Genomic DNA, 115343 nt, shown 5'->3' with positions numbered 1-115343 from the left:
CGAGTCGTTCGGATATTCGATTACCACAGTCGCAGATTGATTTTCTTAAAAAAATTCTTTTGGTAAATGAAAATGTAATTGTAACATTATTTAATGGGCGACCATTAGATTTACGAGAAATTGACGGTGCAAAGGCAATTTTAGAAGCTTGGTTTCCAGGAACGGAAAGTGGAAATGCCATAAGAAATATTTTAGAAGGACGCATTAATCCGTCAGGACGCTTATCAATGTCTTTTCCTGAGTCAGTTGGACAAGTACCGATTTATTATAACCAGGATAATACAGGTCGTCCTTATGAATCAGCGCCGAACGAAAAATATGTTTCTAAATATCTTGATGTTAGTAATTATCCAAAATATCCATTTGGATTTGGTTTAAGTTATAGTAAATTTACTTATAGTGGACTTTCAAGTGATAAAGAAAGTATGACTATTGATGAGTCACTTACTGTATCGATTACTGTAACAAATAACTCATTGATAGCGGGTACTGAGACAGTTCAGCTATATATCCGGGATCTCATAGGCGAAGTGGCTCGCCCCGTAAAGGAACTGAAAGGATTCAAGAAAGTTTTTCTTTCACCTGGAGAGAGTCAAAAAGTGGAATTCATTATCACAGAAGATTTATTACGATATACCCATAGTAATCAAAGTTTTACGAGTGACGCAGGACGATTCCAGTTAATGTTGGGAGCGAACAGCAGAGATTTATTAATTACTGAAATGATTTTGACTAAATAAGAAATGAGTGGTTTCAAGTATGAACACGGTGAATCTAACTCAGGGAGATTTAACAGCGACGTTTTTGCCTTCTGGTGATCTCTTTGAATTATCAATGAATGATATTATGTTGAATCAATTAAATGGCAATCAGCTAGATGGAAGTTTGAATCAAATATATTTGCGAATTCATACAACAGACGGCATCACAAGTACACCTTTGATTGGTACGAATAGCTCAAGTTACTTTCATAAATTAGAGAATTGTTTGGTGTGGTCGGGTCATTTTGAGGGGATCGTTTATCAAGTAAGTTTTAGTTTAGGGCACCAAGGCTCTTGGTTCTGGAAAGTTGATCTAGAAGGTGCTGGGGAGAATGTTGACTTAATCTATGGTCAAGATGTGGGAAATGCATCTAAGAATACGGTTCATGCTAATGAAGCCTATGTATCACAGTACAATAATCACTCAGTTTTTGAAGACGAACAGGGGTATAAGGTAGTTTCGCGCCAAAATCAACCACAAGATGGTTTATATCCAACGATTCAAATGGGTGGATTAGGAGAAATTGTTGCTTACTCTACAGACGGTTATCAATTTTTTACAAAAGATTATGTTCGCAGTGGAATACCAAAAGCACTATCAATGAAAAAATTACCTAATGAAGTATATCAGTATGAATTTGCTTATATTGCGTTACAGTCAAAAATGATTAACTTAACAGAAAGCCAACAATTTATCTTTTATGGTTATTTTGTAGAAAATCATACTGAAGCGGTTTTGTCTCCATTGATAGCTGCCTCAAAGATAAGTGAAACTTATTCCTCTACTCCATTATCACTGATGAAGGTAATAGTGAAAGATGAAGTGAATAAAAAGAGTAATGCATTAGGAGAAATACTGTCAGGAGAAACTTTAGATGAAACAGAGATCGATGCACTTTTTCCTAATCGTTTAATGGAAGAAGTTCAAAATAATCAGTTGCTTTCTTTCTACACAAAAAATGATCATCATGTCGTTCTCCAAGAAAAAGAACTGTTGATGGAACGATCTCATGGACATATTTTGCTTAGTGGAACAGATCTATCGGTGGACAACCCATTGATGAGTACGACCGTTTACATGCATGGTCTGTTTAATTCTCAAATTGTTTTAGGGAACACTTCAATGAATAAGTTAATGAGCAATAGTCGCAATGCGTTGAATGCAATGAAACGGTCTGGTCAACGTATATATTTGAAATTGGCAGACAAATGGCATTTGTTAGGATTACCTTCTATTTTTGAAATGGGGCTTAATTCAGCAACATGGTATTATAAATTACAAAATGACTTGATAATTATCGAAACGTATACTATTACTAATGGTAGAGAAATACGTACAAGTTTAAGAAGTCAGTCAGGACAAGTGTATGATGTGCTAGTAACAAATCATTTATTGATGAGTGGGGATGAAATTCCTAGCTATACGATTGATAATCAAGATGGAATTCTAAAAATAACGGCGACAGATAAATCTGCTATTCATCAAGAATATCCTGATTTGACTTACTACTTTAAAATGAATCAAGAATACACATTGACTGATGAGAGTATCTTAGGGATAGATACGGTGACGCCGGAGTTACTGGGAATTCTATTCAGATCAGTAAAAGAGATGGATATATTGATTCAAGGATCTTTGACGGGTATGGCTTTTGAAGAACATGTGACAAACAAGTTCGATGAGGATAGTTGTTACTATACATTCGTGAATGATTTATTGCGTAATTTTCATTTAAGTCATCCCAATCAAGAAGTAGATAGCATAAATATATTAGCTCGTTGGTATACTCATAATATGTTAGTTCATTATCTATCACCACATGGATTAGAACAATATGGCGGGGCTGCTTGGGGAACCCGTGATGTATCACAAGGTCCAACAGAATTTTTCTTAGCTCTCGATAGACCTGAAATTGTGGCAGATATTATCGAGAAAGTTTATGCAAACCAATTCTTGGACGATGGCAATTGGCCACAATGGTTTATGTTTGATCGATATGAACATCAAAAAGCGAATGAAAGTCATGGAGACGTAATCGTTTGGCCAATGAAAATTGTAGCAGATTATCTAGGGAAAACTGACGATTTGAGTATCTTGGATAAAAGAATTGCTTATACAGAACGAAAAAGCTATAAAAAAACGAAAGAAAAATATACTTTGTTTGAACATTTGAAAAAAGAAATAGACTATATCGAAAGTAATTTTCTGGAAGGAACTTATCTCTCCTGCTATGGGGATGGCGATTGGGATGATACACTTCAACCGAATGATCCATATTTGAAAAAACAAATGGCTAGTAGTTGGACAGTAGCGTTAACTTACCAAGTGATTGGAAAGTTAGCAGAGGTTTTAAAGACAACAGACCCTACTTATGCTGTGCACCTTTCAGCTTTGACTGCTTCAATAAAGAAAGATTATGAAACCTATATTCTTTCAGGGGAAGTATTGCCAGGATTTATCCTAAAAGAAGACGATCAGATAGAGTTTATCATTCATCCCACTGATAAAAAAACAGGAATCAGCTATCGTTTATTACCAATGACCCGTAGCATGATTGCGGAATTATTGACACCTGAACAAGCTGAAAGTCATTTGGCTGTTATTAAAGAAAATCTTCAATTTCCAGATGGCGTACGATTGATGAATCGACCTGCTAATTATCAAGGTGGGGTAAGTACGTATTTTAAGAGAGCTGAACAAGCGGCAAACTTTGGTCGAGAGATTGGATTGCAATATGTTCATGCCCATATACGATTTGCTGAAGCTATGGCAAAATTAGGCAAAAAAGATGAAGCATTGCGAGCTTTAGAGATTGTTAATCCAATTTTGATCCAAACTAGAGTTGCTAATGCAACGTTACGTCAGTCTAATGTCTATTTCTCAAGTTCAGATGGGGATTTCAAGACTCGCTATGAAGCACAAGAAAACTTTGATAGACTTAAAGAGGGTACTGTAGAGGTAAAAGGTGGTTGGCGAATCTATTCCAGTGGACCGGGAATTTATTTAAATCAATTGATTACAAATATTTTGGGTATTCGTTCGGATGCTGATCACTATCTTTTTGATCCTGTATTGCCAGTAAAATTGGATGGATTAAGGATGACCTATCAATTAGGAGATAAACCCGTTACAATACATTTCTACTTAGGGAGAAATGAACGAAAAGTGTTAGTAAACGGGGAAATATTATCTAGCCATTTGGGGGCTAATCCATATAGAGATGGTGCACTTGCAATTGATAAGTCTCTTTTAGAAAATAAATTAATGGATATGGATGAGAACAAAATAGAAATCTTCTGCTAGAAACATACTAAGGATAAGGGATGATTGGCATGGTGGGAATAAAGGAAATCGCGAAGGCTGCAGGTGTATCCATCTCAACAGTTTCGTATGCATTGAATGGAAGTCCTAAAGTAACTGAACAGACTCGTAAAAGAATTGAGAAAATTGCCCGCGAAATGAACTATGTTCCCAACATGGCAGCGAGGACGTTAAAAAAACAGCAAACAAATATCGTTGGCGTCTATTTAGCGGACTATGGTGGTAGTTTTTACGGTGAATTGTTAGATGGAATAAAAAAAGGACTAGCAAATTATGACTATGAAATGATTGTTTGTAGTGGTCAGAGATCTCATCTTTTCATACCGGAACGAATGATCGATGGTGCAATTGTCTTAGACTGGACTTTTAAGTCAAAAGAAATAGATAGATTGGCGGATCGTGGTCATCCGATAGTAGTGTTGGATCGTGAAATCAATCGAGAATCGATCTGCAAAGTGTTGTTGGACAATATTGGAGGAGCTACGCTAGCTATAAACAAAATTGTGGAATCGGGCAGTCGGAAAGTTTATTTAATAACTGGTCCGGAGGGTTATGACAGTACAGAACGTTATCAGGCTAGTGTTAAAGAGTTGCAGCGCTATGGTATTGAATATGAAGTAATCACAGGTGATTTTACAGAACCTTCAGGATATCAGGCTGCTGAACAAATTATGGCGACAAATCCGAATCTTCCTGTTGATATTTTTAGTTTTAATGATGAAATGGCGATTGGTGTGTATAAGTTCTTTTTTCAACGACCAGAAATAGTTGGTAAGGATGTTCGTTTGATTGGTTTTGATAATATTGAACTTGGCTCTTTTATACATCCTAGATTAGCAACTGTTTCTTATTCGAAACACCGCTGGGGGATGGTAGCCGCGGAAAAAATAATACAGTTAATAAAAGGTGAACAAACTGAGGATGAAATAATATATACATCTCTTATCGCTGGAGATTCCTTTCCTTAGGTTCTAAATACTAAGAAAAGGAATATTGATATATCATCTATTAGGTAGGTCGAATTTTTTCTTGTTAATAGAAATAGATTTAATGTTTAGATAAAAGCTGATTAAATAATTCGTTTAAGACTACGCGAATCATTTGGTCAGCTTTTATCATTGCATTAGTAGAAAAGTCACGTAGAATCAAAGTATGAAGAAAAAAGAAAACCAATTTCGGAGGTACACCATGTATCCAGCAACACAAAAAATCATCCAGAAAAAAATGCAACAAGGTGTTTATCCCGGGGTCATCTATGAATTGATTCATGGGAAAAATAAAGAGATGGGAATTTACGGCGCTGCCGCCATCCTTCCGGAGTTTCAGGGAATGGAAGAATCTCTGCTGTTTGATGTTGCCTCCTTGACTAAAGTTGTATGTACAACCACGGTGGTTCTCAAATTATGGGAACAAGGAAAACTCATGATTGATCAATCACTGCATACCTATTTGCCAGAATTTTTGAATCGGGAAATTACGTTGCGTCATTTATTGACCCATACGGCGGATATCCAGACCTGGATTCCAAATCGGGATCAGCTGAATAAAGAGGCGTTGCGACAAGCGTATCTAAAAATGGAAAATGGCGAAAATATTGGGAAAGTCGTTAATTATACGGATGCCGGTACGATTTTGCTAGGATTCATGTTGGAAAAATTGTTTCAAAAACCGGTGATAGAAATCTTTCAAGAAGAAGTTTTAACACCGCTTAAAATGACTGCAAGTTGCTTTTTGCCTTCAGATAAGAAAAAAATCGTTCCCACCCAGCAGCAAGCAGACGGCACTGTTTTGCGGGGAATCACCCATGATCCGAAAGCGCGAATATTAGCAGAACATGCCGGAAATGCCGGATTATTTACGAATTTGGCGGATTTGGAAAAATTTGTGCAGATGTATCTTGATTGGGGAATGATAGCGGGGCAGTCTTTTTTGCGAAAAAAAACAATTATTCAGCTGCTAAAAGATCAAACCCCTGATGGAAAAGGCGGACGCTCATTCGGTTGGGATCTAAAAATAGCATCCAAACAATCAGCTTTGTTTCATACCGGTTATACTGGCACTTTTTTGTTAATTGATCCTCAAAGGCAGGAGGCGTGTATCTTTTTGAGCAATCGCATTCACCCCAATGATGATCGGGCGGGCTATATCAAACACCGAGACGAAATTCTGGCGGTCTATCAAAAAGAACGTTTCCTTGAATGAAAAAATGATATAATGGCTAAGGAAAGTGCGGTCATTCTGTCTAATTTTGTAAATCAAAGCAAGAGAAAGATGACCGTAATGAAAAATCGTATGAAATCTAAAAATTTTATACCAAAAAAATGAATGAGGAGAGTTAAGATGGAACCACTATTTATGAAACCTGTCTTCCAAGAAAAAATTTGGGGCGGCAGCCGTCTGCGTTCTGTTTTCGGTTTTGACATTCCTAACGATAAAATTGGCGAAGATTGGGCAATCAGTGCCCATCCCCATGGAGTCAGCGTAATTGAAAACGGTAAATTTAAAGGAAAAAAATTGGATGAATTGTGGCAAACCAATAAAGAGTTATTTGGCAATCCTAGTGAACCAGTTTTCCCATTACTGATTAAAATTTTAGATGCAGAAGATGACTTATCAGTACAAGTCCATCCTGATGATGCCTACGGAAAAATCCACGAAGGCGAATTAGGAAAAACGGAATGCTGGTACATTATCGATGCGGAGCCCGGTGCAGAAATTGTGTATGGTCACCATGCCAAAACACGGGAAGAATTAGCAGAAATGATTCATGATGGACGTTGGGATGATTTATTAAAACGGGTCCCTGTGAAAAAAGGAGATTTCTATTATGTACCGAGTGGAACGATCCATGCAATTGGGAAAGGCATTATGATTTTAGAAACTCAACAAAGTTCAGATACGACTTATCGGGTATATGACTACGACCGCAAAGACGATCAGGGCAATACGCGGGAACTGCATATTCAACAATCTATTGATGTGACAACAGTTCCAGCACGCAAGCCTGAATTATCAATCACCGAAGTCAAACAAGGAAAATCGTCGGTAGTCACTTACCTGAAAACAGATTTCTTCAACGTATATGAATGGCAAGTGGTTGGTCAACTTAAATTAGAGGCACAAGCCCCTTATACGTTGATGACAGTTATTGACGGCTATGGACATTTGATTATTGATGGAAAATCGTATGAATTGAAAAAAGGCACTAGTTGTCTTTTACCAACAGGAATCGATCAATGGCAACTAGAGGGCGAACTAACGATTATCGCTTCTGAACCAGGGAAATAAACAAAATGCTCAGAGCCCGAAATGAACGAGCTCTGAGCATTTTTTAGATTTTTTTCAGGTTCAATACGGTTTCTCTACGGATCAATTTGTGGGGAACGATTACTCGGATACCGGAAGAAACTTGTTGATTGATTTGTTCCATCAGTTTTTGAGTCGCCATCTTTCCCAATTGCGTGACATCCACATCGATACTGGTGAGGTAAGGATGAGTCAATGTAGAAAAGATCGAGTTATTAAAGCTGACAAGAGAAAGATCGTCCGGAACGTGATACCCGAAAAGATTTGCCAGTTGCATGACCCGCACAGCAAACAAATCATCAATGACTACTAGTGCAGTTGCTTTGGTTTCCTTTAATACGGTTTCAAACGCTACATAATCTTCCGGTTCTTCAAAAGTGACTGCTGGAAAGGTTGGCAATTGTGCAATCATCAAGGCTTTTTGGTAACCAAAATAGCGTTCAAAATAAAGATTTTCCCGAACGGTATTGGTGATGAATAAAATACGTTCATGCCCGTTTTCAATCAAATGCTCGGTGGCTTGTTTTCCCAACAGTTGATTGTCGTTATCGACAAAAACGATTTTTTCCTCGTTTTTGTAGGCTTGTCCAATCAAGGTGAAGGGAATACTGTTTTTAAACAAATAATCAATCACCGGATCATGATTGTCTGAATAGGTAAGGATGAAGCCATCCACTTGTTTTTGTTGGTGCATCCGTTTAACGTTTTCTAAAAGGGTGTCAAAATCAGGTGCCGAAGCAACCGCCACCGACATTTGAAACCGGCTGGCTTCCTCGTTGACTGCTTCGATCGTTTCCAAATAAAAGGGATTACCTAAACGTTCTTTGGAATCCAACGGTGGCAAGATAACGCCAATCGCACTGGAAATTTGTTTCCCAAGATTGCGGGCAGTCATGTTTGGTACGTACCCCAGTTCTTTCATCACTTTGCGGACTTTTTTCTTAGTCTCCTCAGAAATGCTGGAATGGTCATTGATCACGCGGGAAACAGTCGAGGTAGCAACTCCCGCTTTTTTGGCTACGTCTTTAACCGTGATACTCATGGATCAACACTTCCTCATGCTAAAGATAAAATTTTCTTGTTCATCATATCAAAGTTCTGTTGAAGATTCTACGGACAAATGAAGAAAACGGAGGAAATCTCCGCTTTCTTTTTATTCAGGAATCGCTACAGTAAGTTCATCTGTTAAGGTAACTGGTTCATCGTAGAGAGATAAGGCGATCGGTTCGCCGGAAACCAGTGACAAGCGAACGGTCTCTTTGGTCACATTAATGGCGATCAGTCGTCCGCGATAGTTAATGTGAAAGGCATAGCTGTCCCAAGTCTTAGGCAAGAATGGTGCGAAACGCAAGGTTTCATGATCGGTTTTCATTTGTGCAAATCCTTGTACGATTGCTAACCAGCTGCCGGTCATTGAAGTAATATGCAGTCCATCCTCCGTATCGTTATTGTAATTGTCTAAATCTAAACGAGCTGTCCGTTCGTACATTTCCAACGCTTTTTCCTCCATTCCCAGCTCCGCCGCTAAAATGGCGTGAACGCTGGCAGAAAGGGAAGATTCATGAACAGTCATTGGTTCGTAGAAATTAAAGTTATTGCGCTTTTGTTCTTCTGTAAACTGATCTTGGAAGAAATAAATTCCTTGCAGTACATCTGCCTGTTTGATAAAACAAGAACGCAAGATGCGATCCCATGACCAGTTTTGATTCAATGGTAATTGAGCAGGGTCAAGATCAGAAACTGGCATTAGGTCTTTATCTAGGAAAGTATCATGTTGGACGAAGATTCCTAATTCCTTATTTTCTGGGAAGTACATGTTGTCGATAATATCTTGCCATTTTTCTTGTTCAGCTTCAGAAATCGACACCGTCGCACTTTCTTTGAAACGACGATAATTTTCTAAGGTATAGCTGAGAACCCACGTTGCAATCGTGTTGGTGTACCAGTTATTGTTGATGTTGTTTTCATATTCATTTGGTCCGGTCACACCATGAATCATATATTTTTTATTGCGTTTAGAGTAATGGACCCGATCTGCCCAGAAGCGGGCGATTTCTGTCAATACTTCTAAGCCTTCTGTTTTTAAATACGTTGTGTCACCTGTGTAGTTCGTGTAATTATAAATGGCATAAGCAATCGCACCGTTTCGATGAATTTCTTCAAAGGTGATTTCCCATTCGTTGTGGCACTCGACACCGGTAAAGGTGACCATGGGATAAAGCGCTCCTTTTAATCCCTGTTGTTGCGCATTGTGATGGGCTTCCGGTAATTGATTGTGACGGTATTTCAAAAGATTCAACGAAACTTCCGGTTTTGCCAAAGCTAAATACAAAGGAACAGCATAGGCTTCTGTGTCCCAATAGGTTGCACCGCCGTATTTTTCACCAGTAAATCCTTTTGGTCCAATGTTCAAACGTTCATCTTCGCCGTAATACGTGGAGAAGAGTTGGAATAAATTAAAACGGATGCCTTGTTGCGCTGCAGGATTGCCCTCGATTGTTACATCGGCCAATGCCCAACGTTTTTTCCACGCATCAATTTGTTCGGCTTTTAATTCTTCGTAGGATTCCGAATAGGTTGAAAATAACTCCGCAGCCATTGCTGTTTGTTGTTCTGGAACATCACGGCTGGTCAGTAAAATGACTTTTTTATCTAAAGTGATTGTTTCACCGGCAGCGGCGTGGAAATTAAAACGATCCGTGATGCCGAGAGTTTCCGTTGTTGTTTCTTCACTTAAAAGAGAATGTTTCATTGCAGCAGTCACAGTAAAGCGTTCAATACCAAAGTTATTTGGGATTGTTCGGACGGTCAAATGACTCATATCCTCCGTCGTTCCGCTATCAAGGGCTTCCCAAAACAGTTCGTCATAGTTGCTGTCTTCATTACGAACATTGCTGTCAAGCTGAGAAAGAACGGTGATGTCGGCTTCCCCGGCAAGCACTTCTGCTGTTAACCGTATCAAAGCCAATTCTTTTTTAACAATGCTTAAAAAGCGTTCAAAGCTGAATTTGATGGTTGCACCGTCAACATCTACGGTAAAGGATCGTGACAAAATACCTGTCTGCATGTCCAATTCCAAATAAAAATCACGATGGGGCAGTTGATTTAAGTCGATTTTTTGATCGTTGACGAAAAGATCCATCTTAATAAAATTAACTGCGTTGATGACTTTGCCGAAATATTCCGGATACCCGTTTTTCCACCAACCGACGCGGGTTTTATCAGGATACCAAACACCGGCAAGATAGGTGCCAAGGTGGTGGTCACCACTGTAGCTTTCTTCAAAATTTCCCCGCATGCCCATGTACCCATTACCGATACTGGTCAAAGATTCCTGCAAGCGGCGGTGGTCTTTACTTAAAGTTGTGGTTGCGATTTTCCAAGGATCAATAGCAAAAAGGCGTTGGATTTGTTTCATTTATTTTCCCTCCAATAGACTTCGTTCTTCCACCTAATAGTAAACGCAATCGATTGCATTAGTCAAGAAGAATCGTTGCAAAATAGAATTTTTTTTGGAAAAAGGAGAAATGTCACGAGTCTTTTGTTGATGGTAGACGAAACAAATGGAAAAAGAGTGAAAAGGAAAAACAATTTATTTGTGGTTTACAAACGCAACCTTTCTGGCTATAATGAAAAACATAACGAAACCGATTGCGTTGATAAAAGCCTTTTTGTTCTGCTTGTTGCTGAATAATGATGGTGCCGATGGCTGACGTGAAAACTTGCTACATAAAAAAGGAGATAGAAAGATGAAAAAATTATTGAGCTTTGAATTTTGGCAGAAATTTGGGAAAGCCCTGATGGTTGTAATTGCAGTAATGCCGGCTGCTGGATTAATGATCAGTATTGGAAAAACGATTCCGATGATCAATCCGGATCTGGGATTTTTGATTACAACAGGTGGCGTTATTGAAAATATCGGTTGGGCAGTTATTGGTAATTTGCATGTTCTGTTTGCACTGGCAATCGGTGGAAGCTGGGCGAAGGAACGGGCAGGCGGTGCGTTTGCTGCCGGGCTATCATTTATTTTGATTAACCGAATCACCGGTTCGATCTTTGGCGTAACCAGTGCAATGCTTGCCGATGAAAAAGCATTTACTCACACATTATTGGGAACAAAAATTATGGTAGACGGATTTTTCACCAGTGTTTTAGAAGCGCCAGCATTGAACATGGGCGTATTTGTTGGGATTATTGCGGGATTTGTTGGAGCCACTGCCTATAATAAATATTATAATTTCCGCAAATTACCGGAAGCATTGTCCTTTTTTAATGGCAAACGATTTGTTCCCTTTGTCGTTATTTTTCGTTCGGTGCTTGTTTCATTAGTTTTAGCACTTGTTTGGCCGGTCATTCAAGCCGGAATTAATAATTTTGGTTTGTGGATTGCGCAATCACAAGAATCTGCACCAGTTTTAGCACCGTTTTTATATGGTACATTGGAACGCTTGCTGTTGCCATTTGGTTTGCATCACATGTTAACAATTCCTATCAACTATACAGAATTGGGAGGCGCCTACACGATTCTTTCTGGTGCGCAAGCAGGAACGCAGGTTTTTGGACAAGATCCTCTTTGGCTAGCATGGGCAACGGATTTGGTGAATTTGAAAGATGCCGGTGACCTTAGTCAATACCAACACGTTTTAGGCAATTGGACACCTGCCCGGTTTAAAGTCGGACAAATGATTGGGGCATCTGGTATTTTGATGGGCTTGGCGGCAGCAATGTATCGCAATGTTGATCCTGATAAAAAAGATCGGTACAAATCAATGTATTTTTCAGCAGCACTGGCTGTCTTTTTAACTGGTGTGACAGAACCGTTGGAATTTATGTTTATGTTTGCAGCAGTACCACTTTATGCCGTGTACGCAGTCATTCAAGGTGCAGCCTTTGCGATGGCAGATATTGTTAATTTGCGGGTGCATTCTTTCGGGAATATTGAATTGTTGACACGAACCCCGATGGCACTTAAAGCGGGACTGGGAATGGATTTGGTGAACTTTGTCTGGGTTACTCTCGTATTTGGCGTGTTGATGTACTTTTTGGCTAATTTTTTGATTAAGAAATTTAATTTTGCTACACCGGGAAGAAACGGCAATTATGAAACAGATGCACCGGAAACAACTCCCACAACTGATAGAAAAACAGGAACTCTTGATCCCAACGATCAAATTGTAAAAATTATTAATTTGTTAGGCGGCCGGGAAAATATTACAGACGTTGATGCCTGCATGACGCGTTTACGGGTCAGTGTCAAGGATCGAGAAAAAGTTGGCGGCGAAGCAGAATGGAAAAACGCTGGAGCGATGGGCGTATTGGTAAAAGACAATGGGGTGCAAGCCGTTTATGGACCAAAAGCAGATATTTTAAAATCGGATATTCAAGACACTTTAGAATCCGGAGTTGAAATTCCAAAAGCTGTTTTTTCAGAGACAGGGGTAGAAACAGCAACGGATGACTACAAAGGAATCACAGAAACATTTGTGAGTGTTGCAACAGGAAATGTATTCCCAATCACGGCAGTTAATGACCCTGTTTTTTCACAAAAAATGATGGGAGACGGTTTTGGGGTGGAGCCTGAAAATGGCAAGATCGTTGCCCCCGTCAACGGCAGCATCACAAGTATTTTTCCAACAAAGCATGCATTGGGAATTTTGACAGAAAGTGGACTCGAAGTTTTAGTGCATATGGGGATCGACACGGTGGATTTAAAAGGAGCACCTTTTGAACTTAAAGTCAGTGAGGGCCAAACCGTTGCAGCAGGTGATTTACTGGCAGAGGTGGCTCTAGATAAAATCACCCAAGCCGGCAAACAAACGACTATGATTGTTGCTTTTACAAACAGTGCTGTGATTAAATCTCTTCAATTGACTGAACAGGGATCGCAAACAGCCGGCAAACAAATCGGTACCGTGGAACTCTAGCCAATAGCAGCGATCAATGCTAAGCTAAACAAAGAAGCAAGACAGAAAGGTTGTTTGGTGAAATGGCGAAATTTTTAACGTTAAATACCCATAGTTGGATGGAGGAAGATCCAGAAGAAAAATTGGAACAACTTGCAGAACAAATTCTTGCAGAACAGTATGATGGAATTTGTCTTCAGGAGGTCAATCAACGAATCGATGCAAAGGAAGCTGTTCTTGACGGGGCTTATTGCCCGACGAACAGTGAAGTGATGATTCGGGAGGATAATTTTGCCCTGCGTTTAGTGGAACTGTTACAGATTCAGGATCAAGAGTATTATTGGACTTGGGCTTATAGTCACATTGGCTATGATATTTACCAAGAAGGTTCTGCGATTTTGTCCAAAGAACCAATCATTGCCAACGATTTTTTCGTTTCTCAAAGTCGAGCAGAAACGGACTATCACACAAGAAAACTGGTGACGGGACTGACTGAAATCGAAGGGAAGATGGTGCGATTAGTCAGTTGTCATTATTCTTGGTGGCAAGAAGGCTTTGCCAAGGAATGGCGAGAGACAGAAAAGGCTCTGACAGGAAAAGAGTTGTTGGTTATTATGGGTGATTTCAATAATCCGGCAGACAGCGAAGGCTATCACTTGGTGACTGAAAGCACATTAGCCTTGCAAGACGCCTTCCAGACTGCGCAGCAACGAAAGGGAAACCACACGATCGAAAAAGAAATCGATGGATGGCAAAACAATACTGAAGCGTTGCGAATTGATTTTATTTTTCTTTCTGCTTCCTTTGAAGTTTTAACGTATCAAACCGTATTTGACGGCAAACAAACACCTGTTGTCAGTGACCATTATGGCGTAGCAGTAACAACCGCGTGAAAAAAGGTTCTTGCAAAATTTGCAAGAACCTTTTTTTAATACCATGCCGGTTTATCTCCGTCTGTATTGGGTTTATTGATTCCAAGAGATTCTCTTTGATGGGATTCAGGGTGCAAAATCAACTGACGAATGAAATCCGCCACGCTTTCACGAGATACTTCTGTTCCCTTGAAGGGGTCCCCTTTTTGAGTTAGTTCATAGGAAACCTCCGTCTTATTTGTTAACCATGCTGGACGAAGAATCGTGTAGTCCAACCCGGAGTTTTCAATTAGTTCGGCTGCTTTACTATAGGTTTCCAAATAGCCGCCATCCAGCATTTGATGATTCCAAATACCAAAATTTCCCGGTACTTCATCATAAATTCCTAAAGTTGAAACCCAAATCAATCGCTTTACACCGGTTTCTTTCATGGCTTCTACAATAGTTTTTGCTTGGTTTTCAATGGTTTTTCCGGCAAGATTTGCATACACGATCGTTGCACCGTCAATAGCTTCTTTTACTTGTTCTAAATTTTCAGCATCGCCTTCAATCAGCCGGCCATTTTGTGGGGCTGTAAGGCGTGCTGCGTTTCGTAAAAATAAGCGTTGAGTCACTGGATCCTTCACCAATTTTTTTGTGACTAGCTGTGCAATTTTTCCGTGGGCGCCTAAAATAGCTATCTCCATTATCTATCACTCCTTTTTTTCACTTACTTCTCTTTCGTTATAGAAGGAAGTGCAAGGAATTTCAAGAAAGGACACTTACAAAAAAGAACGTTTACGACAAACAGACTAATTTGTCGTAAACGTTCGCGATTAAGCAATTTCTGATAAAGTTGGTAATTTTACGTCTTTGCCGTATTTATTTTCTAAGGCTGTTTTAAGCAAGCGATAAGCCAATTGTTCATTACGGGCTAAAATTGGTCCATGAAAATAGGAGCCATAAACATTTTTGTAGATGACACCTTCGGATTGATCTTCGCCATTGTTGCCGTGACCTTCGACAACTTTTCCCAATGGGCGTTCCCCTTTTCCTAAAAAGGTACGACCGTTATGGTTTTCAAATCCATAATAGGTTTCATCGTATTCTTCATTATGAATCACGATATCACCGATATAGCGATTGTTGTCCTGGCTAAGGGTGTAATGGTCCAATGCTCCGATACCCTCGATTTTTTCTCCGTGGGCGCCCATGTAATAATGCCCCAGCAATTGATAGCCGCCGCAAATTGCTAACATCACTCGATTGTCTTCAATATATTTGGTTAAGTCAGCTTTTTTTTCTTGAATATCTTGAGAAACGATTAGCTGTTCAAAATCTTGACCACCGCCGAAAAACACCAAATCATATTTTTCCGGATCAAAGGGTTGATGAATGCTGACAACCTCAGTCGTCATGGTGATTCCTAATTTTTTTGCCAAATATTGCAGCATCAGCAGATTACCATTGTCGCCATAGGTATTTAACAAGTTGCCATAAAGATGCGCCAAGGTTAGTTCATATTTACCCACGATCCATGCCCCCTTTGATATAACCTTTTTCTGCTAATTTCTTTCGTAATTGCAGTACAGCCGTATATGTTGCCAAAATATAGACATGCTCTGTCGGCAAAGCTTTGATATCGGTGATTACTTCATCCAAGTCTTTTGTTTCCGTCAATTTTTCTTCTGGGATACCGGCAACTTTCAAACGCAGTGCCATATCTTTATGACGTTCGCCGCCAGCGATAACTTTTGGAATAGCCATCTCAGCAAAGGCTTCGTGATTGCCATCCCAAATCCAGCTGACATCAATTCCATCTGCATAGTTGGCATTTAAAAGACACACAAGAGAGAAAGGATAAGGGGATAATCCGATCATGTCGATGACTTGATTTAGACCCACGGGATTTTTTACCAAAACCAAAGTACATTGTTTTCCATCAATCTCAATGATTTCCTGTCTACCAAAAACTTTTTCATCATAACCTAGTCCGGCTTTGATTTTTTCCGGAGCAACGTGATAGTATTCTGCCACAGCGCTGGCTGCTAATGCATTGTAGACATTATACATGCCACCGACTTCAATCGTGTAGGGGTGGTCGTCAATGACAAAATTAGCAGAAGTATTGTTCATCGAGACCATCTTTGTCAATTTGTAATCAAGTTCTGGACGATGAAATCCGCAATTTGGACAGTAATATTTCCCAAGGTTGGCGTAGGTGATCATTTGATAGTGTAAAATATGATGGCACTTGGGACATAAAACGCCGTCGGTATTGTAGTGAGCCATTTGCTCTTCATCCGGCAGATGATCAAATCCGTAATACTTGCGCGGATTGACCGTTTCTAAGGAATTAAAAATCGGTGAATCGCCATTGCAAAGAATCGTTGCTTCCGGTGATTTTGCCGCACCTTCGACAATCAAACGGTAAGTGGTATAAATTTCACCATACCGATCCATTTGATCCCGAAAAATATTTGTAAAAACAAAAAGCTTGGGTTTGATATACTCTGTGACTTTGCTTAAACTAGCTTCATCAATCTCCAGCACCGCAAAGTTTTTTTGTCCTTTTTTTGGTTTTGCTGATAAAAAGGTGGACACGATTCCTTGTACCATATTGGCGCCAGTTGGATTTGTCAGTACTTCGTCAAATTCCTGACGAAGAATATTGACAGTTAAGGCTGTCGTTAAGGTTTTACCGTTTGTACCGGTAACCACGACCACTTCATAATCTTCAGAAAAATGGTGTAAAATATTTGGATCGATCTTTAGGGCAAGTTTGCCAGGATAACTGGACCCGCCTTTAAAAAAGGTTTTTAAAACCCATTGAGATGTCTTGCCGACGGTGACCGCCAGATGACTGCGTAAACTCATAGATGATTTGCCTCCAATTGAGTAAGTAACGTTGGATAATGAAAATAATCAACTTATCATACCATAGGATTGAAAAAATGTGGAAACAGCTTTTCAATTCCTTAAAAAAGTTTAGAGAAATTTTGCTGAAACCCATAAGTCAACCGATGATAATCTGTTCTGTAGGGTATTCGTAGCTCAAGTCCCGGGTTTCTTTTGGCACGAAAAGCAGGAGGGTGTAAAGCATACCGATTCGTCCAATAAACATTAAAATTGCGATAATGATTTTACCGGTGGCGGAAAGATCGGCAGTAATGCCCAAAGACAATCCGGTGGTTCCAAAAGCGGAGGTCACCTCGACGATGATCGCAATCAAGGGCTGATCTTCGATTGCAGAAAGAAAAAGCACGCTGAAAAAACACATCCCGAGAGAAAGCATAAAGACCACTACGGATTTTCGCACATCTGCCTCACTGATTCGTCGACCGAAAATGTTGATATGATCTTCACTTTTCAGAAAAGAATAAAGATATAAACCGATGATTGCAACCGTCGTCGTTCGAATTCCTCCTCCTACTGAACTGGGACTACAGCCAATAAACATCAAAAGAGAAAAAATAATCAAGGTGGTCACTTGAAATTGGTTCAGATCGTGAATCTGCAAGCCAGCATTACGGGTGGTCATGGAGTAGAAAAAACTGTTGATCCATTTGCCGCTAAGAGACATGTCCGCAAACAGATGATTGTTTTCCAAAAGATAGATCAACAGCGCTCCACCAAGAAATAAAATGACAAATGCCAGTACCGCGATTTTTGTAAACAAGGAGAAGCGAAAAGGCAGCATTCCTTTGCGTTTCTTTCTTCGATACTGCAACCATTCGCGAAAATCCATCAGGACAGGAAACCCGATTCCACCGAGGAAAATCAAAATCATAATCATCGTCAGAAAAAAATAATCTTTTGCGAAAGGGCGAATTGATTCACCGGTGACATCAAAGCCGGAGTTGGTCACTGCGGAAATCGCTTGATAAAAGCCGTAAAAAATCGCATCTCGCCAATGGGTATAATATCCCCTAACATAAAAGTAAATGGAAAATAATGTTCCAAAAATTCCTTGCGCTGCCAACAAAATAATAAAGGTGATACGAATCAAACGCACAATTCCGCTGAGTCGCGGCTGATTCATATCAGTCATGATCAACTGCCGCTGTTTCAAAGAAATCCTACGTTTGGATACAATGAAAAAGAAGGTGGAAATCATCATGATTCCTAAGCCACCTACTTGAAACAAAATTTCCAAAAGCAAGATGCCGCGATCGTTAAAGACGCTGTTGATATTAAATGTCGTTAACCCCGTCACACTGACAGTGCTGATCGCCATAAAGAGCATATCAATGAAGGAAGCTTCTGCTCCCGGTTGGCGAAAGACCGGCAAATAAAATAAAATCAAGGATAACACCGTCATAATCAAATAATACGAGACGATAATCTGGATGGAAGATACATTATTTGCAAGAAAAAAACGGCCCTTACGAAGAGAAAGCCGAAAAAAGCGTCGGATGTCCATGAAATTCTCCTAACTTAAAATTCGATACCTTCAGTATAGCAAATTTAATGAAAATACGGTATTTTTCCTTCGGTTAGCAAAAACCATACTTTTTTCAATAATTATCAATAATCTTAAAAAAAACCTTATCTTTTGAACACAATTTATTCATACTTTCCAGCTATTCTATAGACATACCAACAAACAACCCAAAACACTTTTCATTTTTAACTCCTTCCCCGTTCTTGAAAAAGGACGGGGCCCTTTTTTTCACGTCATATCTTTTGATAATGGCGTGTTTTTTTGTATCCTTTTTTTGGGAGACGACTATAATAGGAGGAAAAAGAAAAGAAAGAGGGAAACGATGGAGAGTGTCTTAGTAGTTTTAAGAGGGAATTCTGGTAGCGGAAAAACAACGATTGCTAAATCTCTTCAAGAAAAATTAGGAGCTAGAACCATGTTGATTTCGCAAGATGTTATACGCCGAGAAATTTTGAAAGTTCGCGACACAGAAAATAATCCATCTGTTGAATTGATCCGGCAAATGGCTGAATATGGAAAAACAGTTAGCCCAGTTGTCATTATTGAAGGGATTTTAGTCAATAGGCGTTACCAATCCATGCTGTTTTCCTTGATTGAATCTTTTCAAGGGAATGCATTGGTTTATTATTTTGATTTGAGTTTTTCTGAAACGGTAAAACGTCATAAAACAAAACCAAATAAAGAGGAATTTGGCGAGGAACAGCTACAAAAATGGTGGAATGAAAAAGATTTTCTAGGAGTGACTAATGAGGTTTTACTCACTGACCATCAAAAGAAAGAGAACATCATCAAACAGATTTTAGGTGATTTAGCTGTTTATACAAAAATAAATGATTGATCTTTAGTATAAAAAATTCCCTTTATTTACAACTAGTTAAGAATGGAGGATGTCTATGATTGAAATAAAAGTAAATGTGGTAATAACTCCTAAGCAAATTGCTGCCGTCTATCAAGAGGCTGAATTTGATAAATCGATTGAAAATGAAATGCGGCTTAAAAAAATGCTGACGGAGACACCGTTGACAATCAGTGCATGGGAAAAGGAACAGCCGATTGTTAGCGGAGGTACAGGAGTATTTGGGAAATCGAGTGTTGCTGACTTTGCGATCAGAAGAAACAGCACAAGGATTTTATCAAAAAATTGGGTATGAAAAAACGGATGCGATGTTTCGAATCCATCGGGAGAGATAACATGTTGATTATTGAGAAAAATAAAACCATTTCTATTGAAGAAATGAGTGCAGTTTTTAAAAATTCTGGTATCCGACGTCCGATTCACGACAAACAACGGTTGAAACGAATGCGAGATAATGCCACTATCTTGTATACAGCTTGGCAAGATGGACAAATTGTAGGACTTTTAAGAGGCGTCTCCGATGGTTCATATTGCTGCTTTATTTCTGATTTGGCCGTGGATAAAAGCTATCAGCGACAAGGTATCGGAAAAAAGTTAATGACAGCATTAAAGCAAGACTTGGGTCCAAAGATTTCTCTTGTTTTACTGGCGGCACCTGAGGCGATGGCGTATTATCCTAAACTCGGTTTTGAGCAGGTGACTGCTGCCTTCAAAGTACCGCGAAAGTATTAGAAAAAGCTAACTAAGAAAAAGAATGGAGGGAAAGTAATGGAGCTGGCAGCTTATGAAGCAACATTGCCGGAAAAATGGCGGGACAGTTATTTCAGCTTAAAGGAAAGCCTTCTCACCAATCTTCCAGAAGGTTTTGAATTGATAATGCAATACGGAATGCCAACGTTTGTCGTTCCCCTCAGTACATTTCCACAAGGGTATTTGGGACGTAAGAATGAGCCGTTGCCTTTTCTTTCGTTGGCGGCGCAAAAAAATCATTTGGCCCTTTATCACATGGGGTTGATGAGCAACAAAGAACTGCTGACCTGGTTTCAAACCAAGTATGCAGAAGCTGTACCAACAAAGCTAAACATGGGCAAAAGTTGTATTCGCTTTACAAATACGAAACATATTCCTTATAAGCTGATAGGAGAATTGGCGCAAAAAATAACCGTAACAGAGTGGATCGAAGCCTACATGAGGTATCAGAAAAAATAAAAAGAACGCTGACCTTGAGAGAATTTTAGGTCAGCCTTTTTCTAATCAAACAATTTATCCGATTCAAAGGTGTGGGTTAACTCATTCCAGAACATCTGATATTCAAAGCTTTTTCCCTCCAGAACCAGTTGAAGCCGTTTTTTAATATCTGATTTGATTTCTAAATTAGGAATCTCAGCTACATCAAACCACTGACACGCGCCTTCTGCTCCATTTGGAATCAATTCACCGGTAAAATCCGTACATAAGTAGTCTAAAAAAATAAATTGCTCCCGCTTGATTTCATTGATAAATCCAGAAACGCCCTTCAAGGTGATACTTTTTGCTACAAGCCCGGTTTCTTCCTTCAATTCACGGATGGCAGAATCGGTAAAGGTTTCAGGAAATTCAACTTTCCCTCCCGGTGGAACAAAACCAGAAAAATCACCTTTGTTTCGTTCAATCAACAAAACCTGCTGCTCTTTTTTTACAACCACTGTATTCCAAAATCTAAAATGAATTCCTTCAGTCAAACGAAGCCCTCCTTTTTTTGATATTATAACCGAACCTATCTATCCACGAAAGAAGTTGCGACGTTCTTTTTTATTTTCAAATTTTATTTTTCGGTGTCTTTTGTTATGATAGGAAAGACTAAAAATAAAAGAGGTTATTTCAAAAATGGTAAAAAAATACGCAAAAACATTTCAGATAAATTATCCTGATAGTGATGCTTTTCAACAAATTAAACTTTCCCGATTGTTTGATCTTTGCACCATTGTTTCTTATGAACATAGCAATGTGATTGGAATCGATACGGCATATCTTGATCGCTTGGGAGTAAATTGGATCATCAATGAAGCTGAATGCAGCTTCGAAAAATTTCCAAAATACAATGATACGATTACGATTGAAGTCTACGCAACCACCTACAATAAATTTTTTATCTACCGTAAATTTGAGATTTTTAACGAGACAAAGGAAATTATTGGAACAGTTTTTATGTCGCTATCCTTATTAAATCTGGAGAAGCGCAAGATTCATACGATTTCCGAAGAAGTCGGGGAAGCTTTTGGAGCAGAATTTTCAAAAAGAATCCATCGTTTTGAACGAACAGACGGAACGCAATTACCGGAAGCACCAACCTATCAGATACTCCCCAAATACAGTCATCTAGACTATAATCAGCATGTATACAATGTCTTTTACTATGATTGGATGTTAGACAGCTTACCGTTAGAAATACTACGGGAAAATCAAATTAAAAAATTGACGATGCGCTTTGAAGAAGAAATCGCTAAAGATGAACCCATTGCGGTGTATCACGCCATCACAGAGGACAACCAGCTGACAACTATCACTGCAATAAAAGCCCAAGACAAAGAAAAAGCAATCGCCACGATTGTTTGGGAGACAAAGGACAAGCAATGAGTTCTCGCTGAAAAAAAGCGGCAGAAGCAAAAGGAAGGAGGTTTTATCATGAAACTAGCGATTCTAGGATATTCCGGCAGTGGAAAGTCAACGTTGGCGCGGTTTATTTCTGAAAAAAGAAATCTTCCTCTCCTTCATCTTGATGCGGTCAATTTTGTTCAGGATTGGCAAGAGCGAGACAAAGAAGAAGCAAGAACAATTGTGAGGGATTTTTTAACAAAGGAAGACTGGCTCATTGAAGGCAATTACAATAACTTTTTGCAACAGGAGCGTTTAAAACAAGCGGATCAGATTTATATTTTGACCTTTTCAAGATGGACCTCCTTACGAAGAATTCTTGCCCGGGGCATTAACTATCGAGGGAAAGTTCGTCCAGATATGGCAGCCGGCTGCATCGAAAAAGTAGATGCTGCTTTTTTATGGTGGGTGTTGTATGAAGGAAGAACAGCAGAAAAACGCAACCACTTTACAGCAATCAAGAACCAGTATCCGACAAAAACAATCCTCATAAAAAACCAACGGCAATTAGATAAAATCTATCAGCAATTTCAATCAAAGTGAATGCTGTCTTGCCCTTTCTCCCATCTACCTTGAATTTAGGACTGTAAAAAACTTCGATTTTCCGCTATAATACCAAAGGAAAGCGGAGGGCGGAATATGGCACAATTATTTTTTAAATACGGTACAATGAACAGTGGAAAGACAATTGAAATTTTGAAGGTTGCTCATAATTACGAAGAACAAGACAAACCCGTGGTAATCATGACTAGCGGTGTCGATACACGTTCTGGAATCGGCAATGTATCCAGTCGCATTGGCTTGGAGCGAGAAGCGATTCCGATTTTTGAGGAAACCGATATTTTTCAAGTTATTTGCGATTTACCCTTCAAACCTTATTGTATTTTGATTGATGAAGCGCAATTTTTAATGAAAAAGCACGTGCTGGATTTTACAAAGGTAGTAGATGATCTGAATATTCCAGTCATGGCCTTTGGGTTAAAAAATGACTTCCGTAATGAGCTGTTTGAAGGCTCAAAATATTTGCTGCTGTATGCCGATAAAATTGAAGAAATGAAAACAATCTGTTGGTTTTGTCATAAAAAAGCCACAATGAATCTGCACTATATTGATGGAAAACCAATCTATGAAGGAGACCAAGTTCAAATTGGGGGCAATGAGGCCTATTACCCAGTTTGTCGTCACCATTATTTCCATCCTGAAATCAAATAAGAAGGAGAACAGGCATGTACGATCAATTGCAGGCGATTGAAGATCGCTACGAAGAATTAGGCGAACTATTGAGCGACCCAGCGGTAATTTCCGATACCAAGCGCTTCATGGAGCTTTCAAAAGAAGAAGCAAATACCCGTGAAACCGTGGAAGTTTATCGTCGCTACAAAGAAGTAGTCCAAGGAATCAAGGATACAGAAGAACTGCTAGGGGAAAGCTTGGACGCGGATATGGCTGAAATGGCGAAAGAAGAATTATCCGATCTAAAAAAAGAAAAAGAAGTTATCGAAGACCGCATCAAAATTTTATTGTTGCCAAAAGATCCCAATGATGACAAAAATATTATCATGGAAATCCGTGGTGCAGCAGGCGGCGATGAAGCAGCACTTTTTGCTGGTGATTTATTTACTATGTATCAAAAATATGCAGAAAGCCAAGGCTGGAAAGTTGAAGTCATGGATGCCAACATCACAGGAATCGGCGGGTACAAAGAAGTAATCATGATGATTTCCGGCAGCAACGTGTATTCAAAATTAAAATACGAAAGCGGTGCGCATCGGGTCCAACGGGTTCCTTCAACAGAATCGCAAGGACGTATTCACACCTCTACTGCAACCGTGGTCGTTATGCCGGAAGCAGAAGAAGTAGACGCGGAACTTGACGACAAAGATATCCGGATCGATATTTACCACGCATCCGGTGCTGGTGGACAGCACGTCAACAAAACGGCATCAGCGGTTCGACTGACCCATATTCCTACCGGTATCGTAGTTGCGATGCAGGACGAACGTTCACAATTAAAAAATCGGGAAAAAGCCATGAAAGTATTGCGGGCACGGGTATATGATCAAATTTCCCACGAAGCACAAAGCGAATACGATGCAACTCGTAAATCAGCTGTTGGAACTGGAGATCGCTCGGAACGGATTCGTACCTATAATTTTCCGCAAAATCGGGTGACCGATCATCGAATTGGCTTGACTATCCAAAAATTGGATCAAATTCTTGCAGGTAAATTAGATGAAATCGTTGATGCGTTGATTCTTTACGATCAAACCTCAAAATTGGAAGAAATTCAAAATGGTTAAAAAAACGTATCGAGAAGTCCTGAACCGGGCTTCTTCTTTTTTAGAATCTCAGGGAAAAGAAGGCTACGCCATTCAATTTTTGTTTTTGGAACGAAAAAAATGGACGAAAATGGACTGGTTACTGGCAATGAATCAAACAATTCCTACAGAAGAGGAAGAGCTGATCCAGCAAGATTTAACGGCATTGCTGGCAAATCATCCTCCGCATTATTTGTTGGGCTATGCGGATTTTTACGGACATCGCTTCAAGGTGACACCAGCAACACTGATTCCTCGACCAGAAACAGAAGAGCTGGTGGCGGAATGTTTGAAGGAAAGCGGGAAAGAAAAACAACTTGTTGTTGATGTAGGAACTGGAACAGGAGCCATTGCAATCAGTTTAAAGTTGGCTTGTCCTGACTGGCAAATGATTGCAGTTGATCTTTCTCCTGAAGCACTTACTGTGGCGAAAGAAAATGCGACAAATTTAGGTGCTGTGATCGATTTTCGTTTAGGGGATACCTTGGCACCTGTCGAAGAAAAAATAGATATTTTAATTTCCAATCCTCCATATATCAGTACCGAAGAATGGGGACTGATGGATGAAAGTGTTCGGACTTTCGAACCGAAAATGGCCTTGTTCGCCGAGGAAAACGGTTTGGCTCTCTACCAAAAAATTGCCGCAGAAGGAAAGAAAAAACTTCATCCAGAAGGCAAGATTTTTTTAGAAATCGGTTTTCAACAAGGACCCGCAGTTAAAAAGATTTTTGAGAAAGCTTTTCCAGAAAAGAAAGTGAAAATTCTTCAAGATATGTCTGGGAAAGATCGGATGATTTTTGTCTCCTAAAGGCCAACATGTGGAAAAAAATTTTTTTAAAATGTTTCACGTTAAAAAAACAGGTTAAGACTGGTAGTTACACAAGTTTAAAAGTTGTCAACAGGGTTATGCACACTTGACAAATTAGTTATCCACAAAATGTGAATAACTAATTGAGGAATGTTGAAAACTTAATCATTTTATTGAGAAAGGCTGTGAATAAACTGTGGAAACAAAATGCTATGAGTGGACGGATATTGCGGAAGCGGCACAAAAAATTAAAGATGGAGAACTAGTTGCTTTTCCAACTGAAACGGTGTATGGACTGGGGGCTAACGCTCTTTTGCCAGAAGCTGTCCAGCAGGTTTTCAAAGTTAAAGGACGCCCTAGCGACAATCCACTGATCGTTCACGTGAAAGATTTTCAGCAAGTGCTTCCATTTGTGGATAAAATACATCCTTTAGCAGAAAAAATCGTTGAAATGTATTGGCCAGGTCCGTTAACGTTGATTTTTTCCATCAAAAAAGGACAGTTACCAACTGTTGTGACGGGAGGGTTATCCACAGCGGCATTTCGTATGCCTGCAAATAAAAAAACACTTTCATTGATTGAGCAGGCGGGTGTACCAATCGTTGGACCGAGCGCAAATACGTCAGGGAAACCCAGCCCCACTACTAGTGAACATGTTTTCCATGATCTGAAAGGGAAAATTGCAGGAATTTTAGAAGACGGAGCGACTGCCATTGGGGTTGAATCAACGGTACTTGATTTAAGTGATCCAACAACTTCACCGGTGATTTTACGTCCGGGTGCGATCACGAAAGAAGAATTAGAAGCCAAATTGCAGACAACGATTTTATTAGATAAGCATTTGGTTAAAGAATCGGAGACCCCGAAAGCACCGGGAATGAAATACAAACATTATTCACCGGATACACCAGTCATGATGGTAAAGTCCGCAGACTGGCAAGCCGTTTTAGATTGGGTGAAGGATAAACAAATTCGTGCAGGAGTGATTGCTGGACCGCAAATTTCAGAAAAAATGCGTTATGAAGCTGCCGCAGTTTTTATGTTTCCGAAAGACACAGTTGAGGCTGCTGCAAAAGGTTTATTTGCCGGATTGCGGGCGTTGGATGAACCTCGCTTGGGATTAGATGTAATTTTTGTTGAAGTTTTTCCAGAAACCGGCTTGGGTGCTGCATACATGAATCGTTTAAAAAAAGCCGCTGCACAAACCTATTTTTCAGCAGCGACCAAATAAAAAAGTTCGAAAAACTGTCTCAAACTGGACAGTTTTTCGAACTTTTTTGTTACGCATCGTGATCGTGCGGTTGATTCTCTAAAATTTGTTCAATGCTTTCTCGTTCGCCCGCTAAAAAGTGGGGCAGATACAAAGGAATCTCTTCAAAAACCCTGCTTTGGTTTTCATAAGCCGAAGGATCAAGACTTCCTTCCTCCGTAGCAATTTCAATCAGCATTCGATTTGGTTCCCGGAAATAAAGGGAGGTAAAAAATTCGCGATGTTTGATACCAGAATTTAGGAAATTTCGTTGATTTAATTGTTCGTCCAGTTCCCGCAGCCGTTTTTCATCTTTGACTCCGAAGGCAACGTGATGGATGCCGCCGATACCAAGTTCTGCTAATGGGCTATGGATATCGTGGATCAAATGAACTTCTTGATAGAAAGTCGTCTCTTGATTATCCAAAATGGTGACTTCTGTATTTGTGTCAAAAAAAGTCGTCTGCTTTTGTTGGTGCCAACCTAAAAGATTCGTTAATTCTTTTTCTGTGGCGGCTGGGTATTGCCCACGCAGTTGGATTGCATCAATTCCCAAAATCGCATGTTCCACTGGTACGTCGGTATCCGCAAAGGGATAGAAATCCTCGGCTTTTTCAAATTCTCTGAGTGGTGTGAGGGACATTTGTGTGTCATCCGGGGCTTCAAAACGCAAGAGTGGGCGACCATTGAACGTTTCGATACCGTAATGGCAAATGCCGGCAGCTTCCAATCGCGTCTCCCAGAAAGTCAGGGATTCTTCGGAAGGGACCTTCATAACTACCCGTTCGATATTATTGGTTCCAAATTTATGATCTTCCCCTTCACGGACTTCAAAAAAAGTCAGTTCTGTACCAATCCGTTCTCGGTTATCGGAAAAAAAGAGATGATACATGGTGTGATCATCTTGATTGATCGTTTTCATTAGTAATTTTAAGCCAAGTATATTATGATAAAAATCAAACGTCGGTTGAATAAATCGATTTAAAATGGAGATATGATGGATGCGTGCATTCATTTAAAAAATCCTTTCTCTTAGGAGGTTATTATGGAAAAATTTTTTCAACAAGGGCAAGATGATACGCTAGTCGTTGCCTTTCATGGAACCGGCGGTAATGAATACCAACTGCTGTCGACAATCGCGGCTTTATTTCCGGATGCTAGTGTACTGAGCTATTTGGGAACTGAAAAAACGGGTCAGGAACGTCGATTCTTTGCACAATTAGTCGATGGAAAATTGGATCGGGTTGATTTTGAAAAACGAGTGACAGAATTTCTTGAAGAAGAATGGCCAACCGTAACCAAAAAAGAACGAATCATTTTCATCGGTTATTCTAATGGTGCTAATTTTATTTTAGGCTTGTTGGAAAAGCAGCCTGAACTTGCTGATACGGTTATTTTACTTCATCCAAGTAATTTCGTCTATCAATTCGAAACGACAGCAGCTTCGACACAGCTTTTGTTGACCAGTGGTGCGCAAGATTCTATCAGCTTACCGGGAGAAGCGTTGACATTGTCACAACAATTGGAAAAATCTTTTTCCAATGTTCATTTTCTATTGTTGGACGGTGACCATCAAGTCAGTGAAGATGAAATCAATCGTTTGAAAACCTATCTAAAGAAATAACATAAGGGAAAAGACTGTAGACAAAGCTGTGGGTTGGCTTAGGTCTACAGTCTTTTTAAGTTTGGGCGATGGGAAATGAATGAAGGAGAAGGTCTTGATTATTTTTGGAGTAGTGCTCGTTTTTTGATCCTAGCTTATCTTAGCTACAGATAAAAATTAATTGTCTATTTCCATTGAATCGTTATCGTATAGTGTCATATAAATAAAATTAATACTATTATTCAAAAAAGCAAAAAAATATTTTAAAGAAAGCGATTTCGTGTTATGGTGGAATAAAAGGGCAATGAAGCATTGCACCTGGTTTAGGATTACCTTCTGGTACATCAACTAAATACCTATACTTTAGCGTCGGAAGTGATAAGTTTTGGTTAGAATATAACTTATAAAATATCGGAAGGAGGATTGAAATGATAGTAGAAATAGCTATGATCCTCAGTTATATTTTGGGTGTGGGAAAACTCATTCTAGGTATCTCTCTTTTTATCTTTATGATTAAAGTTTTAAATAGTTTAAAGGAAATAAAAGAAGAGTTAAAAAAACAAGCTAATGACACGAGTAATCATAAATAAAATTACTTTTTTAATTAGAAGATGGATGATTTTATGAGCAACGAAGCATACCAAGTAATCTTGCTTCGTTGCTTTTTGGTTTTTTCACAATAATTCTCTATAGGTATAAATCAGTCGGGTTTATCCGGTTGATAAATGTTAAATAAATTCTTTAACCGGTTCACATAGTCCATTTTTACGTTGATTACTTGCAACGTGAAAACCGGTTCTCCTTCTATCACGTAGAAAATCAACTCTCTTTTTTGGAAAATGCTCATGCTCAATGTTTTATTAGGACTATTTTTTTGTCTGATGCGTTTGTCAAAACGGATACCTGAATGAGGAAAAGTTTTTAAAATCTGCCTGTTATCAAAAATATCTTTGATTTTTGTGAAATCAAACGGATTAATTAGTAAGATGGACATTAAATGCTAAAATAGAAGATATACAGTGTATTACTATTCTGATCGGAGGGAGAGGGCTATGGGGAACATAGTAAAAAAAATTGCTGCACTTTTTAGGAACATACGCTTTTTAGGTGGAGATTCATTTAATCGGAACGCAAATTCTGAATTGTATTTACGAGAACAAAATCTCAAACGTATTGAAAGGGAACGAGAACGAAAGGAAGACGATACCCAACTCTAAGAAAATATCGTTTCCATCCTAAAAGCTCATTTTATGAAAAGTTAATACTGTATTCTTGCTATTTCTCAACTCAAGCAGAAACCTAAATGATATAGTAAATTTGTTAGAGTAATTATATTTTTTAATCTACCATTTTATTAATTTGTATAGTAAAATACGAATAAGATTTTTTGCAAGCGCTTTTAATAGTTAAGGGCGAAAACATGAAACAAAAAGTAAGACCTTTTTTTAAAAGATTTATACCAGTAATAGGAATAATTCTTTTCGTGTTGTATCTAAGAATGTTTGTTTTTCAACCTGTAAAAGTAATGGGACATTCTATGGATCCAACATTACAAACAAACGAAAGGTTACTAATATTAAAGTCACAAAATATTAAACGATTAGATATTGTTGTAGTAAAACACCCAACTGTAAAGAAAAAAATTATTATCAAAAGAGTTATTGGAATTCCAGGAGATTATATTTCGTTCAAAAATGATAAGATGAAAATTAATGGGAAATTAGTTAACGAAAGCTATCTAAAAGAGTATCTAAAACTATTTAAGGAAAATAAATTACAGGAAGTATATACATACAGTGAACAATATCAAGAATTAGCTCGAAATTCAAAAAATTTTACTAATCAAGACTTTGAAATACACGTACCAGAAAATAATTATTTTCTACTGGGAGATAATCGATTGGTCTCTGAAGATAGTCGGGTATTTGGAAATGTGGAGTCAAATCAAATTATCGGGAAATCTATCATTAGAATTTGGCCCGTAACAAAAGAGAATCTATGACTTTTTTATTAGTAAATTTCTGAAAGGATAGAGATTTACGGAGTTGGGTATCCAGCAGCCTATTGAACATTGACTCGCTGTTAATTGGAGGTGTCGAAAATGTTAAAAAAATTTCAGAAGTCTAAAATAAATATATACAGTATAATTGGTTTTCTTGGAATTATTGTTTTAGGGATTATTAAAGAATTTGTACCTTCTTTGAGCTTTTTAACCACTGGTTTTCCTGGACTAGTATTAGTAGCCGTGTTCTTATTTTTAGGAGTACAAGGAGTCATTGCTAATAAAAAAAAGAGTAGCGAATAAAAATCACTTGAGTCTAAGATCAAAATTAAAATAGTTATTTACTGATTAAATTAACATAATCAATAAATAACTAATATTTAAGAGGAAGTATAAGTTTAATTTTATAAATGTCAGATAACATAGCGAATTGTTTTATATAGATATTAATAATAATAAACTAAAAAGAATGAAATTACTTCTGTCCTTTAAATTTACGTGACAAATCATTCCATATCAATTTAATCATAGAACCAAAAGAAATTCCTGAATCTTTTCTGTTTCTAATTAGTTGACCAAGATCACTTGCAAAATATCCATAACTAAAATAACCACCAACTAGAGCTAACAACACTACAAAAACAGAAATAGCTATTTTCATTTTATTCTCCCCATTTCAGTTAAAGAATATTTTTATTAAATTTTCCACAACTTTATATTGGAAATAATGGCATAAATACTACGTTATTTCAATTATAGGGACACTGCATATTTCATGAACATCTCTATCTGTATTCCTGATTTTTCTATGACATCCAATATTTTTGATGGTATCTAGTGGCCTGTTAATTAAAAGGAAGGAAAGAAAAATGCTAAGAAAAAATCAACAAAAGGCAAAATGTATATACAGTATAATTGGTTTTTTGGAATCTCTGCACTTTGGCTCATTAAAAAGTTCGTACCACCCCTAAGTTTTTTCGCTACTGGATTTCCAGGTTTAGTGCCAATGAGTCTTTTCTTATCATTATTTGTACAGGTATTTAGGGAGGAGAAAAGAAAACTGAAAAGTAGCAATTGAATGTATATTTGCTTACACTTGTATGTTCTGTTCCTGCTTTGTGATTAATGTTTGGACTTTACGTTGAAAAATTAGAAAGCAAGTTGAACAAAAAGAAATAAGAGCAACAAAGCTGAATTCTCAGTCTTTTCTGAACGAACCATTTGGTCAGTAGTCTTAACCTTTCTTTAGATGTTTTTTATTTATGTTAGTTTTTTTTATCCTTTTTAGAAGTAACGTACATCCCATATATTCCCACGCCAATAAAAATGATTGATGTTATTATCACAACATTGTCTTTAGTCCATATTCCTGAAATCAGTAGAACAAAAAATAGAACAGTTCCCCAAAATCCAACAGTTTTGAATAATTCCATTTCATTTCTTCCTTTCAAATTTCATTAGATTTAAGCTAATCAGATTAGTTCGTAAGATACCTATTGATTGTAGACGTTTCAATCGGGTAGTTTTTTCTTTACAATTTATTTATCCTTTTGGGTTTCATTTTCTGATAAGCACCCATTGCAAAAGGTCTTCATTTACTTGTTTCGTTTCATGAAATTCCTTTTACAATTTTTTAAACATAGGCTGATTTCCTCTTTTTAGTGTATGTTACCATAGTTTTCTTGAATAGATAGAGTTGTTACACATAATACACGGATTGTATAGTTCATAAAAATAAAGCGCTTTAAAAAACATTGACTTTCTTTCGCAAACTCGGTATATTTTAAGTAATAAGAATATGTGGATAGTGATTGTTTCAATACAAGCTAAACCTAATTGCCTTAAAAACGAATTTTTTCGTCTTTTTTTGAGGATAATTAGGCTTTTTTTATGGGAAGGAGTTTGAAAAGTGCGGATTGAAAAGATTCTAAATAACAATGTCATTGTTTCAAGGGATAATGAGAACAACGAGATCATCGCAATGGGCAGAGGCTTGGCATTTAATAAACGCGCCGGAGATTTGATTCCAGCAGAAAAAATCGACAAAGTCTTTCGTTTGACAAATACCTCAACAGCACAGAAATTTCAGGAATTGCTAAACGATATTCCTATTGAGTATCTAGCATTGGCAGATGAAATTATTGAATACGCAAAATCTTCTCTTGAGATCTCCTTGAATGAATCAGTCTATGTGTCGCTGACGGATCACTTGTACACAGCAATCGAACGCAGCAAAAACAACATTTCAGTCCCAAATATTTTGCTTTGGGATATTAAACGGTTGTTTCCTAAAGAATTCCAGGTTGGGAAAAAGGCAACGGAAAAAATCAGTGAATATTATCAAGTGCAGCTCTCAGAAGATGAAGCTGGGTTTATCGCCTTGCATCTGGTGAATGGTCAGACAGAAGAAGGTCAGGAAGACATGTACGCCTTCACCAAGACTTTACAGGATATTATAAATATTGTTCGCTATTATTTTAAGATTGATTTTGATGAAGAGTCGGTTTATTTTTATCGATTTACTACTCATTTACGCTTCTTTTTATCCCGAGTTACCAGCCAAACAATCCACGATGGCGAGGTAGAAGAGGAATTGTTGCAGATCGTTACAAAAAAATACAGTAATGCGTTGCGTTGTGTCGAAAAAATCGATCAATTTCTTGCAGATAAATATTCCTACACAATGTCTAGTGACGAAAAAATGTATTTAACGATTCATATTGCCCGTTTGGTGCAAAAAAGTCGTTGAGAATAAAAAATTTAAGGAGGATTGTTGAACAAAAATGCAGAGCCCATCTGCCTATGAAGCTTCAGGAAAAGCTTCGTTTTGGATAGTGACATTCAGTTGGCTAAACCTTCAATCAAAACAAAATTGGAGGAAGAATCATGGGAAAATATCAAGAATTAGCAAAGAAAATTGTAGCAAATGTCGGTGGAAAAGAAAATATCAATGGTTTGACACATTGTATCACTCGCTTACGCTTCAAGTTAAAAGATGAAAGCAAAGCAAACGATGAAATTCTGAAAAACATGGATGGGGTAGTGACCGTAATGAAAAGTGGCGGTCAGTATCAAGTGGTCATTGGTAATCATGTACCGGCAGTTTTTGAGGATGTCGTGGAAGTGACGGGTGTCATGAGTGAAGACGGGGAAGAAAAAACAAACCAAGGAATTTTCAATACGTTGATCGATGTCATCAGTTCGGTGTTTCAACCGTTTTTAGGCGCATTAGCTGCCAGTGGGATGATTAAAGGGATCAATGCGCTATTGGTAGCAACAGGGGTTTTAGCGACCACCAACGGTACTTATCAGATGTTGAATGGTGTTGGGGATGCGTTGTTTTACTTCATGCCAGTAGCAGTGGCTGTTGCGGCGGCGAAAAAATTCAACGTCAATCAATATGTGGGATTAGCGATTGGTGCAGCTTTAGTTTATCCGAGTTTGCAATTGGATGCTTTTTCGGCTGCTGGAGAACCGATCATGACCTTGTTTAATGGCAGTTTGTTTGCTAGTCCCGTCTACACAACATTTTTAGGGATTCCTTTGGTAGCAACAAACTATACCAGTTCAGTGGTTCCAGCGATTTTTGTCGTATGGGTGGCGAGCAAGGTTCAAAAGGTTGCGAAAAAGACGTTGCCTGAATTGCTTCAAGCATTCTTTGTTCCTTTTTTCGTATTGCTGATTTCCGTTCCACTAGGGTTCTTAGTAATTGGACCAGTGATTAGCTTGCTGACCAATCTGCTAGCGGGTGGATTTGATGCTTTGATGAATTTCTCACCGATTTTATTTGGTCTGATTCTAGGAACGCTATGGCAAGTTTTGGTTATCTTCGGGCTTCATTGGAGTGTCATTCCAATTGCGATGATTCAACTGTCTTCCTTAGGGTTTGCGACAGCTTTAATTGGTACCTTTGGGGCAAGTTTTGCTCAAACTGCGGCAGTCTTTGCAATGTATTTCAAATTGAAAAACCCGAAAGAAAAAGCCTTGGTTATTCCGGCAGTTATTTCCGGACTTTGTGGTGTAACAGAGCCGGCGATTTATGGATTATCCTTACCTAAGAAAAAACCATTTATTTTCTCAATGATTGGTGGAGGGATCAGTGGCGCTTTCTTAGCTGCAATGGGAGCACGGCAATTCACAATGGGCGGATTAGGCGTTTTTGGGATTCCTAGTTTTGTCAACACAGAGACAGGTGATATGAGTGGAATGGTCTACTCATTAATTGCTGTTGCCATCGCTTCGGTTGTCGGTTTTGTCTTGACTTTCTTCTTCTGGAAAGACGATGCAGTGGAAGCAGAAGTTTCGGTTAAAAATACGGCAACAACAGTTAAAGAAACGATTAGCGCACCTCTGCAAGGAGAAATCGCTCCTTTATCGGTCGCAAAAGATGAAGCCTTTGCTCAAGGGGCTTTAGGAAAAGGAATCTTGATTTATCCAAAAACCGGCGAAGTCGTGGCACCATTTGACGGTACAGTGATGACATTGTTTCCAACGAAACATGCCATTGGGCTGGTTTCTGACGGCGGATTGGAATTGTTGATCCATATTGGTTTGGATACTGTTCAACTGAATGGAAAGTTTTTTGAAGCGCATGTGCAGCAAGGCGACCAAGTGAAAAAAGGACAAGCGTTGATTACCTTTGATTTGGAAGCCATCAAACAAGCCGGCTACAGTGTGGAAACTCCGGTTATCGTAACGAACGCAGAGGATTATTTGGATATTTTAGAAAGTCAGAATTCCTTCGTCAGTAATGGAGATGAATTGATTACGGCTTTGATTTAATGGATTTCTAAACGGTCTCTCAAGAAAAAATCTTTTGAGACCGTTTGTTTTATTGTCAATTGGGCAAAAAAGAATCATGAATCAAAGAGTCCAACGGTTTTTCCTGCATAACGGTAGAAGAGATTGGTCGTTTGTCGATGGCTTGACCGATTTGAACCAAATGCTGAAGATTTTGCTGATAATTTTCGGCAAAAATACAACTGTACAGCACATCTAACAAGTAACAAATGGAAGTGTTGATGGTAAAATTACCTATTTTAGAATAAAGACGTTCCCGAGTGGTTAAATGCAAAGCTGTATCACTGATTTTTGTCAGGGAATTATTTCCGATACTCGTTAAAGCAATGATCGGAACGTGGTTTTTCTTTAGTAAATCAGCGATTTGCAAGGTCATTTGGTTTTCACCGGTATAAGAGATCAAAATAGCGCACGTGTCGCTGGAACAATTGTAGGCTTCATAGGCAGCTTCACCAAAAGTAGTGACGATCGAGACTTCTTTTTTGATGCGTTTCATTTTTAACGCGAAATCCTGTGAGATCAGTGTATTGGCGTTGCTGGCAAAAATTTTTATGGTGGTAGCTTTTAATAAAAATTGTTTGGCCTGCTGCAGTTCATCGTGAGTCAATAAACTCAGAGTGTCATCAATCGTTGTTTTTTCTAAGACTGCTAGTTTATTGGCAATCGTCAAAAGCCCATCTGTTGCGGAAAAAGGCAAGTTTGCATCTACTTTTGTAAAATGCTGCTGCAAATAATTTTGTTCCGTCAAGTAGACATCCCGCAACTCAATCCAACCGGTAAAACCTAATTTTTTTGCGATTCGAATTAGGGTAGAAGGATGAACGAAGGTTGCTTGTGCAATTTCTTTGATGGTCTTATCGGCCAAATTTTCGGAATGGTTCAAAATATAGGTAATCACTGCCGATTCTGCGGTAGAAAAATCCGTTTGCTTTATCTTTTCACTGACTAGCATCTCTTCACTCCTTTTTACAAATAATAATTAATTTATGTAAATCTATCATAGCGTATTTTAAAGTGCTAGCAAAATTTTTTTGTAATTTGTAAATCGTATTTACATAATTTTACGAAAAGAAACGAAAATATGTAAATTGGTTTTGATAAAAGCGGTTTAATCTTGTTTTAGGGATTTACAAACGAGATAATAAAAATGTAAATAATTCAACGGAGGCGATGGAATGACTGGAATCAAAATTGCAACGATTGGCGGCGGTAGCAGCTATACCCCGGAATTAATGGAAGGCTTTATTAAGCGATATGAAGAACTACCGATTCGTGAAATTTGGCTGGTGGATGTTGAAGCAGGACGAGAAAAATTAGCAATCGTCGGTGAAATGGCGCAACGTATGTGGGATGCTTCTCCTTATGATGTCACTATTTACTGCACGTTGAATCGAGAAGAAGCATTAAAAGATGCGGATTTTGTTACGACACAATTTCGGGTGGGGCAGTTGGATGCCCGAGTAAAAGACGAACGTATTCCGGCTTATTACGGCATGATCGGTCAAGAAACAAACGGTGCTGGGGGAATGTTCAAAGCTTTTCGTACAATTCCGGTGATTTTAGAAATCGTCGAAGACATGAAACGTCTTTGTCCGAATGCCTGGTTGATTAATTTTGCCAATCCTAGCGGGATGGTCACAGAAGCAGTTGTGCGCTACGGAAAATGGGAGCGAGTGATCGGGTTGTGTAACGTGCCGGTGATGGCAATGATGACGGAACCGGAAATGTTAAAGCAGCCAAAAGAAGAGTTGATTTATAAGTTTGCTGGATTGAATCATTTCCATTGGCATAAAGTGGCGGATAAAAAAGGCAATGATTTAACAAAACAATTAATCGATCAGCTTTATGCAGAAGACAATGGACTGCCAAAAAATATTTTTGATATTCCATTTTTTAAAGAACAATTGCTACAGATGGAAATGATTCCTTGTGGGTACCATCGTTATTATTATCGAGAAGAAGAAATGCTGGCTCATGCTTTAGAGGAATATCAAACGATCGGTACTCGGGCGCAACAGGTGAAAGAGACCGAAGCAGAACTTTTTGAACTTTATAAAGACCCGAATTTAGATCATAAACCAGAGCAACTGCAAAAACGCGGAGGCGCCTATTATTCAGATGCAGCTTGTGAAACCATCGCATCTATTTATGGAAACAAAGAGACCCAAATTGTCGTGTCAACAAAAAATGATGGCGCAATTCCTGATTTACCGGCAGATTGTGTAGTTGAAGTGACGGCTTATGTAGGAGGACAAGGTGCGAGAAACGTTGCCTTTGGTTCTTTGCCGCCAGCAGAACGAGGTTGGTTGCAGTTAATGAAGAATATGGAACTGGTGACGATTGAAGCCGCAGTGACGGGAGACTATGGGACGGCATTGCAAGCATTCACAATCAATCCATTGGTTCGTTCGGGAGAAACGGCAAAACGAGTGATGGATGAACTATTTATTGCGCATAAAGCACATTTGCCGCAATTTGCGGAAGCAATCGAAAAATTGGAAGCTGACGGCATTACGGTTCAAGACAAAATCGCACGGCAGCTAGATGAAGAACCCGTGGTGGCAAATAATAAAACGAAGTAAAAACAAGGAGGATTTTGAGGTATGAGTTTTAGAAAAGATTTCTTATGGGGCGGCGCAACAGCGGCCAATCAGTGTGAAGGTGGATACGCGGAAGATGGGCGCGGATTAGCAAACGTGGATGTTGTTCCAATTGGAAAAGATCGTTTTCCAGTAATTACTGGCGAAAAGAAGATGTTTGATTTTGATGATGAACATTTTTATCCTGCAAAAGTAGCCATCGATATGTACCATCAGTATAAAGAAGATATCGCATTGTTTGCGGAAATGGGCTTTAAAACCTATCGTCTCTCGATTGCTTGGAGTCGGATTTTTCCCAAAGGTGATGAAAAAGAACCTAACGAAGCCGGGCTGAAATTTTACGAAGATGTTTTCAAGGAATGCCAAAAATACGGAATTGAACCTCTAGTGACCATCACTCATTTTGATTGTCCGATGCATTTGATCGAAACCTACGGGGCGTGGCGTTCACGGGAATTGGTTGGATTTTATGAAAACTTGTGTCGAGTAATTTTTAATCGTTACAAAGGATTAGTCAAATATTGGTTGACTTTTAATGAAATCAATATGATTCTTCATGCACCTTTTATGGGCGCAGGGTTATACTTTGAAGAAGGCGACAACAAAGAACAAGTGAAGTACCAAGCGGCCCATCACGAATTATTAGCCAGTGCAATCGCAACAAAAATCGCCCATGAAGTGGACCCGGAAAATAAAGTGGGCTGTATGCTGGCAGCAGGTGCCAACTATCCTTATACAAGCAAACCGGAAGATGTTTGGGCTTCTCGGAAAGCAGATCGGGAAAATTATTTCTTCATTGATGTGCAATCACGGGGAGAATATCCAGCCTATGCCTTAAAAGAAATGGAACGAAACGGTATCACGATTGCAATGGAAGAGGGGGATTTGGAGCTGTTAAAAGCTCATACGGTTGATTTTATTTCTTTCTCTTATTATTCTTCGCGAGTAGCAACGACCGATCCAAAATTATTGGAGCAAACAGCAGGGAATATTTTTGCTTCTGTCAAAAATCCGTATCTTGAAGCAAGTGAATGGGGTTGGCAAATCGATCCACTAGGCTTGCGGATCACCATGAATGATTTGTACGATCGTTACCAAAAACCATTGTTCATTGTAGAAAACGGTCTGGGGGCAATCGATACGCCGGATGAAAACGGGTATGTAGAGGATGATTACCGCATTGAGTACTTGGCTGCCCATATCCAAGCGATGAAAGATGCAGTGGAACAAGATGGCGTTGATCTTTTAGGTTACACAACTTGGGGATGTATCGATTTAGTTTCTGCAGGTACCGGGGAAATGAAGAAACGTTACGGTTTTATTTATGTAGATCGGGACAATGAAGGAAATGGTACGTTGAAACGAAGCAAGAAAAAATCCTTTGATTGGTACAAGCAAGTGATTGAATCAAATGGTGAAAACCTCGAAAATAAGTAAAATGATGGAGCAGTTTAGCGGCTGCTCCTTTTTTAGTGCAAGTTTTCTGACAAAAATAGTAAAATAGAGTAAGGTTAAAGAGTAACGATTGAACGAGGAGGACACAATTTTATGAGTTTAAAAGATACGTACAAATTAGCAAACGGTGTGGAAATTCCCGTTGTCGGTTTTGGGACATGGCAAACACCTTCTGGTGAAGTAGCAGAAGAATCCGTTTTAGCCGCTTTGAAAGCTGGGTATCGTCACATTGATACAGCGGCAGCATATGGTAATGAAGAATCCGTGGGCAAAGGCATCAAGGCCAGCGGAGTTCCTAGAGAAGAACTATTTATTACAACAAAATTATGGAACAAACATCATTCTTATGCGTTGGCAAAACAAGCGATTGAAGATTCTCTAACAAAATTAGGGGTGGACTACTTAGATTTATATTTGATCCACTGGCCTAATCCAATTGATTTTCGCGAAAATTGGGAACAAGCCAATGCAGAGGCATGGCGGGCAATGGAAGAAGCTGTGGAAGCGGGTAAAATCCGTGCCATCGGTGTTTCTAATTTCCGTCCTCACCATTTGGATGCGTTGTTGAAAACCGCAAAAATCAAACCAGTTGTTAACCAAATTTTCTTGAACCCAAGCGATTTACAACCCGAAGTAGTGGCTTACAATGATGCCCACGATATTTTGAGTGAAGCATACAGTCCACTGGGAACTGGGAAAATTTTTGATGTTCCTGAATTGAAAGAAGTTGCAGATAAATACAATAAGACAGTTGCACAAGTTGTCTTGCGTTGGAGTTTGCAACACGGTTTCTTACCACTGCCAAAATCAGTTCATGATGAACGAATCAAAGAAAACACCGAATTGTTTGATTTTGAATTAACGGCAGAAGATGTAAAATTAATCGATGGTCTGCATGGCGTCGCTGGATTGGCAAAAAATCCAGATGAAGCGACATTTTAAACAGGAAAGATACTCAAGAAAACGTCGGAGAAAAATTCCGGCGTTTTCTTTATACTTTTTTTATCTTTTTTAGCCGGTTTCTTTATGCTTCTTCGATAAACTACAAAAAAAGGAGTGAAGAAATCTATGCAGGAATTGGTATTGAAAACAACCAATATTACTAAGAAATATCAAGGGATCAAAGCATTGGATAATGTGTCCATTGCAATCAAACGCGGTGCAATCTACGGCTTGATCGGCGAAAATGGCGCCGGGAAATCCACTTTTATGCGGGCAATCATGGACCTGATTGCGATTGATGAAGGGGAAATCGAATTGTTTGGACGAACCGACAAGCAAGGGTTGCAACAGGCACGCCGTCAAATGGGACAATCCATTGAATCGCCCGCCCTGTATCCAGAATTGACCGCTATGGAAAATTTGCAAGTACAGGCAGCAAATGGCGGGGTCGGAGTAAGTCAGATTTCTGACTTACTGACGCTACTGCATCTTCAAAATACTGGTAAAAAGAAAGTGAAAAATTTTTCTTTAGGGATGCGGCAACGTTTGGCAATTGCAATGGCATTGATTACAAATCCGGAATTTTTGATTTTAGATGAACCGACAAACGGGTTGGACCCATCCGGAATCGTTGAGATTCGAGAAATCATTCAGCAGTTAGTGACCGAAAAAGGCATTACCGTCCTACTTTCCAGCCATCTGTTGAATGAGTTGGCAGAAATTGCCACAGATTATGGAATTTTACACAAAGGACGACTGATCAAAGAATTGACAAAGGAAGAATTACAGCAAGAAAGTCGGCAGTACATCGAGTTGGAAACGCCAGTTGTTCAAAAGGCGCTGGTGGTTTTGGATGCACAAAAAATCACTGCGTATAAAGTGGTGGATCAAAAGACAATCCATATTTATCAACAAAATGATCGGGTAGCACAGCTCAATCGACTTCTGGTGTTGGCTGATATACCGGTCACACGCATCGGGGTGACCCGTCAAAATCTGGAAACTTATTTCTTGGAACTTACGGAGGGAAACGAACATGACAAACTTACTTCGAGCCGATAAATTAAAACTATTGAAAAGTCGAAAATTATGGTTGGTTCTTGGACTTTTTGTGTTTATTCCGATATTTCAAGTAATCAATAGTTGGGTGGAAACCCGATATGGTGTCGTATTGGAACCAGTAAAGGATTTAGTAACGAATGGTGCATCCGGTGTGCTTGGCGTAGCAAAAAACAGTGAGATTGTTTTGTTTATTCTTGCCGCGTTGGTTAGTTTTTTTGTTAATGAAGAATTTCAGCAGGGAACAATCCGTAATGCGTTATCGATTGGTCGCAGCCGCAGTCATTTTTATTTTGCAAAGGGTGTGACGTTGGCTGGTGTGACGTTGATTGCTTGTGTCGTATTGACGGTTTTAGAGGTGATCTGTTTTACAATTTTCTTTGGTTTTGGTTCGATGGAAGGAATCGATAACTATTTTCTTTATGGCATCAATGTCTTTTTAACGATTTATTTGCTGATACTGGCAAATGTCGCAGTTTTTGTCATGATTTCTTTTATTACGAAGAACATCGGCATTTCCTTGATTTGGAATTGGCTGTATATTTTGGGAATCATTTTTTTGCCTTCTTTGTTGCAACGAAGTCCGGCTACTCAATTTTTACTGGATTGGATCACTGGAACCTTTCTATTTTATTCCAGCTTTACACAACCGGCAGAAATTGCTCGGTTTCCATGGTTGATTTTCGTTAGTTTGTTCACGATTGTGGTATCATCAGGAATAGGGATTTTCTTTTTTAAACGATCAGATATCAAGTAGGTGAGCAGATGACCAAGATTTTATTGGTGGAAGATGATGCAGAAATTCAAACGATACTCAAAGAATTGCTGGCTGATTATGAAGTGACCAGTGCCTATTCTGGAACGGAGGGTCAATTACGTTTTCAGCAGGGAAATTTTGATTTGGTTTTACTGGATCTGATGTTGCCGGGATTAAATGGGGAAGAGGTGTTGGCATGGATTCGTCAGCAGTCCTCTTTGCCAGTCATCGTAATTTCCGCAAAAAATGACTTAACAGAAAAAGTTGCCCTGCTGAAAGCTGGAGCCGATGATTATTTGGTCAAACCGTTTGATTTATACGAACTATTGGCACGAATCCAAATTCAGTTACGGCATGCGACGAAGGAAACGAAGGGGCAGATGTTACATTATCAAGAGCTTTCCATTAATTTGGAGACGAGGGAAGTCCGAGTAAAAGAGGTTGTTTTGCATTTGACTGCTAGAGAATATGCAATTTTACTGCTCTTTTTACAGTTTCCCAAAAAGGTATTCAGTCGCAGCAACATTTATGAAACTGTCTGGCAGGAACCTTTTCTTGCCGGCGAAAAAACCATCAATGTGCATATCAGCAATCTACGAGGAAAGCTGCATCAAGCTGGCGCAGAATATATCAAAACGGTTTGGGGCGTAGGCTTTAAATTTGATTAAGGAGTCAGTGAGATGTGGGGAATAGCAAGTATCATTGGAATCTTTTTACTGCTAGGCGGGAGCTATCTTTACAGTCTTAAACGAGAACTGCGACGTTTGCGGCAAAAAATCAAGAAGCTGCCGGAACATGCTTCCCATGGCGGTCGAGTGGCGGTCGATTTTCACGAAAAAGAATTGGTGCAGCTTGTCGAGTCTATCAATCAATTAGTGTCTTATTATGAAGAACAAAGTATTCATAGCAAACAATTGGAAAATAATTTGCAACAAGCAATCACGGGTTTGTCTCATGATTTGCGAACCCCGTTGACAGCCATCAGTGGTTACACACAACTGATGGAAAAAGAAATTGATCCGCAAAAACGGCAGCACTATTTGCAAAATATTCGCAAATCGGTCGACCGGTTGATTGAAATGAATGAACATTTTTATGAATTAGCAAGAATCGAATTGGACCAACAGCCAATCCAACAAGTGCGGTTTTCCAGCTATCAGCTATTGGAAGAATTATTTATTAGTTATTATGAACAATTTGTGGAAGGTCAGTTGGTGGTACAGTTTCCAGAGGATGTGCCGGAAACGTGGATTTTAGGTGATCCGCTACTGTACACGCGTGTTGTACAAAATATCATTCAAAACAGTCTGCGCTATGCGAAAAAGCAAATTGTTATTTCGGTAACGGTGGAGGAGCAGGTTCTTTTACGAATTGAAAATGATTTGAAGGATTCTTCGCTGGATGTTCAACGAGTGTTTGATCGCTTTTATACAGGAAACGCTAGTCGAACCAATGCCGCCAGTGGGTTAGGTTTAACGATTGCCAAAACCATGACAGAAAAAATGGGCGGAAAAATGACCGCTGAAATGAAGGATAATTTCTTTTGTTTACATTTATCCTTTCCAAAAATCAGATAAAAAGCAGTAAAATCCGTTCAACAATGAGAACGAGTTTTACTGCTTTTTGCTTTGAGATCAGTCTAAAATATCATCACTTGTAGGAATTTCGCCGGCTTCTAATTTGAAATCAGGAGCAGGATGAAGTTTTTCCGGGACATCCGTTCGCCAGCCAGTTGCTTGCTGCGGTTCAGGGGCATCAACTTCTCGAAGAATTTCTTCTGGAAGTTCTTGTTGGATTCGGTAGCCTTCTGCTTGAGCTGCATCTAATAAAGACAATAAATGTTCCCATGATTCTTGAGTTAAGACCGTGACATCCAAGCCTTGGTCATTTGTAAGTGAAACAACGGAATCCAATTGCCCACCGACTGCCGCCAAAATTTCCTCTGCTGTCAAAGTACTATTTTCTAATTGAATCTTCTGTACCATTAAAATCCCTTCTTTCTAAAGCTCTTTCTTTTAGTGTACGGGAAAAGCCGTGACGAGAAAAGGAAAATGATTGGCTGAAATGAAAAGCCGATGGATGGAAGGCAACTAATTGCCGAAAAAATGTTTCTCGATAGAATAGGTATAGAAAGCGAGGGGTTAGGATGACAGCATATAAAGTGGCATTTTATAGCTACATTAAAATAAAATGGTAGTAATAGTAGGCGATATTGATTATTTTTTTAATTTATCAATAATAAGTTAATTAATAAATATTGAGAGTGTTTTGTTTTAGATGTACAATTAAAAAAATGATAGCTATGCAAATGTTAAATAGAACATGATTAGAATGGATTAATGGCGTTTATGATGGTTAACAGAATGCATTTGAGTTTCAAAAAAATAATAGGAATATTTATTACGTTTATTAAAAATAAAATTTGTTTTGAGAAAAAAATAGAAATAGTGAATTAGTTATGAAAGATTTGATTAAAAAGATTATGATTGCTAGTATAAGTTTGATGAGTGCTTTAGTCCTGGTTTCTCCTGGTGCTGGAAGACACGGGGCTACACGATATAAAACCAAGTAAATATTGAAAGTGAAAGTTAGGGTGATTAAAATGTATACAAAGTGGAGAAAATATACTGAATATCATCCTTACCTTAGTGTCCTTATAGTTACCGTGGTGGCTAGTTTAATTGGAATTACAGTAGAATATCTGATAAATAGAAATTTTGTAACTGGAGGATTTTGGGTGACTTTGATTCTTGTTGCAGGACAGTTGTTGATAATAAAAAAAAGATAATTTATATGCAATAACAAAGTTCAGACAACGATCCGATAGGAGGTGAATGATTCATTCCTGTATGTCTATTTTGATCTTATGGTAATTATGGATTATCGCAAAAAGAAAAATAAGGAATAACAAATTGTATTAGATTTGTATATGTTGGCTTCTATTTTCTAAAGGTGTGCCACAATTACCAGGGGAATAACTAGTTATTTAGAAAAAAGCACTGTTTAATGTGTTATTTAAGCTTACAGTTAACATAAAGAAACAAGCTGTAGACGTCCCAGCGTTTACAGCTTGTTTCTTTATGATTTTTGAATGGTCTAGGAATCCTTGGTTTGCCAAGTCGCTTGTTTTGGTTAACTTTGTGAAGTGACAGGTGCGGGTTGTATCCCTCTCGTTACTTTTTTCTTTTCGTGGGTTTTCTCTGCTCTATTCTTCCCCTTTTTAATCTTTTACCAATGAAATCCTTGCTTCTTCAAAAATTCGCTGGTTTCCAAACGACGTGGCTCTGAAAAAAATGCCAGCATTTTTTTTGACCATGAGGTTTGTTGCTGATTGGTTGTCCGTTTCGCATAGTAAGCGGCAGTTTGTTCGTCATAGGCTTGCAGATGATCAAAGTTTACTGGTTGGTAGCGATCCACACTGAGAATTTCAGCGGCAGGCAATCTTTTTTTTGGCTGATTTCGTATTTTGGGGTAACCAATAGAAAGACCAAAAAGCGGTACAGTGTGTTTTGGTAAATCCAGCAATTCTGCCAGTTGAAACAAATCGTTTCGGATGCCGCCAATGTAGCAGATGCCTAACCCGTTGCCTTCTGCAAATACCGCCATGTTTTGTGCGGCGATGGTTGTATCGACGATTGCTACGGTCAAGGCTTCCATGGTTTCCAGATTAGAAATAGCCGTTGCTCGTTGATGGTGTGCCAATAATTGTGCGTGACGATTCAAATCGGCAACAAAAACATAAAAGACACCTGCGCCAGTTACATAACCGGGACAGTTGGCAATTGATTCAATGGTTGCTAGTTTTTGCGGGTCACGTACTTCAATTATTGAATAGGCTTGAACAAAATTAGAGCTTGATCCGCTTTGAGCAGCGGCAATCAGTTTTTCTTTTAGAGAATCGGGTACTTTTTTTTCTTGAAAAGAACGCACCGAAGTATGTTCCATAAATGATGTATACAAATCCATTGCTATTCGCCTCGTTTTTATACTAGTTATTTTGTAGGAAATAAGTTGAAAGAAATCAAGTTCTTTTTCCTTGTTTATCTTAGCTGAAAATGGGCAGAATGCCAATCATCCGGTTTTATAAGAATTTTTTGTTTCCTTCTTTTGTATTTAGGATTACACTTGTTTTGTCAATGAAATTTAGAGAGGAAGATTCCATGAAAAAATTCAAGAGTGCCTGCACGACGATTTTAGTCGGTAAAAATGCAAGTATCGATGGCTCCACGATGATTGCCCGCAATGAAGACGGTTCTGTTGCACTGGGTCCTAAAAAATTTGTCGTAATTACGCCAGACCAACAACCAAGAACCTATCAATCAAAAATCAGCAAAGTAACGATTCAGTTGCCGGATAATCCTTTGCGTTATACTTCAACACCAGACGCAGACGAAGAGAAAATCGGCATCTGGGGAGAATCAGGAATCAATAGCAAAAATGTTGCAATGTCTGCTACGGAAACCATCACGACAAATTCTCGAGTTTTAGGGATTGATCCCTATGTTACCGACGGAATCGGAGAAGAAGACTTGCTGACAATTGTCTTGCCTTATATCAACAGTGCTAAGGAAGGCGTGTTGCGTTTGGGAGCATTGCTGGAAGAATTTGGTACGTACGAACCAAACGGCATTGCTTTTTCTGATAAGGAAGAAATTTGGTGGTTGGAAACGATTGGTGGACATCATTGGGCAGCGATTCGAATTCCAGATGATGCTTACGTGATTGCTCCAAATCGCATGAATATCGATCACTATGATTTTGATTCAGCCGATGTTCTTTACGCAAAAGATTTGCCAGATTTGATCGAAAAACATCACCTAAATCCTGATTTTGAAGGAGTTAATTTACGGCATATCTTTGGGAGTGCGACCATTAAAGACAACCATTACAATAATCCAAGGGCATGGTATGGACAAAAATATTTTGATCCCGCAGCAGAAATTGAACCAACCGATCAGGATCTGCCATTTATTTGCTACCCTAAACAAAAAATCACGATTGAAGATGTAAAGTGGGTTTTGAGTTCTCATTATCAAGATACGCCTTATGATCCTTATGGTACGGGAACGGAAGCAGAGAAGAAACGATTTCGTCCAATCGGTATCAACCGGAATCATGAATTGCATATTTTGCAAATTCGTAAGGATGTACCGGAGGCGCTTGCCGGAATTCACTGGCTGGCCTTTGGACCGAATACGTTCAATTCCGTCGTTCCTTTTTACAGCAATGTTGAAAAGACACCTGCTTGTTACCGAAATACCTCGGACACCTGTGATTTGACAAATATGTACTGGTTGAGTTGTACTGCCGCCTTGCTGGGAGATGCCAACTATGATTTATACAGTGACATTGCCGATTCTTTTGAACAAGAAACAGTAGCGGCTTTTCGTTATCGTCAGCTTTCAGCCGATCAAGAAGCAATGAAACAAGAGAACCTTACGGATTATTTGGCGAAGGTCAACGACGAGCTGGCACAAATTTCTCTTGAAAAAACAACGGCCATGATTGGCAAGATGATTGCCAAAGGTGCCAATCAAATGAAATTACGCTTTAATTTAGGAGATTAAGTTTAACGTGAGAACATCGAGGAATCGGTGTTCTTTTTTTACTTAAAAATTCTTTGGTAATGGGGTAAGATATCATTGATAGATACACTCAAATTTTTTTAAAAAGCCTGTAATAGCAACATGATACGATATGTATCATGTAATTTATGGGGATGGTAGGAATTATAGCTTTTCTTTCACACCGTTTTCCTAAATAATTATTTTGGAGGGGATACTGTGAACATCGGGGATAAAATCAAGGAACAAAGACTAAAGAAAGGATAGACACAAGAACAGCTTGGACAATTGTTAAATGTCTCCAGACCTACGATTTCCAGTTGGGAAATTGGGCGAAACTATCCCGATTTAGAGACAATAATTGCTATTAGCGACTTATTCGGTATCTCCCTAGATCATTTATTACGGGAGGACAAAGAAATGGCAAAAGATACAACCAAAAAAATAAAAAACGGAAGAATCTACAAATATGTGTTGATTGGTCTTGCGGTTATTGTCATACCCTATTCTGCCTTTCATCTAAAATTAAGGTATGACGAACATACTTACAGAACAAATTTAGACCAGCGTCATTGGGTGCAGTTATCAGATACAGATAGTCCTGATTCTGATGGGAACGCCTACGAATTAATCGAAAATACTATTCACTACTGGACATATGTCTTGCCGACGGGCTGGGTTGGTTTTCCATTGGATGAACAAAAACTTTCCATAGTAACAAATAAAGAAGATTTTTTTATTACCATTGATCATGATGGCAAAATCGGCGTAAGCATTTCTCCCGAGAATGATGCCAACTTCAATAAACAGGTTTACGTTAATACGAATAAATAAGGAGAATTGATTGAACCTAAAACAAGCTGGTCAACAGAATACAAAGAAAATATTCTTGAGTATCTGAAGAAATATCAGGACATCCACGCAGAGTTAATCACTCGTTCCATCGAAAAGTTGGATGAGGTTACTGGGTAGTAGATTTAGAAGGTTCTTTAATGTTTGGATTTTTTAAATTTTTCAAAAGTTATAAAAAAAGGACGAGATTTAACTTTCAGTTAATAAAACTTCTCTATGCTATACCTGTAAACAAAAGAGGAGGATTTAATATGAAAGAGATCAAATCCATATACTTTATAGAAGAAACCGAAAAAATCGAGGGTAGTTACATTGAAGTACGCAAACTATTCGTAGCGGAAAATCAAGAGAATGCCTTTAATGAATATGAACGTTTGGTTCAAGAAAAACCTGAAAAATCAAAAGGATTGATTCTCAGCGAATATTTGATCAAGGCAGAAAGCAGTTTGTTGCAAAAGCTGTTACGGATGTGGAAGCAATTGCCTGCCGATTTTTATCGAAAAATCAATATTTTAAATTACTCCCCAATTGCTGAATATTGTGGATAATAAACCTGTTTTATCACAAATCATTAATTTATAACGAATTATTGATTAAAAAATACGAATAATACCAGTAGTTGAAGTTTCAGTCGTGGCTTTCGGCGGTTGTTCCAAGTAGAATGAATCCAGGAAACTTTTATTGAGGGGGCATTCTTTTGAAAATCGTAATCGCCGGTGCGGGTGCAATGGGCAGTCGCTTTGCAGTCATGTTGAAACAAGCAGGGAATGAGGTACTGTTGGTGGATGGCTGGGCAGAACATGTGCAGCAGATCAAGCAACATGGATTAAAAGCAAATTATAATGGTGAAGAAATCAGAGTGGACTTACCAATCGTGGAACAGAAAAATATCGATCAGGCCTTTTCAGCTGATTTGATTCTTGTTTTTACGAAAGCAATGCAGTTGGCAGAAATGATGCAGGCAATTCAACCAATGATTCAGGAAAAAACCAACGTACTTTGTCTTCTGAATGGAATCGGACACGAAGACACGTTGGCGAATTATCTTCCGAGAGAGCAGATTTTTATCGGCAATACGATTTGGACGGCAGGTTTGATTGGCCCGGGAGAAGTTCAGCTTTTTGGAGAAGGATCGGTTACACTGCAAAATTTAGCAGTCGGACAAGCGGCAGCTGCAAAAGAGTTGGCAGACGTTTTATCTGCTGCAAAACTAAACGCTGCTTATTCTGAGAATATCCGTCATGCTATTTATCAAAAAGCCTGTGTCAACGGCACAATGAACGGCTTGTGTACCTTGTTGGATGTCAATATGTACGAATTGGGACAGACGACGGGTGCTAAAGAGATGGTCACGGCCATCGTAACGGAATTTTCAAACGTAGCAGCAGCTGAAAATATTCAACTAGATATTTCAGAAACCGTTGCCTACGTGGAAAAATGTTACGATCCAGAAACTATCGGCTTGCATTATCCTTCAATGCATCAAGATTTAATCAAAAATCGACGAGCAACAGAAATTGATTATATCAACGGGGCAATTGCCAAAAAAGGAAAAAAATACGGCATTCCTACACCCTACTGTAATTTTTTAACCCAACTGATTCATAGCAAAGAAGAACTTTTAGGGGTAAAATAGGAAAAAAGACAGAAGGGAAGGACGAACATGCAGACAGAAACACTGCAATCTGCAGATGGCCGCCACTTTCTACACGTTGCTTTATGGCTGCCGCAGGAAAAACCAAAGGCGGTGGTTCAAATTATTCACGGAATGGTGGAGCATATTATTCGATATGAAGAATTTGCTTTATTTCTTGTTGAACAGGGAATCGCAGTTGTAGGACACGATCATTTAGGGCATGGCTTTTCATCAACTCCCGAAGAATTTGGTCATTTTGGTGATCAAAAGGGCGCAGAATATTTGGTAGCTGACACTGCGGCAGTGTATCAAACCTATCGTAATCGGTTTCCAGAGATACCGTATTTTATTTTGGGGCACAGTATGGGTTCTTTAGTTTTACGAAATTTTTTGCAGCAATATCCGACAGCAGAACTTAGCGGTGCAATCCTTATGGGAACCAATCATTCATCGCAAATAAAAATGCAGGCGGCGTTGTTGCTCACCAAAGTGCTGATGGTACTTCAAGGCAAACAACATCCGTCTCAATTTTTGGATCGACTTGCATTTGGCGGCTTCAATCGTCGGTTTCGGCCGGCACGAACCCCAAAGGATTGGTTGAGTCGAGATACTGAAATGGTGGACCGTTATTTAGCCGATGAAAAAACTCAATTTATTTTTACCACGCAAGCCTATCACGATTTGTTTCGTTTGACAAAAAATGCCGGTGATCCAAAAAAAATTCGGCAAGGGGTACCGGATTTTCCTGTGTTGCTGATTTCCGGGAAAGAAGATCCCGTGGGAAATTTTGGCAAAGGTATTATTGCTTTGCAACGGCTACTAGAAAAATGTTGGCAACAACCGATTCAATTACATTTGCTTCCGGATGGGAGACATGAACTATTGAATGAAACCAATCGTCAGGAAATTTACCAAGAACTAGCGGAGTGGTTCGCAAAATACGGCGCATAAAAAGCACAACAGCCAAACACTGGAAAATAATTTCCGGCAGTTTGGCTGTTGTGCTTCCTGTTTATGAGTCCTGTTTTTTATTCGCTGACGGTCTCTTTAGTGACGCCTTTGTAAACTGTTGTGCGGCGAACATAATAGAAAAGTAAGCTGGCAACATAGCCGACAAGGGTTGGTACGACCCAGCCTAAGCTAAGTGAAGCAAATGGAACGTAATGATGATAGAATTCCAATACCTTTGCAACGACATATTGTTGGCTGACCAATGCTGGTGAACTTGCCAACATATCTAAAACAGCCGGTACTGCGGCAAACAACATAGTTACTTGATACACCACGGGACTTGTTTGGAAAAATTTTGCAGTTAATGAAAGTAAGATTAGTGCCAATGACAATGGATATAAAAGCATCAAGACTGGCAATGACCATTGGATGATATTATCTAATCCAGCATTTGCCACAATAAAAGAAATTACGGTGGTTAAACGCAGCCAAAACATGTAGCTGACTTTTGGAAATAGTTTATTGAAATCTTGGGCAAATGAAACAACCAAGCCCATTGCGGTAGTAAATACACCTAAAGTAACTAACACTCCTAAAAAGACTGTTCCGAAATTACCAAGGTAGTGAGTGACGATTTGAGAAAGTGCGGTACCACCATTATCGGATAATGACAGTTGATTCAAACTCATTGCCCCTAGGAGAACCAAACCAAAATAGATGACAACTTCAAGCAGGACGCTAAGTGTTCCGGCTTTAGCAGTTAATTCTGTTACTTGCTTGTTTTTAAAACCAAGATCTCGAACTGCATGGACGAAGGTAACACTCAGTGCTAATAAAGCGACGGCATCGACTGTATTGTAACCTTCCAAAACACCGTTTGTTAAAGAATTTGTTTTGTAAGCTGCATCAGCGGCTTGATCCAAAGCACCCATTGGGTTGACTAATGCAATCACAAAAACTACTGCTAATAGGACTAAGAAGATTGTGTTTAAATATTTTCCGACATATTTTACCAAGCGACTTGGATGCACCGTTAGGAAATAAGCAAGTCCGAAGAAAGCGGCAGAGAATAAAAGCATTCCGACGGTTGTATATTTTTCAGGTAAGAAAGGTTTTGCTGCCATTTCAAACGCTGTGGCAGCCGTTCTTGGTGTTCCAAAGAACGGACCGATTGTTAAATGAACGAGAACTAAGAATAAAGCAGCATACCATTTTCCCACCGGCTTGGCTAAATCATAAAGACCATCACTTTTTGTGACAACAACCGCTAAGATTGCCAGAAGTGGGAAGAGTGCGCCAGAGATAGCAAAGCCGACGCCTGCGCTCAACCAATGTTCACCCGCCATTTGACCAAGATGGACTGGAAAGATCAAATTTCCTGAACCAAAAAACATCCCAAAGATTAATGAGCTGACCACCAGCAGTTGTTTCCATGAATAGTGCTTCTTTGTTTTTTCCATAAATAATTCCTCCGATAAATATAAATAATAGTTAAATCAGTGCCTTGCGGATAAATTCGAATGTCACTAATGTCCGTTTCCATGAAAACCACCACCTTTAAAAAATAAAAAAGCCCTTTTCCCAGTATTGGGAAAAGGGCTCTAATTGCTAGAACGGTACCACCTTTTTGATAGCTAAAAAAACTATCGCTCATTTCACGGACGCTTAAAAGTTATCCGCTAGCCTGATAATGGTGGCAGCCACAATGCTCTACATTTTCGACATTGGCTCAGAAATGATGTTCGTCTACTCGATCTATTGTCATTTTTCACTGTCATGACTCACTAAAAATAAATCCCTGAATAGCTACTGTTTTCCTCGTTGCTTTATGATATGAATTTGTTGAAGTAATAATAATCCCCGTTTTGAAAAAAAGCAAGAGTTTTTTTAGAAATATTTTTATTTTGTCAACGTGTAATGAAAAAATTAAGCAAAATAACGAAACCGGTTGCGTTTTTAATTTTTTTAATTTCTTAAAAATAAAATCCTATTATTATCCACTAAACTATCTCTTTTAAATAAAAATAGTCATATTTGTTACCGCTAACAATAATTAAGGGGTTGACTATAAGTGTAATCGGTTGCATAATAATAGTATCGAATGCAAGGAGGAAAGAAAATGGATAAAAAGATGTGGAAAAAACTTGGAATGGTTACATTTGCTACTGCTATGGGATTTGCTTTGTCAGCGTGTGGGAACGCGTCAGATAGTGCAGGTGGTGGTTCTGAGTCAGATGGGGACAAAACAGAAATCGATATTTTCCAATTTAAAGTAGAATTTAAGGATCAATTTGAAGAACTGGCAAAAAAATATGAAGAAAAAAATCCTGACGTTAAAATCAATATTGAAACAGTGGGTGGCGGAAGTGATTACGGTGCAGCGCTGAAATCAAAATTCTCATCAGGAAATGAACCGGATATCTTTAACATCGGTGGTCCGGAAGATGTCAACATGTGGATCGACAGTTTGACAGACTTAAGCGATACTGAGTCAGCAAAACAAGCATTGGATGGAACGTTAACCGGTGCAACGAAAGATGGAAAAGTTCTAGGGTTACCGTATAACATTGAAGGCTATGGCGTGTTGTACAACAAAGAAATTTTTGAAAAAGCTGGAATTGACGCATCAAAAATTGCCACTTTAGATGATTTGGAAGCAGCAGCGAAAACATTGGATGAAAAGAAATCGGAATTAGGGATTGATGCACCGTTTGCTTTAGCAGCAAAAGAACAATGGATTACAGGGTTGCATTCTTCCAATGCCTTTCTAAATGCAGAATTTGATAATGACGTAATGAAGGCATATGAATCAAAAACGGTTGAGTTCAAATATGGCGATCAATTCAAGAAATACATTGATATCAGCAATGAATATTCTGTACAACCAACTAATAGCCTAGATTATTCACAACAAATCGAACAGTTGTTTTCAAATGGGAAAGTTGCGATGACCCAACAAGGAAACTGGGTATATCCAACAATCGAAGGAATCAACCCAGATTTGGCAAATGAAAATATTGGTCTTTTACCGATTCCGATTGATGGTGTGACAGAAGGAACGATTCCAGTTGGCGTACCAATGTATTGGGGTGTAAATCCTAAAGGCTCAAAAGAAGAAGTTCAAGCATCTAAAGATTTCTTAGATTATCTTTACACTTCTGATGAAGGAAAACAAATCGTGCTGGAAGATTTCAAATTTGTGCCTGCCTATAAAGGATACGACACAGATAAAATCTCCGATCCATTATCAAAAGATGTTTACACGTATTATACGGATGGCAAGACGACTGGATGGGTCTTCATGGGCTACCCAGCTGCATGGGGTGAACAAACTGTCGGTGCACAAATCCAAAAATATGTAGCTGGAGAAGCTTCATGGGATGAAGTTGTAAAAACAGCACAAGATAAGTGGGCGGAAGAAAGAAAGTAAACATTCGTTATGCACGAGAGAAAGCTCTGGCTGCCTCTCGTGTTTTAATTAAGGGGGACAACACCATGAAGTATCAAAAGAAACACTGGTTTTATATTTTTTCTGCACCGGTACTTATTGCATTGACGTTAGTTGTTATTGTGCCATTCATTTATGGAATCTATTATTCGTTTACTGATTGGGATGCAGTTGCAAAAGGAAACTTTGTTGGAATTGAAAATTATGTCAATGTCTTCAAAGACAGCGGATTTTGGAGCGCCATTTGGTTTACGGTCAAGTTCTCTGCGGTTTCCATTATTCTGATCAATGTAATTGGTTTAAGCTTAGCAATTCTTGTTACCAGCAAGTTTAAAGGTTCCAATCTTTTGCGTACGATTTTCTTTATGCCAAATTTGATTGGCGGACTTATTCTTGGGTTCATTTGGCAGTTTATTTTCATCAATGCCTTTTCAGCGATTGGTGATACTTTAGGAAACGCCGGACTTAAAACCTGGTTATCAACGACTCAAACTGGTTTTTGGGCGATGGTTATCGTGATGTGCTGGCAAATGTCAGGGTACATTATGGTTATTTATATTTCTTATTTACAAGGAGTCGACGAATCATTACTAGAAGCTGCCGATTTGGATGGCGCAACTGCTTGGCAAAAATTCTGGAATGTAAAATTCCCACTAATCATGCCTGGCTTTACTGTAAGTTTGTTTATGACATTATCCAACTGTTTCAAGCTGTACGATCAAAACTTGTCTTTGACAAACGGCGGACCTTACAGTTCTACACAGATGGTTGCGATGAATATTTATAATACGGCCTTTTTAGAAAATAAAATGGGCTATGCACAATCAAAAGCAGTTATTTTCTTCCTATTTGTTGCTATTATTTCCTTGACGCAGGTTTATTTAACCAAGAGAAAAGAGGTCGAAGCATAATGAAAAAACAAAAAGTAGCCAGTCAATTAGGTCGAAGCCTGCTTGGGTTGGTTTTAGGGTTAGTATGGTTGATTCCCTTTTATTTGATGCTGACGAATTCTTTTAAAACAAAACAAGAAATTTTTACAAATCCATTGGGAACCCCTGATAGTTTTACCTTTGAAAATTATCCGGAGTCATTTCGTCAATTGGATTTCTTGAAAACATTGTTTAATTCTCTATTCATTACCATTATCAGTGTTGTTGTCATCATCATTTTCTCCGCAATGTGTGCCTATGCCTTGGAACGTACAAAAACCAAATTTAGCGGCATTTTGTTTATGTTATTTGTTGCAGCAATGCTGGTTCCTTTCCAATCAGTTATGATCCCGTTAGTGTCAATTTTTGGAAAAGCGCAAATGTTGAATCAAGTGGGAATTATTTTCATGTACTTAGGTTTTGGGGCAAGCATGTCGATCTTTTTGTATCATGGTGCGTTAAAAGCAATTCCAAAAGCCTTGGATGAAGCGGCGATCATTGATGGGGCGACTCGATTTCAAGTATTCTGGAAAGTTATTTTTCCAATGCTTAAACCAACAACAGTTACAGTAGCTGTTTTAAATACGATGTGGATTTGGAATGACTATTTGTTACCATCACTCGTTATTAATTCACCATCCACACAAACGATTCCATTAAAAATGTTCTTTTTCTTTGGACAGTACACGAAACAATGGCATCTTGCGTTAGCCGGATTAGTAATTGCTGTATTACCAGTAATCATTTTCTACTTTATTATGCAAAAACAAATTATCAAAGGTGTTGCTGAAGGAGCAGTGAAATAGGATAAATTAGTAAGATAATTAGAAGATCAAGGAGTTTTTTTATGACAACCATTGCAGATGTTGCAAAAGCAGCCAATGTTTCTAAGATGACGGTTTCTCGTGTAATCAATCATCCAGAGAAGGTTACAGATGAATTAAAAAAATTGGTATATCGTGCGATGGGTGAACTTGATTACCAACCGAACATTATGGCAAAAGCACTCGCAAATAAACGAACACAAATCATAAAGTTATTTATTTTGGAAGAAATTGATTCGACAGAACCATATTATATGAATCTGTTGATGGGAATCGCTAGAGCGGTTGGGAACTGCCACTATTCCTTACAATTAGTGACAAAAGGAGAGTTTGATACGAATAACTGTGATGGCGTGATTATTACAGGATTTCGTAAGAACGATTTGGAATTGATAAAATCTATTGATAAACCAGTCGTGTTATTTGGCGAAAATGATCAAAATTTTGATTTTGTCGATTGCGATAATTGGTACGGCACGAGAACCACCACGAAGTATGCGATTGAAACTGGCTATGAACAGATTGTTTATATTGGTATGGATGTTGATGAATCCTTCGAACACGCTCGAGAAAAGGGCTATCTGGAGGAAATGAAGCAACATCAAAAAACGGCAACGGTTTATCATTTTAATAATCATTCCACCCTTTCCCAACAATTTATTGAAAAAAATTGGCAAGAGTTTCTAAAAAATACTTGTTTTATTTGCAGTACGGATCGCTTAGCAATCGGTATTGAGCGGGGAATTCAAAAATGTGGCGGATCAATACCCGATGATTTTGGAATCATCGGGTTTGATGGCGTTTTTCTCGATCAGATAAGCTTTCCCAAAATGACAACGGCAAAACAGCCGTTGGTCACCATGGGCGAAGCGTGCGGGGAAATGCTAATTAAAAAAATTGAAGCGGGTGGAAGAAGTCAAGGATATCGCCGTTTTTTGCCAGAACTCGTCGTGAGAGAATCAACGAAAAAAGCAAAGGAGTCAACAACATGATTACATCTGCAATCTATCATCGTCCAGAAAGCGAATTTGCGTATTTGTATAAAGACAAAACCATGCATGTAAGACTGCGAACAGCCAGAGGAGATGTGAAACAAGCCAATCTTTTACATGGCGATCCCTACACACTAAATGAAGAGAAATGGTACCAACAAAAATTACCGATGACCAAATATTTATCGACAGATTTATATGATTATTGGGTCGTTGATACGGAAGAAAAATATAATCGCATGTCCTATGCTTTTGAAGTTGTTGGACTGGATGGCATTCGAGCGTTGTTCGGTGACCACGGGATTTATCCTTTTGAAGAAAATTATTTGGCGATGCCCAATAATTATTTTCGGATGCCGTATTTTCACGATGCCGATCGTTTCCAAGCGCCGGAATGGGTAAAAAAGACGGTATGGTATCAGATTTTTCCCGAACGGTTTGCTAATGGGGATCCCACCAATGACCCCGAAGGAACATTAGCATGGGGATCGAAAGCACCGGATCGGCAGGATTTTTTTGGTGGGGATTTACAAGGTGTGATTGATCACTTGGATCATTTAGTGGAGCTGGGAATCAACGGTATTTATTTTTGTCCGATTTTTGAAGCTTACTCTAATCATAAATACGATACAATTAACTATTTGAATATTGATCCGGCCTTTGGTGATAAGGAAACCTTCAAAAAATTAGTGGACGAATGTCATCGCCGGGGAATCAAAGTAATGCTGGATGCAGTATTTAATCATATTGGGGATACCTCTCCACAATGGCAGGATGTAATTAAAAATGGCAAGGATTCTCCTTATGCCGATTGGTTTCATATCCATGAATTTCCGGTTTCTTATCAAGAGAGTGCTGACTTTGAGCAAGCCTCTAACATTACCTATGATGTGTTTGCCTTTACCCCTCACATGCCAAAATTAAATACGGCAAATCCTGAGGTCAAAGCCTATCTGTTAGAAATTGCAAAGTACTGGATCGAAGAATTTGATATCGATGCGTGGCGTTTGGATGTTGCCAATGAGGTGGATCATCAATTTTGGAAGGAATTTCGCAAAGTTTGTGATGAAACAAAAAAAGATTTCTATATTTTAGGCGAAATTTGGCATTCTTCACAAAGTTGGTTGCAAGGCGATGAATTCCATGCGGTTATGAACTATGCGTATACCGATGCAATTATGGAATTTTTCGTTAAAGATAAAATTCCTATGACGAAAATGGTCTCAGAAATCAATAGTCAGTTGATGATGTATCGTCAACAAACCAATGAAATTCAATTTAATGTGCTGGATTCTCATGACACACCACGTTTACTGACAGAAGCCGAGGGAAATAAAGATTTAATGAAGCAGGTTCTGGCATTTACCTTCATGCAGCCGGGCGTACCTTGCATTTATTACGGCGATGAATTTGCAATGACCGGTGAAATGGACCCAGATTGTCGGAAATGTATGGACTGGACGTCAGGAGATCAGGATATGTTTGCCTTCTTCAAAGAACTGATTGCCTTTCGTAAAAACAATCAAGCTATTTTCTCAGAAGGAAAAATGGTTTGGCAGCAGGTGGAAGAAGAGCGTGGAGTGATTGAATTGCAGCGGCAAATCAACGAACAAACGGTGAGAGGGCTCTTTAATGCCGGCAAAGAGCTGCAAGAGATTCCATTACCAAAAGAAATTCTCCTGTCTCATTTGACGAGTGTTCAGGGAACACACTTAGTAATTTCACCAAATGGATTTGTGATCACGAAATAGACTGAAACGTTAAAAAAGCGAGGGAATAACATGAAAAAAAATTGGTGGCAAGAAGTGGTAGTTTATCAAATTTATCCTCGAAGTTTTATGGATGCTAACGGAGATGGAATCGGGGATTTGCGAGGAATCATTTCTAAATTGGACTACCTTGAAAAATTAGGTATCGGTGCGATTTGGTTGTCTCCTGTTTATCAATCACCCAATGATGACAATGGATATGATATTTCCGATTATCAAGCAATAATGACAGAATTTGGCACTATGGCAGATTTGGATGAATTGATTGCTGAGGCAAAAAAACGTGGGATTCAATTAATTATGGATTTAGTAGTCAATCATACATCAGATGAACACCACTGGTTTATTGAAGCGAAAAAAGGTCAAGATAATCCTTACCGGGAATATTATGTGTGGGCAGATCCAGTCAACGGGAAGGAACCGAATGACTTGCGTTCCACTTTTTCTGGTTCAGCATGGGCTTTTGACGAAGCGAGCGGACAGTATTACCTTCATCTTTTCAGCAAAAAACAACCAGATTTGAATTGGCAAAATCCAGCAGTTCGTCAGGAAGTCTACGACATGATGAATTTTTGGATCGACAAAGGCATCGGTGGTTTCCGAATGGACGTAATCGATTTGATTGGTAAACTTCCTGAAAAGAAAATTACCGGCAATGGTCCACAGCTACATGAGTTTTTACAGGAAATGAACCAAAAAACTTTTGGCGGAAAAAATTTATTGACCGTTGGGGAGACGTGGGGAGCGACACCTGAAATTGCCAAAGAATATTCTGACCCTCGACGAAAAGAATTGTCGATGGTTTTCCAATTTGAACATATTGGACTAGATGAAATTCCAGGAAAAGAAAAATGGGATTATCGTCCATTGCAGGTTGCTGAATTAAAGGCAGTATTTGCAAAATGGCAAAATGAGCTTGGGGATGAAGGCTGGAATTCCTTGTTTTGGAATAACCATGATTTGCCACGAATTATTTCTCGCTGGGGAGATGAAAATGATCGGGTAAAAAGCGGAAAACTGCTGGCGATTTTGCTGCATTCATTAAAGGGAACACCGTATATTTACCAAGGGGAAGAAATCGGGATGCTTAATCGCCAGGTGACGGATATTTCACAAGTGGCGGATATTGAAAGTATCAATATGTATCATGAGCGTTTGACACAAGGAATCAAGAAAGAAGAAATCTTGGCGGCTATCAATCGGAAGGGCCGAGACAATGCTCGGACGCCGATGCAATGGAATGCTGGAAAAAATGCTGGATTTACTACAGGTACGCCTTGGTTAGCAGTCAATGAAAACTATCCGGAAATCAATGTTGAAGCAGCATTGGCAGATGAAAATTCCTTGTTTTACACTTATCAAAAGCTGATTCAATTACGAAAAGAAAACCCAATTGTTGTTTGGGGTACTTTTGAATTGATCGAAACAGCGCCAGAGGTAATCGCTTATTATCGACAATTGGGAGAAGAAAAGTGGTTGGTAGTCAATAATTTTTCCCGCCACTTAAATCCATTGCAATTGCCAGCTACGACAGTGTTAGAAACAGTGATTCACAATGAAACGGAAAAAATTACGGATGTAGAAAACTTAGTATTGCATCCTTGGCAATCATTTATAGTGAAGGTGAAGTAATGGAACAAACAGAATAGCTTGATAAAACATCACGGAAAAAACGCCGTGATGTTTTTTAATCCTTGATATATCAAGGTTTCCCTCTCTGACTGTTTTTAATTTTGCAAAAATTATCAACGAATTTTAATAAAATAACTCTTATTATTGTTTTTTGCGGATACTTGCGTTATCCTTTAAAACGGTCAAAATGAAAGGAGTTTTTTTTATATGTTGAACAAAATAGGGAGAATTGGTGTCGCAACAATTTTGTTGGGAGGGTTATTTGTTGTGCCCACAGCAGAAAATTTTGCTGCTCAAACGACGATGGCTAGAGAACCGATTTATGTAACGGATACGGAAATATTTTTTGCAGATACTGGAGAAAATATCCATTCGAATATTGTCAAGGTCACTCCCGGTCAAGTGTTGTCTTTAGGAGCATTGGTTCACTTTTATGGGGGAAGTTTGGCTAATCCTTCTGGAATTCAAGTATCCATCAATGGGGCTCCAGCGGGTGTTTCGATAATCAATGAGACAATGCTGCAGCCAGATCCGGATAATCCTAAAATGGGAACGGCATTTTTTGATTTAGTGATTCCTGAAGAGATAGCTCTCACTCGTTTTACCATCAGTTTTTCTGTAAAAGGGGCGGGAATCGGTAGTTATGCACCAGAAACGATCACCTTTGAAGTAATTACTGGTGGAGATTCAAGTTCCAGCGATTCCAGTACAGAACCAAGCAGTAGCGATTCCAGTACGGAGCCGAGCAGGAGCAGTAGCGACTCCAGCACAGAACCAAGCAGGAGCAGTAGCGATTCCAGTACAGAACCGAGCAGGAGCAGTAGCGACTCCAGCACGGAACCAAGCAGGAGCAGTAGCGACTCCAGCACGGAGCCAAGCATCAGCAGTAGCAATTCAAGTACAGAAGAATCTTCTAGCGGTGAGAAACCAGCGACTTCTACTTCGATGGTTCCGTTGATGTCTAATCAAAGGAGCGATTCACAAAAACCAACAACAACTTTCGCTCAAAATAAAAAACGGCTTCCTAAAACAAATGATCAAGCAACATCTTTGTGGATGGTGGGAGCGGGGATGATTTTGTTAGGACTTGGTGGAGTTGTTTTACGAAGAAAATAAAGAATCTGAACGATAAGGATTAGGTGACTTTCGTTTTTCATCAAAAAATATGGTAGGATAGAAAAAAACAGAAAGATTCTAAAAATGATGAAAAAAACGATTATTTTTCTTTTCTGTCTGCTTTTCTTGACGGGATGCGGAGAAAACCAAGCATTTGATCGCGGTTTTTCTAAAGGAATCACAGCAACCGCCAAAGGGCAATACGAGCAGGCACTGGCTTATTTTTCTTTAGCGGAAAGTTTAAACCCTGGAGATAAAGAGCTTTCTCAGTACCAAGAACAGGTGGAACAGCTACAACACAGTACCGAGGAGATTGCTAAAGGCAAATTATCTGCTGCAAAAAAAATCGCTGATCAGGTAGTCAGGAATGAAAAAAGTTCCCGAATTATCAAACAAAAAGGAAGCGAATTGCTTGCAGAAGTTGCAGATCTTGAAAAACAAGTGGATCAGGTCAATGACCAAATCAATCAATTACAGGAATTACTTACAAGTGGAAAAAGAAACGAAGCTATTGAGCAGCTTGTAAAAATCCAAAAACTTGAGCTGACTCCCGCCTATCTTGCAGATGAACAAACTCGTGTGCAGCAATTGACGATACAATTGGTGGAACAACAAGCAGAAAAATCAGAAGCAGTAAATGATAAACCGGCTGTGACAACGGTGAAAATTCCCCAAGAGCTGCAACAAATTTGGTATGATGCACCAACTGATGATGCACAGCGGCAACCGATTATGGAAATCACAGAGACGACAGTTCATTTTTATTATAATGATCGGTTTTATACGATTCGTTCTTTTCAACAAAGAATGGATGAATATATCTTAAATTGGGATATGAATCTTTTTGCGGAACGTTACGGTCCCCAAGCGTTAGGGAATGACCCATTGCCCTTCCAATTCTTTTTGACAAAAGATGCCCATACGGCAATTTTACAAATGGGTGAAACAACGATGTACGGAGAAATAAAATAAAGCGTTCGACCTCAAAAATCAGCATAAAAGCTGATGATTGTGGTCGAGCGTTTTTTATCGGTAGAAAGATTGAAACGCATTCGTCAGCTCCAGCGAAGCCTTCGATAAAATGGTTTCTTCGGGCAAGACAGCGGTACCTTCTGCCCGCACGATAGCGACTTGGTCAAACCCCATAATTTCTTGAAACATACTTTTAAGATAGTTGGGGGCAAAATCCAACGTACGATAGATAGTATTCTCTGTGTAGAGGGAACCACTGGCAAAAAGCAGCAGCATTCTGTAATTGTTCTTCATCAAGCCAACGGAAACTTTTCCGTTTTCATCTGGTGCATCAAGATAGCGGAAAGTTTCTCGAGCAATCAGGATATTATCAAGATAATCTTTTAATGCAGAAGTGATATTGAAATTATGCAGTGGGGATACGATCACGATACGTTGATGATTCTTGAATTGTGCCAGTAGATTCTGTGACGTTTGGGCAACCACTTTTTCTTGATCAGCTAAAGGAAGTCCTTCAGCCTGTTTTGTCCAAATCGTCTGCAATTCTCCTGGAGTGATTCGGGGAATTTGGGTTTCATAGAGATTTAACACCGTAGCTGTTTCGTGGGGAAATTCTTCAGCAAATTTTTTTAAAAACAATGTTTGTAGTTTTAGTGAAAAATGTGCTGGATTTAAGTAATCGGGATGGGCGTTAATAAGTAAAGTTTTCATGTTTGAGTTCCTCATTTCCTTTTGATATACTCACTTTACTATCTAAAGGTGCCAAAATAAGTCACCATTGAAATGGAGAAATAAAATGAATAAATCGGAGCGATTAAACCAAGAGATGATTTTTCTCAGTGGAAAGACTACTTTTCAGGTGAAGGATCTAATGGCGGAATTTCATGTCTCGAAGCGGACAGCGCTACGGGACATCGCCGAGTTGGAGCTTTTGGGATTGCCTTTTTATGTAGAAAACGGACGCTATGGCGGGTATCGTTTAATCAATCAAAAATTGTTGGTGCCGGTGTATTTCAGTAATGAGGAAATTCAGGCGATTTTTTTTGCATTGAAAGCTTTGTCCTTATTATCCAGTACGCCGTTTGAAAAATCTTATGAACATATTCGTCAAAAACTATTAGCCACCATTCCTGAGACGCAACAGCAGCAAGTTTCTCAACTTTTAGAGGTCATTGATTACCTTAGCGTACCACCAGTAAAAGAACTAAAACATCTTCCGCTGATTTTGCAAGCGATTTTGGATGAAAAAGTGATTACGGCAACGAATCAGCAACAGGATGACCAAGTGGTTCAACTACAAATTTTGGAACTGTTTTATCGTAGAGGTATTTGGTTTTGCAGCGGCTATGATATGGAAAGAAAAAAGTGGGGAACCTATCGCTGTGATTATTTGAGTGAGGTTTCTGTGAATGAAAAAATCACTAAAACCTATTCTAAGAAGGAGTTAAAGCAGTTTCAGGTGGACTATGAAAATACCTATCACACGATTCCTTTTCGGTGCCGATTGACAGAATTTGGGAAAGAACTATTTTTAAAGAATCATTATCCTAATATGCAATTGGAAGAGAAAGATGGAAAGGTCTATATTATCGGTGGCTACAATCAAGAAGAATTGGCGTATATGACCCATTATTTCATTTCCTTTGGTCGCAATGTGTTGGTGGAGTATCCGGAGGAATTGAAGGAAAGTGTGTTGTCCGAAGTTCATTTGCTCCTCGCAGATTATCAAGAGGAAAAGAATTTCTCTTAGTTGCTAGCGTTATGCTGTTGGGTTTGCTACAATGGACGAGGACTATTTATATATAAGAAGAAAGAAGGATTTGCATGATTTCAGCAAGTGATTTAAGAGCAGGTATGACATTTGTCCAAGATGGCAAATTGATCAAAGTATTGGATGCCAGCCATCATAAACCTGGTAAAGGGAATACCGTTATGCGTATGAAATTAAAAGATGTACGTTCAGGCGCAACGTATGATACAACATTTCGTCCAGAAGAAAAATTTGAAAAAGCACACATTGATACAAATGCAGTGCAATATCTTTATACCATGGATGACACCGCATTTTTCATGGATTTAGAAAGCTATGAACAATATGAAATTCCAGTAGAAACTGTGGCTGACGAAATGAAATACATTTTAGAAAACATGGAAGTGAAAATTCAATTCTTCGGCAGTGAAGTGATTGGGGTTCAATTGCCATCTTCCGTCATCTTGAAGGTCGTAGAAACACAACCATCAATCAAAGGTGCAACCGTAACAGGTTCTGGCAAACCGGCAACGATGGAAACCGGCTTGGTAGTGAACGTTCCTGACTTCGTTGAAGAAGGCGAAGATTTGGAAATCAATACAACAGAAGGCACATACATCAAACGTGCATCAAAATAAGAAAAAAGTCAGATCAATCGATCTGGCTTTTTTCTTTCGGATGCTCATTTTTTGACAGCTGATTAAGAGAAGCCGAGGTTCGTAAATAAGCTTCTTTTTTTTGCCGAGTGAGTTTTTTGAAAGCAGCTTCGGCTTTTGTCGCTTCACTGCGGGTAGCGAAATGCTCGGCATGGATCATCTGAACGGGACGGCGACTTTGAGGGTGGGTATACTTTGCGCCTGTTCCGCTGTTGTGTTCTGCTAAACGTCGTGGCAAATCCGTAGTGTAGCCGCCATAAAAACTGCCGTCCTGACACAAGAGAACATAAAAATAATGATCATTTGCCATAAAGCATCTGCCTGATTTCTGTTGTATAGTGGTTGTCGTCATCGTAAACGATCAATGAAGGGTTGATCTTGAAGCCATCCGTTTTGCCGTCTTTGATTCCCTCTACCAATAAAACATTGGCATCTTTTTCTTTTTTAGGGTGAACAAAGCGGATACGTTTTGGTGCGATCCGATATTTTTTCATCAGTTCTAAAATATCTAAAAACCGATCTGGGCGATGGATCAACGCAAAATGACCGTTCATTTTCAAAAGTTTGCTGGAAACAGCAATTACTTCTTCCAAGCTAGTCGCGATTTCGTGGCGGGCTAAAGCCAGATGGGGATTAGGATTTTTTTCGTTTGTTGGCAGATCACGAAAATAAGGCGGATTGCAAACCAAGAGATCAACCGAATCGTGTTTGATTTTTGTGAAACTATCCTTTAAATCCAATGTATACATGGTCATTTGTTCCTCTAAATGATTCAGTTGGATACTACGGCGAGCCATATCTGCCAAGCGATCCTGCAATTCAATCTGATAAATGTGGGCTTGTGTTTTGCGGCTAAGGAATAGACCGACTGCACCGTTTCCTGCGCACAGGTCGACGATGGTTCCTCTCTTAGGAATACGAGGAAAATTTGCCAATAAAACTGCATCCAAGGAAAAGGAGAAAACCTCTGGGCTTTGGATGATTTGAATATCGTCGGCATAGAGTTGATCAATTCGTTCGCCGGAATTTAACATAAAAAGACACCTGCTTTAAAAAAAGTTATAGAAGTATTATACTACGTTTATATTTTTCAGCAAACAAACAAAAAGACTTGTCAACCAGAAATTTTTTTTGCATACTTAAGAATGTATCAGAAAGGAAGAGACGATGTTTTTTAGATTTATGCGGGGAATTGTCCGAGTAGTCTTATTTATTCTAAACGGTAATGCCCATTATCAAAACAAACAAGCTTTACCCAAAAATGAAAATTATATTTTAGTTGCCCCACATCGAACGTGGTGGGACCCTTTGTATTTAGCTGTGGCTGCCAGTCCGAAGAAATTTAGTTTCATGGCAAAAGAAGAGCTGTTTAAAAATCCCGTGCTGCGTTTTATTTTAAAGCACGCCAATGCTTTTCCCGTTAAAAGAGACAAGCCAGGTCCAAGCGCGATAAAAACGCCGGTGAAATTACTGAAGGACACCGATTTAAGTCTAGTCATGTTTCCTAGTGGAACAAGACATTCGACGGAGTTAAAAGGTGGTATGGCGTTGATTGCCCGGATGGCAAAGGTTCGTATCGTTCCCAGTGTCTATCAAGGTCCCTTGACCTTTGGCGATCTGCTGAAACGTAAACCTGTGACGATTCGGTTTGGGGAACCCATCGACATCAGCGACATTAAGAAAATGGACAAAGAAGGCTTGGCAGAGGTCGAACGCCGGATTCAACAGGCATTTAATCAACTGGATCAGGAAGTCGATCCTAATTTTGTCTACCCAATCGAGAAGAAAGACTAAGAGAAAGACAGTTTGCGGACTGTTTTTCTCTTTTTTCATTTTCAGAAATGCAGAAAGTGTTATAATGGTTAGAAAGATATTTTTTCGAAGGGCTGTGAAAACGTGCGCTTTTTACATACGGCAGACTGGCACATCGGCAAAAAATTGAATGGCTACGATTTATTCGCCGATCAAAAATACATCTTAAATCAACTTTTGGCACTTGCAAAAAAAGAAGCAGTGGAGGCCATCGTGATTGCTGGAGATTTGTACGATCGATCCGTACCGTCAGTAGAAGCGGTGGAAATTTTCAATCAGACGATTATTGAGATGAATTTAGATAATCAGTTTCCAATTTTGGCGATTTCTGGAAACCATGACAGTAGTATTCGTTTGGAAGCGGGGAGTCCGTGGTTTGCTAAGACGAATTTTTATTTGCATACGCGATTGTCTCAAGCTTTTCAGCCAATCGAAATGCAGAATGTCCAATTTTTTTTATTGCCTTACTTCGAGCCTTTTGAGGCACGGTTGTATTTTGATGAAGACCTTCCTACTATTAAAGCTGCCATGCAGCGGGTAGTGGTTGAAATGAAAAAAGCCTTTGATCCAACGAAAAAACAAGTATTGGTCAGTCATTTCTTTGTTGCCGGTAGTAGCCGGACAGACTCGGAGACACAAATTGAAGTCGGAGGGTTAGACGGTGTGCCGGCAGATTTATTGGCGGATTTTGACTATGTTGCATTGGGTCATTTGCACAATAAGGATGCATTGCATTCGGAAAATTGCCAATACAGCGGTGCACCCCTGAAATTTTCGGTTTCGGAAGCTGCACAAAAAAAGGGTGTCTTTTTAGTTGATACCGAAAAAAATACTCGAGAATTTTATCCGTTGACGCCTTTACATGATCTGCAGGAGATTACGGCTTCTTTCAAGGAATTGGTGACACCTGAATATTATCAAACACAAGATCGAGAGTTGTTTTTACATATCCAACTAACGGATCAAGCAATCATTCCCAACATGATGAATCAACTGCGGAGCATTTATCCTCGGATTTTAAGTGTGGAACGCAGAGAAGGAATTGCCGAAAAACGACCAACAACAAAATTCAAAAAACGCCTTCAGTCACCACAACAATTAATCGATGGTTTTTTTCAGGAAATGACGGAGACCAAATTGTCGGAAACCCAAGAAGCGTGGCTGGCAAAAGGTCTACAAGCAGTAACCAGAGAAATGAGTGAGGATACATGCAGCCAAGAAAATTAACGATGAAAAATTTTGGTCCCTTTATCAATGAGACGTTAGATTTTGGCGACTTTCAAGAAACGGGGTTATTTCTGGTCAGCGGCAAAACCGGTGCCGGCAAGACCACGATTTTTGACGGGATGACTTACGCACTATTTGGGGAAACCTCCGGTAGTTTGCGTTCTGGAAAAGAAATGCGGTCGATGTTTGCCTCGCCGAAAGAAGAAACCTGTGTCACTTTTTCCTTTGAACACCAAGGGCGAAGATATGAAATTGAACGCCGACCAGAGCAAACCTTGCTGAAAAAGCGGGGAGACGGCACAAAGGATCAAGCGGCAAAGGTGACATTGACGGTTTTTGAAAAAGAACAAGCCACCCGCCAATTTTCGAAAAAAAATGAAGTCGACCAATATATCAAAGAATTGCTACATTTAGATGCCAAGCAATTTTTCCAAATCATTATGCTGCCGCAAGGGGAATTTCGTAATTTTCTGATTGCCTCCAGCAATGATAAAGAGCGGGTTTTGCGAAATTTATTCGGTACGGAACTGTATCAGCAATTGAATGAATGGCTGAAGGAGCAAAGCAAAAAGCAACAACAAAAAATCCAACAACAATTGGCAAACGCAGAGACCTTGAAAACCCGGTTTATTTGGCGGAAAGAAGCACCGGTCTCCTTGTCCTTGCCGGAAACCTTGACTCAGTGGACTGCTGCATTGCAAGAAGATACACAGCAACTACAGGAGCTGGAAAAACAACTGGAAACGGCACAAAAAGCACAAAAAGAAGCCGAACAGAAATTTTATCAAGCCAAAGAGCAGCAAGCGTTCTTTGAAGAAATTGCTGAACTGCAACAAAAGCAAGCCAATGGGGAAAAGAAACTGCCCCAGATTTCAGCAAAAAAAATTTTGTTGGACCGACTGATTTGGAGCAAAAAACAACAGGGTCTTTTGGAGCAACAAGCTAGAAATCAACGAAATTATGCACAAGAAACGGCAAGACTGGCTGCTGTAAAAAATGCACAGCGAACACTGGAAGCTGCAAAAAAAAGTTGGCAGGAATGTCGGGAAGAAGTCCAACAAAAGCAAGAGGCATTGCAGCAAAAACAAACCGTCTTGCAGGAAAAAAAATATCTGCTGCCGTTAGTTGCAGAAAGAGAAACTTTGTTGGCACAGCAAACTGCTTTACAGGTAGCAAATAGTAAATATGTTGCCGAAGAACAACAGCTAGTCAGGGAGCAACAGCAAACTACTCATAAAATAAATGACGCACAAGCGTTGTTGGCGCAAAAAGAAGCTTGGCAGGAGCAAGAAGTACGATTGCTAAAGGCCCAACAGTTGGCAGAAAATAGTCAGAAAAGTCAACAGGCAGTTTCTGTCTTTACAGAAGAAATCTTACAGCAGCAAACCGCATGGACTGTCAAGAATACAGAAAAAGAAAAACTGGCAGAAAATTTAGAAGAGAAAAAGCAACAGGTAGCGATTCTGAAAAGTCAAAACGCTAAAATGCAAATTGCTCGGTTAAGTCTGGATTTACTGGAAGGAGAGCCTTGTCCTGTCTGTGGGGCGACGAGCCATCCACAAGTAGCACAGCATCAAGTATATTCGTTACAAGAAATCAAAGATAACCAACGGAAATTAGAAACAACAGAAGAAGAACTGGGGACAAGCCGGGAAAAACTGGCGACGATTCAACAGCAACAGGCCCAATACGAGCAAGCAGTGCAAAAGCTGGAGCAAAAACTGCAAACAGCAAAAAAAGAACAGCAAGAAACGATACAGAATTTTTGGTTGTTTTTTGATGAACCTTCGTCAGAAAAAACACCGGAGGACTATCTTGCCGCAGTGTTGGCAGTTCATCATCAACAAGCTGCCGACTTTAAAGAAGCGCAACAACGGCTGGATGCTGCTTTCTTAGCCCAAGAAAAAGTAGCGACACAATTGCAAGCCTTAAAGGATAACCAGCAACAGCTTTTGCAGCAAGAACAGCAAATTAGTGGAAAACTGGAAACGTTGACTGGACAGACTGGAAAAGTAACGAAGGAGCAACTGACGGAAGAAATTGCCCGTTTATCCATTGAAATTCAAACATTGCAGGAATTTTTGCAAGCCGATACTGCACAGGAAGAACAGCTAAAGGCAGAAGAAATTTCTTTGCGGGAACAAGACAAACAGCTGTCAAACCAAGTGGTCCAACTTCAGCAGGAACAAGAAGAAATTGAAGGAAACGTTCAGAAAGTTTTAGCTGATTCGCCATTTTCTGTCGAGGAACAACAGCTACGAGAATGGCTGGAGGACAGTGGAGAAATTCCCGCGCTGACGAAAGAAATTGCTGATTTTGAGAAGGAAGCAGAATTTCTAGAACAGCGGATGCGAGCCTTGCAGGACAAAATAAAAGGTAGCACGCCGCCAGATGTCGGATACTTTATGCAACAACGGCAAGAAGCCGAAACATTGGTTCAAAACATACAGGAACATTTTTTTGAACAAAAAGAACGGCTTACTCAAAATCAAAAATTGTCGGCAGAATTGACGGAACTTTATAAAAAAAATGCTCAGGAAGTTGAAGCACAAGCCCAACTGCAACAATTATTCCAAACCATCAATGGGGATAATCCGTATAAAACAAGCTTGGAGCGCTATGTATTGCAGGCGTATCTGGCGGAGATTTTGACGTTGGCTAATCAACGACTGCTGCGCTTGACACGGGGCAGGTATCAATTTGAATTGGCAGATCAAGTGAATGGCAATAAAAAGAACACAGGATTAGAGATTAATATTTATGATGACAATGCCGGTGCTTCACGGCGGGCACACACCTTGTCTGGCGGAGAAAGCTTTATTGCAGCGTTGGCGTTAGCATTATCTTTGGCAGATGTCATACAGAATCGTTCTGGGGGAGTCGCTATCGAGGCACTTTTCATCGATGAAGGCTTTGGTTCTTTAGACGAGGAATCGTTGGAAATGGCGATGGAAGCCTTGGAAATGATTGAAAATGAAGGACGGATGATCGGCATTATCAGCCATGTGAGGGAATTGAAAGAACGTGTCACCCAACAATTGTTGGTGCAAACCAATGGCAGCGGACAAAGCACGATTGCTTATCGGTCGTGAGTTTCTAAATCGTTAAAAAAGTTACGGGAAAACAAACCGACAAGGAGGAACCCATGTGAAGTGGAGTATACCAGAAAAAGTAATTGAACGAGGGCGTACATACGTCAAAGAAGGCCGCGTTCTTTCGGTGACCCCGGATCCAGCGAATAAAGTTTGGCATGCAGAGGTTTTAGGTAGTGAATTATATCGTATCGAGTTGGATACAACGGCGAAAGAGGAAGATTTTTGTCAATGTCCTTACTGGGAAGAACATCACTATTGCAAACACACGGTAGCTGTTGAGCTGTATTTACGGCAACAGGGAAAATCACGAAGTATCCAAGCGGAGGATATTCCGCAAAAAACGATTTTTTCTGCATCAGAGATGTTTACGAATGGTTTTTCTCGATTGCAAAAAGAAGAAGACAAAGAAACGGCTCCATTGACTGTAGAATTTCAACTGGATATTTTGGAGACCAATCCTTACCATGAAGAACTTTCAGTGATCGGTATTTCTGCTCGCTTAGGCTATCAAGAAACTAAGCGGACGTATGTCATTAAAAATATTTATAAATTTTTGCAAGCGAGTCAAGAGCAAAAAAAGATTTTGATCAATAAGCAATATCCTTTCCAATTATCAGAGACGGCTTTTTCCCCGGTAGTCAATGATTTGTTGCGGAAATTGGCGGGTATCGCCCAGACACAACAACTGATTGGACAAGCCGGCATTCAAGTGAAGGGAAAATTGGACAAAAAATATTTACTGTTGCCGGTGGCTTTTGGAAAAGAATTGCTTCAAGAAATGCAAGCGGTGCCCACAACCTTGATCGTTGGGGAAAAGAAACTTTCTAAATTGCAGTTTGCAAAAAAAAGTCATCCGCTGGCCTTTCAACTGACGAAAGACCAAGAGCAGTTCTATTTGACAATTACGAAAAATTTCCAAAAAGTTTTGTCTCACTACAATTGGGGAATTATGGAGAACCAAATTTACCAACTAACTGCGGAACAAATGGCGGTTTATGGTACTTTAGATCAATTGTTGAAACGCTTGGAACAACCAACGATTGAGTACCGTAAAGCAGAATTATCGGCTTTATTTACTCAGGTGCTGCCACTTTTGAGAAAAATTGGTATGGTTACTATTGATCCGGCGGTTTCAGAAGAAATCAGTGATGCGCCATTATCGGTGGCCTTTACCTTGCGGAAGAAAAAAGGACAGATTGCTTTGCAGTTGGATTTTCAGTATGGAGAAGTTATTTTTTCAAGTGATAAAAAACATACGGTTCTTCCCAAAAATCATCCGGAAATTTTGCGTGATATCAAAAATGAACAACGGAGTCGGCATTTACTACAACAGCTGAATTTCTCTCAAACAGAGGAAGGATGGATCAAACCATTGCCGACGGGTGGAGACCTTTTCCGATTCTTTACCACTGAAATTCCCCTCATGCGGCGATTAGGAACCGTACGAATTGGAAAGAAACTGCGGGAAATGTATCTTGATGCCGGTCAACATCGCCCACAAATTGCGGTTTCCGAAGAAGGCTCGTGGCTGGATGTGCGATTTGACATTTCCGGAATCGATGAGCAGGAAATCGATGCAATTTTGGCAGGGTTATTGCGGCAGGATCAATTTTACACGTTGGAAAATGGGCAAGTGCTGTCCCTTGAATCCGAGGAGTTTCAACAAACCAGTGAGATTTTGAAAAAATTCCGGGAAGTAATCCATGCCAAAAAAGGGGTGGTACAGATTCCTCGGCACCAAGGGTTACAGCTGCAAAAACAATTAGCCGACACTTCGGCAACATTTAGTGCTAGTTTTGAACAAATGGCGACTGATTTAACTCATCCGGAAAAATACCTGGCAACCTTGCCAACAGGATTAGAGGCAAATTTGCGGGAATACCAAGTCACGGGATTCCAATGGCTGAAAATGTTGAGTCATTATCAATTTGGCGGTATTTTGGCAGATGAAATGGGTCTTGGGAAAACCTTGCAGACGATTGCTTACCTGCTTTCAGAAAAACAAGAAATCGGTGCAATCCAAGCTCTGATCGTGGCACCCGCCAGTCTAACCTATAACTGGCAACAGGAAATCAAACGCTTTGCCCCTAATCTTAAGGCGCAAGTGGTGACTGGTAATCGTCAAGAACGAGAATCTTTGCTGACGGAAGAAGCGGATATTTTTATTACTTCTTATGCAAGTTTGCGGCAAGACATCGATCGTTATCAGGAAATGCACTTGAATTATTTGATTTTGGATGAGGCTCAGATGGTAAAAAACAGCAGCACAAAAACTGCGCAAGCCTTGCGTTCTTTGCAAATTTTACATCGGTTTGCTTTGAGCGGAACACCAATTGAAAATAATTTGACGGAGCTGTGGTCCTTGTTCCAAATGATTATGCCGGGCTTTTTCCCAAATAAGTATTCTTTTCGGGAAATGGCGGCCGAAGAAATTGCTAAAATGATTAAGCCGTTTATTTTACGACGAGACAAGAAAACCGTTCTTCAAGACCTGCCGGAAAAAATCGAAACCAATTATTATAGTGTACTGACAGAGGATCAAAAACGAATTTATCTGGCGTATCTGCGACAAATGCAAGAGGAAATCACTCAAATGGATGCGGCGACCTTCAAGAAAAATCGGATCAGTATTCTTGCGGGACTTACCCGTTTGCGACAAATCTGTTGTGATCCCAAACTCTTTTTGGATGATTACGAAGGTACCTCTGGAAAATTAGAACAAGCCAAAGATTTGATTGTGGCGGCAAAGGATAATAATCGGCGAATTTTATTGTTCTCTCAATTTACCAGCATGCTGTCAATCATTGAGGAAGAATTGCAGGAAATGGGATTGGAGTGCTTTTATTTACGAGGCAGTACGCCACCAAAGGAACGAATCAAAATGGTGGAAGCCTTCAATCGAGGAGAAAGAGATGTCTTTTTGATTTCCTTGAAAGCTGGAGGAACCGGCTTGAACTTGACCGGTGCCGACACCGTGATTCTCTACGATTTGTGGTGGAATCCTGCAGTGGAAGAACAAGCAGCAGCACGGGCACACCGAATTGGGCAGAAAAAAGTCGTTGAGGTGTGGCGACTGATTGCAGAAGGAACGATAGAGGAACGCATGGATTCATTACAAAATGAAAAACGAGAGCTGTTCCAAAAAGTGATCCAAGGAAACGAAACCCAACTGCAACAAATGACCGAAGATGATATTCGAATGATTTTGAGTATTGGTGAAGAAGTAGAATAGAAAAGTTCGAAGAATGTCTGTGAGACACGTGCGAGGAAGATGCTGGAAAGGTGAAATCTGGTAAATTTTCTCGGGCGTGTTTTTAGACATTCAACGGCAAAAAAAGGGTAAGTTCACAAATGGGAGGGAACGACATGACGCGAAAGCTTAGTGAAGAGATTGAGTTTTACAGGCAACAGGTTTATGAAGGCAGCCCGATTTGCAATGCCCAAGTATACGGTGCTTGATGTTGTGATTGAAAAGGACCCAAATTTTGAGGATTTAGAATTGTTGTCAGATGTAATTATTCAAAAATCCTTAGCCGAAGCAAAAAAAATCTATCCTTTTTTAGAGTGATCTCAAAAAGTTAGGCATTCAAGGAGTGGAGAAATCCCCTCCTTTTTTCATGTAATAAGAGCATTGAAAAATCGTTCATTTGAATTTGACCCTATAGTTAGTCATAAAAAATACCACCCACAAAAGTTCGATTTTTGGTCTAACTTTTTGTGGATGGTTCATTTTAGAATAGATTTTTCTATTTCTTAGCAAACGGGTGAATAACCTAGTTCAGGAATAGAACGAAGCCTAAATAAAAATAGCTTGAATCGTAGGGAAAATTTGATCAAAAGAAGTCAATTCGATGTCATGGATGTGCTGTTCACCTGTTGGCACTTTACGATTACGATGATTGAACCACAGGGATTTCCAGCCGGCTTTTTTTGAGCCTACGACATCATTTTCAAAACTGTCACCGATGTACAGAGTGTTTTTCCGTTGCATTTCAAAATTTCTTTCAGCTAAATGAAAAATTTCTGCATCCGGTTTTTGAAATCCAGTCGCTTGGGAAATAAGGACATGTTCTTTGTTGACCCAGTCCAATAAATCTAATTGCAACACCTTTTTGTACTGATGGTCGGTGGGGCCGTTGGTGATGATACCAATCGGAATTTGTTTTTTCTTCAAAAAATCCAACGTCTTTTTGATTTCTTCATGCATCGTGATGGCATCCAGTTCTTCTTCGTAAATCTGTTGGAACTGCAAGGCTTCTGCTTCGGTGATGTGGGGATAATCGAGATCCTTCAAAGATTGGCTGATACGGAAGGTTCGCATGTAACTTAGCGTCCATTCCTCCGTGATCACTTTGCCAAAATTTTCATCGCTATGGACACGAAAACGCAAATACAAGGCACTCATGTCTTCCGGAGTCACTAAAGGGAATAAACGGGTCACTGCATTTCTAAAGGGTTGTTGCTGGTCATAAATCGTATCATCTACGTCAAAAACTACTGATTCAATCAAAAAAATTGCCACGCCTTTCAATTTCTGTAAGTTTTCAAAAAAGATTCCTGATTCATTCTAGCGGAATTTAAGCGGAAAAGAAAGACGATAAAGCCCGATAAATAAAGGTTTTATCTACTTAATTTCGTATTTTACGATAAGGACAAGGTTTATCGATTTTCAGTTTTTTTGACCGAAAAATGATTTTGCAACCAGTGAAAGTTTGATTATAATGGATGAAGTACCTTAAAGCTGTTGTTTAGTGGAAGGACTAGCTCGAAAGGAAGATTGGTAGAATGCTGACAAAAATTTTCTACCTGAAAATGAAGGAGGATACCCATTGTTAAAACGTTTTTTTAGTTATTATCGTCCCTATAAGAAATTATTTATTTTAGATTTTTCCTGTGCTGTTTTGGCTGGTCTGCTGGAGCTGGCTTTTCCAGTTGCGGTCAATCAAGTGATTGACAAGATCATGCCGATGAAAAATTTTCGGATTATTCTACTGGCTTGTTTGGCGTTACTGGTTTTTTATCTTTTGAACACTGTCTTACAATATATCGTTGTCTTTTTCGGTCATAAGCTGGGGGTCAACATTGAAACGGATATGCGTCGGGAATTGTTCCGGCATTTGCAAAAGCAATCTTTTGAATACTATGACAATCAAAAGACCGGGAAGCTGATTAGTCGCTTGACCACAGATCTTTTTGAAATTTCGGAGGTTGCCCATCATGGACCGGAAGATGTTTTTATCACGATCATGACGTTGATTGGTGCTTTTTTATTGATGCTGCATACCCATGTGCAGTTGGCAATTGCGACGTTTGCGTTGTTGCCGTTGATTACAATTGCATTGGTTTTTTTCAATAAAAAAATGACCAAGGTCAACACGAAAATTTATGAAAATCTTGGGGAATTCAATGCGGGAGTAGAAGCTTCAGTCAGTGGTATCCGTGTCACTCAATCCTTTGCGAATGAATCGTTTGAGGCAAAGCGTTTTGATGGATTGAGCGAAGCTTATCGACAATCAAAGATTACTTTCTATAAAGTGATGGCGTTAAGTTCTTCTTATAATTACTTTTTGATCCGTCTAATCAATTTGTTTGCCTTGATATTCGGTGCTTATTATACGATTCGCCAAGAAATCACGTATGGAGATTTTGTCGGCTTTATTCTTTTATCCAATGTTTTTGTTCGTCCTATCGAAAAGGTCAACACCATGATCGAAAGCTACCCAAAAGGTATCGCCGGTTTCAAACGGCTGACGGAAGAATTGGACAAAAAATCGCTGATTGTTGATCGTCCAGATGCAGTTGCGGTGGATCATTTGAACGGGCATATTATTTATGAGGATGTTTCCTTTTCCTATATGGATTCTCAAAAAGTTTTGAATCATATTAATTTAGAGATTCACCCGGGAGAAACGGTGGCTTTCGTCGGTCAAAGCGGTTCTGGGAAAACGACATTGTGTAATCTGTTGCCCCGATTTTATGAGGTGACGGAAGGTAAGGTTACTATCGATGGTCGAGATATCCAATCCATGACGTTAGAATCTTTACGAGATCAAATCGGGATTGTTCAACAGGATGTCTTTTTGTTCCCAGGAACGATTCGGGAAAATATTGCGTATGGAAAATTGGAAGCTAGTGAAGCAGAGATTTTGCAGGCGGTGTCATTGGCACATTTAGACGGTGTGATTCAGCAAATGAAGGGTGGATTGGATACCGTGATTGGAGAGCGGGGCGTTAAACTTTCCGGAGGACAAAAGCAGCGGGTCGCAATTGCACGGATGTTTTTGAAGAATCCGCCTATCTTGATTTTGGATGAAGCAACCTCGGCTTTGGACACAGAAACAGAACAAGTTATCCAAGAATCACTGAATTCCCTTGCGAAAGGACGAACAACGATGATTATTGCCCATCGTTTGGCAACCATCAAGCATGCTACCCGAATTATCGTGGTCAGTGATCAAGGAATTTTAGAACAAGGAACCCACGAAGAATTGATGACTAAGCATGGACATTATCGGGGATTGTATGATGCGCAATTCAGAAAATAGTCAAATATTCATAAAAAAAAGCTGATTTTAGAATAAAATCAGCTTTTTTAGGGTTTTTTTTATGTTTTTTAATACATTCTTCTTTGTGAAAGTTCTTATGAAAGAACTAAAAAAACGGAAAGAATAAAAAGAAGTGTTTTTTTTTAAATAAAGAAGCTTTCTTTCAAAAAGATAATACAGATTTTGCGCATCCTTTTCTTAACAAATAACTAAAAATATGTTTTGTAATCAGCATCACTGTTATTTCGGTCATTTGTTCGAAAGAGACTTGTGGTCGATTTTCTCATAATGGCAAGTTTTTCAGATGATTCCAGACAAGAATAATTCTTAATAGAAAAAAATTAAAAAACATTTTTTATAGAAATAACAATGTTTCTTCACTTTTCTATGTTATAAATAATACAGTTTGAAAGAACTGTTGTATAAGAGAAGTTTTATTGGAAATAAATGTGAAAATACTCATTTTAGAAAAATGAAAAAGCATGAAAGCGTATGTTTATAACGGTTATATTATTTTGAATCGATTACTTTTATTAAAAAAAGTTAAAAAAGTACTGGATATTTAAGTGAGTATTCGATATAATATAATCATATTAAAGATAAAGAGATTGCTGTTACAGAATCCTTTATATAATAAAAAGGAGTGATACCGTTGTTGACACTTTATACTTCCCCAAGCTGTACGTCATGCAGAAAAGCTCGTGCGTGGTTGCAAGAGCACGAAATTCCGTTCGTTGAAAGAAATATTTTTTCCGAACCGTTGAATATCTCTGAATTAAAGGCCATTTTGCAAATGACCGAAGACGGAACAGAAGAAATTATTTCTACCCGCTCGAAAGTTTTTCAAAAATTGAATATCGATTTAGATGAGTTGCCATTGCCAGAGTTATTGGATCTTGTCCAAAAAAATCCTGGACTTTTACGCCGTCCGATTATGATCGATGAAAAACGTCTGCAAGTTGGTTTCAACGAAGACGAGATTCGTCGCTTCTTACCAAGAGAAGTACGACAATTAGAATTACGGCATGCACAGCTCATGGCTGGATTATAGAAGAAAAAACGAAGGGAAGCAGGTTGAAAACGATCTGCTTCCTTTTTTTGACAAAAGAGAACAACTTCTTGTCTAAGCAGGGAAGTACTAGGAAGAAAAGCGCAGCCAAAAAATTATTTTCTTTCTATTAGGAATTGTAGTTTTTGCTTTACTTTTCCTTTTCTTCCGTTACAATGTAGCTATAATGCGAGTACAAAAGTGAGGTGTAGCTAAGATGGAAATGGAACATATCAATGAAAATACGATTCGTGTGATGATCAAGGGTGAAGATTTAGCTGCTCGAGGAATCACTTTTCTGGACTTGCTGGGCAACCAAAATGAAATTGAAAACTTTTTCTACAGCATTTTAGAAGAGGTCGATATTGATGAAGAATTCAAAGGCAGCGATGCAGTTACTTTTCAAGTTCTTCCGAAGGGTGACGGATTGGAATTATTTATCAGCAAAAATCTTCAACCAGAAGACCTGTCCCAATTTGAAGAAATGGGTAGCGGTTCACCAGAAGAAATCACTGACTTTTTGAAAAAACACGTGGCAGATCAACTGGAAGAAAATACCAAACCAGAGGAAGTCAAACGTCATTTTGTTTTAGAGATGGTGGATTTTGAACAGATGATCCAATTGGCTAATGAGGTCCAATTAGATTGTGCAATCACTGACCTTTATGAAATGAACGATTTCTACTTTTTGGAAATCCAATTTCTTGATGAGTTGATTCTTGACAGCGAGGTCAAAGATAGTTTATCTCACTTATCTGAATTTGCTCGAAAAAGCCATGTGACGCCGGAAGTTTTGGCAGAACATGGGAAACAGTTGATGGAACATGATGCATTAGCATTGACCCGTCATTATTTTCATTAAACCCGAACACTTGCTTCGTTTCAAGCAAGTGTTTTTTTGTGGAAAAAAATCAAACTTGCGTATTTTTTCTTGAGGTGATTTTTATGTTAGTTGCGCGAAATCAAGAAGAATTGATCGCAAGCTTTGATTATCAGAAAAAAATTCAAGATCGTTTGGTTTGCCCAAGTTGTGGAAAACCGGTTCGCTTTAAACAAGGTAGTCGAAAAATTCCCCACTTTGCTCATGTTAAAGCGGATTGCCAATCATTTAGTGAAGGAGAAACTTGGGAACATGTAGAGGGAAAACGCATGATTATGGAAACTTTCCCCATGAAGCAGGCAAAACTCGAAGCTTATCTGCCAAATTTAAAACAGCGTCCGGATGTCTTGTGGGAAAAGCGTGCGATTGAGTTTCAGTGCTCTTCTTTGCCCTTTGTTCGATTTTTGGAACGGACAGAAAATTATCAGCGCCATGGGTATCATCCATGGTGGATTTTGGGGAGCCGTTTTTTTCCCACGACTCAGTTGAGCCAATTTCAAAAAGCTTGTTGCAGACTTTCTCAATCAGGTATTCATTTTTGGTGTCTGGATGTTGCAACCCAACGCCTTCAAAAGGTTTCGCTTTCCTCATGGCATTATCAACAAGGAATTTCATTTGACATCAAAAGCTGGAACCTGAAAAAGAAGTGGCAAATGAGTCGCCAACAAAGGGTAGCTCCTACTGCATGGCAAGCCCGTCACTATCGAGACCATCTTACCCGCAAATTGCAACGTTGCCATAAACCTACTTTGTTACTGCAAGAACAACTTTATTTTCGACATCAATCCTTAAATACACTGCCCGATTGGTGTTATCAGCCGAGCTTGGGGTATTTCTTTTTTGCAGATCGTATGCTGCTGTTACGGATTTTTTTTGAAGCAGGCTTGCCTTTTGAGGAATGGAAAGAAAAAATTCAACAACTTAACTGGGACTGGTCCTTTCCTATGATTTCTCAGGAAATCGTTTTACAAAAGTGCTACCTTGAATGCCAAGTGCTTACGCAAAGATAAAAGAGAAAATTCAGACTTTTTACACATTTTTTTGAAAATAATATGATAAGATAGAATCAGTTGCACAAGGAGTTTAGTTCCTCTTTTATCAAGATGACTAGTGGAATGAGGATAGGGCGAGAGAACGTGACTAAATTTTCTATTAAGAAAATTTAATGCATTAAAAAGAACAAGGATATCAGTTCCTCTTTTATCAAGATGACTAGTGGAATGAGGATAGGGCGAGAGAACGTGACTAAATTTTCTGTTAAGAAAATTTAATACATTAAAAAGAACAGGGATATCAGTTCCTCTTTTGCCAAGATGACTAGTGGAATGATATACGGCGTGAAAATCAGACTAAATTTTCTATTAAGAAAATTTAATACATTAAAAAGAACAAGGAGTGGATAAGATGTCAGAAACAAAACAATTGCCAACAAGAGACGCGTTATCAGAAGAAGTTACATGGGATTTAACCAAAATTTTTGCTGATGATGCGGCCTTCGATTCAGCTTTTACTTCTTTGACAGAAGAATTGAAGCGTTCAGAAAAATATCAAGGAACTTTAGCTGATGGTGCAGCGGCTTTCCTAGCGGCTTTGGAATATGTTCTTGAAGTTTCCCGAAATTTGGAAACCTTATATGTGTATTCACATCTGAAAAATGACCAAGATACAGCTAATACCACCTATCAAGCAATTTATGCTCGTGCCAGCAGTTTATTAGCACAAGCCAGCGAAGCGATTTCCTGGTTTGAACCAGAAGTTTTAAAATTAAGTGATGAAAAAATTTGGCATTACTTTGAAGAAGAACCAAAATTAAGTGACTATCGTCATTATGTGAAGCAAATCGTTGACAACCGTCCTCATGTTTTGCCAGCAGAACAAGAATCATTGTTGGCAGGGGCAAGTGAAGTCTTTGGTGCGTCCAGCAATACGTTTGCTATTTTGAACAACGCCGATTTAGTGTTTCCAACGATCACTGATGAAAAAGGCGAAAAAATCCAACTTTCTCATGGAGTTTACGGTCAATTAATGGAAAATACAGATCGTGAAGTTCGTGCAGCAGCTTTCAAAGGATTGTATAGTGTCTATGAACAATTCCGCAATACGTTTGCTTCTACCTTGAGCGCCCACGTTAAGGGACACAATTTTAAAGCAAAAGTCCGCAACTATGATTCTGCTCGGGCGGCATCTTTAGCGGCTAACCATATCCCAGAAAGTGTGTATGATACATTAGTAAATGTGGTGAATAAACATTTGCCATTGTTGCATCGCTATGTTGCTTTGCGAAAACGATTATTGAAGGTCGACGAATTGCATATGTATGATATGTACACACCAGTTCTAGGGGAAGCACCAATTTCTTATAATTTTGACGATGCAAAGAAAAAAGCACTCGAAGCTTTGCAACCAATGGGAGAAGAATATTTGAAGGTGGTAGAAGAAGCCTTTGCCAGCCGTTGGATCGATGTAGTCGAAAATAAAGGCAAACGCAGCGGCGCTTATTCTTCCGGTGCTTACGATACAGCGCCTTATATCTTATTGAATTGGCATGATACCTTGGACCAATTATTTACGCTGGTTCATGAAATGGGTCATAGTGTCCATAGCTACTTTACTAGAAAAAATCAACCTTACGTTTATGGGGATTATTCCATTTTCTTGGCAGAGATTGCTTCAACCACTAACGAAAATATTTTAACCGAATATTTATTAAAAACCGAAACAGATCCTCGGGTTAAAGCGTATGTATTGAATCACTATTTAGACGGATTCAAGGGAACGATTTTCCGTCAAACACAATTTGCGGAATTTGAGCATTTTATTCATACAGAAGATGCTAAAGGGGTGCCATTGACCAGCGAATATTTAAGTGATTATTATGGTGAATTGAACGCAAAATATTACGGTCCAAGTGTAGAAAAAGATCCGGAAATCAAACTAGAATGGTCTCGAATACCTCACTTTTATTACAATTATTATGTATACCAATATTCAACTGGTTTTTCTGCAGCTTCTGCTTTGGCGAAAAAGATTCTAGATCAAGAGCCTCACGCATTGGAAAACTATTTGACCTATCTGAAATCTGGCAACAGCGATTACCCAATCGAAGTAATGAAAAAAGCAGGGGTAGATATGACTCAAGCCGCATATATCGAAGATGCGATGAAAGTCTTTGAACAACGCTTAAATGAACTTGAAAAAGTAGTAGCTGAACTCGAATAATAGAAAAAGGATAAGGCAGCTGGTCGTTATGATCAGTTGTCTTATCCTTTTTAAACGAGTTTTAAGTGAGCGATTCGCCGCTCATTTTCACGAGTTAAGTAGCCTTCAATATGAAAAATTTGATAATTTTCATCTGTAGTCTGACAAAGTTTTGGCAGATCTTTTAACGCTTCTGCGCCTTCCAACAAAACCCCATAATCTCTTTCACAAGCATAGTTGTAGACGACACAGGAAGGATGTTTGACGATTCCCATTTCATGAGCAATCATTTGATCGGCTTGGAACAGGTCACGTACAAGTTGGGTTGACCGGTCTTCTTGGAACATCGGCAAATCGCCGCCACTTTCTAAAACCAATTCTTCCACTAATTCAGAAGAATAGTTTCTTTTAAGGCAGCCGACTGCATGTTGCAGCTTCATCAGAAAATCTCTGGCACGTTTTCTGCCTTGCAGCTGAATCGTTTTGCAATCCAATGCCGCAGCGTATGTATCTTCAAATAAAGTGTTTCGAGCAAGGATATCATGTTTTTCAATTCCTCGTCGTGTCATGATATCACTAATCGTTGTCATGTTAACGAGTGGCAAGACACGAAATTGGATCTTTTTCTTGCTTTTTTCTATGTATTTCAGCATATCTAATTCTGACTGTAGACAAACTGGCCCCAACGGATTGACAAATAGATAAATCTCGATCAACTGAATCTCCCCCAAATTTAGATCCTACACAGTAATATTCTTATGGTTAACTTAACAGAAAAAATAAAAAAAGAAAAATAAAGCGCTTGTTAGTTGGCAGACAGTGCCCGTAAAATTTTGTTTTGTGCCGGAATGTAGGGAATCTCCAATTTTTTCAATAATTGTTGAAATGCTTCTGCCCCATTTTGGGCATCCACCACTTCCAACTCTAATTCAAAATCATGGTGTTCTCCATACCAGCTTTCATCCAACGCCAAAAGATCTTCAAGGATCCTACCTTCCGCTCTACTGGTTTTTAAGCAGGCCGTTTCCCGTAAATCTTCTGGTGAAAGCCCATGAGCAATCAAGTAATCTGCGACTGTGCCAGTTGTCGGAAGCTGTTGTTTTTTTACATAGTTGTGTGCTTCATCAAGAGACAAACGATCTGTAGTTTCCAATAATCCTTCTGTAAGAGGTGTTTTCAATGTCAGTTCAGCGTGATCCGCTAGCAGACGAATCCGTAAACCCCAATGCATTTTCCGTAAGCGGGCATCTTCGGTGTCGTAATAATGATTTTCCTGTAGATGAAAATCAGACGTTTGAAATTGAAAATACGTTTGTAGTCGGAGAAAATCTTTTTCAGTAATCATTGTTTTGAATTCGATTTCAACTGATTTCATTCTTTTCACTCTTTTCCGTATTTTTATATTTTGTCATAAAATGGCAGGAAACGTCAATGAAAAGAGGTATTTTTGACAAAAATTTGCGCTTTTTTAATAAACGGTGTTTTTTCATTATCTACCGAAAAAATAGAATCATTTTCTGTCAGCGATTGGGTACTAAAGATTTTGCTTCCTTTATGGTAAAATGTAGATTGAATGCTATAAGAAAATCGAGGGATCAATATGGAACGAGATTGGGAAGGCTTTTTAGCTCCTTATGAACAAACAGTTTCAGAATTAAAAGTGAAATTGCGGGGAATCCGTAAACAATTTCGCGAACAGAATCGACATGTACCAATTGAATTTGTAACCGGTCGTGTGAAACCGGTAGACAGCATCATCACAAAAAGTCAGATTCGGCATATCCCGATGGAACGTCTGGAAGAAGAAATGTCCGACATCGCCGGCTTGCGAATTATGTGTCAATTTGTTGAAGATATTCATCAAGTTGTCCAAATTTTGCGAAATCGTAAAGACATGAAAGTCATCATCGAACGGGATTACATCACCAATAAAAAAGCCAGTGGCTATCGTTCGTACCATTTGGTGATTGAGTATCCAGTCCAATTGATCAGCGGAGAGAAGAAAATTTTGGCGGAGATTCAAATTCGGACTTTGGCAATGAATTTTTGGGCGACGATTGAACATTCGTTAAATTATAAATACCAAGGTGCTTTTCCAGAAGAGATGAGTGAACGGTTGAAACGTGCGGCAGAAGCTGCCTATCAATTGGATGAAGAAATGTCCAGTATTCGAGAAGAAATTCAAGAAGCCCAGCGATTATTTTCCCATGGGCGAGGAAAATCCGATGATGTGTATTATCGTGCGTCCATCGATCAGGAGGAGGAATGAGCAGGTTGCGAGTAGCGGTGGTGTATAATCAGCAAAAACAAACGATTGAAGTTGTCCAACGACTGATCGACTTATTAAAAAAAGCAGACATCACGCTTGATGAACATGAACCGGAGTTGGTTCTTTCTGTTGGGGGCGACGGAACGTTGCTGTCGGCTTTTCATCGCTACAACCACCGCTTGAAAGAGGTTAGCTTTTTGGGCATCCATACCGGACATCTGGGTTTTTATACTGATTGGCGGGATTATGAGTTAGAAGAATTAGTGGATAGTTTGAAAAGCAATCGGGGACAGAGTGTCAGTTATCCGCTATTGGATGTTGTGATTCGCTACTCGAATGGAAAACCGGATAAACATTTCTTGGCATTGAATGAATCCACAATCAAACGGGGCAGTCGAACGATGGTCGCTGATGTTTACATCAAAGATGAGTTATTTGAGCGCTTCCGGGGAGATGGTTTGTCGGTGTCGACCCCCACTGGCTCTACTGCCTACAATAAAAGCGTTGGCGGTGCGGTATTGCATCCCAGCATTAATGCAATTCAACTGGCGGAGATTGCTTCGTTAAACAATCGTGTTTTCCGAACATTGGGTTCACCGATTGTGATCGCAGATTCAGAATGGCTGGAAATTAAGCTGCAAGACAGTAATGATTATTTGATTACAGTAGATTCGTTGGACATCCAACAAGATGAGATTGATAGAATCTATTACCGCATTGCAGATGAACGAATTCAGTTTGTATCTTATCGCCATATGCACTTCTGGCATCGGGTCAAGGATGCCTTTATCGGAGAAGACGAATGAAATTTACCTATACATTCCAAAAAGATCAACCGCAAAAAGTAAAATTTTTTTTGAAGGAACAGGGAATTTCAAAAGGATTATTGGCAAAAATAAAATTTCGTGGCGGACAGATTTTCGTCAACGATCAAATAGAAAATGTCTTGTATTCTTTGACGGCAAATGATACGGTAACTATTGTGATTCCTGACGAAGGGGAACATGAAACCATGTTGGTAGACCCGACACCGATTGACATTGTTTTTGAGGATGAACACTTATTGATTGTCAATAAACCAGCCGGAATCTCTTCGATTCCAGCGCAATATCATCCCAATCAAACGATGGCAAATCGTGTCAAAGCCTATTATCAAAAACAGAACTATCCAGATCAGGTGATCCATGTCGTTACTCGTTTGGATCGCGATACATCTGGTTTAATGGTATTTGCAAAACATGGCTTTGCCCATGCAAAATTAGATAATCAATTAAGAGAAAAAAAGTTTTTTAAGAAATACCAGGCGCTTGTCAGTGGCGAGCTGTCGACCTTAAAAGCCCACGATGAAATCATTTTGCCGATTGCACGGGATTATACCTCTCTTTTAAAACGAAAGGTTGACGAAACCGGGCGGTACGCCAAAACAGAATATTGGCTTGAAAAAAGGAATGAATCCATGGCGTTGGTGGACATCCAGCTTCATACAGGGCGGACCCATCAAATTCGTGTCCATTTTGCAGCAATCGGTTGTCCATTATTGGGAGATGAATTGTACGAGAGGCGATTGGATCTTGGGATTATGCGGCAAGCATTGCACTGTTATGAGCTGCATTTTTATCATCCCTTCACAAATGAATTACTAGAATTTTATCAGGAACTGCCGCAGGATATGCAGCAGTTGGCAACGAAATTAAACGACTAAGTGTGGTGAGAGAGATTGGACGAAACAGAAGAACTGGAAGAACGTTTTGAAGAATTGCGACAAGCGCTTCAAGCAAATGAAATTCAAGGATTTCGTGATAATTTTTTGGAGATGCATATCTATGAGCAGGGACAATTCTACCAGTCTCTCGATGAAACGCAACGTCATTTAGTCTATGCTTATTTATCACCTAAAGAATTAGCGGACATGTTTGACGTCATTGAAGAAGATGACGAAAACATGAAGGATTATTTATCGGAAATGCGTCCTCGTTATGCCGCAGACATGTTATCTGAAATGTATACAGATAACGCCGTGGATTTGCTGAATACGCTGGATAAAAAACAAGTCGCCAAGTACTTGAGTTTGATGACTTCCGAAGATGCCAGTGAAATTAAAGAACTGCTTCACTATGAAGATGATACTGCCGGATCAATCATGACAACGGAATTTGTTTCTATCGTTGCCAATCAAACCGTGCGTTCTGCCATGTACGTGTTGAAAAACGAGGCAGATGTTGCTGAAACGATTTACTATATCTATGTTGTCGATCAAGACAATCAGCTGGTGGGCGTTATTTCGTTGAGAGATTTGATTATCAATGAAGATGACACAATGATTTCGGACATTATGAGTGAACGGGTTATTTCGGTATCTGTGGGCGATGACCAAGAAGATGTTGCACAAACGTTTCGGGATTATGACTTTCTTGCGTTACCGGTCACCGATTACGACGACCATTTGTTAGGGATCGTGACAGTTGATGATATTATCGACGTTATCGATGATGAAGCCGCCAGTGACTACTCTGGTTTGGCGGGGGTCAACGTTGAAGAAGTCAGTGAAAATCCAGTTAAGGCAGCCGCCCGTCGGCTCCCTTGGCTGATTACGCTGCTCTTTTTAGGAATGGCGACTGCGACTCTGATCAGTCGCTATGAAGACTTGGTCAGTGAAGCGAGTATTTTAGCAGTCTTTATTTCCTTAATCACCGGTACTGCCGGAAATGCCGGCACACAATCACTGGCTGTGGCGGTTCGCCGCTTAGCGATTAACGATGAAAAGGACAGTTCCTTTTTTCGGACGGTAGTCAGCGAAATTTTAACCGGCTTAGTCACCGGGGCCATCACTGGTTTGACGATTTTCATTATTGTGGGCATCTGGCGGCAAAATTTTATTTTGGGATTTGTAATCGGAATCGCCATGATGTTTGCCATCACCGTTGCCAATTTGGCAGGTAGTTTGATTCCCATGCTGATGGACCGGCTGGGTTTTGATCCGGCGGTTGCCAGCGGACCGTTTATTACGACCCTCAGCGATTTGACCAGCGTATTGATTTATTTTAATATTGCCAGTCTATTTATGAGTTATTTTATTGGCAGTTAATTTTAAAAAAATAAAACGAGGAAATCCAACCTTTCAGTTGGGGATTTCCTCGTTTTTTTCTTGCACCACATTGGATGGAGCAGTACCAAATTGTTTCTTGAAGGATTTGCTGAAATGAAAGGCGTCTTGATAACCAACGGTGGTTGCGACTTCTTTGATGGACAGCTTATCATTTTTCAGCAATTCCTTTGCCCGACTCAGGCGGATTGTAATCAAATAATTGATGGGACTCATGCCGGTGGCTTCTTTAAATATTTTTGATAAATAAGTCGCGCTGATGTACTGGTCTTGGGCGAGCTTTTCTAAAGTAATCTCTTCTTCATAATGATTTTCCAAAAAGTAAATCGTGTAATTGACGATTTGCTGTTGGCGTTTTTCTTTTTTTGAAAGATACGGGGTCAAATTATTATGTTTTTCTTCCAGTCCTCGCAAAATCAGCACCAGCATCTCCATGACCAGCGCTTTTTGCATGACTTGAAATTCATTTTGCTTTTCAGCAATTTCCCGCGTCAGGAGCCACGCTTTTTCCATGACTTGATGCTGGTATTTTCCTAGATCCAATAAGGGACGCTGGTTGGGGAAATGATTGCGGGATAACCCCTCTAAGGAAATATTGCGGATACCGATGTGCAACTGATGGGAACAAGTTCCCTCTGTTTGGCGTTCGGCATGACGATAGCCGGGATTAAAGAGCAGAATATTGCCGGCATGCAAGGTAAGGGGATTCATTTTCTCAAATTGATAATGGGCCTCCCCTTCCAAAACCAAACTGATTTCTAAAAAATCATGGTGATGCATCTTAGAAGCTGCCCCTGGTTCGTTCCAAGGGTCGAAAATATATAAAAGTTCAGGGTTGAAGGTGCGTGCATTAAAATAATCCATTGTTTTCTCCGATTGATAATTCTTACTAAGAACATTTTACATCAAAATGAAGAAGAAAAACCATTTCATAATAAAAATAAATGAGTAATCTTATCATACGAGGAGGGAAAAAATGAATAATGCACAATGGATCTGGCAGTACGCCAAAAAGTATCGCCGCAAAATTATTTTAGCCAGTATTTTTTTATTGATCAACGCGTTACTGATCGTCGTCAATCCTTATTTAGGCGGCATGGTGATTGATGATGTCATCACCCAGAAGAAAACAAATTTATTATTGCCATTATTAGCGTTAATGATTGGTACAACAGTGATTCGAACGATTGTCCGCTATTCCTACCAGTTGATTTGCGAACGGATCGGACAAAATACACTTTTTGAATTAAGAGAAGACATGTACAAAAAACTACAGGAATTGGATTTTGATTTTTTCAACCATACTCGTGTTGGGGATATCATGGCACGGATGACTGGGGATACGGATGCGATTCGGCATTTTGTTTCATGGGTTGTCTATAATATTTTGGAATGTGTTGTATGGTTTGTTTCAGCGATTATTGTGATGGGCTTCATCAATTGGCAGCTCATGCTGGCTTTGGTGGCAATCACCCCGGTCATCTTTATTTTGACCAACCGGATGGCAAAAAAAGCCCAACCGTTGTTTTTTGAGATTCGTGAAAGTTTTTCGCGGTTAAATTCGATGGTGGAAGAAAATATCGGTGGCAATCGAGTAGTTAAAGCTTTTGCTCGGGAAAATTTTGAAATTGAGAAATTTAATCACTTTAATGATGATTTCAAGCAAAGAAACTTAGCCTCCGCTAAAGTTTCTCAAACCTATCTGCCTTGGTTGGATGGAATGGCGGGGAGTCTGGGAGCCATTGCCTTGATTTTAGGTGGCTGGTTCGTTATTCAGGGGAAAATGACGCTAGGGGAATTGGTGGCGTTCAACGGCTATCTATGGATGCTGAACAACCCCATGCGGATGAGCGGCTGGTTGATTAATGATGTTCAGCGTTTTTCAGCAGCCTGTATCAAAATACGGCAAATGTTGAAAACTCAAGCAAAAATTGATGTTCGTTCGGAAGATTTGACAAAACCGATTAAGGGAATCGTAGAATTTAAAGATGTTTCCTTTCATTTTTCGGATGATCCATCTCACAAGGTGCTGGACGATGTTAGCTTTAAAATCGCACCAGGACAAACAATTGGTATTTTAGGAGAGACGGGTTCAGGAAAAACCACGCTAGTAAATTTAGTCGGCCGATTTTATGATCCCACAGAAGGCACCGTTTTGATTGACGGCAAGGATGCCAAAAGTTATCCGGTACGCCAATTACGGGAAAATATTTCGATGGTGATGCAAGACGTGTTTCTTTTTTCCAATACGATTGCAGATAACATTGCCTTTGGGAACCCGTTTGCTGATAGCCAATTCGTACAGCAAATGGCGGTAATCGCTGATGCGGATGCTTTTATTTCCCGTATGCCTCAAGGATATGAAACGATCGTCGGTGAGCGGGGTGTCGGTTTGTCTGGGGGACAAAAGCAGCGGATTTCTTTGGCACGGGCGTTGGCAAAAGATCCAGCAATTTTGATTTTGGATGATACAACTTCTGCGGTGGATATGGAAACAGAATCCAAGATTCAGCAGGAATTGACCAAAATCACCGGTGAAAAAACCACCTTTATCATTGCTCATCGAATTTCTTCCGTCCGAGAGGCCGATTTGATCTTAATGATGGAAAAAGGCCGTGTCGTGGAGCAGGGAACCCACCATGAGCTGGTCAATAAAAAAGGAAAATATTACGAAGTGTACCAAAAACAACTTGGATTAGAAAGCGGTGATCCCCATGGCGCGCAATAAGTTTGATGTCGATGAGGAATTAGAACAGGAATTCAGTTGGCAGGATTTTAAACGGCTGGCTCATTATATTACCCCTTACAAACGCAGTATTACCAAAGTTTTAGTAACGATTTTATTAGCGAATGTTGCCGGAATGCTGGCACCTTTGTTTACAAAAATTGCCATCGACACAACGATTCCGCAAAAACGGGTTACCGAGTTGCTTATGCTTGGCGTTGCCTTTCTTGTGACGTTGGTGATTATCGGGATTTGTATGCGGTATCGGATTTTTAAAATCACGGAGATTGGTCAAGATGTGTTGAAGGATATGCGCTTTGATATTTTTGAACACTTGCAACGGTTGCCGTTTGCTTACTTTGATAATCGTCCTCATGGAAAAATTTTGATTCGGGTGGTCAATTATATCAACACATTAAGCGATTTGTTGAGTAACGGACTGATCAACTTGATTTCGGATGTCTTTAATGTCATCATCACATTGATTTTCATGTTTGCTATCGATGCAAAGCTGACGCTGTATAGTCTGGTACTGTTGCCGTTTTTATTCTTGATGGTGATGTTCATCAAAAATCGGCAGCGTAAAGCCTATCAAATATTGAGCAACAAGCAGTCCAACATGAATGCGTATATCCATGAAAGTATTGCCGGAATCAAAATCACGCAGTCCTTCGCGCGGGAAAAAGAAAATATGGCGATTTTTCAAGAAGTCAGTAATGATTATCGCAGTTCGTGGATGAAGGCAGTCAAAATTCAATTCCTGATGTGGCCGGGCGTTCAAAATATTTCAGTTTTGACTATGTGTTTGATTTATTTTGTTGGTATCCGCAATATAGGTGTCGATGTCAGCACGGGAACGTTGATTGCATTTATCAGTTATATCAATAACTTTTGGAATCCAGTCATTAATATTGGGAATTTCTATAATTCTTTGATTACTGCAACCGCTTATTTGGAACGAATCTTTGAAACGATGGATGAAGTACCGGATATTCAAGATGCACCCACTGCCAAACAATTGCCGCCAATTCATGGAGTGGTAGATTTTGAGCATGTAACCTTCCGCTATGAAGAAGGTAAAAATATTTTATCGGACGTTTCTTTTCACATTGCTGAAGGACAAAGCATTGCTTTGGTGGGGCCAACGGGTGCAGGCAAAACAACGATTATTAATCTGCTTAGCCGTTTTTATGACATCAATGAAGGCAGCGTCAAAATCGACGGCTACGATGTTCGGGAGGTGACCTTGCAGTCGTTGCGCAGTCAGATGGGGGTCATGTTGCAGGATACCTTTATCTTTTCCGGAACGATTTTGGAGAACATTCAATACGGAAAACTGGATGCGACAGAAGAAGAAGTCATCGCGGCGGCAAAAATCGTGCGGGCACACGAATTTATCAAGGAATTAAAAGATGGCTACCAAACCGTTGTAGAAGAACGAGGAAGTACTCTTTCTGCCGGTCAGCGGCAATTGATTTCTTTTGCTCGAGCATTGTTGGCAGATCCTAAAATCTTGATTTTGGATGAAGCGACATCCAGTATCGACACGAAAACAGAAGAACTACTGCAGGCAGGCTTGGCAGAACTGCTGAAAGGTCGAACCTCCTTTATCATTGCCCATCGCTTATCAACGATTAAAAATTCTGACCGGATTTTCTATGTCGCTGGTGGAAGAATTGCCGAGGCAGGAACTCATGACGAGTTGATGGAAGAAAAAGGCTTGTATTACCACTTGTATCAATCCCAATATGATTTATTGCAGGCTATTTAACAGCAAACAGCCCTTGATTGGAAGATTTCCGATCAAGGGCTGTTTTTGCATGTGTGTCAAATTTCTATTGGAACAATTTTTGTGCCATGAGCTTCTTGGACACCTAAAGCTTCTATGACTTGTTGGAGATTTTGATGGGTGATTCCTGCTCCGGGTAAAATAATCAGTCGATCGCCAGCATAAGCAATCAATTCCTGCAAGCGGGAAAAGTTTTCTTCAATCGGAGTACCGGCTTTTCCTCCGTGCGTCAAAATACGATCCACGCCATGATCTGCCAACCAATCAATGGCTTCAAATTGCCGCTCTGTTGGAATTTCATCAAAGGCCATATGGAAAGTAATCTGTAAGCCTTCCGCATTTTCAATTAGCATTTCCAACGCTTCTTCATCTAACCAGCCACTAGGCGTCAAACAGCCGAAAACTACGCCGTCAGTTCCTAATTTTTTTGCTTCAATCAAATCCGTGTGCATGATTTTTAATTCAGTATCGTTGTAAATAAAATCTCCTCCACGAGGTCGAATCATCGTCATAACAGTGACCTGTTTTTCTCCTGAATAGCTTAAAACCTCTTCAATCACACCTGTGCTGGGAGTTGTACCGCCGACTGCCAGATTATCACACAATTCGATGCGGTGGGCACCAGCGGCGATTGCTGCCGGGATTAGGGTATAATTTTCCCCACAAAATTCTTTTAACATTGAGCAAAAACCTCCTTCGTATTCAGTAGCATTTTACCATAGAGCTGTGCTAAAGTAGAGCTGAGGTGGCAAAGATGTTAAAGAAAATCGACCGAGGAAAACAATTTATCCAAAACCACAGTGCCCTGTTTCGCTGTCCTTTATGCCAAACGGCAGTCCAACCAAATCAAACGGGAATGATGTGCGAGAATCAGCATCGTTTTGATGTGTCAAAAAAGGGAACCCTCTTTTTCCTGACCCATCAAATCAAATCGGATTACGATGCACCCATGTTTCAAGCACGGCAGCGAATGATCAAAAGCGGAATGTATCAGCCGATGTTGGAAGAAATCCAACACCAATTACAAGGAGAAACCCTGTTGGATGTCGGTTGCGGGGAAGGAAGCTTTTTAAATGCACTGCTGGCTCTCCAGCCGCGAACAGCGATTGGTTTTGATATCGTCAAAGAGGGGATTTATTTAGCAACGGAACAACCAAATTCGGCTTTTTGGTGTGTTGCAGATCTGACGAATTTACCTTTTGCGGACCAGAGCTTTTCAACCGTGTTGAATATTTTTTCTCCCTCAAATTATCAGGAATTTCAACGAATCATGAAGGCAGATGGGCGACTGATCAAAATTGTTCCCAGAGCAAATTATTTGCGGGAACTGCGCCAAGCTTTTTATCCTGATGATGTGAGGAAACAAAATTACTCCAATGAAAAGGTTGTTGCGAAATTTCAACAAATTTTTCCTGAGAGCCAACAAAAACAAATAACATATACCTTTGAGATTCCAGAAGCAAGACAAGCGGATATTTTGGAAATGTCGCCATTGGAATGGGGCGTTTCTCCGGAAGTCAAGGAGCAGTTGCTAAGAAATCCATTAAATAAAATTACAATTGATGTGGATCTGTTAATTGGAACAAATTCATGAAAATTTTTTGAATTTTTTATGATCTAAGTGTTGCATAATTTCCATTTGAATGATATATTTACGTCAAGTCATTTTTTCATTGGTTTTTATCAGGTTCCTGTTCTGATAAAAGTTAGTGAAAAGAGCTTCACTAACGTAGCGACTCGCAGTGATTACACCGAGCCGATACGTTTTTTTTGTGCCCAAGAATAGGGATTAGTGGTATAGTAAGAACTAGATGTTTTTGCTAGAAAGGGAGTCAGTGACATGAACCATATTGTTTTATTTGAACCGCAAATTCCCGCAAATACGGGAAATATTGCCAGAACTTGCGCAGCAACCAATACGCCGCTGCATTTGATCGAACCGTTGGGCTTTTCTACAGATGATAAGCATTTAAAAAGAGCCGGCTTAGATTATTGGCAGGATGTTGCCATCACCTATCATGAAAGTTTACCGGCATTTCTGGCATTTCTCGGAGATCGTCCGTTACATTTGATTACTAAATTTGCCAATCACGTTTATAGTGAGGTTGATTTTGCTGATCAACAAGAACACTTTTTTTTGTTTGGGAAAGAAACAACCGGATTACCAGAAGAATTTATGCGGGAAAATCCAGAAAAATGTTTGCGGATTCCCATGAACGATCAACATGTTCGTTCATTGAATTTGTCTAATACCGCGGCGTTGGTCATTTATGAAGCATTACGGCAGCAAGGGTTCCCTCAGTTGGAACGCAGCCATCATTATGAAAACGACAAATTAGATTAGAGGGAGCTGCAAAATGGAGCTATATTTTACCCGTCACGGAAAAACAGAATGGAACAATGAACGGCGTTTTCAAGGGATGATGGGGGATTCTCCTTTGCTTGAAAGCAGCTACGAAGAAATTAAATTATTAGGGCAGCATTTAAAGGAAGTTCCCTTTGAAAAAATATATACCAGCTCTGCATTGCGGGCACAAAAGACAGCAGAAGGCATCGCTGCACAGCTGGATCACACGGTCGAAATCATTTCTACAGAGGGGCTGAAAGAATTAGGGTTAGGCCAGCTGGAAGGGCAACGTATTGATGACATGTATGAAAAATACCCTCATGAATTAAAAAATCTGCGGTTTCATTTGGAAAAATATGATCCAACGATTTTTCAGGGTGAACCAATCCAGCATGCCTTGGACCGCATCGAAAAAGTAGTAACACAAGCGGTAGCTACCGCGGAAAAAGGACCGCTGTTGTTTGTGGGACACGGGGCTTCGTTAACGGCTGCAATCCAATGGCTGGCTGGAAAAGAATTGGCGCAGCTGCGTGAGATGGGTGGACTGGTCAATAATAGTGTGACTCTCATGACAACTTCTGAACGAAAGGCGTTACCTTATCGGTTAGAGGTTTGGAATGATTCGAGTTTTCTCGGTGATGCATCAGGAAGAGATGCTTTATTATAGAAAGGAGCAACAGCTTGACAGACGAACGACAATACTTTGTCGGCACAGTTGCCGCTATTTTTTTTCAAAATCCAAGCAATTTTTATAAAGTTCTTTTGATTCACGTGCAAGAAACGAATGCGGATTATCGGGAAAAGGAAATTGTTGCTACCGGTACCTTTGGCGATATTCAAGAAGAGGAAAGCTACCGTTTTTTTGGCGAGTTGATCAATCACCCCCGTTATGGGCTACAACTGCAAGTCAACAGCTACCAACAGGAGCAGCCTACTTCAGAAAACGGGTTGATCCATTATTTTTCCAGTGAGAAATTTCCTGGAATCGGTAAGAAGACTGCAGAAAAAATCGTGGCGGTTTTAGGAGAAGAAGCCATTGATCGGTTGCTTAAAGAGCCAGATTTGCTGGAACAAGTCAGCGGATTACCGGAGAAGAAGCGCCAAATGATTTTAGAGACTGTTCGCTTGAATCACGGAATGGATCAAGTCATTGTTGGCTTAGGAAAGTACGGCTTTGGTAGTCAGCTTTCCTTTGCGATTTATCAGGCCTACAAAAATGAAGCATTGACGGTTCTTCAGGAGAATCCTTATCGTTTGGTGGAAGACATCGAAGGAATCGGCTTCAAGAAGGCAGATGTTTTGGCAGAACAACTAGGTATCGAGGCGACTTCACCGCAACGGTTGCGGGCGGCGGTGCTGCATCAAATTAATCAGCAATCCTTGCAGACCGGTAACACATTTTCTCCGGCGGAACAATTGTTGGAGCAAACGATTCGCGTTTTGGAAAACGCCCGACCTATAGAAATTCATCCGGAGCAAGTAGCCAACAGCATTATTCAGTTAGTAGAAGAAGGCAAGATTCAGCAAGAGGAAACCAATCTTTACGAAAATAGTTTATACTTTGCCGAATGGGGAATTGCCAGTTCCATCCAACGATTGATGAAACGCAAGAAATTACCTTATTCAGAAAAGGAAATTGCAAAAAAATTGCGGATCATTGAAAAAAGATTGCAGATCAGTTATGGCAGTTCTCAAGAAGAAGCAATCAAAGAAGCAATCCGTTCACCATTATTCATTTTAACTGGTGGGCCGGGCACCGGAAAAACTACCGTTATCAATGGAATCGTGCAATTATTTGCAGAATTAAATGATCTGGAGCTTGATCCCGGAAAGTATACCCAGGAAATGTTTCCGATTCTTTTGGCGGCACCAACTGGACGAGCAGCCAAGCGGATGAATGAAACCACCGGGCTGCCTAGTGGAACGATTCACCGCCTATTAGGGCTGACTGGTCGGGAAAAATCCCCTTCTGTCTCTGCAAAAGAGTTGGAGGGTGGTTTGTTGATTGTTGATGAAATGTCGATGGTGGATACATGGTTGGCAAACACATTGTTCAAATCGATTCCAACCAATATGCAGGTGATTTTTGTTGGGGATAAAGATCAGTTACCATCGGTGGGACCGGGACAGGTTCTTCATGATCTCTTACAAATTGATGCGTTACCTAAGCGGGAACTGACGGAAATTTACCGGCAAGGAGATGATTCCAGTATCATTCCTTTGGCCCATGAAATAAAAAATGGACAACTGCCGGCAGATTTTACCGTGAATCAAAAAGACCGTTCGTATTTTCGTTGTGATGCCTATCAAATTGAACCGTTGATCGCAAATATCGTGACCAAAGCCAAAGCAAAAGGGTTCACACCACAAGATATCCAAGTATTAGCACCCATGTATCGCGGCGCGGCAGGAATTGATGCATTGAATAAAATGATGCAAGAAATCTTCAATCCCAATACCGGCTCGAAAAAAGAAGTCCATTGGAATGACACAGTCTATCGAATCGGCGACAAAGTATTGCAGTTAGTCAATTCACCAGAGGAAAATGTATTTAATGGGGATATGGGACAAATCGTCGGCATTACATTGGCAAAAGATTCGGAAGATAAAGTGGATGAATTGGTGATTCAATTTGATGCTACCGAAGTCACTTATCGGCGAAATGAATGGAATAAAATTACGTTGTCTTATTGTTGCTCAATCCATAAAGCACAGGGCAGTGAATTTAAAATGGTGATTTTGCCGATGGTTCATCAATACCAACGGATGCTGCAGCGAAACTTATTGTACACCGCGGTTACCCGCAGCAAAGAACTGTTGATTTTATTAGGGGAAACGCAAGCCTACCAAGCTTGCGTAACGCAAGAGTCAGCGGTTCGCCTAACGACCTTAAAGGAGCGAATCATAGCCGCGGATACCGTTTCTCCTGGCCTACAACAAAAAATTGTTGCTTATGAAGAACAAACCACCGGGGATGCGTATAGCGAATTTCCTTCGCCTCCAACAGAAACCGGATCAGCAACAAAAGCCGCAAAAAAGGAAACGGATCTTTTCACTGTTTCTGAAACAAATGAGCCGTTTAATGAGGAATTATCGGAAATAAAAACACAGGGCGTGCAGGAACCTCGATTGACGATTGAGCTGATCCTTGCCGATGAGATTGATCCTTTGATCGGAATGGACGGCATCACACCGCAATTGTTTAATAAATAAAAAATCCGAAGAACAGCAAGTTCATCTGTAGAAACAAGACAGAAGCACTTGCGGTTCTTCGGATTTTTTTAAGTTGGATCAAGGGAAGGATAATATCAATACCAAATTTGTTGTTTCTTAGTTGTGAAGGTGATATCGAAGGAGCGTTTTCCTAACACTTCACCATCCGCTTGACCATATTGGGGCATGGTGGAGACGATTCGCAGGCGGGTACCAGTAAATTGATGGAAATGTTTCGAGGTTCCTTGTTTTTTTCGAATCAATTTTAGAATGAGCCCAAAAATTTTAATCATTGGAATCCGTTCAACCACCACTAGATCAAGATTGTTTTTTTTCACATCAGCAGAAGGAGCGATCGCTACGCCGCCACCAAAATAGGGATGATTGGTCGTTGTGCATAAAAAGGCTTTGTCAAAAGAAAATTCTTGCCCGTTAATCTCCACTAAAATAGGAAATCCCGGTTGTGTGAAAAGAACTTTCAAAATGGAGGTGATATAAGCAAGTGAGCCAAGGTTGTATTTGTTCAACTGCTCTTTTGTTGCTGAATCATTGGTGGCATGAACGATGGCTGCATCCAGACCGATTCCGACATTATTTACGAAGATACCCGTTTCTTGTTGGATTTTCTCGTCATAAGCTAGGATGTTTACCTCTTGCGGCTGTTGTGCTTTAACAATTTGCCAAAAGGCTTTTTCTGGTTCTCGGGGCAACCCGATTCCTCGAGCAAAATCATTCCCTGAACCGGCAGGAATATAACCAATCGGCAGATCGACTTTCATTTGAAAAAATTGATTTAATACTTGATGCAGTGTGCCGTCCCCACCGATGACAATCAGCAGTGGAAATTCGCTATCCTCCAATGTCTGAGGATCTTTCGGCCAAGGTTGCAAGGTCGTCGTTACTAATTCTTCGACGATTTTATGCTCATGTCCGGCGTATTCAGTTAAATAGGTTGAATAATGGAACTGTTTATCGGTAAGAAGTTTTGTGATTCGATCGCCGGTTTTTTTGCCGTGACCACTTCCAGAAGCTTGATTTATTAATAAATGATAATGAATTTTCATTTTTTTTTAACTCCATCTGTTTAGTAAAAACTCAGTGGGAACATTTTAACAGAGGAATGCAGGAATGGAAAGCAAAACACAAAAAAAAATCTAGTAAGTTATTTTCCATTTCGTATTTTCTCAAGGTTCTGATGTCCACTCAAGAAATACTAGAAAATACTCACTAGACCCTGTTCAGTAAGTAAGGAGTAACTCAAATTCCCACGTCCTTTGTCTCTTTGTTAAGTTTCATAACAATTCTGTTCCTGCAGATCCTATTGCATCTGCTTTACTGGGAACCCTTATGACCCCTTACACTTATTTTATACCATACTCCCTACATTTTAGCGAGCGTTTACATTACCGTCTTAGTACTTTCTTAAGAGTTATGAAAAAGGAGCTTTTTATCCCAAAAGAATAAAAACGATTTCGCTGAATAACTATTGTTTTTATTTGATGAGAAAGTTTGGTATACTTATCTCTGTTGATTTTTTATTGATTTTAAGGAGAGAGTATGAAATACTATCATTTGATCGGAATCTCAGGTGGCTTGTTTGCCCTGCAGTTTCTTTTACAAAATTTACTGTATTTGCCACTTTCCCTAACGGTGAAATGGATTTTTTTGATTGCACAAGGAATATTATTGGTGACGTATGGTGGGTTGACGCTTTTCTATAGTTTTATTTTGCGAAAAGTATCGCCTAAAAAGTCCGCTTCAAAAAAAGTTGTCCCATTAAAAAAAGAGCAAAAGCAGTCCCTGCGTAAAGCTAGCTGAGTAAGCGGCGCTGATCATTCGCGGTTCATCAACCATCCCGCGTCAACAAAACTAGGAGAAAGAAGGAAAGAAACATGCAATTATCAACCAATCAAACCCGGTCTCGTTTAATGGTCGTGGTGACTAATGGAATCATTATGGCGCTTTACATTGCGTTGACGGTTCTTGTGGCACCAGTCTCATCTGGTCCCATTCAGTTTCGTATCTCAGAAAGTTTAAATCATCTGGTGGTATTCAATCGTAAATTAATGTGGGGTGTTTTAGGAGGCGTCATTGTTTATAATTGGGTTTTCGGCTTTGGAATCGCAGATGTGATTTTTGGCGGAGGACAAACCTTTTTAGCACTGGGCTTAACCGCGTTATTGCAGAAAAAAGTTCCCAACGTCTATTGGCGTTTGGCACTGAACACGCTGTTCTTTACGGCAAGCATGTTTTTGATCGCAATCATGCTGGTACCAGAAGGCGGCAAAGCATTTTGGACAACCTATGGCACGTTAGCCTTGAGTGAATTGATCGTTATGGCCGTTTCGGCACCTGTGATGTATCTTTTGGATAAATCACTTCATTTTGAAAAAAGACTATAAAAAAAGCATCCTTTCTCGGTACATACACCGAAGAGAGGATGCCATTTTTTTATTCACCTGCAGTTAAATCTTCCAATTCAACAACTTTGAAATTTTTGTGTTCCAGTTGGTTGATAATCGTGTCGCAAGTCTCTTTGCTGGTTTTTGCCGGCAGCGTAATCAAGGTACGACGAATAAATTCATCTTTACCGATGTCTAAGGTGATACAGCTGGCGATGCTGCTGTATTTGGAAATGATTTTTGAAATCATCGCTAAATCGCCTTGTTTTCCGGTGGAAGCAATCGTCAATACATAGCTTCCTTGTTCGATGTTCCAAGATTGAGAAAGCATCGTCAACAGGGAACTGTGGGTCAAAATTCCATAGAAGTGATTGTCTTCATCTAAAACAGCGATGTAAGGCAATTCTTTGATAGTGAAGAAAACTTTGAAGAAAGAAGAATTCACATAAATAAATTTCGTCGCATTTTTTAAAAGATGCGTTACTGGCAATGTCATATCGCCGCCATTTGATTTGTGACGATAGATGTGCATTTTATAGATATTTCCGCGGAAGATTTTGCCGGTTTCATCAAGAATCGGTACACAGCGGTAGCCGGAATCTTCAAGAATCTTCAGCGCTTCTTCCAGTGTGGCAGTTTCTTTGACTGTGGTTAAATCTTTTTTCTTATATACCATTGTTTTTAAAAGCATAAAGACCCCTCCAATTGTTCCATTTTAACAACTTAATAATAGCATAAATTAAAAATAATGACTAAATTATTCCTGCGATTGACAGAAAAAAAGAAACGTGATAAGTTAAATTGTACGATTGTGTATGATGAGGAGGCACGAAAATGGCAACGAAAAAAGCAGCCTTAGCCTGTTCTGTTTGCGGTTCACGCAACTACTCAAAATCAGTTAGTGAAGGTAAACGGGGCGAACGTTTAGAAATCAATAAGTTTTGTAAATATTGCAATAAATACACGCTTCACAGAGAAACGAAGTAGGGGGCAGAAAAATGAAATTCATCCGCAGTGTCATTGCTGAAATGAAACAGGTCACCTGGCCAAACAAAAAACAATTGCGTAAAGATACCTTAGTGGTTATCGAGACATCGGTTATTTTTGCTGTAATGTTCTTTGTGATGGATACGGTTATCCGGTCCGTGTTTAGTTGGATTTTAAAATAATTCGCTAGCGTGATCATCAAAACGGTGCTATACTGTTTGAGAAGAAAAACTTCGGGGAACTGAGGTTTTTTTATTTTACAATCAGATAAGGAGCCATCAGAATGGAAACTTTTGAAAGAAACTGGTACGTACTGCACACTTATTCCGGCTATGAAAACAAGGTAAAGGCAAACATCGAATCTCGCGCGCAAAGCATGGGAATGGGAGATTTTATTTTCCGTGTTGTTGTTCCTGAAGAAACAGAAACGGAAGTCAAAAACGGCAAATCGAAAGAAATCGTGCATAAAACTTTTCCTGGATATGTTTTAGTCGAAATGACGATGACCGACGAATCTTGGTACGTTGTGCGGAATACACCGGGCGTGACCGGTTTTGTAGGTTCCCATGGCGCCGGCAGTAAGCCAGCACCATTATTGGCAGAAGAAATCAATCACATTCTTCGTTCATTAGGTATGAGTACGCGTCAATCTGATCTTGAGGTTGAAGTGGGAGAAACAGTGAAGATCATCGAAGGAGCATTTGCTGGACTGGAAGGTCAAGTAACTGAAGTTGATGAAGAAAAACAAAAATTGAAAGTCAATATCGATATGTTCGGTCGGGAAACCAGTACAGAACTAGATTTTGAACAAGTAGACAAAATTTAACGACCAGAAAGCTCTCTCTTCCTACAAGAAGGGAGAGTCTATTTTTTTATAAATGAAGAAGACAAATTATGGAGGAATTAGGATGAAAAAAATTGGTGTCGGTTTATTTTTGGTGCTTTTGATTGGCGGCTGGTTTGGCTATAAAGCCCTCAGCAAAAATACAACTGAGCCAGAAATAACCAACGTACAAGCCGTAAAAGAAAAGGTTCCCACACAAACGAAAACCGCCATTCCAACGATTTTCTTTCATGGTTATTCCGGTGGGCCCAGCTCCTTTGGCGGAATGATTGCTCGCTTTGAAAAAGCCGACATCGCAGAACAAGTGCTGCAATTGCGGGTTTCGCCATCAGGAAAAATTACAGAAAAAGGTACATGGACAGGAGAAAAAGAGAATCCTTTGATCCAAGTTCTCTTTGAAGACAATAAAAATAATGAATGGCAGCAGGCGGAGTGGATCAAAAGCTGCTTAACGTATCTCTCCACCACTTATGGAATTACTAAAGTGAATTTAGTGGGGCATTCCATGGGTGGTGTCAGCAGTTTGCGCTATCTGGAATCAGGGGAGACCGCGGATTTGCCGGAAGTTCAAAAATTTGTTGCAATCGGCGCCCCATTCAATGATTTTTTGGATACAAGCACAAGTCAATCCATTAAGGATCTAATGGAAAACGGCCCATCTGAAATTTCGGCACGTTACCAAGATTACCAAGGAATGATCCAACAACTGCCGACAACGATTGACTTTTTAGTGATGGGTGGACAACTCAGCAAAGAAGAGCTGACGGATGGAACGGTGCCACTGACCAGTGCGTTAGCAATCAGTGGGCTAGTGACGGCTCATGGAAATAATGTCCAGACAGAAATCGTGACAGGAAACAATGTCCAACACAGCCAACTGCATGAAAATAAACAAGTTGATCAACTGATTGAAAAATTTTTATGGGCAGAGTCAAAATAATTGCTTACTTTTAATAAGTGAATATAATAAGTGTGTAGAACTCATTTTTTGAAAGAAGGAATCTCTCATGACTTATCAAGCAAGCAAAGAAGAACATCCAATCGAAATCGTCAATATCGCTTCATTAGAAAAACGAGCACAAGAAACGATGGAAGCCGGTGCATTCGGGTATATCCGTGGTGGTTCAGAAGATGAATGGACGATGGCAGAAAACACCAGTTCCTTTAATAAAAAAACGATTATGCCTCGGGTACTACGAGGTATCGATTCAGCTGATTTACACACGAAATTATGGGATATTCAATTGGAAACACCAATCATTCAAGCGCCATCAGCCGCTCAAGGGTTAGCACATACAAATGGCGAAGCCGACACCGCAAAAGGAGTTGCCGCTGCTGGATCAATTTTTTCAATCAGCACCTATGCCAACACAACCATTGAAGATGCCGCTGCAGCAGCACCAAATGCACCGCAATTTTTCCAATTATATATGAGCAAAGACGATGGTTTTAACAAATTTATTTTAGACAAAGCAGTAAAAGCCGGCGCAAAAGCAATCGTTTTGACCGTTGATTCAACACTTGGGGGCTATCGAGAAGAAGATGTCATCAATCATTTTCAATTCCCACTACCTATGCCGAATTTGGCTGCTTATAGTGAACAAAGCGAAAGCGGCGACGGTGCAGGAAAAGGAATTGCAGAAATTTATGCTGCGGCTAAACAAGCAATTGAGCCGGAGGATATCCAACAAATCAAAACCTTGACCAATTTACCTGTCGTGGTCAAAGGAATCCAATCACCAGAAGATGCAGAAGTAGCGATTGCTGCTGGTGCAGACGGTATCTGGGTTTCTAACCATGGGGGGCGTCAATTAGATGGTGGACCAGCTTCCTTTGATGTATTACCGGAAATTGCTGCAGTCGTAAATAAACGCGTACCAATCGTATTTGATTCTGGTGTCCGTCGTGGCGAACACGTCTTTAAGGCTTTGGCAAGCGGGGCAGATTTGGTGGCAATTGGCCGTCCAGTTATCTATGGCCTTAACCTTGGTGGAGCAGAGGGAGTAAAATCAGTCTTTGATCATTTGAATAAAGAATTGTCCATCACGATGCAGTTGGCAGGAACAAAAACAATCGAAGAAGTAAAAAATACAAAACTATTTTCCTATTGATTTAACTAAAAATGAATTGTTCCCAAAAAGCTTGGAAAAAATTGAAGTGACCGCAAAAAATGAATTCTTGCCGGCCACTTCAATTTTCTAAGCTTTTTTAATTGTGCTGTTTCTCGAGAAGCTCTTTTTGGAGACGTTGGGCAGTTGGCGTGACTGCCAAGCCGCCTTCTGCTGTTTCTTTGAAAATCGCCGGCATTTGTCGGCCAACTTGATACATTGCAGCGACCACTTCATCAGGAGGAATCACACTTTCGATTCCTGCTAATGCCATGTCGGCAGAAATGAATGCCTGTGAAGAACCCAGCGCATTTCGCTTAACACAAGGAACTTCCACCAGACCAGCTACCGGATCACAAATCAAGCCCATCATATTTTTAAGAGTGATTGCTACAGCTTGTGCCGCTTGATGAGGAGTTCCCCCATTTGCACAGACCAGAGCCGCCGCTGCCATTGCGCTGGCGGAGCCGATTTCTGCCTGACAGCCGCCTTCAGCACCAGAAATTGATGCGTTGTTGGCGATAACCAATCCGAATGCTCCGGCAGTAAATAAGAAATGGACCTGTTCTTCATGGGAAAGCTGCAAACGATCCTTCACTGCAGTTAATACCCCGGCAACGACACCAGCACTGCCGGCAGTTGGGGTAGCACAGATTAGTCCCATTTTTGCATTTACTTCATTCACGGCAATCGCATTTCTGACGGCGGTCAAAATTGTTTCTCCGCTTAAAAACCGATCTGTTTGTAAATAGGTATTTAATTTTTTGGCATCGCCACCGGTTATTCCTGTAACGGAGGTGACTCCTTGAATTCCTTCATCGATTGAACGTTCCATGATCGCAAGATTTTTTTCCATCAAATGAAAAATTTGTTCCCGGTCACGTCCAGTCATTTCGATTTCTGTTTGAATCATCAACTCGGCAACAGAAGAATAATTTTGTGCTTGACTAACTAAATCTTCAATTGAATAAAACATTTTTTTTCACCCTAATCAAAATAAGTTACGTTGTCCATATAATCCAACGCTTTTAATTTTTCACAAATTCCTGGTTGTGGTTCATCTACTTCAATGATCATAATCGCTTTTTCACCTTTTGATTCTCTCGTAACAGTCATGGTACCGATATTGGCATTCGCCTCTGACAAAATATTGGTGACTTTAGCAATCATGCCTGGTACGTCTTGGTGGACAGTGATAAAGGTTGGTGTTCCCATTGTTAGAGAAATCTTGAACCCGTTTAATTCGGAAATCTGAATGTTTCCGCCACCGATGGAAATTCCGGTCACAGATAATTTTCGTTTGCCTTTTGTCACGACCATTTTTACGGAATTTGGATGCTCGGCTTTTTCGTTTTTGGGAACGAACAGGACTTCCATTCCTGACTCATGGGCGATTTTTAAAGAGTCTGCTAGGCGGGGATCATCTGGGGCCATCCCCAGTAAACCACCGACCAGGGCAACATCCGTTCCATGTCCTCGATAAGTTTTAGCAAAGGATTCATATAAATAAATATCGACACTATCCGGCTGTTCGCCAAAAATATTGCGGACGACTTTGCCAATCCGCGCAGCACCGGCAGTATGAGAACTGCTGGGACCAACCATGATTGGTCCAATAATGTCAAAAACACTGCGAAACCGTACTTGTTCCATTTTTTGCACCTCTGAAATTTTCTACTAACTTCTGATTGTAGTGTACCACAAGAAAACAATGAAACGGCAGAAAATCATAGCAGGTAAAAGAAATTTTAAGGCTTTTTCAGTGATGAAATACGAAAGAGAAAGAGGAAATTGCTTGCAATTTTCTTTGGATATGCTAAACTATCACAGTGTGTGTCAGCACATGGTTATTTTGGTGTGGACACCACGGGTAAAAGTGGGAGGAGAAATATTGATCTCCAATTAACCACATCACGGACTCAAGGAGGTATGTCTCGTGGCAAAGAAAGTAGAAAAAATCGTTAAATTGCAAATTCCTGCAGGTAAAGCAACACCAGCTCCGCCAGTAGGTCCTGCGCTAGGTCAAGCGGGTATCAACATCATGGGATTCACAAAAGAATTCAATGCTCGTACTGCTGATCAAGCAGGTTTGATTATTCCAGTTGTGATCTCAGTATATGAAGACCGTTCATTTACATTTATCACAAAAACACCACCAGCTGCAGTATTGTTGAAAAAAGCGGCTAAAGTGGAAAAAGGTTCAGGCGAACCAAACAAAACGAAAGTTGCTAAAGTTTCACGCGATCAAGTAAAAGAAATCGCTGAATTGAAATTGCCAGACCTAAACGCAGCTGATGTTGAAGCAGCAATGCGCATGGTTGAAGGAACTGCACGAAGCATGGGGATTACTGTCGAATAAGAGCGCAGACCCTAAGGAAGTAGCTTCTCAGTTGGCTCTGTGTTGAAAGACACGGAACACGTGGGAGGTTCTACCGTTATAACCACATCAAGGAGGAAACAAAATGGCTAAAAAAAGCAAAAAAATGCAAGATGCATTGAAAAAAGTTGATACGACAAAAGCTTATTCAGTTGAAGAAGCAGTAGCATTAGCACAAGAAACAAATATTGCAAAATTCGACGCAACAGTCGAAGTTGCTTACAAATTGAACGTTGACCCTAAAAAGGCTGACCAACAAATCCGTGGCGCAGTTGTACTGCCAAACGGAACTGGTAAAACACAAACTGTTTTAGTTTTCGCAAAAGGCGAAAAAGCAAAAGAAGCTGAAGCAGCTGGTGCAGACTTTGTTGGTGACGATGATATGGTTCAAAAAATCCAAGGCGGCTGGTTTGATTTTGATGTCGTTGTAGCTACTCCTGATATGATGGCTACAGTTGGTAAATTGGGTCGTGTTTTAGGACCTAAAGGCTTAATGCCAAACCCTAAAACCGGTACAGTAACAATGGACGTAACAAAAGCAGTCAACGAAGTAAAAGCTGGTAAAGTAACTTACCGCGTTGATAAAGCCGGAAACGTTCATGTTCCAATCGGTAAAGTATCATTCAGTGCTGACAAATTGATTGAAAACTTCAAAACTATCAATGATGTGTTAGTGAAAGCTAAACCATCTGCAGCAAAAGGTCAATACATGAAAAATATCACCGTAACAACAACTTTCGGACCTGGTATCCATGTAGACCAAGCTTCTTTCTAATTTTTAATTAGAAAAATCAGTGTAAGTATTGACTCGGCTATCTTATTTATGATAAGGTAGTCGAGGTTAATAGTAACTGTACCGAAGACAGTAGGTGACGTAAGTCTTAAATTCCTACCGAGGACGTTTATTGAGATACTTCAATAGTCCCTCTATGTCTACGGTGGCATAGAGTTTTTTATTGTGAATTTTCTTGTTCTTTGAACAGAGATTTTTAAGGAAAACTCTACCATCAAAATCAGGAGGTGAAATTCAAGTGAGTGAAGCAGCTATCGCAAAAAAATCCGCAATTGTTGATGAAGTAACGGAAAAATTTCAACAAGCAGCATCTGTTGTAATCGTTGATTACCGTGGACTGACTGTTGATCAAGTAACCAACTTGCGTAAACAATTACGTGATGCAGGCGTAGAAATGCGAGTAATCAAAAACTCGATCCTTTCTCGTGCTGCCAAAAAAGCTGGTTTAGATGGTTTAGACGAAGTATTTGCTGGTCCTACCGCTGTTGCTTTCAGCAACGAAGACGTGGTTGCCCCTGCAAAAATTATCGATGAATTCTCTAAAGACGCTAAAGCATTAGAAATCAAAGGCGGTATCATTGAAGGCAAAGTTTCTTCATTGGAAGAAATTACTGCATTGGCAAAATTGCCAAACCGCGAAGGTCTTCTTTCTATGCTACTATCTGTTCTTCAAGCGCCAGTCCGCAACGTGGCTTACGCTGTCAACGCAGTAGTAGAAAGCAAAGAAGGAGATGCAGCTTAATTGCCGCATAACCGAATCAAAAAAATCTTATAATTTTTATTTAAATGGAGGAAACCAAAAATGGCATTGAACATTGAAAACATTGTCGAAGAGCTAAAAGGCGCGACAATCTTAGAATTAAACGACTTAGTTAAAGCTATCGAAGAAGAATTTGGCGTATCCGCTGCTGCTCCTGTAGCTGCTGCTGCTGGTCCTGCTGCCGCTGAAGAAGAACAAACAGAATTCACTGTAGAATTAACTGCAGCTGGAGACCAAAAAGTTAAAGTTATCAAAGCAGTTCGTGAAGCAACTGGCTTAGGCTTGAAAGAAGCTAAAGCAGTAGTTGACAGCGCACCTTCAGCAGTTAAAGAAGGAATCGCTAAAGATGAAGCAGAAGCATTGAAAGCTGCTTTGGAAGAAGTAGGCGCAACTGTAACAGTTAAATAATTTTAATTAATTATTTTAGTCCTAGAAACCTTGGTTATTCAAGGTTTCTAGGACTTTTTTTTCTCCCATCACTAAAAACTCTTTGACATTTTCTGAATTTTCTACTATGATAATCAACAATAACAATAGTCATAAATACGTCGAAAAGAAGAGTACCGATAACGGATTTTTCAAAGAGAGCTTCGGTTGGTGAAAAGAGGTAAGAGGAAGTATCGGGAAGATGGTCTTTGAGTGGGAAAGTGTGAGTCGCAGGATTAGCGCTTTTCGGGTGTGCCCGTTACAGCACCACGGTCTTGCGTTTTGCGCAGTACCTGGGGAGGTTGTTTTTGTGAGAAAACAACAAAGTTAGGTGGTAACACGATGATTTCGTCCTTTCATTTTTGAAGGGGCGTTTTTTTTATACCCAAAATGAACGAGAGGAAGAATGTTATATGCCAATTAATGTTGCTGAAGATTTTCCGGCAAAATTTGTTTTAGAAAAAGAGGATATTTTTGCGATTGATCATGATCGGGCGATTCATCAAGACATTCGTCCGCTAAAAATTGCGATTTTAAACTTAATGCCAAATAAAATCGACAGCGAGATCCAGTTGTTGCGTTTGATTTCCCAAAGTCCGCTGCAAATCGATATCGATTTTATTCGTATCTCCAGTCATGAATATAAAAATACCAGTATCACTCATTTGAATAAGTTTTATCAAACCTTTGGTGAAATTCGAGAAAACACCTACGATGGGTTGATTATTACTGGAGCGCCGATTGAAAAGCTGCCTTTTGAGGAAGTAAATTATTGGGAGGAGTTAAAGGAGATTTTGGATTGGAGCCAAACAAATGTGACCTCGACACTGCACATTTGTTGGGGAGCACAAGCAGCACTTTATCATCATTACGGAGTGGGTAAAACTCTCTATCCCCGCAAACTTTTTGGTATTTATGCAAATAAACTTGTAGATGAGCATCGTTTGACCCGCGGCTTTGACGATCTTTTTTATACCCCCCAATCTAGATATACTGGGTTGGCAGAAGAGCAGATTGATCCTGAAAAATTGCGGATTGTTGCCCGTAATCCAGAGATTGGTGCAACGATTCTGGTCTCTGCTGATGAGCGAAACGTTTTTGTTTTGGGACATTTTGAATATGATACGGAAACCTTAAAAAAAGAATATCTACGGGATCATGAGCGTGGGCTAGATACGGATATTCCAGAAAATTATTTTCACTACAATCATTTAGAGGATGAAATTATCAATCGCTGGCGAAGTCATGCCCATTTGTTTTATCACAATTGGTTGAATGATGTGTATCAAATCACCCCATATCGTTTGGCAGATATTCGTCGAAAAAGTGCAAGTTAGGAGCAGAAAATGGAAAAAGAAATTTTTATAAAAAAATATGCCCAAGAACGCAAACAAACGACTTCTCTAAAATGGGATGCGTTGAAGGAACGTTTTGGAAATGAACAATTGTTGCCTTTATGGGTTGCGGATATGGAATTTAGCGTGCCGGAATCAGTAAAGGATGTGTTGTCTGACCGAATCACCCACGGAATTTTTGGTTATTCTCAAGTACCGGAAAACTATTTTACAGCCTTTGCAGAATGGCAGGAACGGCACCATGGTATTCACTTACAGAAAGAATGGTTGCGTTTTTCAAAGGGAGTGGTGGAATCACTCTATCATCTGATTCAAATTTTCACCGAAGAAGGCGATAATGTATTGATTCAGCCACCGGTTTACTATCCGTTTTTCAATGCTATTCGTGACACCAATCGCCACGAAATCTTAAATCATCTGGTTCAAAAAGAGGGAAAATACACGGTTGATTTTACGGATTTTGAAGAAAAAATTCGGGAGAATGATGTTAAACTCTTTATCCTTTGTTCCCCACATAATCCTGTAGGACGGGTTTGGCAGGAAGAAGAGCTTGCTAGAATGTTTGAGATTTGTGAACGATACAATGTCTTAATACTTGCTGATGAGATTCATCAGGATTTTATTTATCCCCCCCATCAATTTATTTCAGCGTTGCAAGTCTCAAAAGGTGCTTTTCAGAATCAGCTGATCGTCGTCAATGCGCCCTCAAAGACCTTTAATTTAGCCAGCTTGCTAAATGGACACATTTTGATTCCGGATGAAAAGTTGCGACAAATATTTGATCAAAAAATCAAACGATACAGTCAATCGGAAAATAGTTTGTTGGGACAACTGGCAGGAGCAACTGCTTACGAAACCGGAGATGACTGGTTTGCCGGTCTTCGAGAAGTCATTTTAAGCAACTATGAGTTTGTTCGCAAGTCCTTTGAACAAGAGCTTCCAGCCGTAAAAGTAGCGGATTTGCAGGGAACCTATCTACTCTGGCTGGACTTTAGTCAAGTGCTTTTACCAGAAGAAATTGAACCATTCATTAAAGATACCTGTGGACTAGCAGTAGATTTTGGCGGCTGGTTCTCTGAAGAAACGAAACAATTTATTCGTTTAAATTTAGCGACGACACCGGAAAATATTCAGCAGGCTGTTCAACAAATTTTAGCGGGAATCAAAAATAAAGGAGACTTTTAAATGACAGAACAAGCAAATGAAACATTTTTAGCACAAATTGGAAATCACAGCGATCAACAAACCGGTGCAATCAGCGCGCCAATCCATCTTTCAACCACCTATGCACACCCAAAACTTGGGCAAAGTACTGGCTATGATTATACCCGAACGAAAAATCCTACCCGTACAATTGTAGAAGAGGCATTGGCAAAGCTGGAAAATGGGAAACGGGCAGTTGTGACAAGTTCAGGTATGAGCGCGATTCAGTTGGTTTTTGGTCTCTTTCCGCAGGGAGCCACATTTTTAGTAGGACGGGATATTTACGGCGGCAGCTACCGTTATTTTGATTATTTGGAAAAACAAAAAATTGCTACTTTTCGCTATTTTAATGATTTTGACGAATTACTGGCGCAACTTGATGAGCAGGTAGATGCGGTCTTTTTGGAAACACCCACCAATCCATTGATGCACGTCTTTGATATTGCGGCAGTGGCAAAAAAAGCGCAGGCAAATCAAGCAACGCTCATTGTCGACAACACCTTTTTAACCCCATTGCGACAAAAGCCTTTGGATTTGGGTGCGGATATCGTGATTCACTCAGGAACGAAATATTTAGCAGGACACAATGATTTATTGGCAGGCGTCGTGGTGGCAAAGGAGGAAAAAATAGGAGAACAGTTGGTTTGGTTGGCAAATACAACGGGTCCTACTCTGGATTCTTTTGACTCTTGGTTATTTATCCGCAGCTTAAAAACATTGGCAATTCGTCTGGATCGCCAAGAAGAAAATGCACAAAAAATTGCTGAAGCTCTGCGAAATAATGGTGCAGTCAAAGAAGTCCTTTATCCGGAAATTGGTGGAATGATCAGTATTCGTGTAAAAAACGAAGCTAAAATTCCAGAATTTCTCAGCCGGTTATCTGTTTTCACCTTTGCAGAAAGCTTGGGTGGGGTTGAAAGTCTAATCACTTATCCAGTAACCCAGACGCATGCAGATATCCCAAAAGAGCTGCGCGATTCCTACGGGTTGACAGAAGATTTGCTACGACTGTCCATCGGAATTGAATCCGCAGATGATCTGATTGCAGATCTAGCTCAAGCTTTATCGATTCTATAATTCATTTATCTTCAAATAAAATCATATTATTGGTTATTTTTTTGTATGAATGTTACGCTATTTATGTAATAAAAAATAAAGGAGTGGATATTCTATGGTAAATGAAGACAAAATCAAAGGGAAATTTAACGAAATCAAAGGTAAAATCACGGATGATGAGTCGGAAGAACTAAAAGGGAAAATCCAACAAAAAGTTGGGGACGCAAAAGAAGAAGCCGACAAAAAAACCGATGATGCCGCTAAAAAAATAAATGATCATTTAGATAGAGATAAAAACGTTTAAAATCAAAAACTGCCCCTCATTTGCTTGAGAGGCAGTTTTTTTGGTTAATGATAAGGAAATCCTAATTTTTCCATCTGGTCTAGACGATTATTGCATCTCGAAAAAAGAAGTGCTATAATTGGGCTATACCAAAAAAGAAAGCTGAGGGACTCGAAGATGGAAATTATTCGCGTGAAAAATGCTGAAGAAGGCGGAAAAAAAGCCTTTGAAATAATTAAAGAAGCAATGGAAAACGGAATCAAAACCTTAGGACTTGCAACGGGAAGCACACCGGTTACTTTATACAAAGAAATGACAGAAAGTGACTTGGACTTTTCAGAATTGACCTCTGTAAACTTGGATGAATATGTGGGCTTGGGCGGTAACGACGCGCAAAGCTACCGTCATTTTATGAATACTCAATTATTTGACAAAAAACCATTCAAAGAAACCTTCGTCCCAAACGGCAAAGCAGAAGATTTAGCAGCAGAATGCAAACATTACGATGAAATCATTGAGAAGCACCCTGTTGATATCCAAATTTTAGGAATTGGTCAAAATGGACATATTGGTTTTAACGAACCAGGTGCACCACTTGACGGTTTGACTTCAGTTGTTGATTTGACAGAATCAACGATCAACGCAAACAAACGTTTCTTTGATAAAGTTGAAGACGTTCCTACAAAAGCTATTTCCATGGGTATCGGATCAATCCTAAAAGGTAAAAAAATGATTTTAATGGCGTATGGTGAAGCAAAAGCCGATGCAATCAAAGGAATGATCGATGGTGCGGTTACAACCCACTTGCCAGCATCCGCATTGCAAAATCATTCAGATGTAGTTGTGATTATTGACGAAGCAGCTGGCAGCAAACTGTAATCAATAGCAGATTATCAAAACAGTTGAACACAAGAAAAATCATCTTCAAGATAAAGGACCATTGCCGTCCACTCTTGAAGATGATTTTTTCATTTAAGCTTATAACCCCAATTTTAGGCTTTAGATTTCTATCGGATTTGGAAAACATGGTATAGTGAAAAGGGGGTGTTCGGATGGCGGATATTGTTTTGACAATACCAGAAATACTTTTACGTTTAGGGTTAGCGATGCTGTTTGGTGGAGTAATCGGTTTTGAGCGACAGTATAAAAATCGTCCGGCCGGTTTACGAACCCACATTTTAGTTTGTATGGGTGCTTGCGTGATCGCTTTGATTCAAGTTGAGATTGCTAGCGAAGCGCTTCGGGAAGCCCTCGCTCATCCAGAGATCATGGGAGTCATACGCTCGGATCAGGGCCGTTTGATTGCCCAAGTCGTGAGTGGTGTTGGATTTTTGGGAGCCGGAACGATCATCGTAACAAAACGCTCTGTCACTGGTTTGACGACAGCCGCTTCTCTTTGGGCGATTGCTGGATTAGGTATTGCCATCGGTATGGGCTATTATGCGATTGCAATCACCAGTTTCGTAGGAATTTTTATTGCTTTGACGATGGTCAAACAAGTGATTCATGTACCAACCACGAAAAAATTAGAAATTCAGTTTATTCACAGAGAAGAATCCAAAGAATTTTTAAGTGAATACTTTGAAAAAAATCGGATTGAAATTGAAGATGTGAATTTTGATATGAAATTTGCGGAGGAACATCGCTTGTACACCAATATCTACACGATCAATCTTCCGAAACATTTAACTTACACTGATGTGATTGAAGAACTTTCAACGTATAAAAACATCATCAAGCTGCGCTTGGTGACGATTCAAACCAATTAAATTTATCAACGGATAAACCAGAGTGACAAGCTGATAGACAACAGCAAAGTCAATAAACCACTTAAAAAGTTTACACCATCATTATCGAGAAAACGGAGTCCATGAATCAGTATAGTCGGCTGATCGTGATGGTTTCGTTTTTCTATTTTTTTCCCACAGATTTGGCATAAAAATTTTCCCTGAAGTGCGGCGCCTAAAAAACTATCGAACAGTGTGGCAACGATTCCGCTAAAAAAAGGAACGAGAAAATAACCCGGTGTGATTGGATCATGAAAGAGGGTCAATAAGAGATAGAAAACACTGGCTGTTAAAAAACTTGCGATAATTGCTGCAAGTAGTCCTAAGATAGAAATTGCACCGGATGAACCAGTTGTTTCTTGCCGGAAGTCCAAAATATTTCTGGGTGCTTTACGGGAAAGTACTCCAATTTCCGACGACCAAGTATCTGCGGTGGCGCCAGCAATCGTACTTCCACAAGCAATCAGCCAGTAAAATTCCCCTGTCACAAAATACGCAAGGGAGGCAATCAGAAAGGGCAGGCTATTTGCAAAAACCTGAGTGGCCTGACGAAGGGTTTCAATTGGGATTTTTGATTGTTTTTGAACAATTCGGCGGAAAAAATGAATCAGCAATGAGCTGCCGAAAAAGAAGAGGAGCAGCAACCAAGTTCCGCTGGGTGCAAAAGCAAATGCTGTCGCTCCTACCAGCAGCAAAGCTAGGCTGCCGGATAATGTGAGTGCATTAGAAATATAAGCAAGAAAAGCCACAAAGCCACTGCCTAATAAGCCGATACAAAAGGAATAAAAAACAATCATTTGCCCACCTCCGTTGTTACTAAAATTGTAGCATACAATTGAGAAGGCACCAAAAGGAGTGGGCTGTAAAATAGAAAAAAGAGCTTGGGACATAAGTCCTAATGAAAAATCCAGATACCAGTCAAATTGATTGGCATCTGGATTATTTTTTTG

Annotated in this window: 111 protein-coding genes, 1 pseudogene and 2 other annotated features (1 of these 114 running past the window's edge); of the genes and pseudogenes, 85 read left to right on the top strand and 27 right to left on the bottom strand. The window is 39.6% G+C overall.

Annotated elements, in window-relative coordinates; genetic code table 11:
* From FFM66_RS06455 to manA, 5 genes are all read left to right on the top strand, one after another.
* On the top strand, nucleotides 1-740 hold the 3' portion of the coding sequence (locus tag FFM66_RS06455) for a glycoside hydrolase family 3 N-terminal domain-containing protein (RefSeq protein WP_137605375.1). 1408 nt of this gene lie to the left of the window's left edge; the window shows 740 of its 2148 coding nt (coding positions 1409-2148); its start codon lies off the left edge, out of view; it ends in the stop codon at nucleotides 738-740.
* Between the two features lie 19 nt (nucleotides 741-759).
* Entirely contained in the window at nucleotides 760-4065 is a 3306-nt protein-coding gene (locus tag FFM66_RS06450; protein WP_137605374.1) for a GH36-type glycosyl hydrolase domain-containing protein, read from the top strand.
* A 29-nt stretch (nucleotides 4066-4094) separates the two neighbouring features.
* Nucleotides 4095-5051, top strand: a complete 957-nt coding sequence (locus FFM66_RS06445; protein ID WP_137605391.1) for a LacI family DNA-binding transcriptional regulator — start codon at nucleotides 4095-4097, stop codon at nucleotides 5049-5051.
* Between the two features lie 220 nt (nucleotides 5052-5271).
* Nucleotides 5272-6285, top strand: a complete 1014-nt coding sequence (locus FFM66_RS06440; protein ID WP_137605373.1) for a serine hydrolase domain-containing protein — start codon at nucleotides 5272-5274, stop codon at nucleotides 6283-6285.
* A gap of 138 nt (nucleotides 6286-6423) precedes the next feature.
* On the top strand, nucleotides 6424-7371 hold the full coding sequence (gene manA / locus FFM66_RS06435) for a mannose-6-phosphate isomerase, class I (RefSeq protein ID WP_048603890.1): 948 nt from the start codon (nucleotides 6424-6426) through the stop codon (nucleotides 7369-7371).
* A gap of 43 nt (nucleotides 7372-7414) precedes the next feature.
* Here manA and FFM66_RS06430 read toward each other — a convergent pair whose 3' ends face one another.
* On the bottom strand, nucleotides 7415-8431 hold the full coding sequence (locus tag FFM66_RS06430; protein ID WP_048603891.1) for a LacI family DNA-binding transcriptional regulator: 1017 nt from the start codon (nucleotides 8429-8431) through the stop codon (nucleotides 7415-7417).
* A 111-nt stretch (nucleotides 8432-8542) separates the two neighbouring features.
* Nucleotides 8543-10807 (bottom strand): maltose phosphorylase MdxK, encoded by a 2265-nt coding sequence (mdxK, locus tag FFM66_RS06425; RefSeq protein ID WP_137605372.1) that lies wholly within the window; start codon nucleotides 10805-10807, stop codon nucleotides 8543-8545.
* A gap of 129 nt (nucleotides 10808-10936) precedes the next feature.
* Here mdxK and FFM66_RS11360 point away from each other — a divergent pair, with 129 nt between their 5' ends.
* From FFM66_RS11360 to FFM66_RS06415, 3 genes are all read left to right on the top strand, one after another.
* Entirely contained in the window at nucleotides 10937-11083 is a 147-nt protein-coding gene (locus FFM66_RS11360; RefSeq protein ID WP_171000808.1) for a hypothetical protein, read from the top strand.
* A 55-nt stretch (nucleotides 11084-11138) separates the two neighbouring features.
* Nucleotides 11139-13313 carry a PTS transporter subunit IIBC gene (locus FFM66_RS06420; protein WP_137605371.1) on the top strand — a complete coding sequence of 725 codons (2175 nt, stop codon included), beginning with the start codon at nucleotides 11139-11141 and terminating at the stop codon, nucleotides 13311-13313.
* Nucleotides 13314-13375: 62 nt separating this feature from the next.
* Nucleotides 13376-14185: an endonuclease/exonuclease/phosphatase family protein gene (locus FFM66_RS06415; protein WP_137605370.1), complete on the top strand. Its 810-nt coding sequence runs from the start codon at nucleotides 13376-13378 to the stop codon at nucleotides 14183-14185.
* A gap of 35 nt (nucleotides 14186-14220) precedes the next feature.
* On the opposite strand, the gene FFM66_RS06410 is transcribed toward FFM66_RS06415, so the two are convergent.
* From FFM66_RS06410 to FFM66_RS06395, 4 genes are all read right to left on the bottom strand, one after another.
* On the bottom strand, nucleotides 14221-14853 hold the full coding sequence (locus FFM66_RS06410) for an SDR family oxidoreductase (protein ID WP_171000812.1): 633 nt from the start codon (nucleotides 14851-14853) through the stop codon (nucleotides 14221-14223).
* A 126-nt stretch (nucleotides 14854-14979) separates the two neighbouring features.
* Nucleotides 14980-15675 (bottom strand): type 1 glutamine amidotransferase, encoded by a 696-nt coding sequence (locus FFM66_RS06405; protein WP_048603895.1) that lies wholly within the window; start codon nucleotides 15673-15675, stop codon nucleotides 14980-14982.
* Nucleotides 15668-17020: a Mur ligase family protein gene (locus FFM66_RS06400; protein WP_137605368.1), complete on the bottom strand. Its 1353-nt coding sequence runs from the start codon at nucleotides 17018-17020 to the stop codon at nucleotides 15668-15670. Before FFM66_RS06400 ends, FFM66_RS06405 begins: the two co-directional genes overlap by 8 nt.
* Before the next feature lie 139 nt (nucleotides 17021-17159).
* Nucleotides 17160-18566, bottom strand: a complete 1407-nt coding sequence (locus FFM66_RS06395) for a TrkH family potassium uptake protein (RefSeq protein WP_137605367.1) — start codon at nucleotides 18564-18566, stop codon at nucleotides 17160-17162.
* 274 nt (nucleotides 18567-18840) lie between these two features.
* Between FFM66_RS06395 and FFM66_RS06390 the strand changes: the two genes are divergently transcribed.
* Genes FFM66_RS06390 through FFM66_RS06375 form a run of 4 tightly spaced genes read left to right on the top strand, consistent with a single transcriptional unit; the run spans nucleotide 18841 to nucleotide 20652 of the window.
* Nucleotides 18841-19425 (top strand): kinase, encoded by a 585-nt coding sequence (locus FFM66_RS06390; protein WP_371851512.1) that lies wholly within the window; start codon nucleotides 18841-18843, stop codon nucleotides 19423-19425.
* A gap of 55 nt (nucleotides 19426-19480) precedes the next feature.
* Nucleotides 19481-19738, top strand: a complete 258-nt coding sequence (locus FFM66_RS11475) for a hypothetical protein (RefSeq protein ID WP_246038425.1) — start codon at nucleotides 19481-19483, stop codon at nucleotides 19736-19738.
* Nucleotides 19739-19779: 41 nt separating this feature from the next.
* Complete coding sequence (locus tag FFM66_RS06380; RefSeq protein ID WP_048603900.1) at nucleotides 19780-20175, top strand: GNAT family N-acetyltransferase; 396 nt, start codon at nucleotides 19780-19782, stop codon at nucleotides 20173-20175.
* Nucleotides 20176-20211: 36 nt separating this feature from the next.
* Nucleotides 20212-20652, top strand: coding sequence for a DUF1801 domain-containing protein (locus tag FFM66_RS06375; protein WP_137605364.1), 441 nt, complete (start codon nucleotides 20212-20214; stop codon nucleotides 20650-20652).
* A 41-nt stretch (nucleotides 20653-20693) separates the two neighbouring features.
* On the opposite strand, the gene FFM66_RS06370 is transcribed toward FFM66_RS06375, so the two are convergent.
* Nucleotides 20694-21164, bottom strand: a complete 471-nt coding sequence (locus FFM66_RS06370; RefSeq protein WP_137605363.1) for an 8-oxo-dGTP diphosphatase — start codon at nucleotides 21162-21164, stop codon at nucleotides 20694-20696.
* A 145-nt stretch (nucleotides 21165-21309) separates the two neighbouring features.
* Between FFM66_RS06370 and FFM66_RS06365 the strand changes: the two genes are divergently transcribed.
* The 6 genes from FFM66_RS06365 to FFM66_RS06340 all read left to right on the top strand — a co-directional run bounded on the left by FFM66_RS06365 (nucleotide 21310) and on the right by FFM66_RS06340 (nucleotide 26434).
* The gene (locus tag FFM66_RS06365; protein WP_137605362.1) at nucleotides 21310-22059 is read left to right on the top strand and encodes an acyl-[acyl-carrier-protein] thioesterase; all 750 of its coding nucleotides are present in this window, start codon (nucleotides 21310-21312) and stop codon (nucleotides 22057-22059) included.
* 48 nt (nucleotides 22060-22107) lie between these two features.
* Complete coding sequence (locus FFM66_RS06360; protein WP_137605361.1) at nucleotides 22108-22620, top strand: P-loop NTPase family protein; 513 nt, start codon at nucleotides 22108-22110, stop codon at nucleotides 22618-22620.
* Between the two features lie 96 nt (nucleotides 22621-22716).
* Complete coding sequence (locus FFM66_RS06355) at nucleotides 22717-23289, top strand: thymidine kinase (protein ID WP_048603905.1); 573 nt, start codon at nucleotides 22717-22719, stop codon at nucleotides 23287-23289.
* A gap of 14 nt (nucleotides 23290-23303) precedes the next feature.
* Nucleotides 23304-24377: a peptide chain release factor 1 gene (gene prfA / locus FFM66_RS06350; protein ID WP_048603906.1), complete on the top strand. Its 1074-nt coding sequence runs from the start codon at nucleotides 23304-23306 to the stop codon at nucleotides 24375-24377.
* The gene (gene prmC, locus FFM66_RS06345; protein ID WP_137605360.1) at nucleotides 24370-25203 is read left to right on the top strand and encodes a peptide chain release factor N(5)-glutamine methyltransferase; all 834 of its coding nucleotides are present in this window, start codon (nucleotides 24370-24372) and stop codon (nucleotides 25201-25203) included. The genes prfA and prmC overlap by 8 nt, the downstream gene beginning before the upstream one ends.
* 196 nt (nucleotides 25204-25399) lie before the next feature.
* Nucleotides 25400-26434: an L-threonylcarbamoyladenylate synthase gene (locus tag FFM66_RS06340; protein ID WP_137605359.1), complete on the top strand. Its 1035-nt coding sequence runs from the start codon at nucleotides 25400-25402 to the stop codon at nucleotides 26432-26434.
* Between the two features lie 49 nt (nucleotides 26435-26483).
* Here the strand turns inward: FFM66_RS06340 and FFM66_RS06335 are convergent, their stop codons facing one another.
* Nucleotides 26484-27467 carry a VOC family protein gene (locus FFM66_RS06335; RefSeq protein WP_137605358.1) on the bottom strand — a complete coding sequence of 328 codons (984 nt, stop codon included), beginning with the start codon at nucleotides 27465-27467 and terminating at the stop codon, nucleotides 26484-26486.
* Nucleotides 27468-27497: 30 nt separating this feature from the next.
* Here FFM66_RS06335 and FFM66_RS06330 point away from each other — a divergent pair, with 30 nt between their 5' ends.
* From FFM66_RS06330 to FFM66_RS06315, 4 genes are all read left to right on the top strand, one after another.
* Entirely contained in the window at nucleotides 27498-28076 is a 579-nt protein-coding gene (locus FFM66_RS06330; RefSeq protein ID WP_137605357.1) for an alpha/beta hydrolase, read from the top strand.
* A gap of 407 nt (nucleotides 28077-28483) precedes the next feature.
* Complete coding sequence (locus tag FFM66_RS11355; protein WP_171000806.1) at nucleotides 28484-28645, top strand: hypothetical protein; 162 nt, start codon at nucleotides 28484-28486, stop codon at nucleotides 28643-28645.
* A gap of 830 nt (nucleotides 28646-29475) precedes the next feature.
* On the top strand, nucleotides 29476-30057 hold the full coding sequence (lepB, locus tag FFM66_RS06320) for a signal peptidase I (protein WP_137605355.1): 582 nt from the start codon (nucleotides 29476-29478) through the stop codon (nucleotides 30055-30057).
* A 99-nt stretch (nucleotides 30058-30156) separates the two neighbouring features.
* The gene (locus FFM66_RS06315; protein ID WP_137605354.1) at nucleotides 30157-30360 is read left to right on the top strand and encodes a hypothetical protein; all 204 of its coding nucleotides are present in this window, start codon (nucleotides 30157-30159) and stop codon (nucleotides 30358-30360) included.
* 172 nt (nucleotides 30361-30532) lie between these two features.
* On the opposite strand, the gene FFM66_RS06310 is transcribed toward FFM66_RS06315, so the two are convergent.
* Both FFM66_RS06310 and FFM66_RS11350 read right to left on the bottom strand, forming a co-directional pair.
* Entirely contained in the window at nucleotides 30533-30718 is a 186-nt protein-coding gene (locus tag FFM66_RS06310) for a hypothetical protein (RefSeq protein ID WP_137605353.1), read from the bottom strand.
* A 604-nt stretch (nucleotides 30719-31322) separates the two neighbouring features.
* Nucleotides 31323-31490, bottom strand: coding sequence for a hypothetical protein (locus FFM66_RS11350; protein WP_171000805.1), 168 nt, complete (start codon nucleotides 31488-31490; stop codon nucleotides 31323-31325).
* Nucleotides 31491-31966: 476 nt separating this feature from the next.
* Here FFM66_RS11350 and licT point away from each other — a divergent pair, with 476 nt between their 5' ends.
* On the top strand, nucleotides 31967-32806 hold the full coding sequence (licT, locus tag FFM66_RS06305) for a BglG family transcription antiterminator LicT (RefSeq protein WP_048603912.1): 840 nt from the start codon (nucleotides 31967-31969) through the stop codon (nucleotides 32804-32806).
* Nucleotides 32807-32943: 137 nt separating this feature from the next.
* Nucleotides 32944-34839: a beta-glucoside-specific PTS transporter subunit IIABC gene (locus FFM66_RS06300; protein WP_137605352.1), complete on the top strand. Its 1896-nt coding sequence runs from the start codon at nucleotides 32944-32946 to the stop codon at nucleotides 34837-34839.
* Nucleotides 34840-34894: 55 nt separating this feature from the next.
* Here the strand turns inward: FFM66_RS06300 and FFM66_RS06295 are convergent, their stop codons facing one another.
* Nucleotides 34895-35809: a MurR/RpiR family transcriptional regulator gene (locus FFM66_RS06295; RefSeq protein ID WP_137605351.1), complete on the bottom strand. Its 915-nt coding sequence runs from the start codon at nucleotides 35807-35809 to the stop codon at nucleotides 34895-34897.
* A 223-nt stretch (nucleotides 35810-36032) separates the two neighbouring features.
* Here FFM66_RS06295 and FFM66_RS06290 point away from each other — a divergent pair, with 223 nt between their 5' ends.
* The 7 genes from FFM66_RS06290 (at nucleotide 36033) to FFM66_RS06260 (ending at nucleotide 43247) form a co-directional block, all read left to right on the top strand.
* Nucleotides 36033-37439, top strand: a complete 1407-nt coding sequence (locus FFM66_RS06290) for a 6-phospho-beta-glucosidase (protein ID WP_048603915.1) — start codon at nucleotides 36033-36035, stop codon at nucleotides 37437-37439.
* Between the two features lie 21 nt (nucleotides 37440-37460).
* Nucleotides 37461-38894, top strand: coding sequence for a 6-phospho-beta-glucosidase (locus FFM66_RS06285; protein WP_137605350.1), 1434 nt, complete (start codon nucleotides 37461-37463; stop codon nucleotides 38892-38894).
* A 111-nt stretch (nucleotides 38895-39005) separates the two neighbouring features.
* Nucleotides 39006-39854 carry an aldo/keto reductase gene (locus FFM66_RS06280; RefSeq protein ID WP_137605349.1) on the top strand — a complete coding sequence of 283 codons (849 nt, stop codon included), beginning with the start codon at nucleotides 39006-39008 and terminating at the stop codon, nucleotides 39852-39854.
* 126 nt (nucleotides 39855-39980) lie between these two features.
* Entirely contained in the window at nucleotides 39981-40916 is a 936-nt protein-coding gene (locus FFM66_RS06275) for an ATP-binding cassette domain-containing protein (protein WP_048603918.1), read from the top strand.
* Nucleotides 40891-41670 carry an ABC transporter permease gene (locus FFM66_RS06270; protein ID WP_137605348.1) on the top strand — a complete coding sequence of 260 codons (780 nt, stop codon included), beginning with the start codon at nucleotides 40891-40893 and terminating at the stop codon, nucleotides 41668-41670. The genes FFM66_RS06275 and FFM66_RS06270 overlap by 26 nt, the downstream gene beginning before the upstream one ends.
* 8 nt (nucleotides 41671-41678) lie before the next feature.
* Nucleotides 41679-42338, top strand: coding sequence for a response regulator transcription factor (locus tag FFM66_RS06265; RefSeq protein ID WP_137605347.1), 660 nt, complete (start codon nucleotides 41679-41681; stop codon nucleotides 42336-42338).
* A 12-nt stretch (nucleotides 42339-42350) separates the two neighbouring features.
* Nucleotides 42351-43247 carry a sensor histidine kinase gene (locus tag FFM66_RS06260; RefSeq protein ID WP_137605346.1) on the top strand — a complete coding sequence of 299 codons (897 nt, stop codon included), beginning with the start codon at nucleotides 42351-42353 and terminating at the stop codon, nucleotides 43245-43247.
* Between the two features lie 57 nt (nucleotides 43248-43304).
* Here FFM66_RS06260 and FFM66_RS06255 read toward each other — a convergent pair whose 3' ends face one another.
* Together FFM66_RS06255 and FFM66_RS06245 are read right to left on the bottom strand one after the other, a co-directional pair.
* Nucleotides 43305-43655, bottom strand: a complete 351-nt coding sequence (locus FFM66_RS06255) for a hypothetical protein (RefSeq protein WP_137605345.1) — start codon at nucleotides 43653-43655, stop codon at nucleotides 43305-43307.
* Nucleotides 43656-44898: 1243 nt separating this feature from the next.
* Nucleotides 44899-45636, bottom strand: a complete 738-nt coding sequence (locus FFM66_RS06245; protein WP_137605343.1) for an NADPH-dependent oxidoreductase — start codon at nucleotides 45634-45636, stop codon at nucleotides 44899-44901.
* Between the two features lie 194 nt (nucleotides 45637-45830).
* Between FFM66_RS06245 and FFM66_RS06240 the strand changes: the two genes are divergently transcribed.
* The 7 genes and pseudogenes from FFM66_RS06240 (at nucleotide 45831) to FFM66_RS06220 (ending at nucleotide 50673) form a co-directional block, all read left to right on the top strand.
* Nucleotides 45831-47237, top strand: coding sequence for a C69 family dipeptidase (locus FFM66_RS06240; RefSeq protein ID WP_137605390.1), 1407 nt, complete (start codon nucleotides 45831-45833; stop codon nucleotides 47235-47237).
* Between the two features lie 276 nt (nucleotides 47238-47513).
* Nucleotides 47514-47645 (top strand): annotated as a pseudogene (locus FFM66_RS11550) (helix-turn-helix domain-containing protein); the annotation flags it as partial.
* 9 nt (nucleotides 47646-47654) lie between these two features.
* Entirely contained in the window at nucleotides 47655-48068 is a 414-nt protein-coding gene (locus tag FFM66_RS06235) for a hypothetical protein (RefSeq protein WP_246038424.1), read from the top strand.
* A gap of 6 nt (nucleotides 48069-48074) precedes the next feature.
* The gene (locus tag FFM66_RS11485) at nucleotides 48075-48206 is read left to right on the top strand and encodes a hypothetical protein (RefSeq protein WP_281276025.1); all 132 of its coding nucleotides are present in this window, start codon (nucleotides 48075-48077) and stop codon (nucleotides 48204-48206) included.
* Between the two features lie 131 nt (nucleotides 48207-48337).
* Complete coding sequence (locus FFM66_RS06230; protein ID WP_048603928.1) at nucleotides 48338-48634, top strand: hypothetical protein; 297 nt, start codon at nucleotides 48338-48340, stop codon at nucleotides 48632-48634.
* A 149-nt stretch (nucleotides 48635-48783) separates the two neighbouring features.
* The gene (locus FFM66_RS06225) at nucleotides 48784-49722 is read left to right on the top strand and encodes a 2-dehydropantoate 2-reductase (RefSeq protein ID WP_137605341.1); all 939 of its coding nucleotides are present in this window, start codon (nucleotides 48784-48786) and stop codon (nucleotides 49720-49722) included.
* A 27-nt stretch (nucleotides 49723-49749) separates the two neighbouring features.
* On the top strand, nucleotides 49750-50673 hold the full coding sequence (locus FFM66_RS06220; RefSeq protein ID WP_137605340.1) for an alpha/beta fold hydrolase: 924 nt from the start codon (nucleotides 49750-49752) through the stop codon (nucleotides 50671-50673).
* A 77-nt stretch (nucleotides 50674-50750) separates the two neighbouring features.
* On the opposite strand, the gene brnQ is transcribed toward FFM66_RS06220, so the two are convergent.
* Complete coding sequence (brnQ, locus tag FFM66_RS06215; RefSeq protein WP_137605339.1) at nucleotides 50751-52133, bottom strand: branched-chain amino acid transport system II carrier protein; 1383 nt, start codon at nucleotides 52131-52133, stop codon at nucleotides 50751-50753.
* A gap of 659 nt (nucleotides 52134-52792) precedes the next feature.
* On the opposite strand from brnQ, the gene FFM66_RS06210 reads away from it, so the two are divergent.
* From FFM66_RS06210 to FFM66_RS06175, 8 genes are all read left to right on the top strand, one after another.
* On the top strand, nucleotides 52793-54103 hold the full coding sequence (locus FFM66_RS06210) for an ABC transporter substrate-binding protein (RefSeq protein ID WP_231586072.1): 1311 nt from the start codon (nucleotides 52793-52795) through the stop codon (nucleotides 54101-54103).
* 65 nt (nucleotides 54104-54168) lie between these two features.
* Nucleotides 54169-55032 carry a carbohydrate ABC transporter permease gene (locus tag FFM66_RS06205; RefSeq protein WP_048603932.1) on the top strand — a complete coding sequence of 288 codons (864 nt, stop codon included), beginning with the start codon at nucleotides 54169-54171 and terminating at the stop codon, nucleotides 55030-55032.
* Nucleotides 55032-55856, top strand: coding sequence for a carbohydrate ABC transporter permease (locus FFM66_RS06200; RefSeq protein WP_048603933.1), 825 nt, complete (start codon nucleotides 55032-55034; stop codon nucleotides 55854-55856). Before FFM66_RS06205 ends, FFM66_RS06200 begins: the two co-directional genes overlap by 1 nt.
* A 41-nt stretch (nucleotides 55857-55897) precedes the next feature.
* Nucleotides 55898-56866, top strand: a complete 969-nt coding sequence (locus tag FFM66_RS06195; protein WP_137605338.1) for a LacI family DNA-binding transcriptional regulator — start codon at nucleotides 55898-55900, stop codon at nucleotides 56864-56866.
* Nucleotides 56863-58617: a glycoside hydrolase family 13 protein gene (locus FFM66_RS06190; protein ID WP_137605337.1), complete on the top strand. Its 1755-nt coding sequence runs from the start codon at nucleotides 56863-56865 to the stop codon at nucleotides 58615-58617. The genes FFM66_RS06195 and FFM66_RS06190 overlap by 4 nt, the downstream gene beginning before the upstream one ends.
* Before the next feature lie 30 nt (nucleotides 58618-58647).
* Complete coding sequence (locus tag FFM66_RS06185) at nucleotides 58648-60267, top strand: glycoside hydrolase family 13 protein (RefSeq protein ID WP_137605336.1); 1620 nt, start codon at nucleotides 58648-58650, stop codon at nucleotides 60265-60267.
* A 207-nt stretch (nucleotides 60268-60474) separates the two neighbouring features.
* Nucleotides 60475-61383, top strand: a complete 909-nt coding sequence (locus FFM66_RS06180) for an LPXTG cell wall anchor domain-containing protein (protein WP_137605335.1) — start codon at nucleotides 60475-60477, stop codon at nucleotides 61381-61383.
* 84 nt (nucleotides 61384-61467) lie between these two features.
* A complete protein-coding gene (locus FFM66_RS06175; protein WP_137605334.1) occupies nucleotides 61468-62355 on the top strand; it encodes a hypothetical protein in 888 nt (295 codons plus the stop codon).
* A 54-nt stretch (nucleotides 62356-62409) separates the two neighbouring features.
* On the opposite strand, the gene FFM66_RS06170 is transcribed toward FFM66_RS06175, so the two are convergent.
* The gene (locus FFM66_RS06170) at nucleotides 62410-63066 is read right to left on the bottom strand and encodes an FMN-dependent NADH-azoreductase (RefSeq protein WP_137605333.1); all 657 of its coding nucleotides are present in this window, start codon (nucleotides 63064-63066) and stop codon (nucleotides 62410-62412) included.
* Nucleotides 63067-63151: 85 nt separating this feature from the next.
* On the opposite strand from FFM66_RS06170, the gene FFM66_RS06165 reads away from it, so the two are divergent.
* Both FFM66_RS06165 and efp read left to right on the top strand, forming a co-directional pair.
* Nucleotides 63152-64105, top strand: a complete 954-nt coding sequence (locus FFM66_RS06165; protein WP_137605332.1) for a helix-turn-helix transcriptional regulator — start codon at nucleotides 63152-63154, stop codon at nucleotides 64103-64105.
* Between the two features lie 74 nt (nucleotides 64106-64179).
* Nucleotides 64180-64743, top strand: a complete 564-nt coding sequence (gene efp, locus FFM66_RS06160; RefSeq protein WP_048603942.1) for an elongation factor P — start codon at nucleotides 64180-64182, stop codon at nucleotides 64741-64743.
* Nucleotides 64744-64756: 13 nt separating this feature from the next.
* Here the strand turns inward: efp and FFM66_RS06155 are convergent, their stop codons facing one another.
* Together FFM66_RS06155 and FFM66_RS06150 are read right to left on the bottom strand one after the other, a co-directional pair.
* Nucleotides 64757-65071 (bottom strand): GIY-YIG nuclease family protein, encoded by a 315-nt coding sequence (locus tag FFM66_RS06155; RefSeq protein ID WP_137605331.1) that lies wholly within the window; start codon nucleotides 65069-65071, stop codon nucleotides 64757-64759.
* On the bottom strand, nucleotides 65061-65795 hold the full coding sequence (locus tag FFM66_RS06150) for a tRNA1(Val) (adenine(37)-N6)-methyltransferase (RefSeq protein ID WP_137605330.1): 735 nt from the start codon (nucleotides 65793-65795) through the stop codon (nucleotides 65061-65063). The genes FFM66_RS06155 and FFM66_RS06150 overlap by 11 nt, the downstream gene beginning before the upstream one ends.
* A 133-nt stretch (nucleotides 65796-65928) precedes the next feature.
* Between FFM66_RS06150 and FFM66_RS06145 the strand changes: the two genes are divergently transcribed.
* The 5 genes from FFM66_RS06145 (at nucleotide 65929) to FFM66_RS11345 (ending at nucleotide 74463) form a co-directional block, all read left to right on the top strand.
* A complete protein-coding gene (locus FFM66_RS06145) occupies nucleotides 65929-66555 on the top strand; it encodes a lysophospholipid acyltransferase family protein (protein WP_137605329.1) in 627 nt (208 codons plus the stop codon).
* 102 nt (nucleotides 66556-66657) lie between these two features.
* On the top strand, nucleotides 66658-67800 hold the full coding sequence (locus FFM66_RS06140) for an exonuclease SbcCD subunit D (RefSeq protein WP_137605328.1): 1143 nt from the start codon (nucleotides 66658-66660) through the stop codon (nucleotides 67798-67800).
* Complete coding sequence (locus FFM66_RS06135; RefSeq protein ID WP_137605327.1) at nucleotides 67782-70892, top strand: AAA family ATPase; 3111 nt, start codon at nucleotides 67782-67784, stop codon at nucleotides 70890-70892. The genes FFM66_RS06140 and FFM66_RS06135 overlap by 19 nt, the downstream gene beginning before the upstream one ends.
* Nucleotides 70893-70947: 55 nt before the next feature.
* Nucleotides 70948-74127 carry a DEAD/DEAH box helicase gene (locus tag FFM66_RS06130; RefSeq protein WP_137605326.1) on the top strand — a complete coding sequence of 1060 codons (3180 nt, stop codon included), beginning with the start codon at nucleotides 70948-70950 and terminating at the stop codon, nucleotides 74125-74127.
* A 183-nt stretch (nucleotides 74128-74310) separates the two neighbouring features.
* On the top strand, nucleotides 74311-74463 hold the full coding sequence (locus FFM66_RS11345) for a hypothetical protein (protein ID WP_171000804.1): 153 nt from the start codon (nucleotides 74311-74313) through the stop codon (nucleotides 74461-74463).
* Nucleotides 74464-74691: 228 nt separating this feature from the next.
* Here the strand turns inward: FFM66_RS11345 and FFM66_RS06125 are convergent, their stop codons facing one another.
* Nucleotides 74692-75405, bottom strand: coding sequence for an HAD family hydrolase (locus FFM66_RS06125; protein WP_137605389.1), 714 nt, complete (start codon nucleotides 75403-75405; stop codon nucleotides 74692-74694).
* A 319-nt stretch (nucleotides 75406-75724) separates the two neighbouring features.
* On the opposite strand from FFM66_RS06125, the gene FFM66_RS06120 reads away from it, so the two are divergent.
* From FFM66_RS06120 to pepF, 5 genes are all read left to right on the top strand, one after another.
* Nucleotides 75725-77440: an ABC transporter ATP-binding protein gene (locus FFM66_RS06120; protein WP_137605325.1), complete on the top strand. Its 1716-nt coding sequence runs from the start codon at nucleotides 75725-75727 to the stop codon at nucleotides 77438-77440.
* 652 nt (nucleotides 77441-78092) lie between these two features.
* Nucleotides 78093-78491, top strand: a complete 399-nt coding sequence (spxA, locus tag FFM66_RS06115; RefSeq protein ID WP_048603951.1) for a transcriptional regulator SpxA — start codon at nucleotides 78093-78095, stop codon at nucleotides 78489-78491.
* A gap of 214 nt (nucleotides 78492-78705) precedes the next feature.
* Nucleotides 78706-79350 carry an adaptor protein MecA gene (locus FFM66_RS06110; RefSeq protein WP_137605324.1) on the top strand — a complete coding sequence of 215 codons (645 nt, stop codon included), beginning with the start codon at nucleotides 78706-78708 and terminating at the stop codon, nucleotides 79348-79350.
* A gap of 83 nt (nucleotides 79351-79433) precedes the next feature.
* Nucleotides 79434-80378, top strand: a complete 945-nt coding sequence (locus FFM66_RS06105) for a competence protein CoiA (protein WP_137605323.1) — start codon at nucleotides 79434-79436, stop codon at nucleotides 80376-80378.
* 394 nt (nucleotides 80379-80772) lie between these two features.
* Complete coding sequence (pepF, locus tag FFM66_RS06100) at nucleotides 80773-82587, top strand: oligoendopeptidase F (protein ID WP_137605322.1); 1815 nt, start codon at nucleotides 80773-80775, stop codon at nucleotides 82585-82587.
* A gap of 50 nt (nucleotides 82588-82637) precedes the next feature.
* Here the strand turns inward: pepF and FFM66_RS06095 are convergent, their stop codons facing one another.
* Together FFM66_RS06095 and FFM66_RS06090 are read right to left on the bottom strand one after the other, a co-directional pair.
* Complete coding sequence (locus FFM66_RS06095; RefSeq protein ID WP_137605321.1) at nucleotides 82638-83282, bottom strand: DsbA family protein; 645 nt, start codon at nucleotides 83280-83282, stop codon at nucleotides 82638-82640.
* Nucleotides 83283-83371: 89 nt separating this feature from the next.
* Nucleotides 83372-83941: a CYTH domain-containing protein gene (locus FFM66_RS06090; RefSeq protein ID WP_137605320.1), complete on the bottom strand. Its 570-nt coding sequence runs from the start codon at nucleotides 83939-83941 to the stop codon at nucleotides 83372-83374.
* A 225-nt stretch (nucleotides 83942-84166) separates the two neighbouring features.
* Here FFM66_RS06090 and yjbM point away from each other — a divergent pair, with 225 nt between their 5' ends.
* Genes yjbM through mgtE form a run of 4 tightly spaced genes read left to right on the top strand, consistent with a single transcriptional unit; the run spans nucleotide 84167 to nucleotide 87920 of the window.
* Complete coding sequence (gene yjbM, locus FFM66_RS06085) at nucleotides 84167-84835, top strand: GTP diphosphokinase (protein ID WP_048603957.1); 669 nt, start codon at nucleotides 84167-84169, stop codon at nucleotides 84833-84835.
* A gap of 5 nt (nucleotides 84836-84840) precedes the next feature.
* A complete protein-coding gene (locus FFM66_RS06080) occupies nucleotides 84841-85641 on the top strand; it encodes an NAD kinase (protein ID WP_137605388.1) in 801 nt (266 codons plus the stop codon).
* Nucleotides 85638-86537, top strand: coding sequence for an RluA family pseudouridine synthase (locus FFM66_RS06075; RefSeq protein WP_137605319.1), 900 nt, complete (start codon nucleotides 85638-85640; stop codon nucleotides 86535-86537). The genes FFM66_RS06080 and FFM66_RS06075 overlap by 4 nt, the downstream gene beginning before the upstream one ends.
* Nucleotides 86538-86552: 15 nt before the next feature.
* Nucleotides 86553-87920, top strand: a complete 1368-nt coding sequence (mgtE, locus tag FFM66_RS06070; protein ID WP_048603960.1) for a magnesium transporter — start codon at nucleotides 86553-86555, stop codon at nucleotides 87918-87920.
* Nucleotides 87921-87953: 33 nt separating this feature from the next.
* Here the strand turns inward: mgtE and FFM66_RS06065 are convergent, their stop codons facing one another.
* Nucleotides 87954-88802 (bottom strand): AraC family transcriptional regulator, encoded by an 849-nt coding sequence (locus FFM66_RS06065; protein ID WP_137605318.1) that lies wholly within the window; start codon nucleotides 88800-88802, stop codon nucleotides 87954-87956.
* 112 nt (nucleotides 88803-88914) lie between these two features.
* Between FFM66_RS06065 and FFM66_RS06060 the strand changes: the two genes are divergently transcribed.
* Together FFM66_RS06060 and FFM66_RS06055 are read left to right on the top strand one after the other, a co-directional pair.
* Nucleotides 88915-90666: an ABC transporter ATP-binding protein gene (locus FFM66_RS06060; protein ID WP_137605317.1), complete on the top strand. Its 1752-nt coding sequence runs from the start codon at nucleotides 88915-88917 to the stop codon at nucleotides 90664-90666.
* Complete coding sequence (locus FFM66_RS06055) at nucleotides 90653-92434, top strand: ABC transporter ATP-binding protein (protein WP_137605316.1); 1782 nt, start codon at nucleotides 90653-90655, stop codon at nucleotides 92432-92434. Before FFM66_RS06060 ends, FFM66_RS06055 begins: the two co-directional genes overlap by 14 nt.
* Before the next feature lie 56 nt (nucleotides 92435-92490).
* On the opposite strand, the gene FFM66_RS06050 is transcribed toward FFM66_RS06055, so the two are convergent.
* On the bottom strand, nucleotides 92491-93132 hold the full coding sequence (locus FFM66_RS06050) for a copper homeostasis protein CutC (protein WP_137605315.1): 642 nt from the start codon (nucleotides 93130-93132) through the stop codon (nucleotides 92491-92493).
* A 74-nt stretch (nucleotides 93133-93206) separates the two neighbouring features.
* On the opposite strand from FFM66_RS06050, the gene FFM66_RS06045 reads away from it, so the two are divergent.
* The 4 genes from FFM66_RS06045 (at nucleotide 93207) to recD2 (ending at nucleotide 98012) form a co-directional block, all read left to right on the top strand.
* The gene (locus FFM66_RS06045) at nucleotides 93207-94046 is read left to right on the top strand and encodes a methyltransferase domain-containing protein (protein ID WP_137605314.1); all 840 of its coding nucleotides are present in this window, start codon (nucleotides 93207-93209) and stop codon (nucleotides 94044-94046) included.
* A gap of 246 nt (nucleotides 94047-94292) precedes the next feature.
* The gene (gene trmL, locus FFM66_RS06040) at nucleotides 94293-94796 is read left to right on the top strand and encodes a tRNA (uridine(34)/cytosine(34)/5-carboxymethylaminomethyluridine(34)-2'-O)-methyltransferase TrmL (RefSeq protein ID WP_048603966.1); all 504 of its coding nucleotides are present in this window, start codon (nucleotides 94293-94295) and stop codon (nucleotides 94794-94796) included.
* A 13-nt stretch (nucleotides 94797-94809) separates the two neighbouring features.
* Entirely contained in the window at nucleotides 94810-95466 is a 657-nt protein-coding gene (locus FFM66_RS06035) for a histidine phosphatase family protein (protein ID WP_048603967.1), read from the top strand.
* Between the two features lie 14 nt (nucleotides 95467-95480).
* Nucleotides 95481-98012: an SF1B family DNA helicase RecD2 gene (gene recD2 / locus FFM66_RS06030; RefSeq protein ID WP_137605313.1), complete on the top strand. Its 2532-nt coding sequence runs from the start codon at nucleotides 95481-95483 to the stop codon at nucleotides 98010-98012.
* A gap of 95 nt (nucleotides 98013-98107) precedes the next feature.
* Here recD2 and FFM66_RS06025 read toward each other — a convergent pair whose 3' ends face one another.
* Nucleotides 98108-99076 (bottom strand): diacylglycerol/lipid kinase family protein, encoded by a 969-nt coding sequence (locus FFM66_RS06025; protein ID WP_048603969.1) that lies wholly within the window; start codon nucleotides 99074-99076, stop codon nucleotides 98108-98110.
* A 493-nt stretch (nucleotides 99077-99569) separates the two neighbouring features.
* Between FFM66_RS06025 and FFM66_RS06020 the strand changes: the two genes are divergently transcribed.
* A complete protein-coding gene (locus FFM66_RS06020) occupies nucleotides 99570-99830 on the top strand; it encodes a hypothetical protein (RefSeq protein ID WP_137605312.1) in 261 nt (86 codons plus the stop codon).
* A 74-nt stretch (nucleotides 99831-99904) separates the two neighbouring features.
* On the top strand, nucleotides 99905-100414 hold the full coding sequence (locus FFM66_RS06015; protein WP_246038423.1) for a QueT transporter family protein: 510 nt from the start codon (nucleotides 99905-99907) through the stop codon (nucleotides 100412-100414).
* A gap of 49 nt (nucleotides 100415-100463) precedes the next feature.
* Here FFM66_RS06015 and cbpA read toward each other — a convergent pair whose 3' ends face one another.
* Entirely contained in the window at nucleotides 100464-101105 is a 642-nt protein-coding gene (gene cbpA, locus FFM66_RS06010; protein WP_048603972.1) for a cyclic di-AMP binding protein CbpA, read from the bottom strand.
* Nucleotides 101106-101248: 143 nt separating this feature from the next.
* Between cbpA and rpmG the strand changes: the two genes are divergently transcribed.
* The 5 genes from rpmG to FFM66_RS05985 all read left to right on the top strand — a co-directional run bounded on the left by rpmG (nucleotide 101249) and on the right by FFM66_RS05985 (nucleotide 104356).
* Entirely contained in the window at nucleotides 101249-101401 is a 153-nt protein-coding gene (rpmG, locus tag FFM66_RS06005; RefSeq protein ID WP_048603973.1) for a 50S ribosomal protein L33, read from the top strand.
* Nucleotides 101402-101412: 11 nt separating this feature from the next.
* Nucleotides 101413-101583, top strand: coding sequence for a preprotein translocase subunit SecE (gene secE / locus FFM66_RS06000; protein WP_048603974.1), 171 nt, complete (start codon nucleotides 101413-101415; stop codon nucleotides 101581-101583).
* A gap of 101 nt (nucleotides 101584-101684) precedes the next feature.
* Nucleotides 101685-102227, top strand: coding sequence for a transcription termination/antitermination protein NusG (gene nusG / locus FFM66_RS05995; RefSeq protein WP_048603975.1), 543 nt, complete (start codon nucleotides 101685-101687; stop codon nucleotides 102225-102227).
* A gap of 82 nt (nucleotides 102228-102309) precedes the next feature.
* A complete protein-coding gene (locus FFM66_RS05990; protein WP_137605311.1) occupies nucleotides 102310-103185 on the top strand; it encodes an alpha/beta fold hydrolase in 876 nt (291 codons plus the stop codon).
* A gap of 67 nt (nucleotides 103186-103252) precedes the next feature.
* Nucleotides 103253-104356: a lactate oxidase gene (locus FFM66_RS05985; RefSeq protein WP_137605310.1), complete on the top strand. Its 1104-nt coding sequence runs from the start codon at nucleotides 103253-103255 to the stop codon at nucleotides 104354-104356.
* A gap of 97 nt (nucleotides 104357-104453) precedes the next feature.
* On the opposite strand, the gene sdaAA is transcribed toward FFM66_RS05985, so the two are convergent.
* Both sdaAA and sdaAB read right to left on the bottom strand, forming a co-directional pair.
* Nucleotides 104454-105329, bottom strand: a complete 876-nt coding sequence (gene sdaAA / locus FFM66_RS05980) for an L-serine ammonia-lyase, iron-sulfur-dependent, subunit alpha (protein WP_137605309.1) — start codon at nucleotides 105327-105329, stop codon at nucleotides 104454-104456.
* 11 nt (nucleotides 105330-105340) lie between these two features.
* The gene (gene sdaAB, locus FFM66_RS05975; RefSeq protein WP_137605308.1) at nucleotides 105341-106006 is read right to left on the bottom strand and encodes an L-serine ammonia-lyase, iron-sulfur-dependent subunit beta; all 666 of its coding nucleotides are present in this window, start codon (nucleotides 106004-106006) and stop codon (nucleotides 105341-105343) included.
* Between the two features lie 283 nt (nucleotides 106007-106289).
* On the opposite strand from sdaAB, the gene rplK reads away from it, so the two are divergent.
* The 10 genes from rplK to FFM66_RS05925 all read left to right on the top strand — a co-directional run bounded on the left by rplK (nucleotide 106290) and on the right by FFM66_RS05925 (nucleotide 114375).
* Nucleotides 106290-106712 carry a 50S ribosomal protein L11 gene (gene rplK / locus FFM66_RS05970; RefSeq protein WP_048603980.1) on the top strand — a complete coding sequence of 141 codons (423 nt, stop codon included), beginning with the start codon at nucleotides 106290-106292 and terminating at the stop codon, nucleotides 106710-106712.
* 103 nt (nucleotides 106713-106815) lie between these two features.
* A complete protein-coding gene (gene rplA, locus FFM66_RS05965; protein WP_048603981.1) occupies nucleotides 106816-107505 on the top strand; it encodes a 50S ribosomal protein L1 in 690 nt (229 codons plus the stop codon).
* A 63-nt stretch (nucleotides 107506-107568) separates the two neighbouring features.
* Nucleotides 107569-107695 (top strand) — a sequence feature (ribosomal protein L10 leader region).
* Between the two features lie 66 nt (nucleotides 107696-107761).
* Complete coding sequence (gene rplJ, locus FFM66_RS05960) at nucleotides 107762-108265, top strand: 50S ribosomal protein L10 (RefSeq protein ID WP_048603982.1); 504 nt, start codon at nucleotides 107762-107764, stop codon at nucleotides 108263-108265.
* Nucleotides 108266-108325: 60 nt separating this feature from the next.
* Complete coding sequence (gene rplL, locus FFM66_RS05955; protein ID WP_048603983.1) at nucleotides 108326-108691, top strand: 50S ribosomal protein L7/L12; 366 nt, start codon at nucleotides 108326-108328, stop codon at nucleotides 108689-108691.
* A gap of 131 nt (nucleotides 108692-108822) precedes the next feature.
* Nucleotides 108823-109068, top strand: a binding site (T-box leader).
* A 54-nt stretch (nucleotides 109069-109122) separates the two neighbouring features.
* Nucleotides 109123-110046: a homoserine O-succinyltransferase gene (locus FFM66_RS05950; protein WP_137605307.1), complete on the top strand. Its 924-nt coding sequence runs from the start codon at nucleotides 109123-109125 to the stop codon at nucleotides 110044-110046.
* 9 nt (nucleotides 110047-110055) lie between these two features.
* The gene (locus tag FFM66_RS05945) at nucleotides 110056-111249 is read left to right on the top strand and encodes a MalY/PatB family protein (RefSeq protein ID WP_048603985.1); all 1194 of its coding nucleotides are present in this window, start codon (nucleotides 110056-110058) and stop codon (nucleotides 111247-111249) included.
* Entirely contained in the window at nucleotides 111250-112344 is a 1095-nt protein-coding gene (locus tag FFM66_RS05940) for a PLP-dependent transferase (RefSeq protein WP_048603986.1), read from the top strand.
* Between the two features lie 94 nt (nucleotides 112345-112438).
* Complete coding sequence (locus tag FFM66_RS05935) at nucleotides 112439-112627, top strand: CsbD family protein (RefSeq protein ID WP_048603987.1); 189 nt, start codon at nucleotides 112439-112441, stop codon at nucleotides 112625-112627.
* A 156-nt stretch (nucleotides 112628-112783) separates the two neighbouring features.
* Nucleotides 112784-113485: a glucosamine-6-phosphate deaminase gene (nagB, locus tag FFM66_RS05930; protein WP_048603988.1), complete on the top strand. Its 702-nt coding sequence runs from the start codon at nucleotides 112784-112786 to the stop codon at nucleotides 113483-113485.
* 173 nt (nucleotides 113486-113658) lie between these two features.
* Nucleotides 113659-114375 (top strand): MgtC/SapB family protein, encoded by a 717-nt coding sequence (locus FFM66_RS05925; RefSeq protein WP_137605306.1) that lies wholly within the window; start codon nucleotides 113659-113661, stop codon nucleotides 114373-114375.
* Between the two features lie 5 nt (nucleotides 114376-114380).
* Here FFM66_RS05925 and FFM66_RS05920 read toward each other — a convergent pair.
* Nucleotides 114381-115343 (bottom strand): DUF92 domain-containing protein (locus FFM66_RS05920; RefSeq protein ID WP_137605305.1); only part of this gene is annotated, 963 nt, incomplete at its 5' end.

The sequence above is a fragment of the Enterococcus songbeiensis genome (genome assembly GCF_005405265.1).
GTDB classification, from domain to species: Bacteria; Bacillota; Bacilli; order Lactobacillales; family Enterococcaceae; genus Enterococcus_C; species Enterococcus_C songbeiensis.
This window is presented reverse-complemented; position numbering and strand designations above follow the sequence as displayed.

Bases quoted from the DNA above. Each gene is read 5' to 3' on its own strand.
- FFM66_RS06450 (WP_137605374.1), top strand. From the start codon at position 760: ATGAACACGGTGAATCTAACTCAGGGAGATTTAACAGCGACGTTTTTG.
- FFM66_RS06445 (WP_137605391.1), top strand. From the start codon at position 4,095: ATGGTGGGAATAAAGGAAATCGCGAAGGCTGCAGGTGTATCCATCTCA.
- FFM66_RS06440 (WP_137605373.1), top strand. From the start codon at position 5,272: ATGTATCCAGCAACACAAAAAATCATCCAGAAAAAAATGCAACAAGGT.
- manA (WP_048603890.1), top strand. From the start codon at position 6,424: ATGGAACCACTATTTATGAAACCTGTCTTCCAAGAAAAAATTTGGGGC.
- FFM66_RS06430 (WP_048603891.1), bottom strand. From the start codon at position 8,431: ATGAGTATCACGGTTAAAGACGTAGCCAAAAAAGCGGGAGTTGCTACC.
- mdxK (WP_137605372.1), bottom strand. From the start codon at position 10,807: ATGAAACAAATCCAACGCCTTTTTGCTATTGATCCTTGGAAAATCGCA.
- FFM66_RS11360 (WP_171000808.1), top strand. From the start codon at position 10,937: ATGGTAGACGAAACAAATGGAAAAAGAGTGAAAAGGAAAAACAATTTA.
- FFM66_RS06420 (WP_137605371.1), top strand. From the start codon at position 11,139: ATGAAAAAATTATTGAGCTTTGAATTTTGGCAGAAATTTGGGAAAGCC.
- FFM66_RS06415 (WP_137605370.1), top strand. From the start codon at position 13,376: ATGGCGAAATTTTTAACGTTAAATACCCATAGTTGGATGGAGGAAGAT.
- FFM66_RS06400 (WP_137605368.1), bottom strand. From the start codon at position 17,020: ATGAGTTTACGCAGTCATCTGGCGGTCACCGTCGGCAAGACATCTCAA.
- FFM66_RS06395 (WP_137605367.1), bottom strand. From the start codon at position 18,566: ATGGACATCCGACGCTTTTTTCGGCTTTCTCTTCGTAAGGGCCGTTTT.
- FFM66_RS11475 (WP_246038425.1), top strand. From the start codon at position 19,481: ATGATTGAAATAAAAGTAAATGTGGTAATAACTCCTAAGCAAATTGCT.
- FFM66_RS06380 (WP_048603900.1), top strand. From the start codon at position 19,780: ATGTTGATTATTGAGAAAAATAAAACCATTTCTATTGAAGAAATGAGT.
- FFM66_RS06375 (WP_137605364.1), top strand. From the start codon at position 20,212: ATGGAGCTGGCAGCTTATGAAGCAACATTGCCGGAAAAATGGCGGGAC.
- FFM66_RS06365 (WP_137605362.1), top strand. From the start codon at position 21,310: ATGGTAAAAAAATACGCAAAAACATTTCAGATAAATTATCCTGATAGT.
- FFM66_RS06360 (WP_137605361.1), top strand. From the start codon at position 22,108: ATGAAACTAGCGATTCTAGGATATTCCGGCAGTGGAAAGTCAACGTTG.
- FFM66_RS06355 (WP_048603905.1), top strand. From the start codon at position 22,717: ATGGCACAATTATTTTTTAAATACGGTACAATGAACAGTGGAAAGACA.
- prfA (WP_048603906.1), top strand. From the start codon at position 23,304: ATGTACGATCAATTGCAGGCGATTGAAGATCGCTACGAAGAATTAGGC.
- prmC (WP_137605360.1), top strand. From the start codon at position 24,370: ATGGTTAAAAAAACGTATCGAGAAGTCCTGAACCGGGCTTCTTCTTTT.
- FFM66_RS06335 (WP_137605358.1), bottom strand. From the start codon at position 27,467: ATGAATGCACGCATCCATCATATCTCCATTTTAAATCGATTTATTCAA.
- FFM66_RS06330 (WP_137605357.1), top strand. From the start codon at position 27,498: ATGGAAAAATTTTTTCAACAAGGGCAAGATGATACGCTAGTCGTTGCC.
- FFM66_RS11355 (WP_171000806.1), top strand. From the start codon at position 28,484: ATGATAGTAGAAATAGCTATGATCCTCAGTTATATTTTGGGTGTGGGA.
- lepB (WP_137605355.1), top strand. From the start codon at position 29,476: ATGAAACAAAAAGTAAGACCTTTTTTTAAAAGATTTATACCAGTAATA.
- FFM66_RS06315 (WP_137605354.1), top strand. From the start codon at position 30,157: ATGTTAAAAAAATTTCAGAAGTCTAAAATAAATATATACAGTATAATT.
- FFM66_RS06310 (WP_137605353.1), bottom strand. From the start codon at position 30,718: ATGAAAATAGCTATTTCTGTTTTTGTAGTGTTGTTAGCTCTAGTTGGT.
- FFM66_RS11350 (WP_171000805.1), bottom strand. From the start codon at position 31,490: ATGGAATTATTCAAAACTGTTGGATTTTGGGGAACTGTTCTATTTTTT.
- FFM66_RS06300 (WP_137605352.1), top strand. From the start codon at position 32,944: ATGGGAAAATATCAAGAATTAGCAAAGAAAATTGTAGCAAATGTCGGT.
- FFM66_RS06295 (WP_137605351.1), bottom strand. From the start codon at position 35,809: ATGCTAGTCAGTGAAAAGATAAAGCAAACGGATTTTTCTACCGCAGAA.
- FFM66_RS06290 (WP_048603915.1), top strand. From the start codon at position 36,033: ATGACTGGAATCAAAATTGCAACGATTGGCGGCGGTAGCAGCTATACC.
- FFM66_RS06285 (WP_137605350.1), top strand. From the start codon at position 37,461: ATGAGTTTTAGAAAAGATTTCTTATGGGGCGGCGCAACAGCGGCCAAT.
- FFM66_RS06280 (WP_137605349.1), top strand. From the start codon at position 39,006: ATGAGTTTAAAAGATACGTACAAATTAGCAAACGGTGTGGAAATTCCC.
- FFM66_RS06275 (WP_048603918.1), top strand. From the start codon at position 39,981: ATGCAGGAATTGGTATTGAAAACAACCAATATTACTAAGAAATATCAA.
- FFM66_RS06270 (WP_137605348.1), top strand. From the start codon at position 40,891: ATGACAAACTTACTTCGAGCCGATAAATTAAAACTATTGAAAAGTCGA.
- FFM66_RS06265 (WP_137605347.1), top strand. From the start codon at position 41,679: ATGACCAAGATTTTATTGGTGGAAGATGATGCAGAAATTCAAACGATA.
- FFM66_RS06260 (WP_137605346.1), top strand. From the start codon at position 42,351: ATGTGGGGAATAGCAAGTATCATTGGAATCTTTTTACTGCTAGGCGGG.
- FFM66_RS06255 (WP_137605345.1), bottom strand. From the start codon at position 43,655: ATGGTACAGAAGATTCAATTAGAAAATAGTACTTTGACAGCAGAGGAA.
- FFM66_RS06245 (WP_137605343.1), bottom strand. From the start codon at position 45,636: ATGGATTTGTATACATCATTTATGGAACATACTTCGGTGCGTTCTTTT.
- FFM66_RS06240 (WP_137605390.1), top strand. From the start codon at position 45,831: ATGAAAAAATTCAAGAGTGCCTGCACGACGATTTTAGTCGGTAAAAAT.
- FFM66_RS06235 (WP_246038424.1), top strand. From the start codon at position 47,655: ATGGCAAAAGATACAACCAAAAAAATAAAAAACGGAAGAATCTACAAA.
- FFM66_RS06230 (WP_048603928.1), top strand. From the start codon at position 48,338: ATGAAAGAGATCAAATCCATATACTTTATAGAAGAAACCGAAAAAATC.
- FFM66_RS06220 (WP_137605340.1), top strand. From the start codon at position 49,750: ATGCAGACAGAAACACTGCAATCTGCAGATGGCCGCCACTTTCTACAC.
- brnQ (WP_137605339.1), bottom strand. From the start codon at position 52,133: ATGGAAAAAACAAAGAAGCACTATTCATGGAAACAACTGCTGGTGGTC.
- FFM66_RS06210 (WP_231586072.1), top strand. From the start codon at position 52,793: ATGGATAAAAAGATGTGGAAAAAACTTGGAATGGTTACATTTGCTACT.
- FFM66_RS06205 (WP_048603932.1), top strand. From the start codon at position 54,169: ATGAAGTATCAAAAGAAACACTGGTTTTATATTTTTTCTGCACCGGTA.
- FFM66_RS06200 (WP_048603933.1), top strand. From the start codon at position 55,032: ATGAAAAAACAAAAAGTAGCCAGTCAATTAGGTCGAAGCCTGCTTGGG.
- FFM66_RS06195 (WP_137605338.1), top strand. From the start codon at position 55,898: ATGACAACCATTGCAGATGTTGCAAAAGCAGCCAATGTTTCTAAGATG.
- FFM66_RS06190 (WP_137605337.1), top strand. From the start codon at position 56,863: ATGATTACATCTGCAATCTATCATCGTCCAGAAAGCGAATTTGCGTAT.
- FFM66_RS06185 (WP_137605336.1), top strand. From the start codon at position 58,648: ATGAAAAAAAATTGGTGGCAAGAAGTGGTAGTTTATCAAATTTATCCT.
- FFM66_RS06180 (WP_137605335.1), top strand. From the start codon at position 60,475: ATGTTGAACAAAATAGGGAGAATTGGTGTCGCAACAATTTTGTTGGGA.
- FFM66_RS06175 (WP_137605334.1), top strand. From the start codon at position 61,468: ATGATGAAAAAAACGATTATTTTTCTTTTCTGTCTGCTTTTCTTGACG.
- FFM66_RS06170 (WP_137605333.1), bottom strand. From the start codon at position 63,066: ATGAAAACTTTACTTATTAACGCCCATCCCGATTACTTAAATCCAGCA.
- FFM66_RS06165 (WP_137605332.1), top strand. From the start codon at position 63,152: ATGAATAAATCGGAGCGATTAAACCAAGAGATGATTTTTCTCAGTGGA.
- efp (WP_048603942.1), top strand. From the start codon at position 64,180: ATGATTTCAGCAAGTGATTTAAGAGCAGGTATGACATTTGTCCAAGAT.
- FFM66_RS06155 (WP_137605331.1), bottom strand. From the start codon at position 65,071: ATGGCAAATGATCATTATTTTTATGTTCTCTTGTGTCAGGACGGCAGT.
- FFM66_RS06150 (WP_137605330.1), bottom strand. From the start codon at position 65,795: ATGTTAAATTCCGGCGAACGAATTGATCAACTCTATGCCGACGATATT.
- FFM66_RS06145 (WP_137605329.1), top strand. From the start codon at position 65,929: ATGTTTTTTAGATTTATGCGGGGAATTGTCCGAGTAGTCTTATTTATT.
- FFM66_RS06135 (WP_137605327.1), top strand. From the start codon at position 67,782: ATGCAGCCAAGAAAATTAACGATGAAAAATTTTGGTCCCTTTATCAAT.
- FFM66_RS11345 (WP_171000804.1), top strand. From the start codon at position 74,311: ATGAAGGCAGCCCGATTTGCAATGCCCAAGTATACGGTGCTTGATGTT.
- FFM66_RS06110 (WP_137605324.1), top strand. From the start codon at position 78,706: ATGGAAATGGAACATATCAATGAAAATACGATTCGTGTGATGATCAAG.
- FFM66_RS06105 (WP_137605323.1), top strand. From the start codon at position 79,434: ATGTTAGTTGCGCGAAATCAAGAAGAATTGATCGCAAGCTTTGATTAT.
- pepF (WP_137605322.1), top strand. From the start codon at position 80,773: ATGTCAGAAACAAAACAATTGCCAACAAGAGACGCGTTATCAGAAGAA.
- FFM66_RS06090 (WP_137605320.1), bottom strand. From the start codon at position 83,941: ATGAAATCAGTTGAAATCGAATTCAAAACAATGATTACTGAAAAAGAT.
- yjbM (WP_048603957.1), top strand. From the start codon at position 84,167: ATGGAACGAGATTGGGAAGGCTTTTTAGCTCCTTATGAACAAACAGTT.
- FFM66_RS06075 (WP_137605319.1), top strand. From the start codon at position 85,638: ATGAAATTTACCTATACATTCCAAAAAGATCAACCGCAAAAAGTAAAA.
- FFM66_RS06065 (WP_137605318.1), bottom strand. From the start codon at position 88,802: ATGGATTATTTTAATGCACGCACCTTCAACCCTGAACTTTTATATATT.
- FFM66_RS06060 (WP_137605317.1), top strand. From the start codon at position 88,915: ATGAATAATGCACAATGGATCTGGCAGTACGCCAAAAAGTATCGCCGC.
- FFM66_RS06055 (WP_137605316.1), top strand. From the start codon at position 90,653: ATGGCGCGCAATAAGTTTGATGTCGATGAGGAATTAGAACAGGAATTC.
- FFM66_RS06050 (WP_137605315.1), bottom strand. From the start codon at position 93,132: ATGTTAAAAGAATTTTGTGGGGAAAATTATACCCTAATCCCGGCAGCA.
- FFM66_RS06045 (WP_137605314.1), top strand. From the start codon at position 93,207: ATGTTAAAGAAAATCGACCGAGGAAAACAATTTATCCAAAACCACAGT.
- trmL (WP_048603966.1), top strand. From the start codon at position 94,293: ATGAACCATATTGTTTTATTTGAACCGCAAATTCCCGCAAATACGGGA.
- FFM66_RS06035 (WP_048603967.1), top strand. From the start codon at position 94,810: ATGGAGCTATATTTTACCCGTCACGGAAAAACAGAATGGAACAATGAA.
- FFM66_RS06025 (WP_048603969.1), bottom strand. From the start codon at position 99,076: ATGAAAATTCATTATCATTTATTAATAAATCAAGCTTCTGGAAGTGGT.
- FFM66_RS06020 (WP_137605312.1), top strand. From the start codon at position 99,570: ATGAAATACTATCATTTGATCGGAATCTCAGGTGGCTTGTTTGCCCTG.
- FFM66_RS06015 (WP_246038423.1), top strand. From the start codon at position 99,905: ATGCAATTATCAACCAATCAAACCCGGTCTCGTTTAATGGTCGTGGTG.
- cbpA (WP_048603972.1), bottom strand. From the start codon at position 101,105: ATGCTTTTAAAAACAATGGTATATAAGAAAAAAGATTTAACCACAGTC.
- rpmG (WP_048603973.1), top strand. From the start codon at position 101,249: ATGGCAACGAAAAAAGCAGCCTTAGCCTGTTCTGTTTGCGGTTCACGC.
- secE (WP_048603974.1), top strand. From the start codon at position 101,413: ATGAAATTCATCCGCAGTGTCATTGCTGAAATGAAACAGGTCACCTGG.
- nusG (WP_048603975.1), top strand. From the start codon at position 101,685: ATGGAAACTTTTGAAAGAAACTGGTACGTACTGCACACTTATTCCGGC.
- FFM66_RS05990 (WP_137605311.1), top strand. From the start codon at position 102,310: ATGAAAAAAATTGGTGTCGGTTTATTTTTGGTGCTTTTGATTGGCGGC.
- FFM66_RS05985 (WP_137605310.1), top strand. From the start codon at position 103,253: ATGACTTATCAAGCAAGCAAAGAAGAACATCCAATCGAAATCGTCAAT.
- sdaAA (WP_137605309.1), bottom strand. From the start codon at position 105,329: ATGTTTTATTCAATTGAAGATTTAGTTAGTCAAGCACAAAATTATTCT.
- sdaAB (WP_137605308.1), bottom strand. From the start codon at position 106,006: ATGGAACAAGTACGGTTTCGCAGTGTTTTTGACATTATTGGACCAATC.
- rplA (WP_048603981.1), top strand. From the start codon at position 106,816: ATGGCTAAAAAAAGCAAAAAAATGCAAGATGCATTGAAAAAAGTTGAT.
- rplL (WP_048603983.1), top strand. From the start codon at position 108,326: ATGGCATTGAACATTGAAAACATTGTCGAAGAGCTAAAAGGCGCGACA.
- FFM66_RS05950 (WP_137605307.1), top strand. From the start codon at position 109,123: ATGCCAATTAATGTTGCTGAAGATTTTCCGGCAAAATTTGTTTTAGAA.
- FFM66_RS05945 (WP_048603985.1), top strand. From the start codon at position 110,056: ATGGAAAAAGAAATTTTTATAAAAAAATATGCCCAAGAACGCAAACAA.
- FFM66_RS05940 (WP_048603986.1), top strand. From the start codon at position 111,250: ATGACAGAACAAGCAAATGAAACATTTTTAGCACAAATTGGAAATCAC.
- FFM66_RS05935 (WP_048603987.1), top strand. From the start codon at position 112,439: ATGGTAAATGAAGACAAAATCAAAGGGAAATTTAACGAAATCAAAGGT.
- nagB (WP_048603988.1), top strand. From the start codon at position 112,784: ATGGAAATTATTCGCGTGAAAAATGCTGAAGAAGGCGGAAAAAAAGCC.
- FFM66_RS05925 (WP_137605306.1), top strand. From the start codon at position 113,659: ATGGCGGATATTGTTTTGACAATACCAGAAATACTTTTACGTTTAGGG.